At 37.3% G+C, this 115,343-nt stretch carries 79 protein-coding genes (2 of these 79 only partly in view); 51 read left to right on the top strand and 28 right to left on the bottom strand.

The window, feature by feature from the left end; translation table 11 throughout:
• The 5 genes from DSM03_RS07170 to DSM03_RS07150 all read left to right on the top strand — a co-directional run.
• Positions 1 to 1,165, top strand: the 3' portion of a protein-coding gene (locus DSM03_RS07170; protein WP_128761110.1) for an NADP-dependent isocitrate dehydrogenase. The gene continues 1,061 nt to the left of window position 1, outside the view; the window shows 1,165 of its 2,226 coding nt (coding positions 1,062-2,226); its start codon lies beyond the left edge, outside the window; its stop codon occupies positions 1,163 to 1,165.
• Positions 1,166 to 1,272: 107 nt separating this feature from the next.
• Positions 1,273 to 3,645: a TonB-dependent receptor gene (locus tag DSM03_RS07165; RefSeq protein WP_128763082.1), complete on the top strand. Its 2,373-nt coding sequence runs from the start codon at positions 1,273 to 1,275 to the stop codon at positions 3,643 to 3,645.
• Positions 3,645 to 4,454: a DUF4249 family protein gene (locus tag DSM03_RS07160; RefSeq protein ID WP_128761112.1), complete on the top strand. Its 810-nt coding sequence runs from the start codon at positions 3,645 to 3,647 to the stop codon at positions 4,452 to 4,454. The genes DSM03_RS07165 and DSM03_RS07160 overlap by 1 nt, the downstream gene beginning before the upstream one ends.
• A gap of 104 nt (positions 4,455 to 4,558) precedes the next feature.
• Positions 4,559 to 5,377: an N-acetylmuramic acid 6-phosphate etherase gene (murQ, locus tag DSM03_RS07155; protein WP_128761113.1), complete on the top strand. Its 819-nt coding sequence runs from the start codon at positions 4,559 to 4,561 to the stop codon at positions 5,375 to 5,377.
• The gene (locus DSM03_RS07150) at positions 5,367 to 5,588 is read left to right on the top strand and encodes a DUF6095 family protein (protein WP_128761114.1); all 222 of its coding nucleotides are present in this window, start codon (positions 5,367 to 5,369) and stop codon (positions 5,586 to 5,588) included. The genes murQ and DSM03_RS07150 overlap by 11 nt, the downstream gene beginning before the upstream one ends.
• Positions 5,589 to 5,661: 73 nt before the next feature.
• Here the strand turns inward: DSM03_RS07150 and DSM03_RS07145 are convergent, their stop codons facing one another.
• Entirely contained in the window at positions 5,662 to 5,913 is a 252-nt protein-coding gene (locus tag DSM03_RS07145) for a type B 50S ribosomal protein L31 (protein WP_073100460.1), read from the bottom strand.
• A 169-nt stretch (positions 5,914 to 6,082) separates the two neighbouring features.
• Here DSM03_RS07145 and DSM03_RS07140 point away from each other — a divergent pair, with 169 nt between their 5' ends.
• The 7 genes from DSM03_RS07140 (at position 6,083) to DSM03_RS07110 (ending at position 13,396) form a co-directional block, all read left to right on the top strand.
• Positions 6,083 to 6,616: a DUF4199 domain-containing protein gene (locus DSM03_RS07140; protein ID WP_128761115.1), complete on the top strand. Its 534-nt coding sequence runs from the start codon at positions 6,083 to 6,085 to the stop codon at positions 6,614 to 6,616.
• 7 nt (positions 6,617 to 6,623) lie between these two features.
• Positions 6,624 to 7,571, top strand: a complete 948-nt coding sequence (locus DSM03_RS07135; RefSeq protein WP_128761116.1) for a glycosyltransferase family 2 protein — start codon at positions 6,624 to 6,626, stop codon at positions 7,569 to 7,571.
• A gap of 75 nt (positions 7,572 to 7,646) precedes the next feature.
• The gene (locus DSM03_RS07130; RefSeq protein WP_128761117.1) at positions 7,647 to 9,365 is read left to right on the top strand and encodes a phospho-sugar mutase; all 1,719 of its coding nucleotides are present in this window, start codon (positions 7,647 to 7,649) and stop codon (positions 9,363 to 9,365) included.
• A 159-nt stretch (positions 9,366 to 9,524) separates the two neighbouring features.
• Positions 9,525 to 11,348 carry an ABC transporter ATP-binding protein gene (locus DSM03_RS07125; protein WP_128761118.1) on the top strand — a complete coding sequence of 608 codons (1,824 nt, stop codon included), beginning with the start codon at positions 9,525 to 9,527 and terminating at the stop codon, positions 11,346 to 11,348.
• Between the two features lie 537 nt (positions 11,349 to 11,885).
• Positions 11,886 to 12,404 carry an RNA polymerase sigma factor gene (locus DSM03_RS07120; protein ID WP_128761119.1) on the top strand — a complete coding sequence of 173 codons (519 nt, stop codon included), beginning with the start codon at positions 11,886 to 11,888 and terminating at the stop codon, positions 12,402 to 12,404.
• A 30-nt stretch (positions 12,405 to 12,434) separates the two neighbouring features.
• Positions 12,435 to 12,932, top strand: a complete 498-nt coding sequence (locus DSM03_RS07115) for a hypothetical protein (protein WP_128761120.1) — start codon at positions 12,435 to 12,437, stop codon at positions 12,930 to 12,932.
• A 14-nt stretch (positions 12,933 to 12,946) separates the two neighbouring features.
• Positions 12,947 to 13,396 (top strand): hypothetical protein, encoded by a 450-nt coding sequence (locus tag DSM03_RS07110; protein ID WP_128761121.1) that lies wholly within the window; start codon positions 12,947 to 12,949, stop codon positions 13,394 to 13,396.
• A gap of 178 nt (positions 13,397 to 13,574) precedes the next feature.
• Here the strand turns inward: DSM03_RS07110 and DSM03_RS07105 are convergent, their stop codons facing one another.
• Complete coding sequence (locus tag DSM03_RS07105) at positions 13,575 to 14,624, bottom strand: WD40/YVTN/BNR-like repeat-containing protein (protein ID WP_128761122.1); 1,050 nt, start codon at positions 14,622 to 14,624, stop codon at positions 13,575 to 13,577.
• 78 nt (positions 14,625 to 14,702) lie between these two features.
• On the opposite strand from DSM03_RS07105, the gene DSM03_RS07100 reads away from it, so the two are divergent.
• From DSM03_RS07100 to DSM03_RS07085, 4 genes are all read left to right on the top strand, one after another.
• On the top strand, positions 14,703 to 15,923 hold the full coding sequence (locus tag DSM03_RS07100) for an RsmB/NOP family class I SAM-dependent RNA methyltransferase (protein WP_128761123.1): 1,221 nt from the start codon (positions 14,703 to 14,705) through the stop codon (positions 15,921 to 15,923).
• A gap of 189 nt (positions 15,924 to 16,112) precedes the next feature.
• On the top strand, positions 16,113 to 19,775 hold the full coding sequence (purL, locus tag DSM03_RS07095) for a phosphoribosylformylglycinamidine synthase (protein ID WP_128761124.1): 3,663 nt from the start codon (positions 16,113 to 16,115) through the stop codon (positions 19,773 to 19,775).
• 15 nt (positions 19,776 to 19,790) lie between these two features.
• On the top strand, positions 19,791 to 20,177 hold the full coding sequence (locus DSM03_RS07090) for a hypothetical protein (RefSeq protein WP_128761125.1): 387 nt from the start codon (positions 19,791 to 19,793) through the stop codon (positions 20,175 to 20,177).
• A gap of 78 nt (positions 20,178 to 20,255) precedes the next feature.
• Positions 20,256 to 21,104, top strand: coding sequence for an HAEPLYID family protein (locus DSM03_RS07085; RefSeq protein WP_128761126.1), 849 nt, complete (start codon positions 20,256 to 20,258; stop codon positions 21,102 to 21,104).
• A 119-nt stretch (positions 21,105 to 21,223) separates the two neighbouring features.
• Here DSM03_RS07085 and DSM03_RS07080 read toward each other — a convergent pair whose 3' ends face one another.
• Together DSM03_RS07080 and DSM03_RS07075 are read right to left on the bottom strand one after the other, a co-directional pair.
• Positions 21,224 to 22,882 (bottom strand): RagB/SusD family nutrient uptake outer membrane protein, encoded by a 1,659-nt coding sequence (locus DSM03_RS07080; RefSeq protein WP_128761127.1) that lies wholly within the window; start codon positions 22,880 to 22,882, stop codon positions 21,224 to 21,226.
• Positions 22,883 to 22,892: 10 nt separating this feature from the next.
• Positions 22,893 to 26,021, bottom strand: coding sequence for a SusC/RagA family TonB-linked outer membrane protein (locus DSM03_RS07075; protein WP_128761128.1), 3,129 nt, complete (start codon positions 26,019 to 26,021; stop codon positions 22,893 to 22,895).
• 479 nt (positions 26,022 to 26,500) lie between these two features.
• Here DSM03_RS07075 and DSM03_RS07070 point away from each other — a divergent pair, with 479 nt between their 5' ends.
• The 10 genes from DSM03_RS07070 (at position 26,501) to DSM03_RS07025 (ending at position 37,964) form a co-directional block, all read left to right on the top strand.
• Complete coding sequence (locus DSM03_RS07070) at positions 26,501 to 28,273, top strand: AMP-dependent synthetase/ligase (protein ID WP_128761129.1); 1,773 nt, start codon at positions 26,501 to 26,503, stop codon at positions 28,271 to 28,273.
• A 134-nt stretch (positions 28,274 to 28,407) separates the two neighbouring features.
• On the top strand, positions 28,408 to 28,872 hold the full coding sequence (locus DSM03_RS07065) for a MarR family winged helix-turn-helix transcriptional regulator (protein WP_128761130.1): 465 nt from the start codon (positions 28,408 to 28,410) through the stop codon (positions 28,870 to 28,872).
• Positions 28,869 to 31,277: a 3-hydroxyacyl-CoA dehydrogenase/enoyl-CoA hydratase family protein gene (locus tag DSM03_RS07060; RefSeq protein WP_128761131.1), complete on the top strand. Its 2,409-nt coding sequence runs from the start codon at positions 28,869 to 28,871 to the stop codon at positions 31,275 to 31,277. Before DSM03_RS07065 ends, DSM03_RS07060 begins: the two co-directional genes overlap by 4 nt.
• 97 nt (positions 31,278 to 31,374) lie before the next feature.
• Positions 31,375 to 32,568, top strand: coding sequence for an acetyl-CoA C-acyltransferase (locus DSM03_RS07055; RefSeq protein WP_128761132.1), 1,194 nt, complete (start codon positions 31,375 to 31,377; stop codon positions 32,566 to 32,568).
• 47 nt (positions 32,569 to 32,615) lie between these two features.
• Entirely contained in the window at positions 32,616 to 32,969 is a 354-nt protein-coding gene (locus DSM03_RS07050; RefSeq protein WP_128761133.1) for a four helix bundle protein, read from the top strand.
• A gap of 51 nt (positions 32,970 to 33,020) precedes the next feature.
• Entirely contained in the window at positions 33,021 to 34,829 is a 1,809-nt protein-coding gene (locus DSM03_RS07045) for an acyl-CoA dehydrogenase family protein (protein WP_128761134.1), read from the top strand.
• A gap of 138 nt (positions 34,830 to 34,967) precedes the next feature.
• A complete protein-coding gene (locus DSM03_RS07040; protein ID WP_128761135.1) occupies positions 34,968 to 35,846 on the top strand; it encodes a hypothetical protein in 879 nt (292 codons plus the stop codon).
• A complete protein-coding gene (locus DSM03_RS07035) occupies positions 35,824 to 37,023 on the top strand; it encodes an MFS transporter (RefSeq protein ID WP_236638816.1) in 1,200 nt (399 codons plus the stop codon). The genes DSM03_RS07040 and DSM03_RS07035 overlap by 23 nt, the downstream gene beginning before the upstream one ends.
• Positions 37,023 to 37,766, top strand: coding sequence for a sugar-binding protein (locus DSM03_RS07030; RefSeq protein WP_128761136.1), 744 nt, complete (start codon positions 37,023 to 37,025; stop codon positions 37,764 to 37,766). The genes DSM03_RS07035 and DSM03_RS07030 overlap by 1 nt, the downstream gene beginning before the upstream one ends.
• 3 nt (positions 37,767 to 37,769) lie before the next feature.
• Positions 37,770 to 37,964, top strand: a complete 195-nt coding sequence (locus DSM03_RS07025; RefSeq protein WP_236643941.1) for an aldo/keto reductase — start codon at positions 37,770 to 37,772, stop codon at positions 37,962 to 37,964.
• Between the two features lie 50 nt (positions 37,965 to 38,014).
• Here DSM03_RS07025 and DSM03_RS07020 read toward each other — a convergent pair whose 3' ends face one another.
• Positions 38,015 to 39,592 carry an IS1182 family transposase gene (locus DSM03_RS07020; RefSeq protein ID WP_236638924.1) on the bottom strand — a complete coding sequence of 526 codons (1,578 nt, stop codon included), beginning with the start codon at positions 39,590 to 39,592 and terminating at the stop codon, positions 38,015 to 38,017.
• Between the two features lie 61 nt (positions 39,593 to 39,653).
• On the opposite strand from DSM03_RS07020, the gene DSM03_RS07015 reads away from it, so the two are divergent.
• On the top strand, positions 39,654 to 40,406 hold the full coding sequence (locus DSM03_RS07015; RefSeq protein ID WP_128763081.1) for an aldo/keto reductase: 753 nt from the start codon (positions 39,654 to 39,656) through the stop codon (positions 40,404 to 40,406).
• 60 nt (positions 40,407 to 40,466) lie between these two features.
• On the opposite strand, the gene DSM03_RS07010 is transcribed toward DSM03_RS07015, so the two are convergent.
• The 9 genes from DSM03_RS07010 to DSM03_RS06970 form a co-directional block, all read right to left on the bottom strand.
• A complete protein-coding gene (locus DSM03_RS07010; protein ID WP_128761138.1) occupies positions 40,467 to 43,211 on the bottom strand; it encodes a hypothetical protein in 2,745 nt (914 codons plus the stop codon).
• 51 nt (positions 43,212 to 43,262) lie between these two features.
• A complete protein-coding gene (gene lacZ / locus DSM03_RS07005) occupies positions 43,263 to 46,394 on the bottom strand; it encodes a beta-galactosidase, LacZ type (protein ID WP_236643939.1) in 3,132 nt (1,043 codons plus the stop codon).
• Positions 46,395 to 46,685: 291 nt separating this feature from the next.
• Positions 46,686 to 48,725 carry a DUF2264 domain-containing protein gene (locus DSM03_RS07000; protein ID WP_128761139.1) on the bottom strand — a complete coding sequence of 680 codons (2,040 nt, stop codon included), beginning with the start codon at positions 48,723 to 48,725 and terminating at the stop codon, positions 46,686 to 46,688.
• A 6-nt stretch (positions 48,726 to 48,731) separates the two neighbouring features.
• Positions 48,732 to 49,919, bottom strand: a complete 1,188-nt coding sequence (locus DSM03_RS06995) for a glycoside hydrolase family 88/105 protein (RefSeq protein WP_201740417.1) — start codon at positions 49,917 to 49,919, stop codon at positions 48,732 to 48,734.
• On the bottom strand, positions 49,916 to 50,806 hold the full coding sequence (locus DSM03_RS06990; protein ID WP_128761140.1) for a glycoside hydrolase family 16 protein: 891 nt from the start codon (positions 50,804 to 50,806) through the stop codon (positions 49,916 to 49,918). The genes DSM03_RS06995 and DSM03_RS06990 overlap by 4 nt, the downstream gene beginning before the upstream one ends.
• Positions 50,806 to 54,099, bottom strand: a complete 3,294-nt coding sequence (locus tag DSM03_RS06985) for a VCBS repeat-containing protein (protein WP_236643938.1) — start codon at positions 54,097 to 54,099, stop codon at positions 50,806 to 50,808. Before DSM03_RS06985 ends, DSM03_RS06990 begins: the two co-directional genes overlap by 1 nt.
• A gap of 112 nt (positions 54,100 to 54,211) precedes the next feature.
• Positions 54,212 to 56,173, bottom strand: a complete 1,962-nt coding sequence (locus DSM03_RS06980) for a glycoside hydrolase family 97 protein (RefSeq protein WP_128761142.1) — start codon at positions 56,171 to 56,173, stop codon at positions 54,212 to 54,214.
• Between the two features lie 10 nt (positions 56,174 to 56,183).
• Positions 56,184 to 59,291 (bottom strand): glycoside hydrolase family 2 TIM barrel-domain containing protein, encoded by a 3,108-nt coding sequence (locus DSM03_RS06975; protein WP_128761143.1) that lies wholly within the window; start codon positions 59,289 to 59,291, stop codon positions 56,184 to 56,186.
• 30 nt (positions 59,292 to 59,321) lie between these two features.
• Entirely contained in the window at positions 59,322 to 60,653 is a 1,332-nt protein-coding gene (locus DSM03_RS06970) for a BNR repeat-containing protein (protein ID WP_128761144.1), read from the bottom strand.
• 291 nt (positions 60,654 to 60,944) lie between these two features.
• Here DSM03_RS06970 and DSM03_RS06965 point away from each other — a divergent pair, with 291 nt between their 5' ends.
• On the top strand, positions 60,945 to 65,075 hold the full coding sequence (locus tag DSM03_RS06965; RefSeq protein WP_236638820.1) for a hybrid sensor histidine kinase/response regulator transcription factor: 4,131 nt from the start codon (positions 60,945 to 60,947) through the stop codon (positions 65,073 to 65,075).
• Between the two features lie 88 nt (positions 65,076 to 65,163).
• On the opposite strand, the gene DSM03_RS06960 is transcribed toward DSM03_RS06965, so the two are convergent.
• Positions 65,164 to 67,332 (bottom strand): glycoside hydrolase family 43 protein, encoded by a 2,169-nt coding sequence (locus tag DSM03_RS06960; protein ID WP_128761145.1) that lies wholly within the window; start codon positions 67,330 to 67,332, stop codon positions 65,164 to 65,166.
• A 531-nt stretch (positions 67,333 to 67,863) separates the two neighbouring features.
• Between DSM03_RS06960 and DSM03_RS06955 the strand changes: the two genes are divergently transcribed.
• From DSM03_RS06955 to DSM03_RS06940, 4 genes are all read left to right on the top strand, one after another.
• A complete protein-coding gene (locus tag DSM03_RS06955; protein WP_128761146.1) occupies positions 67,864 to 70,848 on the top strand; it encodes a SusC/RagA family TonB-linked outer membrane protein in 2,985 nt (994 codons plus the stop codon).
• A 28-nt stretch (positions 70,849 to 70,876) separates the two neighbouring features.
• Positions 70,877 to 72,514, top strand: coding sequence for a RagB/SusD family nutrient uptake outer membrane protein (locus DSM03_RS06950; protein ID WP_128761147.1), 1,638 nt, complete (start codon positions 70,877 to 70,879; stop codon positions 72,512 to 72,514).
• Between the two features lie 172 nt (positions 72,515 to 72,686).
• A complete protein-coding gene (locus DSM03_RS06945; RefSeq protein WP_128761148.1) occupies positions 72,687 to 73,793 on the top strand; it encodes a mechanosensitive ion channel family protein in 1,107 nt (368 codons plus the stop codon).
• A 135-nt stretch (positions 73,794 to 73,928) separates the two neighbouring features.
• Positions 73,929 to 74,810, top strand: a complete 882-nt coding sequence (locus tag DSM03_RS06940; RefSeq protein WP_128761149.1) for a cation diffusion facilitator family transporter — start codon at positions 73,929 to 73,931, stop codon at positions 74,808 to 74,810.
• A 14-nt stretch (positions 74,811 to 74,824) separates the two neighbouring features.
• Here DSM03_RS06940 and pgl read toward each other — a convergent pair whose 3' ends face one another.
• Positions 74,825 to 75,535, bottom strand: a complete 711-nt coding sequence (gene pgl, locus DSM03_RS06935; RefSeq protein WP_128761150.1) for a 6-phosphogluconolactonase — start codon at positions 75,533 to 75,535, stop codon at positions 74,825 to 74,827.
• 30 nt (positions 75,536 to 75,565) lie between these two features.
• Positions 75,566 to 77,104: a glucose-6-phosphate dehydrogenase gene (gene zwf, locus DSM03_RS06930; protein WP_128761151.1), complete on the bottom strand. Its 1,539-nt coding sequence runs from the start codon at positions 77,102 to 77,104 to the stop codon at positions 75,566 to 75,568.
• 204 nt (positions 77,105 to 77,308) lie between these two features.
• On the opposite strand from zwf, the gene gndA reads away from it, so the two are divergent.
• From gndA to DSM03_RS06910, 4 genes are all read left to right on the top strand, one after another.
• On the top strand, positions 77,309 to 78,721 hold the full coding sequence (gene gndA, locus DSM03_RS06925) for an NADP-dependent phosphogluconate dehydrogenase (RefSeq protein WP_128761152.1): 1,413 nt from the start codon (positions 77,309 to 77,311) through the stop codon (positions 78,719 to 78,721).
• Positions 78,722 to 78,934: 213 nt separating this feature from the next.
• Complete coding sequence (locus DSM03_RS06920) at positions 78,935 to 80,338, top strand: amidohydrolase family protein (RefSeq protein WP_128761153.1); 1,404 nt, start codon at positions 78,935 to 78,937, stop codon at positions 80,336 to 80,338.
• 113 nt (positions 80,339 to 80,451) lie between these two features.
• Entirely contained in the window at positions 80,452 to 81,951 is a 1,500-nt protein-coding gene (locus DSM03_RS06915) for a S10 family peptidase (RefSeq protein WP_128761154.1), read from the top strand.
• 92 nt (positions 81,952 to 82,043) lie between these two features.
• A complete protein-coding gene (locus DSM03_RS06910; RefSeq protein ID WP_201740416.1) occupies positions 82,044 to 82,874 on the top strand; it encodes an HAD family hydrolase in 831 nt (276 codons plus the stop codon).
• Between the two features lie 70 nt (positions 82,875 to 82,944).
• Here the strand turns inward: DSM03_RS06910 and DSM03_RS06905 are convergent, their stop codons facing one another.
• Positions 82,945 to 83,367 carry a secondary thiamine-phosphate synthase enzyme YjbQ gene (locus DSM03_RS06905; RefSeq protein ID WP_128761155.1) on the bottom strand — a complete coding sequence of 141 codons (423 nt, stop codon included), beginning with the start codon at positions 83,365 to 83,367 and terminating at the stop codon, positions 82,945 to 82,947.
• A 160-nt stretch (positions 83,368 to 83,527) separates the two neighbouring features.
• Here DSM03_RS06905 and DSM03_RS06900 point away from each other — a divergent pair, with 160 nt between their 5' ends.
• The 4 genes from DSM03_RS06900 (at position 83,528) to DSM03_RS06885 (ending at position 91,201) form a co-directional block, all read left to right on the top strand.
• Positions 83,528 to 84,538: a pirin family protein gene (locus DSM03_RS06900; RefSeq protein WP_128761156.1), complete on the top strand. Its 1,011-nt coding sequence runs from the start codon at positions 83,528 to 83,530 to the stop codon at positions 84,536 to 84,538.
• Positions 84,539 to 84,649: 111 nt separating this feature from the next.
• Positions 84,650 to 88,354, top strand: coding sequence for a T9SS type B sorting domain-containing protein (locus DSM03_RS06895; RefSeq protein ID WP_128761157.1), 3,705 nt, complete (start codon positions 84,650 to 84,652; stop codon positions 88,352 to 88,354).
• A gap of 4 nt (positions 88,355 to 88,358) precedes the next feature.
• The gene (locus DSM03_RS06890; protein WP_338068078.1) at positions 88,359 to 89,312 is read left to right on the top strand and encodes a PorP/SprF family type IX secretion system membrane protein; all 954 of its coding nucleotides are present in this window, start codon (positions 88,359 to 88,361) and stop codon (positions 89,310 to 89,312) included.
• Between the two features lie 17 nt (positions 89,313 to 89,329).
• A complete protein-coding gene (locus tag DSM03_RS06885; protein ID WP_128761159.1) occupies positions 89,330 to 91,201 on the top strand; it encodes an OmpA family protein in 1,872 nt (623 codons plus the stop codon).
• Positions 91,202 to 91,277: 76 nt separating this feature from the next.
• Here DSM03_RS06885 and DSM03_RS06880 read toward each other — a convergent pair whose 3' ends face one another.
• From DSM03_RS06880 to DSM03_RS06870, 3 genes are all read right to left on the bottom strand, one after another.
• Positions 91,278 to 92,741, bottom strand: a complete 1,464-nt coding sequence (locus tag DSM03_RS06880) for a MoxR family ATPase (protein WP_128761160.1) — start codon at positions 92,739 to 92,741, stop codon at positions 91,278 to 91,280.
• 29 nt (positions 92,742 to 92,770) lie between these two features.
• Positions 92,771 to 93,892, bottom strand: coding sequence for a vWA domain-containing protein (locus DSM03_RS06875; RefSeq protein WP_128761161.1), 1,122 nt, complete (start codon positions 93,890 to 93,892; stop codon positions 92,771 to 92,773).
• A 178-nt stretch (positions 93,893 to 94,070) separates the two neighbouring features.
• Positions 94,071 to 94,673, bottom strand: a complete 603-nt coding sequence (locus DSM03_RS06870) for a fasciclin domain-containing protein (RefSeq protein WP_128761162.1) — start codon at positions 94,671 to 94,673, stop codon at positions 94,071 to 94,073.
• Between the two features lie 184 nt (positions 94,674 to 94,857).
• Between DSM03_RS06870 and DSM03_RS06865 the strand changes: the two genes are divergently transcribed.
• Positions 94,858 to 98,076 carry a sialidase family protein gene (locus tag DSM03_RS06865; RefSeq protein WP_128761163.1) on the top strand — a complete coding sequence of 1,073 codons (3,219 nt, stop codon included), beginning with the start codon at positions 94,858 to 94,860 and terminating at the stop codon, positions 98,074 to 98,076.
• A 52-nt stretch (positions 98,077 to 98,128) separates the two neighbouring features.
• Here the strand turns inward: DSM03_RS06865 and DSM03_RS06860 are convergent, their stop codons facing one another.
• Positions 98,129 to 99,109, bottom strand: a complete 981-nt coding sequence (locus tag DSM03_RS06860; protein ID WP_128761164.1) for an App1 family protein — start codon at positions 99,107 to 99,109, stop codon at positions 98,129 to 98,131.
• A 65-nt stretch (positions 99,110 to 99,174) separates the two neighbouring features.
• On the opposite strand from DSM03_RS06860, the gene DSM03_RS06855 reads away from it, so the two are divergent.
• From DSM03_RS06855 to DSM03_RS06830, 6 genes are all read left to right on the top strand, one after another.
• Positions 99,175 to 100,068 (top strand): diacylglycerol/lipid kinase family protein, encoded by an 894-nt coding sequence (locus tag DSM03_RS06855; RefSeq protein ID WP_128761165.1) that lies wholly within the window; start codon positions 99,175 to 99,177, stop codon positions 100,066 to 100,068.
• Between the two features lie 85 nt (positions 100,069 to 100,153).
• A complete protein-coding gene (locus tag DSM03_RS06850; RefSeq protein ID WP_128761166.1) occupies positions 100,154 to 100,741 on the top strand; it encodes a superoxide dismutase family protein in 588 nt (195 codons plus the stop codon).
• Between the two features lie 96 nt (positions 100,742 to 100,837).
• Positions 100,838 to 101,368 (top strand): RNA polymerase sigma factor, encoded by a 531-nt coding sequence (locus DSM03_RS06845; protein ID WP_128761167.1) that lies wholly within the window; start codon positions 100,838 to 100,840, stop codon positions 101,366 to 101,368.
• Positions 101,369 to 102,175: an anti-sigma factor gene (locus DSM03_RS06840; protein ID WP_128761168.1), complete on the top strand. Its 807-nt coding sequence runs from the start codon at positions 101,369 to 101,371 to the stop codon at positions 102,173 to 102,175.
• Between the two features lie 389 nt (positions 102,176 to 102,564).
• On the top strand, positions 102,565 to 103,779 hold the full coding sequence (locus tag DSM03_RS06835) for an LETM1-related biofilm-associated protein (RefSeq protein ID WP_128761169.1): 1,215 nt from the start codon (positions 102,565 to 102,567) through the stop codon (positions 103,777 to 103,779).
• 58 nt (positions 103,780 to 103,837) lie between these two features.
• Positions 103,838 to 105,166, top strand: a complete 1,329-nt coding sequence (locus tag DSM03_RS06830) for a DUF2254 domain-containing protein (protein WP_128761170.1) — start codon at positions 103,838 to 103,840, stop codon at positions 105,164 to 105,166.
• A gap of 71 nt (positions 105,167 to 105,237) precedes the next feature.
• Here DSM03_RS06830 and DSM03_RS06825 read toward each other — a convergent pair whose 3' ends face one another.
• The 5 genes from DSM03_RS06825 to DSM03_RS06805 form a co-directional block, all read right to left on the bottom strand.
• Complete coding sequence (locus DSM03_RS06825; RefSeq protein ID WP_128761171.1) at positions 105,238 to 105,996, bottom strand: LytR/AlgR family response regulator transcription factor; 759 nt, start codon at positions 105,994 to 105,996, stop codon at positions 105,238 to 105,240.
• Positions 105,997 to 106,036: 40 nt separating this feature from the next.
• The gene (locus tag DSM03_RS06820; protein WP_128761172.1) at positions 106,037 to 106,372 is read right to left on the bottom strand and encodes a 2TM domain-containing protein; all 336 of its coding nucleotides are present in this window, start codon (positions 106,370 to 106,372) and stop codon (positions 106,037 to 106,039) included.
• Between the two features lie 15 nt (positions 106,373 to 106,387).
• Positions 106,388 to 106,702 carry a 2TM domain-containing protein gene (locus DSM03_RS06815; protein ID WP_128761173.1) on the bottom strand — a complete coding sequence of 105 codons (315 nt, stop codon included), beginning with the start codon at positions 106,700 to 106,702 and terminating at the stop codon, positions 106,388 to 106,390.
• 101 nt (positions 106,703 to 106,803) lie between these two features.
• Positions 106,804 to 108,144 (bottom strand): 2TM domain-containing protein, encoded by a 1,341-nt coding sequence (locus DSM03_RS06810; protein WP_128761174.1) that lies wholly within the window; start codon positions 108,142 to 108,144, stop codon positions 106,804 to 106,806.
• A 9-nt stretch (positions 108,145 to 108,153) separates the two neighbouring features.
• The gene (locus tag DSM03_RS06805; RefSeq protein WP_128761175.1) at positions 108,154 to 108,345 is read right to left on the bottom strand and encodes a hypothetical protein; all 192 of its coding nucleotides are present in this window, start codon (positions 108,343 to 108,345) and stop codon (positions 108,154 to 108,156) included.
• A 194-nt stretch (positions 108,346 to 108,539) separates the two neighbouring features.
• On the opposite strand from DSM03_RS06805, the gene DSM03_RS06800 reads away from it, so the two are divergent.
• The 3 genes from DSM03_RS06800 (at position 108,540) to DSM03_RS06790 (ending at position 114,228) form a co-directional block, all read left to right on the top strand.
• A complete protein-coding gene (locus tag DSM03_RS06800; protein WP_128761176.1) occupies positions 108,540 to 112,208 on the top strand; it encodes a BamA/TamA family outer membrane protein in 3,669 nt (1,222 codons plus the stop codon).
• Between the two features lie 214 nt (positions 112,209 to 112,422).
• Complete coding sequence (locus DSM03_RS06795; RefSeq protein WP_128761177.1) at positions 112,423 to 113,841, top strand: MBL fold metallo-hydrolase; 1,419 nt, start codon at positions 112,423 to 112,425, stop codon at positions 113,839 to 113,841.
• Positions 113,842 to 113,844: 3 nt separating this feature from the next.
• Positions 113,845 to 114,228, top strand: coding sequence for a rhodanese-like domain-containing protein (locus DSM03_RS06790; RefSeq protein ID WP_128761178.1), 384 nt, complete (start codon positions 113,845 to 113,847; stop codon positions 114,226 to 114,228).
• A 55-nt stretch (positions 114,229 to 114,283) separates the two neighbouring features.
• On the opposite strand, the gene DSM03_RS06785 is transcribed toward DSM03_RS06790, so the two are convergent.
• Positions 114,284 to 114,649: a winged helix-turn-helix transcriptional regulator gene (locus tag DSM03_RS06785; RefSeq protein ID WP_128761179.1), complete on the bottom strand. Its 366-nt coding sequence runs from the start codon at positions 114,647 to 114,649 to the stop codon at positions 114,284 to 114,286.
• Positions 114,650 to 114,781: 132 nt separating this feature from the next.
• On the opposite strand from DSM03_RS06785, the gene DSM03_RS06780 reads away from it, so the two are divergent.
• Positions 114,782 to 115,343 carry the 5' portion of an SDR family oxidoreductase gene (locus DSM03_RS06780; RefSeq protein WP_128761180.1) on the top strand. Its footprint extends 326 nt past the window's final position, so the window shows 562 of its 888 coding nt (coding positions 1-562); its start codon is at positions 114,782 to 114,784; the stop codon falls past the right edge of the window.

Raw genomic sequence — 115,343 nt, 5'->3', positions numbered from 1 at the left:
GATGCCGGCAATGATCAGAAACAGCGGACAAATGTGGAATGCTGATGGAAAATCTCAGGACACTAAAGCTGTTATACCAGATAGTAGTTATGCTGGTATCTATCAGGAAACTATAGATTTCTGTAAAGAAAATGGGGCTTTTGATCCTACTACAATGGGTACTGTTCCTAATGTAGGTCTTATGGCTCAAAAAGCAGAAGAATATGGTTCTCATGATAAAACCTTTGAAATTCCACTTGCTGGTAAAGTTCAGGTTATTGACGCTGAAGGAACTGTTCTTATGGAGCATGCTGTTGAAGAAGGTGATATCTGGAGAATGTGCCAGACAAAGGATCAACCAGTACAAGACTGGGTAAAACTTGCCGTTAACCGTGCTCGCGCAACAAGCTTACCTACTATTTTCTGGTTAGACAAAGATCGTGCTCACGATGCTGAATTAATCAAAAAAGTAAATTTATATCTTAAAGATCACGATACTGAAGGTTTAGACATTCAGATAATGTCTCCTGTAGAAGCTACACGTTTTAGCTTAAAACGTATGAAAGCCGGAGAAGACACAATCTCTGTAACCGGAAACGTTTTACGGGACTACAACACAGACCTCTTCCCTATTCTTGAAGTAGGAACAAGTGCAAAAATGTTATCTATTGTTCCTTTAATGAATGGTGGTGGGCTTTTTGAAACCGGAGCTGGTGGTTCTGCGCCAAAACATGTTCAGCAATTTGTAGAAGAAGGGCATTTACGCTGGGATTCTCTTGGAGAATTTTTAGCCTTAGCTGTTTCTCTGGAGCACGAAGGTAATACAAACGGCAATTTAAAAGCATTGGTTTTAGCTGAAACACTTGACGAAGCAACAATCAAATTTTTAGATAATAAAAAATCACCTTCCAGAAATGTTAATGAATTGGATAACCGCGGTAGTCATTTCTACCTTGCTTTATATTGGGCACAAGCTTTAGCTGCTCAGGATAAAGACAAAGAATTGCAGGTACATTTCGCTGAAATTTCTAGTGAATTAGAAACCAATGAAGAAAAGATCTTACAAGAATTATTAGATGCTCAAGGATCACCTGTTGATCTCGGCGGATATTATTTCCCAGACGAAAACAAGTCTGAATCTGCAATGCGACCTAGTGCTACACTAAATGCAATTGTAAATTCATAAAGCTATAATGCTTATTTCACAAAAAAGGGTTTCTATATAGAAACCCTTTTTTATTTCTATATGTTTTCTTAAAAAGCCCTTTTAATTCATTAAGTCTCTTATTTTTGATGAAAAACGTGATTAAGAACTTTTACGCGCTTTTATTACTATTTACAATTTCAACTGCCTGGTCTCAGGAAAATTTCACAATAAGCGGCGTTGTAAGTGCCACTGCTTCTAATGAAACACTAATAGGTGTAAATGTACTCATACCAGATCTCAATAAGGGAACGGTCACTAACGAGTATGGCTTCTACTCCATTACTTTACCTAAAGGAAATTACACGCTTCAAATAAGTTTTATAGGTTTTGAGCCAGTGACAAGAAGTATAAATCTGGACCAGAACAAGAAATTAAATCTAGTCATACAGGAGTCAACAGAAACACTAGATGAAGTAATCATTGAAGAGAATATTGAGAAGCTCAGTATTCGTAAACCGCAAATGAGTGTTAACGCACTTACAGCTTCTACTATAAAACAGATTCCTGTGGTTCTTGGAGAAGCAGATGTGATTAAATCTATTTTGTTGCTTCCAGGAGTTACAAGTGCCGGCGAAGGAGCTTCAGGTTTTAATGTACGGGGTGGGGCTGTAGATCAAAACCTTATACTCCTTGATGAAGCGATCATTTTCAACTCTTCACACCTGTTCGGTTTCTTTTCGGTATTTAATCCGGATGCTATTAAAGACTTAAAACTTTATAAAGGAGGCATTCCTGCACGTTATGGCGGCAGGGTTTCTTCAGTTTTAGATATTTACCAGAAAGAAGGAAACAGTAAGGAGTTTCACGCCAATGGTGGGATCGGCGCTGTTTCAAGCAGATTACTCTTAGAAGGTCCCATAGTTAAAGATAAATCAGCTTTTTTAATTGGCGGAAGAGCATCATATGCACATTTATTTCTTCCACTTTTTGACTTGGATAATAAAGCTTATTTCTACGATCTCAATACGAAGCTCAACTATAAATTAAACGATAATAACAGTTTTTATTTGTCAGGATATTTTGGTCGGGATCTATTCAGCGTTAGCGAAAGCTTTGTAAACACCTATGGAAATGCTACAATAAATTTGAGATGGAACCACCTGTTTACCGATAAATTGTTTTCTAATTTATCACTTATTTATTCTGATTATTATTATGGTTTGTTACTAGACTTTGTTGGTTTTCAATACGATTCCGGGATTCGTAATTTTAATTTAAAATATGACTTTCAACATTACCTCAATTCAAACCTGAAGTTGAGTTACGGAGTTAATGAAATCTATTACCGCTTCAATCCCGCAACCATAAAACCCAACCGGCCAGATTCAGGTATTATTGCATCTCAGCTCACGCATAAATTTGCAAATGAGTTTTCGGTCTATGCCGAAGCAGAACAAGATATTAGTCATAATTTGACGTTAAGATATGGCTTTAGACTCAGTCATTTTACCCGTTTAGGACAAGATGCTCTAAATCAATATGAAAATGATAATCCGTTGATTTTTAATTCAGATTTAAAGATTTACCAGCCTGCACCAGTAACAGACACCTTATTGAACACCGGCACAATAGCTAATTTTACCAATTTTGAACCGCGTGCGTCTCTGTCGTATGTATTGAACAAAAAAAGCTCTGTAAAAGCCAGCTACAACAGAATGGCGCAATATTTACATTTAATTTCAAATACCAACTCACCTACACCGCTTGACGTTTATGCTCCTAGCGGACCTTACTTAAAACCACAGTTGCTAGACCAATATGCTGCCGGATATTTTAGAGAAATTAATGACGGTGCATATTCTGTTGAAACCGAATTTTTCTATAAAGACATTAAAAACAGACTAGATTATCGTAATGGCGCTCAGCTTATCGCAAATAATGCTATTGAAGGTGAAGTATTAAACGGTAAGGGAAGGGCTTATGGTCTTGAGTTCTTAGCTCGTAAAAATGACGGAGTTCTAACGGGCTGGTTAGCTTATACCTTATCGAGAAGCGAACAACAAACCCCGGGCCGAACCTCAGAAGAAATCGGTATCAATAACGGAAACTGGTATTCTTCAGCTTACGATAAAACACACGACATCAGTGCATATGTGAATTATGAGTTCAGTAAAAAATGGAACTTTAACGCAAATTTTATTTTTCAGACGGGACAACCTACTAACTATCCGGTTAGCCAATCTCAGTTTCAGGGTTTATCTATTTCCAACTACGGGATGCGAAATCAAGAACGACTTCCCTCCTACAATCGCCTGGATATCTCAGCAACTTTAACTCCTTCAAATAATAAAAACCGAAAGTTAAAAGGAGAATGGGTGTTTAGCATTTATAACGTCTATAACCGAATGAATGCCGCTTCGATCAATTTTAGAACCAATGAAGACACCAGACAGAATGAAGCAGTAAAGACTTCAATCTTTGGTATTCTTCCTTCAGTAACCTATAATTTTAAGTTCTAATGAAACAGTTTTTTTCAACTTTTGCAGTACTTTTTATAGCAATAACTTTAAACTCCTGCCAAGAAACTATTGACGTTGATTTACCCGAAACTCAAGAACGACTGGTTGTAGATGCATTAATGAGGATCCCTGATACAGAGACCTTTTTAACAGAGGCTCGCTTACGATTAACGCTTACCACTGCTTATTTTGCAGACTCAGTACCTACTGTAGATGATGCGATTGTCAACTTAAATAATAAAGAGAATACCTTTAGACTGAACTCACAAGGAAACGGATTTTATTCAACAACCATTCCGCGTGATATTATAGAACAAGATTCTTTAAGATTGACCATTTTTTATAATGACGAAGTTTACAGATCTGACGCTAAGTTTATTTCTGCAGTACCTATAAATTCTATTACTCAAGGTGATGGTAGCCTATTTGCAGGGGATGAAACCGAAGTGGTCATAAGTTATACTGACGCTCAAAATAAGGATAACTTTTACCTTTTTGATCTGGATTTAGGCAATTACTTAACCAGTGAAGATACTTTTTATAAGAATCAAAACTTTGCTTTCTCTTATTTCTATGAAGATTTAAACCCGCAAGACACGCTTAATATTAAGCTAATGGGGATTAACAAACCTTTTTTTGATTATATGAGCATCATAATCAATCAATCTGGACAAGCCACGGGTAATCCCTTTACAGCGCCACCTTCAGAGATACGAGGAAATGTTATAAACGAAACCGACGAGAGTAATTATCCTCTGGGATATTTTATAATCGTCCAGACCTATGCAGAGTCTATAATTATTGAATAGCTTAAATTGCATATAGAAATCTATCGGAATATTTTATATGGTAATCACTAACAAATTACCTGATTGAACTTTTAGATTCATACCGATAAATAAGTTAATCTACTATGAGTTTCACAAAAACTACAGAACAAGATTCAAAATACAACGAGTTAGAGAATATGAGTATTTCTCAACTCCTCATCAATATAAATACTGAAGATAAAACCGTACCGCTAGCGGTAGAGAAAGCTTTACCTCAGATTGAAAAATTAGTTGAGCAAGTGGTTATTCAACTCAAAAAAGGAGGTCGCCTATTTTATATAGGAGCAGGTACCAGTGGCAGACTCGGAGTGGTTGATGCCTCTGAATGCCCTCCTACTTTTGGTGTTCCTCATGAGCTGGTAATTGGACTTATTGCCGGTGGTGAAACTGCTATAAGAAAAGCTGTAGAAAATGCTGAAGATAGTACCACACAAGGGTGGAGAGACCTACAAGCATTTAATATCAATATAAATGATTTTGTAATTGGTATCGCTGCATCAGGTACTACCCCTTATGTTTTGTATGCACTGAACACCTGTACAGAAAATAATATACCTACCGGAAGCATCACATGTAATGCTTCATGCCCTATTTCATTAGCGGCAAAATATCCTATAGAAGTAATTGTAGGCCCCGAATTTGTAACAGGAAGCAGCCGTATGAAAGCAGGAACCGCTCAAAAATTGGTTCTCAATATGATCTCAACAACCACGATGATTCAGTTGGGTAAGGTAAAAGGAAACAAAATGGTAGACATGCAACTCAGTAATGATAAGCTTGTAGACCGCGGAATTAGAATGATCCAGGCAGAAATACCGATTGATCACTCTGAGGCTGAACGGCTATTAAAAGAATATGGCTCTGTAAGAGCTGCAATAACATTTTACTTAAATGGCAACTAACAAAGAAGCTTTAGCAAAAGGTGTACGCACGATGGCAATGTCCTTATTATTTATGTTTACAGGCCCAGGAATAATCTACCAAGCCTTTAAGAATAAAGAGCATCCACTGTATATTCCGGTTTTGGTTTTAGGCATTGCCTTTGGTACTTTGGCAATATTTTTTGCATTTAAAGGTTTAAAAAAAATTATGAGTGCATTATTTAACGACTAGTACAAAAATATTAGAAAAAAAAAAGCCTCTGCAAAATGCAAAGGCTTTTTTTAATATATAATTGAAATAACGCTTATTTAGCGAATTTCTTGTATTTATTTTTGAACTTGTCAATACGACCAGCTGTATCTACCAATTTAGATTTACCGGTATAGAATGGATGCGATGCTCTAGAGATCTCCAATTTTACCAATGGGTAAGTCTCACCTTCAACTTCTATTGTTTCTCTTGTATTAGCAGTAGATTTTGTCAAAAAAACCTCGTCGTTAGACATGTCTTTAAATGCTACTACTCTATAATTTTCTGGATGTATCTCTTTTTTCATCGTAAATGCTTTAAAATCTGCTCAATTTTGAGGTGCAAATTTAGAAATAAAAAATAATCTGACAACATTATTTTTCAAATAAATTATTAGACTTTTCAAACTTACAAAAAACGATGTAACGTTTTACTATCTTTGTTGACTTATAGACCGCTTAACATAAAATGATAAAATGGAAAATACCAGCCAACCATCAAGTAAAAAAATAATGATTACCTACGGAGTTATTTTAGCTGCAGTTTCAATTCTACTAAGCGTATTCTCATACGTTATGGGTAATGTTTATCAACCACACTGGTCTATTCAATTATTTGGCTTTTTAGTATTAATTGCTGTCATTGTATATGGAATAATTGAATTTAAAAAACAAAATCAAGGGTATCTTAAACTTTCTGAAGGAATTAAAATAGGTTTAGGAATAGCTGCCATTTCTGCTGTTATAGGAGTATTGTATTTTGTTATTTTCGCTACTGTTATTGAACCAAATTATTTTGAAAATTATATGGAATTTCAAAGACAAACAGCGATCGAAACTAATCCGTCAATGACTACTGAGCAAATTGAAGCAGGCCTTAATATGTCTAAACCATTTATGAATGTTGGCTTTTTTGCAGGTATTCAATTAATCATGGGGTTATTTTTTGGGTTCATAGTATCTTTGATCGCTAGTTTAGCTATGAAGAAAACCAACCCATATCAAGAATAGTCACCGTATGCAATTATCGGTAGTTATACCTCTACTTAACGAAAAAGAATCCCTTAAAGAATTATACGAGTGGCTAATTCGTGTGCTTCAAAAGGAAAATCTCTCGTATGAGATTCTCTTTATTGATGATGGAAGCACTGATGGCTCCTGGCAACTTATTGAAAAACTCACGGCTTTAGACCCCCAGGTTAAAGCTATTTGTTTCAATCGAAATTACGGAAAAAGCCAGGCATTGAATGCCGGTTTTCTTGCCGTTGAAGGTGACGTAGTTATAACAATGGATGCCGATCTGCAAGACAGTCCAGATGAGATCCCCGAGTTATACAAAATAATTACCGAAGAGGGCTACGACATTGTTTCAGGTTGGAAGAAAAAGCGATACGATTCCGTTCTTACCAAAAACCTTCCGTCTAAATTATTCAATGCCGCTGCCCGCAAAACCAGTGGACTCCACTTGCACGATTTTAATTGTGGTTTAAAAGCATACCGCCTTGATGTTGTTAAAAACATAGACGTTTATGGCGATATGCACAGGTATATTCCTCTTTTAGCAAAAAATGCAGGCTTTTTTAACATTACTGAAAAACCAGTACAACATCAAGCCCGTAAATATGGGCAAACAAAATTTGGTGCAGATCGTTTTATAAAGGGTTTTCTAGACTTGTTAACAATTTGGTTTACTACTCACTTTGCTAAACGTCCAATGCACCTTTTTGGGACATTAGGTGCCATTATGTTTATAATAGGTTTTGGTCTAACCGCCTATTTGGGTATCGACAAATTATTTATAAATCCTACAGCAAGATTGCTCACGCAACGACCTCAATTCTATATTGCGCTAACCAGTATGATCATTGGTATGCAATTATTTATAGCTGGTTTTCTTGGTGAGCTCGTGCAACGTTCTAAAAATGAAAGACCACGCTACTTAATTAAAGACAAAAAGGGATTTTAATCTAAAGGTCTATTCTAAAGACTTTACTTTGAGCGAAATGTTTATTTTTGAGTTTTAACGCTATTATTCACAACTATGAATCCAGAAATTAATGCTAAAGCAGAAGCTTGGCTATCTCCTACCTTTGACGAGACTACACAAAAAGAAGTAAAAAAACTTATTGAGCAAGACTCAGAAGAACTTACCGAAAGTTTTTACAAGAATCTAGAGTTTGGTACCGGTGGTATGAGAGGGATTATGGGTGTAGGTACAAACCGTATCAATAAATACACATTGGGTAAAAACACACAAGGTTTATCTAATTATCTAAAAGAGGCTTTTTCTGGCCAAACGCCTAAAGTTGCTATTGCTTATGATTGCCGCAACAACAGTAAAGAACTCGCTCAGGTAGTAGCAGATGTTTTTTCTGCAAATGATATTAAAGTTTATTTATTCAGTGATCTTAGACCCACTCCAGAGTTGAGTTTTGCAGTGAAGCACTTAGATTGTCACTGCGGTATTGTCTTGACAGCTAGTCATAACCCACCAGAATACAATGGCTACAAAGTCTACTGGCAAGATGGCGGGCAATTGGTTCCACCACAGGATTCTGAAATTGTAGCAGAAATAGAAAGCCTGGACTATAGCGCCGTTAATTTTGATGCAAAAAAAGAACACATTACATATATAGATAAAGATGTAGATGAAGCTTTTATTAAAGCTTCTTTAGAAAACGGAAGCTTCTCAGAATTAGACAAGCACCGCGATGATGTGACCATTGTATTTACACCGCTTCACGGGACTTCTGTTACGATCATTCCTGACGTTTTAGAAGGTGCCGGTTATAAAAATGTACAAATAGTCGAAGAGCAACGCAAGCCTGACGGAAATTTTCCGACAGTGAAGTCACCTAATCCAGAAGAACCAGAAGCTTTAAAAATGGCTTTAGATCTTGCTGAAGAAAAAGGTGCAGATATAGTTGTAGGTACAGATCCTGACTGTGATCGTCTGGGTATTGCTGTGCGTGATAATTCAGGGAAATTGGTGCTTCTAAACGGAAACCAGACGATGGTTGTTATGACCGATTTTTTACTAGAAAACTATTTTGCAAACAATGAGGCTAAAGGAAATGAATTTATAGGCTCCACAATCGTTTCTACTCCAATGATGGAAACGCTTGCTAAGTCTTATGACGTAGAATGTAAATTAGGTCTTACAGGTTTTAAATGGATTGCAAAAATGATTGTAGACTATCCTAGTCAGCAATTTATAGGCGGTGGGGAAGAAAGTTTCGGTTTTATGGTAGGTGATTTTGTACGTGATAAAGATGCGGTTACTGCTACCCTTCTCGCTTGTGAGATTGTTACCAAAGCGAAAAGTGAAGGATCTTCATTCTTTAAAAAATTACAGGATTTATACGTAAAACACGGTTTCTTTAAAGAAGACCTTACCTCATTGGTTAAAAAAGGAATTTCAGGTGCTGAAGAAATTAAGCAAACTATGATTAACCTTCGTGAAAATCCCCTAACTACTATTAATGGGGAAAAAATTGTAAAAATTGATGATTATGCTTCATCAAAATCTCTGAAGGTTTCTACCGGAGAATCTACAGATATTGACATCCCAAAAGCTAACGTACTTATCTATCATACAGATCAAGGGTCTCGTATCGCAGCTAGACCAAGTGGTACCGAACCAAAAATAAAATTCTATATCAGCGTTAACGATAATGCAGAGAGCTTGGATGACTTAAGCAAAGTTGAAGAAAAATTAGATGCAAAAATTGCAGGAGTTTTAAAAGAATTAGGTATTTGATATTCAAAATTTAAACTTGTTAAATACAGCTCTGAAGGAATCTTATCAATAAGAAAAGTTGATTCCAGAAGAATTGAATTAAATTCGCCTCAATATTTCTAATCCTAGAATTATTGAGGCGAACTTTTTAAACACCCCCTTTTCAGGGTTTATTTTAATATGAATTATTTTAAACAAATTTTACAATTTGCAAAGCCGTATAAAAAATATGCGGTACTCAATATTGTCTGTAATATTCTGTATGCTATTTTCAGTACGCTAAGCTTTTTGGCATTGATTCCTGTCATTGATATTCTGTTTGATAAAGAAAAGCGAGTGACAGAACTTCCGGTATGGGAAGGTTGGGGTAGTATTAAAGAATATGCTTTCAACTCTTTTTATTATCAAGTGAGTGAGCGTGTTGCAGATAATGAGCTCTCTGCCTTGGTTCTTGTTTGTGGTATCGTAGTAGTATTATTTTTCTTAAAAAATATTTTTGGTTATTTGGCTACATTCTTCATTACCTTTTTACGAAATGGTGTTATGCAAGATGTACGCGATGCTATTTATGACAAACTTTTAGAACTTCCCATTGCTTACTTTTCTGAAAAAAGAAAAGGAGATACTATATCACGCATAACCGCTGATGTCAACGAAGTTGAGCGTTCTTTCCTATCTATTTTAGAAATGGTTGTACGAGAACCTTTAACCATCATTTTCACGATTCTTACGATGCTGGTTATTAGTCCAAAACTCACTCTATTTGTTTTTATATTCTTGCCAATCTCCGGAATGATTATTTCACGAATCGGTAAGTCTCTTAAAAAGCAATCTAATCAGGCTCAGGAAGAAAATGGGGCTTTTCTTTCTATAGTGGAAGAAACACTCTCAAGCCTGAAGATTATCAAAGGTTTTAATGGGGAAAATCAATTTAGAAAGAAATTCAGAGACAGTACATCTCGATTAAATTCCATCCTTAATAGTTTGGTTAACCGCCAGAATTTAGCTTCACCTACCAGTGAATTCTTAGGGATTTTTGTAATCGTAGTGATTCTTTGGTATGGTGGTCAAATGGTACTTGTTGAAGGATCTCTGGAGGCTTCTCAGTTCATAGCATTTTTAGGTCTTTCTTATCAGATTCTTACTCCAGCAAAACAAATCAGTAAAGCGTCGTATAGCGTTAAGAAAGGTAATGCTGCTGCAGAACGTATACTTTCTGTATTAAATACCGAAACTACAATTGAGGATCTACCTAATGCTCAAAAAGCTCAGGAATTTAATGATGCTGTTCGTATTGAAAATGTTTCCTTTAAATATGCGGATGAATATGTCTTAACAGACTTTAACACGGTTGTTTCTAAAGGCCAGACGGTGGCTCTGGTTGGCCAAAGTGGCAGTGGTAAAAGTACAATTGCAAATTTGGTAACGCGTTTTTACGATGTAAGTGAAGGCTCTATAAAATTAGACGGCATTGATATAAAAGAACTCTCAAAAGAGTCTGTGCGTGCACAAATGGGTCTTGTAACACAAGATTCTATTTTATTTAATGACACCGTAAGAAACAATATACTTTTAGGTAAACCGGAAGCTAGTGATGAGGAAGTTATCGATGCTCTTAAGATTGCTAATGCTTGGGAATTTGTAAATGAACTTCCATTAAAGCTGGATACTAATATTGGCGATAGCGGTAACAAATTAAGTGGCGGACAAAAACAGCGCTTATCTATTGCCAGAGCCGTGCTTAAAAATCCACCGATAATGATCCTGGATGAAGCTACTTCTGCGCTAGATACCGAAAGTGAAAGACTGGTACAAAAAGCTTTAGAGAATATGATGATTAATCGTACTTCTATTGTAATTGCACACCGTTTATCAACCATACAAAATGCAGATCAGATTATTGTTATGCAACGCGGAAAGATTGTAGAACAAGGAAAACATCAAGAACTACTTGCGCTTAACGGAACCTACAAGAAATTAGTAGACATGCAGTCTTTTGAATAAAAACAGAACTTTAATTATTGATTAAGTAAACTACTTCGGGCAAACCCACAAGGCATTCGTTAGAAACAAACGTTCAATTTCGCGGCAAGCCTCGGGGTATTAAAACTTTAAGCGGTATCAATAAAAAATCCACATCTTTCGATGTGGATTTTTTATTGTTGTAGAATTTCTTTAGTCGGGTGAAAACTTAAAGATCTTAAAGCAACTTTAATACTTGGGGCAAAAAAGGACTTTTCGTTTTATTATTTACAACAACTTAATTAACAATCAACTACTTAAACACGTTTCAAATATAAATGCAATATTTATTAAAAACAACTAATTTGTGTATTTTATCATATTAAATATGTTTTTAATCGTTTTTATTGAGTTTAAAAATATAATATCTTAAAACTAATTTAGGCTACTAATCTTTGAATTTTATATTTAACTATATTTTATATAATCTAAGATTAAACCTTTCAACAAAGACCCAGTCTTAATATTATGCAAGTATTCAATCTCTTAAAATAAGTAGAGTTAACAAGAAGATTTTTTTTGAATAGTATAGAAGATCATAACGTAAGTCTAAAGTTTGAAGACCTGGTTAGCGAGTACAAAGAACGTTTGTACTGGCACATACGACGTATGGTTATCTCACATGAAGATGCAGATGATGTGCTTCAGAATACCTTTATAAAAGTATTTAAGAACTTAAATAATTTTCAAGGAGATAGTCAGGTCTATACGTGGTTATATCGAATTGCAACTAATGAAACCCTTACTTTTATTAATAAAAGGAATCGCACGACTCATCTTAGCAATGAAGATTTACATGAAAGTTTAGTTACTAATTTAGTCAGTGACCCTTATTTTAATGGAGACGAAGCGCAGTTAAAATTACAAAAGGCAATAGATACTTTACCTACAAAACAAAAACAGGTTTTTGTGATGAAATACTTTGATGAGTTGCAATACAATGAGATTTCAGAAATACTAGGTACCTCAGAAGGAGCACTCAAAGCAAATTACCATTATGCTGTTAAAAAGATAACCGAATACGTTACAGACAATTAAACCTTTTAGAATTAATTAAGTCTAAAAATAATGAAAAGCGAAAAAGAAAATAAACATAAACAGTTTGACGTACCTCAAGGCTATTTTGAGTCTTTTGATGAGCGCCTGATGACTGAACTTAAATTTCACCAGCTTTTCCCTAAAAAAAGCGACGGATTTAAAGTACCTGAAAATTATTTTGATCAGGTAGAAAAAACAATAATTCAATTAAATAAGCCACAAGGCAAACTAGTTAATTATAACTTTAAAACAGTTATAGGTAGTGCTGCGGCTATTGCAGCTGTACTCTTACTCCTTTTTTATGTGGTAAACCCTATTGATAAAGAGATGGAATTTGACTCTCTGAGTATTACAAGTCTAGAGAACTTCTTTGAAGATGAAGAGCGTCTTCAAGATTACTTTTCAGCAGAAGAATTGAGTACTATAGAGAACAATACCTCTATTTTTGATGATCAGGTCGTTACTGATGATATCATTTATGAATACGTAGATCAAGACATTATTCAGAGTTCATTAGCTGACCAATAAATTTTAGAAAAACGATGATGAAAAACATAATTATATTATTAGTTCTAGGCTTAAGCTTTTCTTTAAATGCACAGAAAAAAGACAGACACGAACATATAAAAGCATTAAAAGTTCCTTTTTTAACTGAAGAGTTAGAATTGACCCCAGCTGAAGCTGAAAAATTTTGGCCTATTTATAATGTTTATGATAATGCTATGAACGATTTGCGAATTCGTGAACGTGCTTTATTTCAAGAGAAATTTTCAGAATCAGGTTCTAAAAACAACCTTTCTGAAAAAGAATCTGAAAAATTCATGACTGAATATAAAGACATTATAAAAAGAAAGTATCAGCTAGAGAGCGAGTTGATGGATGATTTATCAAAAAAATTACCCGCTTCAAAAATGGTTTTCCTTCCAGAAGCAGAACATAAGTTTGGGAAGAAATTATGGGAAGAATACAAGAAGCGTAAAAATAATAAGTAGTTTAAATAAATCTTTAATTAGCGTTAAAACAAAAATGCAGCTCACATAGGAGCTGCATTTTTATTTAGCTAGTATACCGGGACAATCCCGCAAAGCATTAATCTGAACAATACATTTTAGAACAAGACAAGTCTCAAAGCATTTAAATCTCGATTATCGAGTAAATCAAAAATTATAACTACCGCTTAAATTTTAGCTTTGCTACTTTATTGGTTCCAGCTGCGTAGGCTAACGTATCGTTTACAAACTTCAATACATAAAAACCTTCGTCAGTTAGCTTTGCCCAGCTTTTTCCTTTATCGCTACTATAACTCACGCCATTAGCACCGGTTGCTACGAGTTCATCTCCTCCCCGACCAGGAACAAATTGTACGCAGCTGCGGTGATTAGGCTCTTTGCCATCTGCAACTAATGTCCAGGTTTTACCACCATCTGTTGATAAGGCTTTATTACCTGAATTTCCTTCTTGATCTAAATAATCTCCACCTATAATAAAACCAATTTCCTCATTGTAGAAATCTACAGAATATCCGCCAAAGGTTGGTTCCCCTTGTTTTAATGGAGTTTCAATAACCTCCCAACTTTCTCCTCGATCACCGGTATGAAAAACGCGAGATTTCATTCCTCCTGTTATAATCCAAGCATCATCACCATATACAGCGATATTGGTATTACTTGCAGCAAAAGCACCTTCGCTTGCTTCGGGTAAATTATCACACGAAATTTTTGACCAACTTGATCCGCCGTCACGAGTAATTAAGATTGACAGGCAATTTTCTGTAGGATCTCCCATCGCAATCCCCTCTTTGTCGTCCCAGAACTTCATAGAATCGTAAAATACCTTCGGTCCTACCTCTTCATAAACCAATTGCATTTGACCGTTATCACCCGTTTTATAAAGCAAAGCTGGGTTTGCGATACTCAGCATAAAAAAGTCTGTAGCTGTGTGCGCAATAGCTCTAAAGCTAGGTACTAGTGTATCAGTCTTTAAAACATTAGTACTCCATTTTTTGGTTTGCGTATTATACAAACCATATTTACCGTTATTTCCTGCAAATGCAACACTACCATCATCTAGAATATCAAGCGTACGTATGCTTACACTATCGCTATAAATAGGTTCTACAGTAATTGCGGTAATAGGTCCTGATTTTTGGTTCTTTTCCGCAGACTTCTCACCACAACTCACCAAAGCCAATAAGCTGAGTAAAACAACTGATTTATACATAATTTTAAAATTTTGGGGAATTTAAAACTATTCCTTTTTAATCCTGTACCTTTGCGCGCATTTTAAAAACAAATTTTTATGCGTTTACATCGCAATCTGGTTTTTGCTGTCATAGACGGTTTAATCGAAATTTTTAATGAAGGTGGCTATGCTGACAAGGTCATTTCAAAACAACTCAAGCGCGATAAGCGCTGGGGTTCTCGTGACCGCAGCTTTATTGCCGAAACCACTTATGATATTGTAAGGTGGAAAAGGCTCTATGCAGAAATTGCTGATGTAAAAGAACCTTTTGAACGTAAAGATCTGTGGCGACTATTTGCGGTATGGTGTACCCTACGCGGAATTAAATTACCAGACTGGCCCCAGTTTGAAGAAACGCCTACAAGAAGAATTAAAGGTCGTTTTGATGAGTTGTCAAATACTCGTAAATACAGAGAGTCTATACCAGACTGGTTAGATGAATTAGGAGCTGAAGAATTAGGAGCAAAATGGGATGCAGAGATTGCCGCACTCAACCAGCAAGCACCGGTTGTATTAAGAGTAAACCGTTTAAAGGGAGACATTGGTTCATTACAAACGGCACTATCTGAAGAAGGTCACGAGACCGAAAACATAAAACCTTATAAAGATGCACTACAGCTTCAGGAACGCGGTAACGTGTTTACTACTGAAGCCTTTAAAAATGGATTGTTTGAAGTTCAGGATGCTTCTTCTCAGCTGGTCGCTCCATTATTAGGCGTTGAACCGGGGATGCGTGTTGTAGATGCCTGTGCAGGTGCTGGTGGCAAAACCTTGCACTTGGCTGCACAAATGGATAATAAAGGGCAGCTTATCGCTCTGGATATCTACGGAAATAAACTGAAAGAGCTTAAACGACGTGCACGTCGTGCAGGCGCTTTTAATATAGAAACTCGAGTGATCGACTCTACTAAAGTTGTAAAAAAATTACACAATTCGGCAGATCGTGTATTGATAGATGCGCCGTGTACAGGACTTGGTGTTTTAAGTCGTAACCCTGACGCGAAGTGGAAATTGCAACCAGAATTTGTAGAAAAAATCAAAGCTACCCAACAAAGTATTTTAGTTGATTATTCTAAAATGGTGAAGCCAGGCGGAAAAATGGTTTATGCAACCTGTTCTATATTACCTTCTGAAAATCAAGAACAAGTAAAGAAATTTTTAAAGACCGAAGAAGGAAGAGATTTTAGTATAGAAAAACAAAAAACGGTGCTCTCTAGTGAGAGCGGCTACGACGGTTTTTACATGTGCTTGATGATTAAGAAAAATAAAGAAGCTTAATTGTATAGAATATTTTGATTTATAACTCCATAACGTTTAAACGTTATGGGGTTTATTGTTAAAAAAATATACTTTTTTCAATATTTACTTATCAACAAACAGATTACTATATCTGTGAATTTGTTTGATTACAATGCTATTTCTAACCGTTAAAAATCATTAAATTTGTGGCTTCTTAGCAAAATCACTATGATTCATTTTTTCGGTTCACAAGACAGCAAAATTTACGCAGTTCAAGCTACCGCTGAACTTTCAGAAGAAACTACAAATAAGCTCATTTGGCTTTTTGGCAACCAGCCTAAAATACAAGCGTCTGCAATTGACGCTTTTTTTATTGGTCCCCGTGCTACAATGATAACACCGTGGAGTACCAATGCGGTTGAGATCACTCAGAATATGGGTGTAGAAGGCATTATAAGAATTGAGGAATTCGTAGCAGGTGAAGCCGAATTTGACCCGATGCTTTCTCAGGAATATACAAAGCTTGATCAGGAGATTTTCACAATAAATATTCAGCCCGAAGCTATCAAAGCCATTGAAGATATTCAGGCATATAATAAGCAGGAAGGATTAGCGCTAAACGAGGAAGAGGTCGCCTACTTAAAAGGTGTTGCTGCGCGCATTGGCCGCCCATTAACTGACTCTGAAGTATTTGGTTTCAGTCAGGTGAATTCAGAGCATTGCCGCCATAAAATTTTCAACGGAACTTTTGTGATAGACGGGAAAACGATGCCTTCTTCCCTCTTCAAAATGATTCGTAAAACTTCCGAAGAAAATCCTAACGAAATTGTTTCGGCTTACAAAGATAATGTTGCGTTTATAAAAGGTCCTAAAGCAACTCAGTTTGCGCCTGAAACCGCTGACAAACCTGATTTTTATACCGAAAAAGAATTTGAAAGTGTGCTTTCTCTTAAAGCAGAGACACACAACTTCCCTACTACTGTAGAGCCTTTTAACGGTGCCGCAACCGGTGCCGGGGGTGAGATTAGAGATCGTCTGGCTGGTGGTCAAGGTTCGCTTCCGTTAGCAGGAACTGCTGTTTATATGACGGCCTACTCAAGACTTAAAGAAGATCGCCCATGGGAAGATGCAATGCCTGCTCGCAAATGGTTGTATCAAACCCCAATTGATATTTTGATCAAAGCTTCTAATGGAGCTTCAGATTTTGGAAACAAATTTGGTCAACCTTTAATCGCTGGATCAGTATTAACTTTTGAGCACGATGAAGCTGGTCGCAAACTGGGTTTTGACAAAGTAATTATGCAAGCTGGTGGTATAGGCTATGGTAAAAAAGAACAGGCTTTAAAAGAAAAACCAGAAACCGGAGATAAGATTGTAATTCTGGGAGGTGACAATTATCGAATAGGTATGGGTGGAGCTGCTGTTTCTTCAGCAGATACCGGTGCTTTTAGCTCAGGGATTGAACTGAACGCAATACAGCGTTCTAACCCAGAGATGCAAAAACGTGCTGCTAATGCTATCCGAGGAATGGTAGAAAGTGATGAGAATACCATCGTTTCTATTCACGATCACGGTGCTGGTGGTCATTTAAACTGTCTTTCTGAATTGGTTGAAGAAACTGGCGGATTGATTGACCTTGATAAATTGCCAGTGGGTGACCCTACCCTTTCTGCTAAAGAAATTATAGGTAATGAATCACAAGAACGCATGGGACTTGTGATCGGTGCTAACCAATTAAAAACATTAAAAGCGATTTCTGATCGTGAGCGCTCACCAATATATGAAGTGGGTGATGTTACAGGAGATCACAGGTTCACATTTAAATCAGCTACCACAGGTGCAGCACCTATGGATCTAGCGATGGATGATATGTTTGGCAGTTCACCAAAAACTGTAATGGTTGATTCTAAAATACACCGCATTTATAGCGATGTTTCGTACTCCTTAGAAAACTTCCACGAGTATTTAGAAAACGTATTGCAGCTTGAAGCTGTTGCAAGTAAAGACTGGTTAACCAATAAAGTTGACCGTTGTGTAGGTGGCCGCGTAGCTAAGCAACAATGTGTGGGAAGCTTACAAATTCCACTGAATAACGTCGGAGTGATGGCTCTTGATTTTAAATCAAAAAACGGAATCGCAACTTCGATAGGTCATTCTCCTGTAAGTGGATTGATTGATCCCGTTGCCGGAAGTAAAAACAGTATAGCAGAAGCATTAACAAACTTAGTTTGGGCTCCTTTAGAAAAAGGATTAAAGTCGGTTTCTCTTTCTGCAAACTGGATGTGGCCGTGTAATAACGTAGGTGAAGATGCACGCTTATATGAAGCAGTAGAGGCAGTTTCTGAATTTGCAATTGATTTAGGAATCAATGTACCTACAGGAAAAGACTCGCTTTCGATGAAGCAGAAATATCCTGAAGGAGATGTGCTTGCTCCAGGAACAGTGATTATTTCAGCTGCCGGAAACTGTAGTGATATTAATCGTGTTGTAGAGCCTGTTCTAAATACTGACGCAGGATCAATTTACTATTTAAATCTATCTCAGGATGGGTTTAAACTTGGTGGTTCTTCTTTTGCCCAGATACAGAATAAAGTAGGTATGGAATCACCAAGCATTAAAAACAATGCTGCTTTCGGAAAAACCTTTGACCTTGTACAAAATCTAATCAAAAGTGATCTCATCGCTGCCGGTCATGATGTGGCTTCAGGCGGATTGATTACCACACTTCTTGAATTGTGTTTTGCTGAAAATAAACTAGGCGCTTCTGTTGATTTTTCTGCTTTTGCTGAGCAAGACATTATCAAAATATTATTTGCAGAGAATACCGGAATCGTTATTCAAGCTACTGATGATACAGCAGTTGAAAATGCGTTCGCAGAAAATGATATTCAGTTTTACAAATTAGGAACAGCAACTAATTCTGACGAACTTTTAATTAAACAAGGATCTGTTGAAATTGGTTTAAACATTCCTTCGTTACGCAGAAAGTGGTTTGAAACTTCGTATTTATTAGATCAGAAACAAACTGCTAATAATCTTGCTGAAGATCGTTACCAAAACTTTGATAAGCAAGATTTAAAATTTGAATTTCCGAAGCATTTTACAGGAATAAAACCTGCAATCGACACTTCTAAACCAAGACCTAAAGCTGCTATTTTACGTGAAAAAGGAAGTAATTCTGAACGCGAAATGGCAAATGCCATGTATCTCGCCGGTTTTGATGTAAAAGACGTACATATGACTGATTTGATCAGCGGTCGTGAAACGTTAGAAGATATTCAGTTTATAGGTGCTGTGGGTGGCTTCTCCAATTCAGACGTTTTAGGTTCTGCAAAAGGTTGGGCTGGTGCATTTTTATACAATGAGAAAGCCAATACTGCATTAAAAAAATTCTTTGCACGGCCAGATACACTTTCAGTAGGTATCTGTAACGGTTGTCAGCTTTTTGTTGAACTCGATCTGATTAATCCAGAACATGATCAAAAGCCTAAAATGCTGCATAACGATTCGCATAAACACGAGAGTGGTTTTACAAGTGTAAAAATTGAAAAGAATGATTCTGTGATGCTTTCTACATTAGAAGGAGCGTCATTAGGCGTATGGATTTCTCATGGAGAAGGAAAATTTGAACTTCCACTTAGTGAAAAGCATTACAATATTATAGCAAAATACGGTTATGATGCCTATCCGGCTAATCCTAACGGAAGTAGTTATAATACAGCAATGATGACTGATAAAACCGGACGGCACTTAGTAACCATGCCACATATTGAACGTTCTATATTTCAGTGGAATTGGGCAAATTACCCAAAAGGTCGCAAAGACGAGGTTAGCCCATGGATTGAAGCTTTTGAAAATGCACGTAAGTGGATTGAGAAAAAGAAGAACTAAATCAGTACTGATTATATGCTGAAATTCGGGTCTCATCATTTTTATATACGTAGGTTTTGGCTGCTTATGGCTCTCTATGTTTTAAACATTTGTGTTGACAGTCCGGATTTCAGCAAAAACACCCCTGAAAATCTTAATATCAATGATCAGGAAAGTATTATTGAGTTAGTTGTTGAACAGGTTTTGGATCTTGGCGACGTGATCCCCGAACAGGACGATGCAGATTCAGAAAAACACAACTCAGGTAAGTCCCCGTTTAGTCTGGATTATTTCATCTTCGATGATCATTACTCCAAGGAAAACCATATTTTTTTAGCGCTCAATCACCAGTTAACTTATTGTTCTGATGATTTTTATAAAGTAGCGTATCTGGTAATCGACGCTCCCCCACCCCAATCTTAATTTGTTTTTTCTTCAGTAATTACACCTCAGCAATTGAGGTGCATTTCCTTATTTAAATAATTCATTAAACAAATTAAGATGAAAGTATTACAACTAGTACTGATCGTTTCAGTACTTTCTAATTATATCCATGCTCAGGATTCTGAGAGCAATGCTATAAAAGACAGCCTATACATTTCTGAAATAGAAGACACTAAAGAACCTTTAAAAATTCTCCATGCTGAACCCTTATATATTGATTTAATTCGGGATTTAGGAGCTCGCAAAGGTGAAAAAGAATGGAATGTTGGCCTTGGACTGACAGATCGGGATCAATATGACGAATATCTGGCTTTAGTAGAATATGAATGGGCTCCTGCAGACCGATTGGGGTTAGAAATTGAGCTGCCATTTTCGTTACATTACCCTGTGGGTAATAGTGCTAACGCTCCCGGAAATAAACTGAATAGTGTGAAAATTGCTGGCCAATATACTTTTTGGGTCTCAGATAGATATAAAACAAGTATGGCATTTGGATACATTCAAGAATTTGAGCTTACTGATTTTAATAATTATGGTTCGGGTAAGCTATTTACTGGTAACATCTATAATCCATTTTTTATTGCTGCCAAACGCCTGGGTTCTAATTTTCACAGTTTAATCTATACCGGGCCTGCTATCGCTCATCATTTTAATAATGGTGCTATGCAAACCAGCTGGCAAATCAACAGCAATATTCACTACATGATTTCTGGAACCCGAAATTTTATCGGTCTTGAATTTAATAAGGAGTTTAACCAAGGAGATTTTGACATGACTATTAGACCTCAACTACGTTTAGATATAGCTCACAATTTACTAATAGGTATTGTTACAGGAATTCCTATAAACCGCGAGACAGAACGTTTTAGTTCCTTTTTGCGATTAATTTATGAACCTAGATATTAGTTAATTTATCTTTAGAAATAGTACAGGCGAAAATCTTTCATTTAACTTAACACTTAGTATAAATTAAAAAACCCCCGTTATAAAATAACGAGGGTTTTTAACTTTAAAAAAAGAGGTTTTTAGTTTTGATCTCCAGGACCCAGATTAGGATTAGCATCAATCTCTGCCTGTGGAATTTTAAAGACCCAATCGTCATTTACCGATGGTTTATCAATTTGATAAGACTGTTGGTAAAGAACTTCAGATGCGCCAGACCCACCGTCAGCGGCATGATCTACTCCTTCATCCCATCTGATATGGTTAGTGTATCCAAAACCTTCACCCCACATCTCTACACGCCATTGAAATTTTAGATGCTCAAAAAATTCGCCTTCAGTAGCATAATCATCCATATCCCATTCTGAATTTCTAGCCTCAGCAAGAGGTTGCAATGCCTGCTTTGCTGCACCTAAATTATTCATCATCAACTCAGCTTCCGCTTCAATGAGATACATTTCTGAAGAACGCATATATATGATATCATCTGGATCTGTAGAACCCGGATTAGCTTGCTTCAACTTAAAATGCATATAGGGGTGCAAATTATGACCACTTACTAGACCATATACAGACTTAATACTATCTGTAGCAGCATCAAACTCTTCTTCAGTTGAATATTTTGGGTTTGTATTATTATCCCATCCACCTTCTCCATTTGAAGCTGAAGTATTTGTATTAGGTGCATCAGGTAAAAACACATCCTTTCTATAATCAGAATCCGGTATTGCATCTACTAACCTTCTATCTGCAATTTTTGGATTATTTCTAATTTGACTACCATTAAATGTATTACTAGCCAAATAAAAATAGGCTCTGAAAAATGTGGTTTCAGTAGAGATCACATTACTTCCCCACATTACTTCTGAAAGCTCATTAGTGTTAAAACCTGATTTCCAGCCACTCTCATCTAATAATGGATAACCTATTCTAGCCTCTGCTGCAGCATCTGCTGCTGTTTGCCAATCACCTTTAGAAAGAGCCCATCTTGCCTTAAGACCTTGCGCCACATCAATGGTTAATTGTGATTTCTCACTAGCACTAGCTCCACTAACACTATCAGTTGCTCCTGCAGCTTCAAAAGCAGCAATAGCAGCTTCTAAGTCACCACCTATTTGATCATAAATCTCTTGAACTGTAGATCTAGGTTCACTAGTAAAAGGAGATTCTGAAGAGTATAACAATGGCACCCCAGGATCTGTTGAAGGATTTCCTATCAGGTAACCTTTAGCATAATGTTGTACTAGTGATAAATAAGCATAAGCTCTATAAGTATATGCTTGACCAAGTATAGTATTTAAACCATCTGTTTCTGTTAAGCTTCCGCTTTCAATTTCGTTAATTAATAAATTAGCGTGGAGAATGATATTATACCTGTGATACCATAACAATCTAGATGTAAGAGATGTTGGCTGCGAATGCTCGTTCCACTGCATTGCCGAACGCCAAGACAAATTATTCGCATTTGCAGAGTGAATCAAATCTCCTGTTAGATTATCGCCGAGAGGTACCCAATAGTGATTATTTGCTCTACCACTATCTCCGCCAGGGAATACAGTTTGTGATTGAGAGAACAAACCTCTGTGAACACCGTTTAACACCAATTGCATATTATCTTCATTAGCTAAAGCATCTGCAGCAGATATGGCATCTGTGGGTGTTCTTTCTAAAAAATCTTCTTGACAAGATAGTATTGGAATTGTAACCAATGCTATTAATAAATATTTTATTTTATTATTCATAATCGTTTTTTTAAAATGATAGATTTAAACCTATTGACACTATTCTTGATGGTGAAAAATCATTAGCAGATGGTGTTCCTGCTAAATTGTACTGAGGATCTAAACCTTTTCTTTTACTTTTTAAGTATAAATTCTCTCCCGTTATAGAAACTCTTAATGCATCTAAGCTTAACGGGTCTAATACACTATTTCCAAAATTATAACCAAAGCTTACGTTTCTTAATGCCCAGAAAGAAGCATCGGTTAAAAATCTTTCAGACTGTGTGCGTACTAAATCAACGTTTCCATTCTCTAACCTTGGTACATCTGTGATATCCCCTGGTTGTCTCCAAGCATTGAGAATATCAGTATGAAAGGAATTACCATAAGAACCACTATGCATCAAAGAAGAATAACCATTATCTAGCACCTTACCTCCTATTCCATAAGTAATTAAAAAGTTTAAATTAAAACCTTTGTAACTTATATTATTGGATATAGATCCTAAAAGGTCTGGAATAGAAGAATCTCCTGTATAAGCTCTTTCTGTTTCTTCCCAATCGTTTGTTGTAGCTATTTCTCCTGTAGTTTCATCTATTACGGGTACACTTTCTCCATTTTCATCTTGTTCATATAAAAGGAAAAGTTGATCCCCAGTATCTGGATCCACTCCGGCAGTTCTTAATAAGAAGAAGTCATATCTAGAACGTCCCTCAACCCATCTTTTACTTCCATTAATAAATGGATCTGGTAAACTGGTTATTTCATTTTTAAAAGTTGAAGCTTGTAATGTAATATCCCAGCTAAAATCATTATTGTTAATTAAATGACTTGTAAGAGCAAATTCAAATCCAGAGTTATACATATCCCCCAGATTTACCGGAACCTGATTTAAACCATTACTTAAGGCTATTGGTAAATTATAGAGTAGGTCGCTTGAGTTTTTCTTATAATACTCAATAGAACCGTCTAAAAAATTATTAAATAGTCCAAATTCTAAGGCAACATCAAAGTTCTCTGTAGTTTCCCATTGTAACGCAGCATTACCTATATCTGTAAATAAAAGTGCTGGGTTTCCTGCATTAGAAGTTATTGAGAATCGAGCTTGAGACAAATAACTATCAAAAAGATCATCATTACCAACCTCTCCATAAGAAGCTCTAAGTTTCAATTTATTTATAAAAGAAACATTGTTCATAAAATTCTCTTGATCGATACGCCAAGAAGTTCCTACTGAGTAAAAATTACCCCATCTACTATCTGTTTGAAATACAGAAGAGCCATCACGTCTTGCAGAAGCACTTAAATAATATTTGTTTTTAAAGTTATAATTGGCTCTTAAAAAATAACCCTCTAATCCTTTATCAAATGTTGCACCACCCAGACTAACTATATTTGAGAAATTTGCAAATTCATAAATACTATTTGCTGCTTGTAAAGTGGCTAAGCCTGTTAAGTTAGAAGTTGACCTACTATAACTTTCGTGACCAGCTGTTATATCTAAATTATGATCTCCAAAACTTTTTTGAAATGTCAAAATCTGATTAAAGTTTTCAACTTCTCTCCTACCGCGATCTTCACTTAATCTTCCATCAGGTTGCGCATCACCAATAATGGCATTTTCATACTCTCTTTCAAATAATTCGTTTATATCTCGGCCATAATTAAGTCTTATGCTAAGTCCATCAAAAATTTCCCATTCACCAAAAAACCTAAAACCATATGTGTTATCTTTATCACTTTCTTTATTTAAAAGTAATTCTTGAAGGGCATGTCTACCTTGATTTACAGGTCTTGAGCCTATATTAAACTCTGAATATCCTTCTCCATTATCAAAAACACGGTTGCCAAAATCATCTAAGACAATATTTCCGTCTAGATCATTTACAAAGACAGGATATATAGAACCTATTCCTCGAGCAAAACTAAATGGATTTACTATACTACCACTTCCTGCTGAACTTGGTCCTCGCGCTTCTGAAAGTGCTATGTTAGCACTACCTCCTATTTTTATTTTGTCACTTACATCAAAATCTGCATTAAGTCTTGCTGTTAGTCTATCAAAGCCTGATGTAACAACATAACTTTCTTCATCTAAATACGATGCGGAGAAAAACACCGTATGATCCTCTCCACCAGCAGAAACATTAACATTATAATTAGTTCTATAACCTGTTTGTTGTAATTCATCAAACCAATCTAAACTTTTATAAATAACTTGAGCATTCGGGTTTAATTGTCCATTTGCATCTACAATCTGATCATTAGGAACATTAAATGGATTGTATCCAAGCTGACTATAAATATTATCACTAGCAAATTGTGGGTCTCCTCCACCAGCACTAGAATTTTTTAGAGCTTCCCACATATTTTCATAATACTGCCCTGGAGATAACTGGTCATATTGTGGAATACTATTAGTAACAAATCCTGATTGTGCTGAAGCATTTACTTTTAATGCTCCTTTTTTACCTCTCTTTGTAGTAATTATAACAACTCCATTTGCTGCACGTGATCCATACAGTGATGTTGAAGCTGCATCTTTTAAAATCGTCAAAGATTCGATATCCTCCTGATTTATAGTATTTAATGCTCCTTCATATTGTATACCATCTACAATATATAAAGGATCTGTATCACCGTTTAAAGTACCAACACCTCTTATAACAATATTAGGAGATGCTCCAGGGCCTGCAGCAGAAGTAAACTGAACACCTGTTGCATTACCTTCAATAGCGGCTATTGGCGAGGTAACGTTTCTCTGCGCAAGTTCTGCCTGTCCAACCACATTAGCAGAACCTGTAAATGCCTCTTTTGTACTCGTACCATAAGCTGTTACAATAACCTCATCTAATGATTCTGAATCTGGTTCTAAGGCAATTGTTATTTGACTTGAATTACCTACAATCTTATTTACAGTTTTAAAACCTACATATGATATTATTAGTGTTTCATCAGCAGATGCTGAAATACTAAAGTTTCCATCAAAATCAGTTTGCGTTCCTCTGGTTGTACCAGAAACCAATACTGATGCTCCCGGTAAGGGAAGCCCATCTTCGGATGTTGTCACTGTACCTTGTACAGTTTTTTGCTGTGCAAGTCCAAGTTGTAATCCAAGTAAAAATACCAAGACTACTCCAAGTAGTTTTTTTACATTCATTTAATTTGTTTTTTAGATTTAAAGCAATATTAACATTCGAAATAAATTAACCAAATCAGAACTCTAGCTACAAGCTAGGTTAGTAATTCGATTTAGTCATTTAGAATGATCAAATTATTAATTTCTCAAAACAAAGCAATCCTTTTATTACATTAACAATTCACGAGCCTAATTGTTAATAAATGTTAATTTAACACAAAATATAAAACTTTTTAAAGTTTAACATACTAGGTGTTATTTATTCTCATTATAAATAATATTTATCGAATTATAGTTTGAAAAAACATATTTGTCCCATTAATAATAAATTATTAATACAACGTTGTAAATTTTTCTAAAATCATATAAAAAGGTTTGTAAATTCATTATTTTGCAGAGTATCTTTATTCAAAGAATAATCCCAAACTAGTTTTAGAAACTTTCATTTCATAAAACTTCAATATTCTATCGCTCCAAGAGTGAATTAACCTATATCATAAATCATGGAAATTAAACGTCTTTTTGACTTCCCCTATCACCAGCTTGAACAGTATAACCTGAAAGAGGCTCTGGTTACTAAGTATAACGGGAAATGGGTCGCTACAACTACACAATCTTATATTGACCAAGCTAATGCGATAAGTCGCGGACTTTTAAAACTGGGGGTAAAACCTAATGATAAGGTTGCGGTTATATCTTCTACAAATCGAACGGAGTGGAATATTATTGATATTGGTATTCTGCAATTAGGTGCTCAAAATGTCCCTATTTATCCAACGATTTCTGAAGAAGAATATGAATATGTACTCAACCACAGTGAGTCTATCTACTGTTTTGTTTCAGATAAAGAAGTATTAGATAAGGTCAATGCAATAAAAGCAAATGTGCCTACTCTAAAAGATGTTTTCAGTTTTGATAAGATTGACGGTTGTAAAAGTTGGGAAGCTGTTAAAGAAAATGACACCAATTTACAGCCCGAAGTAGAGAAACTTAAAGATGCGGTAAAAGAAGATGATCTGGCTACACTAATTTATACTTCGGGAACAACCGGAAGACCTAAAGGTGTGATGCTAAGCCATAAAAATGTGGCTTCAAATGCATTAAACAGTGCTTCGAGATTTCCTATCATTCCGGGGAAAAGTAAAGCGCTGAGTTTTTTACCGGTTTGTCATATCTACGAACGTATGTTGATGTATCTCTATCAATACACAGGCGTGTCTATATATTTTGCCAAAAGTTTAGATACTATAAGTGAAAACTTAAAAGAAGTTCAGCCTGAAGTAATGACTGCGGTGCCTCGGTTATTAGAAAAAGTTTACGATAAAATCATTGCAAAAGGTGCTGCGCTTACCGGAGTTAAAAAGAAGTTATTTTTCTGGGCAGTTGAGACTGGGCTAGAATATGAACCTTATGGTGAAAATGGTTGGTGGTATGAAAAAAAATTAGGTATCGCCCGCAAACTGATTTTTAGTAAATGGCAGGAAGCTTTAGGAGGAAACTTAAAAGTTATAGCATCAGGTAGTGCTGCCTTACAACCCAGACTAGCGAGAGTTTTTAATGCCGCAGATATTGCAGTAATGGAGGGTTATGGACTTACCGAAACTTCTCCGGTTATTTCAGTAAATGATATGCGTAATAAAGGTTTTAAAATTGGCACTGTGGGTAAGCCTATTCCGCAGACTGAGGTTAAGATAGCCGAAGACGGTGAGATTCTGATTAAAGGCCCACAGGTGATGATGGGCTACTATAAGGATAAGGAGAAAACAGACGAGGTTCTTGAAAACGGCTATTTCCATACGGGAGATATTGGTGAGGTCGATAAAGAAGGTTTCCTTAAGATAACCGACCGTAAAAAGGAAATGTTTAAGACCAGTGGTGGTAAATACGTCGCTCCTCAACTGATAGAAAATGCGATGAAGCAATCTCGCTTTATTGAACACATTATGGTTGTAGGTGAAGGCGAAAAAATGCCTGCTGCTTTAATTCAACCTAATTTTGAATTTGTTGCAGAATGGGCCAAATTGAAAAATATCAATGTAGGATCTACAAATAAAGAGATTGCAGAAAATAAAGAAGTTCAACAACGTATTCTTGAAGATGTGAATCTTCATAATGAAAAGTTTGGGAAGTGGGAACGCGTTAAAAAAATAGAATTGACTCCAGACGAATGGAGTATAGAGGCGGGTCACCTCACTCCTACTATGAAGCTAAAAAGACGCATTGTAAAAGAGAAATACATCAGTTTGTATAATAATATATACGAGCATAATTAATTTATAAAACTCCTTAGAAATAAGGAGTTTTTTTGTGAATATACCCGTCTTCAAGAGCATCAGATAATAATCTTATAAAATTTCCTTAATTTATTATGCGTGCATAGTATTATTTTTTAACTTTACGCAAACGTATGAGTAAAAAAGATATTACAATAGATCACGCGCTTAGGGCAACCTGGCAAGCCATTACAAAAATGTACAATGAGCAGGCCGCTCAGCTTGACAGTACAATGGCGACAGGTTTTACGCTCCTAAGCATAGATCCCGAAGAGGGCACACCTTCTACCGCATTAGGACCAAGAATGGGTATGGAAGCCACATCGCTCTCCCGAACCCTTAAATCTATGGAAGAACGCGGGTTAATAGAACGCAAACCGAATCCGGCTGATGGTCGTGGGGTATTGATTTTCCTGACGCCTTTTGGCAAAAAAAATCGGGATTTTAGTAAAGACCGGGTCCTAAAATTCAATGACGCCATTCGCGCCAACATTGAAGCTGAAAAAATAGATCACTTCTTTGAGGTCATAAATGTCATCAATGATTTGATTCAAAATAAAAAAGTGTATAAAACATCTGAAACGACTATAAAACAATGAGTAAAAGACGTATCAATAAAGTTGCAGTAATAGGCTCCGGGATTATGGGAAGCGGTATCGCTTGTCATTTTGCCAATATAGGAGTTGAAGTATTGCTTCTCGACATTGTTCCTCGTGAACTAACCGACAAAGAAAAAGCAAAAGGTTTAACCTTAGAAGACAAGCAAGTGCGTAACCGTCTGGTTAACGATCACTTGCAAAATGCTTTAAAATCTAAGCCCTCTCCTATTTACCATAAAGATTTCGCCAGCCGTATCACTACTGGTAATATGGAAGATGACATTGCTAAAGTCAAAGATTACGACTGGATTATTGAGGTGGTGATTGAGCGTCTTGATATTAAAAAACAGGTTTTTGAAAAGCTTGATAAGCACCGTACTCCGGGCACTTTGATTTCTTCAAACACTTCAGGGATTCCTATTCAGTTTATGAGTGAGGGTCGTAGTGAAGACTTCCAGAAGCATTTTTGTGGTACGCATTTCTTCAATCCGGCTCGATATCTAGAGCTTTTTGAGATCATTCCGGGACCAAAAACAGATCCTGAAGTTCTGGATTTCTTAAATGCCTACGGCGAAAAATTTCTGGGAAAAACATCGGTTGTTGCAAAAGACACTCCTGCGTTTATCGGAAACCGCGTGGGTACCTTCAGCATTATGAGTTTGTTTCACACCGTGAATGAACTCGATATGACCGTTGAAGAAGTTGATAAACTTACGGGACCAGTGATTGGTCGTCCCAAATCAGCTACCTTCCGTACAGTTGATGTAGTTGGTTTAGACACATTGGTTCATGTAGCAAATGGTATTCGTGAAAATGTAAAAGACGATGAGCGTGCTGAACTGTTTTCGCTCCCAAATTACATAAACACAATGCACGAGAACAAATGGCTGGGTAGTAAAACCGGTCAGGGATTCTATAAGAAAGTTAAGAAAGACGATGGTTCAAGCGAAATCTTAACGCTCGATCTTAATAGTATGGAATATCGCGCTAATAAACGCGCTTCCTTCGGTACTCTTGAAAAAACAAAAGGTGTAGATAATGTTGCCGATCGTTTTCCAATTTTAGTGGATGGAAAAGACAAAGCAGGTGAATTCTTCCGTAAAAACTTCGCCGGACTTTTTGCTTACGTCCAAAACCGCATTCCTGAAATTACAGACGAACTTTATAAAATTGATGACGCGATGCGTGCCGGTTACGGCTGGGAACACGGTCCGTTTCAGATTTGGGATGCTGTAGGCGTTGAAAAAGGAATTGAATTGATGAAAGCCGAAGGCTACGAGGTAGCAGATTGGGTTTCTGAAATGCTTTCGTCAGGTAAAAAATCATTCTACACCGTAAAAGAGGGCAATACCTTCTATTATGATATTCCAAAGAAAGAATATCTCAAAAAACCGGGTCAGGATGGCTTTATCATTTTAGATAACATCCGCGAATCGAAGCAGGTATTCAAAAACAGCGGAGTTGTTGTTGAAGATTTAGGCGATGGAATTTTAAATGTAGAATTCCGTTCAAAAATGAATTCCATTGGCGGCGACGTACTTTCCGGATTGAATAAGGCGATTGATATGGCCGAAAAAGACTTTGCCGGATTGGTTGTTTCCAATCAGGGTAAAAACTTTTCAGTAGGCGCAAACATCGGGATGATTTTTATGATGGCTGTTGAGCAGGAATATGATGAGCTCAATGCTGCTGTAAAGTACTTCCAGGATAGTTGTATGCGTTTACGCTACTCGTCTATTCCTACTGTTGTTGCGCCACACGCGATGACTCTGGGTGGTGGTTGCGAGATGACGCTGCACGCAGACCGCGTGGTAGCTGCTGCTGAAAGTTATATAGGTCTTGTGGAATTTGGCGTTGGGGTAATTCCCGGCGGTGGTGGTTCTAAAGAAATGACCGTTAGAGCTTCAGACACCTACCATAAAGATGATGTAGAATTAAATCGTTTACGTGAATACTTCTTAGCGATTGGTATGGCCAAAGTTTCGACTTCAGCCTACGAAGCTTACGATACTGGTATTCTAAAACCCGGAAAAGACATTGTTATTGTAAACAAGCACCGCCAGATTGCAGCTGCAAAAGAAGTTGCAAAATTTATGGCAGATCAGGGTTATACCAAACCTATTGAGCGTACCAATATAAAAGTTTTAGGAAAGCAGGCTCTTGGTGCATTCCTGGTAGGAACCGATCAAATGAACGCGGGTCATTACATCAGCGATCACGATAAGAAAATCGCTAACAAACTGGCCTATGTTATGGCAGGTGGTGATTTATCTGAAGCTTCTTACGTAAGTGAGCAATACCTACTTGATCTGGAACGTGAAGCCTTCTTAAGTCTTTGTGGAGAACGCAAAACTTTAGAGCGTTTGGAGCATATGATTAAGAAAGGGAAACCGCTAAGAAACTAAAGTAGAAATTAGAAAAAAGATAATAGAACAGAGACGATAAAGAGATTCAAAATCTATTCTCTTTTATCTTTTCTCTTTACGCTTAAAAACATACAAAATGAGCAAAACAGCATATATCGTACAAGCATATAGAACAGCCGTAGGGAAAGCACCCCGCGGTTTGTTCCGATTTAAAAGACCAGATGAGTTGGCAGCCGAAACCATCGATTTTATGATGCAAAAGGTGCCCAATCTTGATAAAAAACGTATCGACGACGTGATGGTAGGTAACGCAATGCCTGAAGCCGAACAGGGACTTAATGTAGGACGTTTGATCTCTCTTATGGGATTGAAGATTGAAGACGTACCGGGTGTTACTGTTAACCGCTATTGCGCTTCTGGTATCGAAACTATCGCAATGGCATCAGCAAAAATTCAGGCCGGTATGGCAGATTGCATTATCGCCGGTGGTGCCGAAAGTATGAGCTATATCCCAATGGGTGGTTACAAACCCGTACCGGATTATAAAGTGGCCAAAGCTGGAAACGAGGATTACTACTGGGGAATGGGGCTAACTGCAGAAGCAGTAGCCAATCAGTTTAACGTCTCTCGTGAAGATCAGGATGAATTTGCTTTCAATTCGCATCAGAAAGCCTTGAAGGCTCAAAAAGAGGATCGTTTTAAAGAGCAAATCGTGCCGATTGATGTAGAACACACATTTGTGAATAATTCTGGTAAAAAAGAAACCAAGAATTACACAGTTAGTAAAGACGAAGGTCCGCGTGCAGATACGAGTCTGGAAGTGCTTGGAAAGCTACGTCCTGTTTTCGCCGAAGGCGGAAGCGTAACCGCAGGGAACTCTTCTCAAATGAGTGATGGTGCAGCCTTTGTGTTGGTGATGAGTGAAGAAATGGTAAAAGAATTGAATCTGGAACCTATCGCACGCCTGGTAAATTTTGCAGCAGTAGGTGTTGAACCTCGCATTATGGGAATAGGGCCTGTAAAAGCAATTCCAAAAGCATTAAAGCAAGCCGGTCTTAAACAAGATGATATTGATTTAATCGAGTTAAATGAAGCTTTCGCTTCGCAGTCCCTGGCTGTAATTAGAGAACTTGACCTCAATCCGGATATCGTAAATGTAAACGGAGGAGCTATCGCACTTGGTCATCCATTAGGATGCACGGGAGCAAAGCTTTCGGTTCAATTATTTGACGAGATGCGCAAACGCGAAATGAAAGGTAAATACGGTGTCGTTACGATGTGCGTAGGTACCGGTCAGGGTGCAGCAGGAGTTTACGAGTTTCTTAACTAGATTATAGATATTAGAAGAAAGAGAAAAGACTAAAGAGTTTTGTAATAATGAGAAAAAGGCATAATTATAAAAACTTGAAAATTTGGTCTTTAGGCCTGGAAATAGCCTGTGATATTTCAGATTTAATTGAAGGATTTCCGAAACACGAAAGATTTGATTTGACATCACAAATAAGCAGATGTGCCACATCAATACCAAGTAATATTTCTGAAGGATCATCCAGAAGTGACAAAGCCTTTAGCACATTTATCGATTATGCGTTGGGATCTTCTTTTGAATTAGGAACACAGCTGCTCATAGCTCGACATAAGAATTACATCAACGACAAAACATTAAACGAATTAGAAACTAAAATACAGGAATGGCAAAAAATGACAATGGGTTTTCAAAATGGTTTATAGCCATTAATCTATTCTCTTTTTTCTCTCTTCTTTATTCTTAAAAATAAAATAATGGCAGAAACAGCAGACAAAAAAGACATTTTACGTGGCGGACAGTTTTTGGTTAAAGAAACTGCTTGTGAAGACGTATTTACTCCCGAAGATTTTAACGAGGAGCAAAAAATGATGAAAGAAACGGTTAAAGAATTTGTTGACCGTGAGATTGTACCGCATAAAGAACGTTTTGAACACAAAGACTATGCATTGACCGAAGAGGTGATGCGTAAAGCGGGTGAACTTGGTCTTTTGGGTATTGCAGTACCTGAAGAGTACGACGGACTCGGGATGGGATTCGTTTCTACGATGCTGGTTTGTGACTACATTTCCGGAGCAACCGGTTCTATCGCGACTGCTTTTGGCGCACATACCGGTATTGGTACGATGCCCATTACGCTTTACGGTACTGAAGAACAAAAGAAAAAATACGTTCCAAAACTCGCTACCGGTGAGTGGTTTGGCGCATATTGTTTGACCGAACCGGGAGCCGGTTCAGATGCAAACAGCGGGAAAACCAAAGCTGAACTTTCCGCAGATGGAAAATCTTATAAAATCAATGGTCAAAAAATGTGGATCTCCAATGCGGGATTCTGTAATGTATTTATTGTTTTCGCCCGCATTGAAGATGATAAAAACATCACCGGTTTTATTGTAGAAAATGATCCGTCTAATGGCATTTCACTGGGAGAAGAAGAAAAGAAATTAGGTATCCACTCCTCTTCTACCCGTCAGGTATTCTTTAATGATACCGTGGTTCCTGTAGAGAATATGCTTGCCGGTCGTGGCGAAGGTTTTAAAATCGCGATGAACGCGCTTAACGTAGGTCGTATCAAGTTGGCTGCAGCCTGTCTTGATGCACAACGTCGTGTGATTGATTTGGGCGTAAAATATGCTAACGAGCGCGTACAGTTTAAAACGCCGATTGCAAAATTTGGTGCTATAAAATCAAAACTTGCCGAGATGGCAACCAACGCTTATGCCAGCGAAAGTGCTTCTTACCGTGCAGCAAAAAATATTGAAGATCGAATTGCTATTCGTTTAGATGCTGGTGCAAGCCACTCTGAAGCCGAATTGAAAGGTGTTGAAGAATATGCGATTGAATGTTCTATTCTTAAAGTGGCTGCGTCAGAAGATATGCAGAATTGTGCCGATGAAGGAATCCAGATTTTTGGAGGAATGGGCTTTAGCGCAGATGCACCTATGGAAGCTGCCTGGAGAGATGCCCGTATCTCTCGTATCTACGAAGGCACTAACGAGATCAACCGTATGCTCGCTGTGGGTATGCTGGTTAAAAAAGCGATGAAAGGTCACGTAGATCTTTTAAATCCGGCAATGGCGGTAGGCGAAGAATTAACAGGAATTCCATCTTTTGATACTCCCGATTATTCTGAAGTGCTTTCTGAAGAAAAAGCGATGGTTGCAAAGTTGAAGAAAGTCTTCTTAATGGTAGCCGGTAGCGCAATTCAGAAATATGGCCCAGAACTTGAAGAGCACCAACAACTGTTGATGGCTGCTTCAGACATTTTGATTGAGATTTATATGGCTGAAAGTACCATCTTACGTACTGAGAAAAACGTAAAACGTTCTGGCGAAGACGCACAAAAAGAGCAAATCGCGATGGCACAACTGTATTTATATCATGCGGTAGATACCATTAACCAAAAAGCAAAAGAAGGCATCGTCTCTTTTGCCGAAGGTGACGAGCAACGTATGATGCTTATGGGTCTTAAGCGATTTACAAAATATCAGAATCAGCCTAACGTGATTGCCTTACGTAATCTGATCGCAGAAAAAGTAACATCAGAAAACACGTATCCATTTTAAGCCTTTATCATTTATATATAATAAACCCCGGAGTCAAACTTCGGGGTTTACTTTTTTATAGTCCATTCTTGGCTTAAAACTTGATAACTTGGATTGAGATGTTTTAAACATCGTATCTTTATTATTTCATTTTAGAATATGTACAAAATACAGAATACACTAGCAGCTTTTTTTATTGGTTTTACGCTACTTGCTCAGGATAATACCGAGGTTTTTCTTTTTGATATTAAAACCACCCCCACCACTTTTGAGGTTACCAGTGGTAAGAATATTTCTCAAAATGCGGGTTATGATAATCAGCCTTCATTCTACGATAACAATACGCTGTTATATAGCCGAACAAAAGATAGTTTAACGGTTATTGGCCAATTTACACTAGATAACGAATCAACCGAAATTCTTACTCAAGAACCAAATAGCGGCTTTTTTTCTCCACAACGTATTCCGGAAACCGATTTAATCGTTGCGGTACGACAAGATCCTGAAGGGCGTCAACGTATGGCTACATATGATTTCAAGTCACATACTTTTAAGAAATTAATAGATAGTGCTCAAGTGGGTTATTTTTCATTTTATGATAAAAACACATTTATTGCTTCGGTTTTGATGCCGAATAAAATGGATTTATTTTTGAAAAATCTAAACTCTCAATCATCTGAAACTATAATCACAAATTCCGGAAGATCATTGCATAAAGTGCCTAATAGCAATTCTATGAGCTATGTTGTAGAAAACGAAAGTCAAAATATGGACTTGTATACACTTGATTTTTCAGCTGATGAACCTACCAGTTATTTTGTTTGCGAATTGCCGATAGGTCGTTCTGATTATGCCTGGCTAGATGAAAATCGAATTTTAGTGGGTAGTGGTGATAGCCTATTTGTTTACGATCTTTTTGGAGAACCAGCATGGACCTTTGCAATTAGTTTAAACAAATACAACTTAAAAAATATCACACGCATAAGTGTAAGCCCAGACGGTAAACACCTCGCTCTTGCGGCAGAACCTGTTGAATAAACTCTTTAGAATTCCTGTGCTTCAAAATTCCCGAATCATCATTCTTATTGTTCTCGCTCAGTTTCTGGGAACATCGTTATGGTTTGTGGGCAATATTGTTATTCCACAATTGCCTGTTTCTAAGCTTGGAAATGAATCTATTTTAGGAGATTTATTAGCTACTGTTCAGTTTGGATTTATCGCCGGCTCTCTTGTATTTGCGTTATTATCTATAGCCGACCGGTTTTCTCCTTCAAAAGTTTTTTTGGTCTGTGCGTTTCTGGGAGCCACAACAAATCTGGCTTTAATTTTACCTGAGATTCAAATTACAAGCTTATTAATTTCAAGATTTACTACGGGTTTTTTCCTTGCAGGAATTTATCCTGTCGGGATGAAAATCGCTTCTGATTATTATGAAAAAGGACTGGGTAAAGCTTTGGGATATCTTGTAGGGGCTTTAGTTTTGGGCACTGCCCTGCCGCACTTTCTCAATAGTTTTGGGGTTTCTATAGATTATAAAACCATTACAATAACTACGAGTGCTCTAGCAGTATTAGGCGGAATTCTAATCGGTTATGGTGTTCCTAATGGTCCGTTTCGTAAACAACAACAAAAATTAAAGATGTCTGGTATTCCGGCACTTTTTAAGGTAAAAGCTTTTCGTAGAGCAGCTTTTGGATATTGGGGGCATATGTGGGAGTTGTATGCCTTTTGGGGCTTTCTTCCACTATTTATTAAATTCTATGCGATCGAAAATGAACAGGTTTTGAATATTCCTCTTTGGGCTTTTATCACGATTGGCTTGGGAACGTTATCCTGTGCAATAGGTGGTCATTTGAGCAAAAGATTCAGCAGTAAAAAAGTGGCACTAATTTCCTTAGTGGTTTCAGGTATTTGTTGTTTACTTTCGCCTTTTAGTATTCTATTTCCTACTTCCATATTCTTTATGTTTTTTCTCATTTGGGGAGCCGCTGTGGTATCTGATAGTCCACAATTTTCTACATTAATAGCTACACATGCAATACCTCAATACCGTGGTACGGCATTAACTTTTGTAAATAGTTTGGGTTTTGCGATTACAATTGCTAGTATTCAACTTCTTGCTTACTTTTCGACACATATAGGAATAAAATGGATTTTTATAATTCTGGCAATAGGACCTATATTTGGCATTCTCAGTCTGCGTAAATCTGCTTGATGAAAAACTTTTTTGCTTTGCTTCTTTTAGTTGTGTTGCTTTATTCCTGTAAAAATAATGAAGGGCCTCCTCCCCTGTTTTTAAAGAGTAATGAACCGGCAATTGAAGTGAAAAAAGCTGCAATTACTCCTGTAATTGATGGGAATCCAACAGACCCTGCTTGGAAAAACCTTAATTGGATCGGAGTTTTAAATAAATGGCAAGGAGCTGACAACAACCTGATGATGAACTATAAACTCTGTTGGACACCAGATGCTTTGTATGTGCTTGTTCAGTTAGAAAACTCTACACTTCTTCCTAATTTAGGTAATCCATTAGAGCAATATACTAGCGAAGATCATCTAAATATTTATTTAGACGAAGATAATAGCGGTGGAGCTTATTCAGACTCATATAACGCCTTTGAGTATAAAATTTTACCATCAAATTTCACCGTAACACTAGATCCAGATAAGCAACCACTTACCGCTAACAATGCGATTCGTTCTGCACTAAAAAAATATGGAAACACGTATTACTGGGAATTGAAAGTAGCTGCTTTTGATGCTTCTTATCAACATAATAAACCTAACGAAACTGTATCTTTAAAAACTGGAAAATTGGTAGGCTTTGCATTAGCCTTTGAACAGGTAAAAGCCAAAGAATCTAATATAATTTTAGGTTCTATTGCGATACCTGAAGAATATGAAGGCCGAATAGCTATTGATGCCGGACTTTTTGGAACCCTAAAATTGATTCAATAAACTATGGAAAATAGAATACATCTCAATAAAAATTTATCGCTTTCCCGCATTATTCATGGATACTGGCGACTGCGCGACTGGAACCTCAGCGATCAAGAACTTCTTAAGTTGATCGAACAGGTTTTGGAACTGGGAATCACTTCTTTTGATCACGCCGATATTTATGGAAACTATAGTAACCGTTGCACAAGTCTATAATTTCTTAGAATACCGATTCATTTTAGCCGCTTTTAAGCGGTTTTCTAGTTTTAGACCATTGGTGCACTTTGGAAATTTACATAGGTTAGCAAGGCTTTAAATGCTTCTATTGGGCTTGTTTTTTGTCTAAAATTCAAGCCAAGCGTCCCTGCCCCACTTTTGCTACGTTTTTCAATAAACTTCAAGTATTTTTTGAGGTTGTATGCAATGGCCGAGAGCTGCATGCATTTGTTGGCTTGCTTTAACCCTATGGTATTTACCTTCCTTAACCCCATAAACTGCGTTAGCGTTCCAAAGACAGGTTCTACCGTGCTTTGCCGTTTGCCTTTCATATAGCGGCCTTGTGGACTTTCTACCCGGGTGATGTTGCGCTGGTATTCTGCCCGGTAATAGGTAACGCTGAACTTCTTTTCCTGTGCGCTTTTTCCCAGACAGCTGCTGCGTATAGGACAGTCAATGCACACGTACTTGCGGCCACGGTATTCTTTCTTGCGGGTGCCGGTTCGGTAATCGTTAAACTCCTTGGTGAATGGGATGATCTTACCCTGTGGACACAGGTAATGATCTTTGTTTTCAACATACTCAAAGCCATCAGGCCCGCCTTTAAAAGTCCCGTGAGGCGGTATAAAACTTTTGATTCCCTGACGCTCTAAAAAAGCATAATTCTCTCCGGAGCTATAGCCCGTATCGGCTACACAATTCTCCCAGTACAGTCCTTGCTGCCACAGGCGGCGTTTTACACGCTTAACGATATCAGGTAGTTGCTGGTTATCTTTACCATCTGCGTGGTAGGCTTTAATGTCGGTGATTACATGATGACCCGTATCTACACTTAGCTGGCTCAGGTAATTGAGTTTTCTGGCCTTGCCCGGTTTTACACTAATACGGGCGTCAGGGTCTGTGGGACTGTAGTGCGTTTTATTACTGGTATACTTACTTCCCTTATTGCCTGCTCCAGGTCGCTGGTCCTGATCTTTACTCCAACGCTTATTGCGGGTAGAGATTGACTTTAGTTCCTGCTCATTGGCAGTTATGCTGCGTTGACCTTTGTCTGATTTATCACCTTTACTCTTACGAAACGGCTGCTCTTTGTCCATCGTACTGATGTGACGAACCCTACGCAGGTGAGACTCCAGTTCTTCTTCTGGAACTTTAAGTTCCAGAGTGTCCATCGAAGCGTTGGCTTTTACAGGAGCGCTGTCAATAGCCTGGGTATGGCCAATGACCATCCCCGCTTCTACACAAAGGGTGAACACTTTAGTAAAAACAGACTCAAAAACTTCTTCCGGAAACAATTGTCGCGTGCGGCTTATGGTTGAATGCCACGGTAATTCTTCATCAATATCATAGCCTATAAAATACAGGATATCAAGCCGCATACTGCAATGATCAATAAGCTTGCGATCGCTGATGATGTTTTCTAAATACCCGACCAGACAGAGTTTAAAAAACACCACCGGATCTATACTCTTTTGCCCACTGCTGCCATAAAAGCCGCACGTAAGTTCATAGAGAAAATCCAGATGTAAGGCTTCTTTCAATCGGCGGTAGAAATTGTGTTGTGGAACCCGTTCACTCAGCCGGAAACTATTGAAGAGCTGCTCCTGATATACTTTCTTTCCTTGCATACCATGAAATTACAACTCAATTGCAAATCAAAGGTAAACTGTATGTTAGCTTTTTGCTAACTTGTGCAACAGGCACTATACCTGTGAGGAATTCTTTGGCCGGGCCTTAGCGTTGATGCCTGAATTGCGCGAACAGATGCAACTCATCAGTAAATGCGGCATCCGACTGTCAACCGATTTTAATCCGGAACTGGACGTAAAAATTTACGAGTACAGCACCGAGTACATCATCAAACAGGCTGAAGCTTCTTTGAAGAATCTGGGGACAGACCGTCTAGACTTATTATTACTCCATCGCCCGGCACCATTTTTCAATCCGGAAGAGGTTGCCAAAGCTTTTGATCATTTAAAGCAAAGCGGAAAAGTGGTCAACTTTGGGGTTTCAAACTTTACACCGATGCAGTTTGACAGCCTTCAGTCGTATCTGGATATGCCTTTGGCTACCAATCAGGTAGAACTCTCTGTTGCCTGCCTTGAGCATTGGGAAAATGAGAACATTGAATTTTTCCAAAAACATAAAATCAAGCCTATGGCCTGGTCTCCCCTAGCCGGCGGAAAAATCTTCAAACCCGAAAGTCAGCGAGAGTACCGCCTACATTCGGTACTGAAAGAGGTCGCGGCAGAACTAGGCGTTGAAGCCATCGATCAGGTGATGTACGCGTGGTTACTGAAGCACCCGGTGGGTATTCTGCCAATCGTAGGCTCACAACACATCGACCGCATCAAAAGTGCTGTAGATGCGCTTAAAATTGATTTAAGTTTGCAACAATGGTACAAAATCTGGATCGCTTCAAAAGGCGAAGATTTGCCTTAAACTAAGAAACCGAAAAAGATTAAATAAGCCTGATTTTCTATATTAGAAAATCGGGCTTATTTATTCGACTTGATATCTTAATTTTTCAAAACCTATTTTTCCATCCTTAGATAGTACTTCTACTATAATTGAAAAATCACCCTTAAGATCCCGATTGTAAAAGCTTAAAATCGTTTTCCCACCTGTATTTAAATTAAGGTTAGGTCGCCATACAATGGTTTCTCTATTGTCTTCTTTTAGTTCTACTGCAGCATTATCAAGTTTATACTTAGGCTCATAAAATTCTTTTTTTCTAGAGAAAACAGGAATTGTCGTTTTCAAAATACCCTTTGCCTTATACGCGGTTAAGATACCACCGCCACCTATGGTATAAATAGACAGAATACTTCCCGATATAGGTATGGGAGCACTAGCACTTAAGAAAGGATGACTTGCAAGATAAAGCTGACTGTAATTAGATGCTGTATTCTTTATTAATTCAACACTTTTAATATCACTTGTAGGAAGTGTCTGCAATAAAAAATATTCATAATCCCGTATTGGGCTACCATCTACTAAAACCAATGTTTCTTCATTAACAAATACGTAAGCTTTTAAATAATTACCCGTATCATCTGAAACTCTGTAGAATTTTAATTCATCACCAAATTTCTGTCTAAGTATACTATAAAGCCCAAAAGACCACTCCGGTTCATTCTCGCGTATTTTTTCTCCACTTACTACAGTATCTGGTTTGCCATAAAGATCAGCTACTTCTTTGCGCTTAGGTGTCATCTCATAATTATCTATCATAACCGTATCGAGAGCAGTAATGCTGGAGTCGTATTCATAAAGATTTTCTTTATATATAACCTGTGCGTTTTCTAAAACCTTTTTTGCAGTTTCCCTATCGATAAAAGAACTTTTAAAATGATTTGGAAATTCAACTTCAGGTTGATCTTGTTGAGCCAAATTAAGTGTATAATCACGCTGTCTACCTGCTTCGTTTTTGGTTTGTAATACAGCACGAATTTTAGTGCCGGTATAGGGTGGTAATGAAAAATAAAAACGTCCCAAACTGTCAGTTTGTTGTTCAAAGATTTGTTGACCTTCAGCAAAAGTCATTAAGCTTACAAACACATTTTCTTTCATCTTTTCTTTAGAAAATAATGCAGCAACATCTCCTGCCACATTGAGACTTAACTCCGGCTCATAATCAAAGTCATCAGAAGAATTTGTGCTAAAATTATATTTACTCCAACCTTGTGTAAGCATTAAGGCTTCTAGGTCTGCTAGCCGATTTTTATTCTTATCGCTAAAATACCAAGTTGGGTTTTCTATCTTTCCTTTTAATTCTGAACTTAGCAATAAATAGGACTCTATATTTTCTTTCAAATTCAATTCAGGAGATTCTTTTCGATTTGCAACAACTAAAAGCGAAGCAGAAGCTATTGTATCCCGAGATTTTTCACCTAAATCAATGTTAAGCTTTGCTTGCTCCTGAGTCTCAAAAACTGCTTTATCTAAAGAAAGATTAACCGGTATTAAACTTTGATTATTCTCATTGTAAAACAAACGTTCGGCCAACGGTTCATTTTTTTTATTGAGTAGCTTGAATGCAATAATCCCATTAGGAAGTGTATGCTGAGTAACCGGGGTTGTCGCCTTCCCATTAGATAAAATTTGAGGTATTCTTCCTATAGAAATACCTCTGCTTGATACCTCAACATAAACAGTATCATTATGTATTTTAGTTGATTCTGTGCTCAAAAGGAGATTACCTCTAAGGCTATTTAAACTGAGTTTAGTCCCCTGTGTTTCTACCTGAGGTAAATTAAACAGGATCTTAGTATCAAAAGAAGATTCAACTTTGGTTATTCTTGCAGTATAAGATGTAGAGCTTTTCGGAATAAGAAAGAAACGTCCCATCCCAAGTTTGTTGCTTTTAAACTTAGCTACGATACCCCCTTCTTCATCTAGAACTTCTCCGCTCAAGGCTATACCTTTTCCCATTTGATCAATGGCTTTAAAGCCCAGTTGATTATTCATTCCAGCAATTAGATGTCCTCCTTCAGGGAAGAATTGCAAATCAATATCTGGCTTTGCCCAGTTGAAATACTTAACACTTCTCTGGCCACTTTCCGTTTCTAATAGTAATTTGGCCCAATTAGCTGTAACCGGTAGTTTCTCTTCAAACAAAAATATCCCAGCCTCGTTTTTTTTTACGGTGTATGTATTAATCTTTCCATCTAAAGCTATACTTAAGTTTACTTTATCTGTCACACTACTGTCTAAACGCTTTGGATTTAAAACCAACTTCAAGTTTTCTCCAGCAGCTACTTGTTCCGGATTAATAACATTAAATATATCTTCAGTTTGTTGCTTGCTATACTCAATAATGGAAATATATGTTTTAAACATAAACCATTCTCCAAAATTTCTATTCCATTGTGTATATGCTCTTAACTGATAATTTCCCTCAGGATAGATTTTTTCAAGATCAATAAAATTATCACCTACTCCATTCTTTATTTGGATTTGCTTTTCGACTATGATCTTATCATTAACGTCAACAAGCTCTACGTGGAGTACAGCACTAAGAGGAGAAGGTTTATTGTCTTTTGCCTGAGTTACTAAAGCCTTAAACCAAAGGGTTTCACCCTGAGCATAGGTTTGTTTATCTAACTGCAGGTATACTTTTTCTGCCAAAGCCTCTCGAGCGGTCTCTTCTTGAGCGTAAAAACTAAAGAAAGGGACAAGAACTAATAGAAAACCCAAAAGTGTTCTAATGGGTTTACACTTATAATTTTGTAGATATTCCTGCATAGTATGTTTTAGATTTTTTTTGATGCATACTAACAGTTCGATGTTATAAAACTAAGGGGTAATTGGCTTTATTATAAAACTGTAACTATAATTCTGTGGTTTTAATTGATATTTTTCGTGGGGCTTTGCTCCCCAGCTGTTATCACCTCCAACTCCGGTTTGTTTGTAATTGATAGTTAAACTGATTAAATCTCTGGGTTTAATATCAATTGTGTGACGCTGTTGCTTTTCTTCACCCGGATCAAAGTCGGAAATATAATTGTGATGTGCGCTGAAGGATACTAATGGAAGACCTACGATTTTAATTCCGACACCGGAATCGCTCGTAAGGCTAATCCATCTGTTTTCAGTGCGATACCCATTTTCCTGAGGTCTGATGTAGGGGAAATACAAATCGGCGACCGAAGACTCGTAAATACCTACAAAAGCCGATTTCTTACGGTCCTGATAATTTTCGTGCGGACCGCGGCCGTACCATTTTGCATGATCATAGGTTTTGGGTAGGATAAAATTCATACCAAAACGTGGGATCTCCGCCACTTTTTCTGAATCAGCGTAATTAAGGCTGTTGGTTACTTTAAGGCTTCCATCTGCGTAAATCAAAAAACGCGATGATGCCTGCGCCTGTAAGGTATCTAACTGATAAACCGATTCTACCAACACCGAATCAGGGGTTTTCGTCACTACTTTAAATGAAATCAATTCCTGATTTTGGGATGCATCTTTCCAGATTTTGCCTCGCTTCGGGTAGTTATTCCCAAAATCATTATCGGTAGGCGCGCGCCAAAAATTAAGACCGCCTTCTTCTTTCAGATAGTTTTGGCCTTTAAAACTATACGATTTTAAACGCCCGGTTTCTTTACTAAAACTCAAGCTTACCGCATCTGTTTTCACCGTCAGGGAATCTTTATAATCGGTAACAACAAGCTTTTCTTTTGATTCGGTAAATGCATTATTGGTTAGCGGTGTATTCGTGAGCAGGATTTGATCACGGGCAACTACAAAGTCTTTAGGCAACAGCGGCGAGGCTGTTTTAGTACGTATTGTAAAATTGATAAAATATTCATGCCCATCTTCGGGAAGTCGTAATGCCTTAAGTGTAAATACAATGGAATCTTGTGGTGCTACCTCAAGAGACCCGAGGTTATTGGAAGAGATCGCAACCCCATCACGCAATAGGTCATAAGAAATGGTGTAAGCATCCAGATTGGTAAAGAAAAAACGGTTTTTCATGGTAAATTCAAGGGCTTCGGTATCGCGTGCTTCGATTTTTACGTTTTGATATACCTGCTTAACTTCTGCCAAAGCAGGATGCGGCGTACGATCGGGATTTACAATTCCGTTTAAAACAAAATTGGCATCGTGGCGGTAACGATCGGGACCATAATCGCCGCCGTAAGTCCAATAATCGGCACCCGTACTATCCTGTTTTACAAATCCCTGATCGACCCAGTCCCAAATAAAACCGCCTTGCATTTGGGGTTGCTCGTAGACAAAATCCCACAAATCCTGCAAATTCCCGGTACTGTTACCCATACTGTGCGCATACTCGCACCAGATAAAAGGCCGATCCGGATATTTCCCGATGTAATTCTTTTTGATGTAATCCAGGCTCGCATACATCCACGGGATGACGTCAGTATGAGGTTCCTGAAAACTGGTACCGCGCTCTGCCCGCTCATATTGGACCGGGCGCGAATTATCCCGATTTTTGATCCAGTGATAGCCGTCTATAAAAGCAGGGCCGTCGCCGGCTTCATTACCCATAGACCAAATGATAATAGATGCATGATTTTTATTGGTCTCTACCATCGCTTTGAGACGATCGTGGTGCATCGCAGCGAATTCCGGTTTATTAGCAGGCGTTTTATCTTCATCGTAACCAAAACCATGGGTTTCCAGATTGGCCTCGTCAATCATATAAATCCCGTATTGATCACAGAGTTCATACCATCTGGAATCGTTGGGATAATGCGAATTACGTACTGCGTTGATGTTGTTTTCTTTGAAAAGCCGAATATCTCGCAGCATCGATTCTTCACTAATCATGTGACCCGAATATTGATCGTGTTCGTGACGGTTGACGCCTTTAAGCAGAATGGGTTTGCCATTTACCAAAAGTTTTCCGCCCTTAATCTCGACCGATCTGAAACCAATTTTAAATGAGGTGCTCATCAAGGTATTCCGGTTCTCAGTAAGGCTTAATGTTGCTGTATATAAATTGGGATGCTCAGCGCTCCAGGCTTTAACCTGTTTTATAAGATGCTGAAATTGAAGCGTATCTTTTTCCGAAGCGGCTAAACGCGCCTCCTGATCAGCGGCATAAACTTCCTGAGTACCATCATAAAGTTTTAGTTGCAGTTGTAGTTTTTTTGACCTTGAAGATTCATTCCTCAAACTTACCGAAGCATCAAGAATTCCTTCGGTGTAGGTTGAATCGAGACCAGCTTTAAAAAACACATCGGCTATATAGGATTTGGGAGTTGCGTACAGGTAAACATCACGCTCGATACCGCTCAATCGCCAAAAATCCTGATCTTCCAGATACGTACCATCACTCCAGCGGTACACCTCAAAAGCAATTTCATTTTCACCAGCTTTTACAATTGAAGTAATGTCAAACTTAGAAGGCGTTTTGCTGTCCTCATCGTAACCTACTTTTTGCCCATTAACCCAAACATAAAATGCGCTGTTTACCGCGCCAAAGTGTAAGATAACCCGCTTGTCCTTCCAATTCTCAGGCAAGGTAAAATTACGCTTATATGAGCCTACCGGATTGTAAAGTGTATCTACAAAAGGCGGATTGATCTCGTGCGTATAGCCTGCACTTACATAAAGCGGAAAATCATACCCCTGCATTTGCCAGTCGCCCGGCACTTTGATATCATCCCAACCGGAAATATCAAAATTTGATTTATAAAAATCTTCAGGCCGAGTCTGCGGCGTTTCAGCAAAATTAAATTTCCAGGTTCCGTTGAGTAAAAGAAGATTATTAGAATTGTAATAGTCGTTTTTTAAAGCTTCGCCTTCAGAATCATAAACATAAAAAGTAGCCCGCGGTTTTAGTGTATTGACCTCAAAAATACTCAGGTCCTGCCACTCGGGAGAATTTTGCTGGGCATTTATTAACTGAGCTACTAAGACGATTAGTATTACACTCAACTGGTTTTGCATTCGTTTCATTGACTTTGATTTAAGAGAAAGGAGCATAAAATACTATATCAAATAAAGGATGGTTTATTCATAATTATTCTTTGTTTATTAAATACTAACCCGTTTAAACAAGGATTGAAACAACCACCCAGGAAAGGTAGTTTTTGTTCAAAACCGAGCCTCAGCCAGAGCAACTCCCAGGCAAAGGCATAGCAAAGCCTAGGATAGAGTATAAATAGAGTATGAAAAGGCCTTTTCAAAAGAGAGAATTTAATATTTTATTAACAATTACTGGTTCAGGTCGTAAAAATTGTTTTACAATTAAAATTGAATGGTTTTGATTGAACCATCTGCCAAAGTAACTTCACCACCGGTGGAAGTATTTTTTAAAGTAACCGGCATCAATTCTGCTTCTGTAAAGGTTTCTCCTGATTTTTTCCAAAGCATCAGCGTGGCGTAGATGTTGGTTGCAGCCTGCGGCGAAAAGCTTGCGGAAACATTGATGGTTTTGCTTTCTTCAGAAACCGGATTTAAGCCCTCTGCTGATACAAACTCGGTTTTATCCCAACCCTGAAGCGGTACTAAAGCAAGTTGGTACTCGCCGTTATCAATAATATAGGCTTCGGTATCTCCAACTTTATGCCTGGATTGCTTCAGCTCTTTTCCTTCCAATTTCGGCAATGCATAATGCCCAAAACGCATCTCAACTGGCACCTGACTCGTCTGACGATCAACGCGGAGTATTCCATTAGGCAACGGAATATCGGCCAACTGCATTGTCACTTTATCGTTCGTTTCCAGTACTGCATCCCTACGATACACGCCGTTTTCATAGCTTTTAAAGGTGTACAAGCGCCAGGGTTCCCATTCGTTTTTGGCATTTTTAAATACATAGTTCATGGAGATTTCGCCATCTTCCCCATCTGCCTGCCACGGAAAAGCGGAATTGTATGATAGTTTGTTATAGTTTTCGCTACTGCGAAAGCCCTGCCAGTCGTCTGCTTTTTTCTCGTGACACCAGGCGCGTATTTCGGCAGCGCCAATATCGGGATAATCGGTGATTAGAATATTAGATGCCGCCTGAAATTTATTGTACACCTTGTCTTTTTCAAAGGTGGTATCCCAGGGACCTAGATTTTCGGTTGCGGTCCAAAACGGATTATCATCAGGAACCAAAAGTCCCAGAAAGGCTTTCCCCATCCAGAATACACTTCCGCGGGCACTGTACACCTGTACGGCAGGCTCAAAATGCCCGAAAAAACCTAAAGTCGGAATACGATCTAACAAAAAGTCTCTATTCTGTAAAAACTGAAGCAATGTACCTGAAGAGATGCGGCGCAACCAACCAAAATTAATCGTGTCGTCCTGAAGGGTTCCGGTAAAGGGAAACGGACTGATAGCCCCGATGCGGTAACTGATGCTGCGGCCCCACATAACCATCTCCCCATCTTCTGAAAACATGTAGGGATAATGATACACCAAATCCTGAAAATTAGTTTTAAAGGCTTTTGCAATCTCCGGGTAATGCGTATCACCATAAACCGAAGCCCACATAGGCCCGTACACCTGAAAAGCCCACATACTGTAGTAATCGTAAGCCGGATTGTCATTATACCAGCCCTGACCGCGATAGTGATCCAGGGATTTTTGCAGGTATTCTTCTAATAAGGGTTTGTTTACTTCGTAACCCTGCGCATCAAAAAAACTGAGTACAAAAATGTTGAAGAACTTCCAGTTTGAAGGCACGGTAGGTCCGTCGCCATAACTCAGCATCGAAGCAGCTAGAGCATCTTTATCTTTCTGACTCAACGGATCCCATAGCGTTTCGGGAGAAATGAACAGGGAAATCGCCAGCGCACCATATTCAACCAGATTCTGACTGGGACCACCATTTCCACGAGGTTTTATATAGGCTTCACTTTCCGGATCAGCCAGTTTGGGTAATTGATGTTGATAATACTCAGCTACTTTGATCCCGTTTAAGGTAAGATCGGGTTCCTTTTTGAGAAGCGGAGCCGCTACAAATAAGGTGCGTACGAGACCTTCCAGCTTTTCGGTAGGAACCCGACCGATGTTATGCGGGTAGCTTTTTCCGGGAAGCTTTGGGAATTTCATAGGATCGTCCAGATTGTCGATATAACTAAAGGCACCAGCCAATAAATACCGTGCGGCATCTTCCCAATGTTTTTTGGTCATACCGGTATACGGACTCGTTTTAAAATCGGGGTTCTCTACCTGAAATAAGGGCATCTCACCATCTACTTTTTTTGCAGGTTTGATTTCCTGCGCTGTTAAGACAGATAAACTGAGTAACCCTATAAATAAACTTGAAAGAATACTGTTTTTTTGTAAAATCATCATCTGCTTTTAGTTCGTTTTTACCAATCGATACATTTCAGAAGCCGCAAGGAGAAAGGCTCCCACTCCAAAGTCGGCAGTAGAATTGACATCAACAACCTGCCCGGGAATAGCTCTTTCACCGATAGGCTGTACATAGCCCAAAGCTCCATTTTCCTGCAAGGCAACAACAGAAAGATACTTCCAGCTTTTTTCTACAACCGGCAGATAAGTTTTGGCGTCAAGGATACCGTTATTAACACCCCATAAGTAGCCATAGGTAAAGAAAGCCGTACCGCTGGTTTCAGGTCCCGGTGCATGCTCCGGATCAAGAATACTTCGTGTCCAGTATCCTTCCGGCTGCTGAGCTTCTTTAAGAGTTACTGCCATTTTCTTGAAACGATCAATATACTCACGCCTATGCGTAGCATCTGCCGGCAAATCTTGAATCACCTTAGCTAAACCTGCAAAAACCCAACCGTCACCACGTGCCCAGAAATCCTTTTTACCATTCAGACTTTTATGTTTGGGATAGACGTATTTCGCATCGCGGAAATACAATCCTGTTTCTTCATCAAGCATGATGCTGTCTGCATAGGTTAGGTACTCGTTGAGCTTGTCTAAATACTGCTCATTACCGGTCACCTCGTATAGTTTGGTCATTACCGGCATGACCATATACAAACCATCTGCCCACCACCAATACTCATTTTTTGGCGTGCTCATCTGGTATTCCATTACCTCACGGGCACGAGCGATTTTTGAAGGATCTTTAGAACCTTCTAACGTATACAAATCAATATAGGTCTGAAATGCGATCTGCCAGTCGCCAAAAAGTACGTGATCATCCGTTTCTCCATAATTATATTTCCAGGTTGATTTATCATCAGATTTGGCACCTTTCCAATCGTTATGTTCTGCCCAGGCGGTAGAATAATCTAAGAAGTCTTTGGTACCGGTAACTTTATAAGCTTCTATATTACCCGTATGATACGCTGCCGGATGCCAAAAAGCAGACGCAGGCTCGGGATGCGTTTCCTGCCAATGCGTGTTTACTTTATCAATACTAGCTAAAACCTGATCAGGCTTTGGAAGCGAAGCATCTTTTACAGCCGAATTACCGGATTTTGAAGCCCCGCACGAGGTCAACATTAGGGTTGAGACGAAAAGATAAATCGCCTGTGTTTTGAATGATTTGTGTTTCAAAGCGTATTTCATAATTGATTTTCTGTTTTCTGAAAAACCCGTACATAGTCTACGAGGTATTCTTTGGGGAATTGCGTTTGTGACGGGTCACCTCCATTGGAACCAATCGCCAGATTGAGTAAAATATAATGCGGTTGTTGAAAGCCATTAGAGCCATCTGAATTTTTAGTTTTGGCTAAATCGATCTCGTTTAGGAGTTCGTCATCGAGATACAATTTGATGAAATCAGGCGTCCATTCCATTTTCCAGATGTGGAATTTTTCTGGCCATTGCGGGTCTTTCTTTAAAAACTCAGTAAACGGAATTTTAGCACTGTCCCACGAAACATTCTGCCAACTAGGACCCCAGGCGGCATTCGCCAAAATATGCGGTTTCCCGTCAACTTGGTAATATTCCATCATATCGATCTCGCCATTTGATGGCCAGCCTTTTTCAACGCCTAACGTCCAGATCGCAGGCCACATTCCGCTTGCGGTATCAATTTTAGCCCGTACTTCTACAATACCGTATTGAAATTGGAATTTCCCCCTTGTATTGATGCTTGATGAAGTATACTGAGCTTCTTTTCGGCTTCTTCTCCAATCGCCACTAACTGCATTATAATCCGGGTTAGCAACCTCTTCACGTCTCCCGGTAATGACCAGATTGCCGTTATCAACAGCAGCATTTTCCTCCTGATACCATTGCAATTCATTATTGCGTACAAAACCGTGCTCATACGACCAGGAATCCGAATCCGGCTTAGTACCGGTATCAAACTCATCATGCCAGATCAATTCATAACCCTGAGGTATTGAGATTTTAGCTTCCTTATTTCCCTTCGGTTTAATACCACACGAACTGAGCGCTATTGAAACAAAAAAACAAGTAATCAGATATGTTGTAAATCTCTCAAGCATTATCGTGAAGTTTTAATTTTATGCATAGTCGCAAAATCATCATTACGCATTACCAGTAAGCGCTTTTCACCCGAATTAAAGTTCATCACAGCCAGGTATCTCACATCACCATCTAACCAGGTTTTATTTGTGAAACCTTCAGTTAAAATTTTTCCTGAATCGTAGGTGAAGATTGTACCGAAAGACGCATCAAGACGCCCAATGTTTACCCGAAACGGAAAAAGATTACCAGCGGCTAATATTTCATTTTGACCATCAGCATCAAAATCAGCTACTACAAAATCTTGTATTGCAGAAAACTGAAGTTCTTCCGGCATAACGTTCAATTTAAACTTTCCCTTACCTGTATTCTCTAAATAAGAGGATTTGAGTTCATTAATTTGATATGTAAAACGCGGTTTAATTGCTGCGGTTTTCAGTAAATCATCTGTAGATGTAGCAGCATAACTTTCGTAAGTTTTATAGTATTTCTTCAAAACCGGGACTTGCCCTAATAGTTCATCTCTGCCAGGAACGGGGTAACTTACTCCATTGATATAATGCGTCAAAATAGGGTCTATACGACCGTTATTATCTATATCCTGAACGTAGTAACGCATAGGTTCTGTAACCGAAGCCGTAAAAGGGGTATTTGCTCCTAGATTCCCCAATAAAAAATCAGTATCCCCATCACCATCAATGTCGTGAGATTTTATGGTTAACCACCAGCCATTTGAATCGGCTAAACCATAAGCTTTTGTTTGATCTTTAAGTATTCCGTTTGTGTTTATAAAAATTGTGACAGGCATCCACTCACCAACAAGTACTAGATCTGGCCAGGAATCCGCATTAATATCTTCCCAGACAGCGTCAGTAAGCATTCCTACTTTTTCAAGATCAAAATTTCTTAATGCTGAAAAATTTCCCTTACCATCATTAAGCAAAATCGTGCTTCGAGGAATAAGGGGATAACTATTTGCGTTCAAGCGCCCACCTACAAAAAGATCAACGTCTCCATCTTTATCAAAATCTGAAGCTGTAATAACACCTCCACTAAACTTCATATCCGGGAGGCTATTTTCCGCTTTGCGAAACGATCCCTTTCCGTCATTGATATATAAACGGTCTTGATAATAGGCATCACCATTAAACTTCTCATTTCCGCCGCTTACGATGTATAAATCTAAATCCTGGTCTCCATCTGCATCAAAAAACAAAGAGGCAGTATCTTCTTGCGAACTATCTAAAGTACTTGTCCAGGGCTGATTTATATTGTGCTCTTCTAAAGTTCCGGTGTCTGTACCTAAATATAAAAAACCGGTTTGTCCTCGTGCTCCTTCCAGGTAAACGTCATCATTACCGTCTGCATTGACATCAGCAACACTTGCCTTACCTCCCATTTTTGAAAGTTGATAGGGAATTAAACTTTCGCTATTAAAATCGACATAATCATTCTCAGTATGCTTAAAATTTAGCTGAGAATCTTGGGTAATATCAGTAAGCAATTGGTCTTTCGGAATGAGTTCAAATATTAAAGAATTCTTGGCATCATTCTCTGAAAGAGTTAGCGTTTGGTTAACATCAAGATTATCTAATTCTGTAACCGTCTTAGAAGGCCAAATGACTTGTAAGTTTTTAATACGCTCAGCTTCCCCTATACCAATAGTCATAATGGATTCTACTGAAGATTGATATCCTCTACCGTAATACGCTTCCTGAAAAATAGAAGTCCCATTCTCTAAATTGACATAAACTTTAGCCCCTAGTGCTTGCGTATTTTTAGTATTCCCCTCAAGTTTGATTTTTATGAAATTATTCTTTTCATTTTGAGCAGTATTTTCATAAACCAGAACCGGCTGATTTAGATTATTTATAATAAGATCCAAATCTCCATCATTATCAAAATCTGCATAAGCAGCAGCATTAGAAACCGTTTTTTGCGAAAAACCCCATTCTTGTGTAACATCTTTAAATCGTAGACTTCCGGTATTCTGATAAGCATAATTAGCTACCTTGGTTGCAGGCATCTCACTTATAAGCTTCGGTAAATCTATTGCTTGTTGATTATCCTGTGCTTTTTGAACAGCATTATTAACAGTATAATTCAGAAAATCGAGATTGCTGAAATCTCTTAAAAAACCATTGGTTATGAATAAATCTTTACGACCGTCGTTGTCATAATCTGCCAGTAAAGGTGCCCAACTCCAGTCTGTATTTGAAACACCAAATAGTTGCCCAACCTCACTAAACCGTAAAATTGAATCTTTAGGAGAAAGTCCTCTGTTCAATTGTAACGTGTTGCGCATATACTGATAATGATAACCACTATCTATAAGACGCTGATATCTATTGTATTGATCGGGACCTTTTAGCGCTTTTTGCCTATAATTATCTTCTGGCCACATATCAGCCACAAAAATATCTTGCAATCCGTCGTTGTTGATGTCTGCAATATCAGAACCCATTCCAAAATTAGACAAGTGACTAAACACAGTTTTCGTTACTTCCTTAAAAGTTCCATCACCGTTATTTAAGTATAAAAAATCTTGCTCCTCATAATCATTGGTTACATAAATATCAGGGTAGCCATCTTGATTGAGATCACTTATAGCAGCACTTAACCCAAAATTTACACCTGAACCTATAATCCCGGTTTCCTCAGAAACTTCTTCAAAAAGATTATTGTTGTTTTTGAAAAATTTATTGCCATAATAGGGATGGCGTTTCTTTCTAAGTACACCGACATTAAATAAGGTATTGTAAAATTTATTGGCGTGATTAAGAAGAAACATATCCAAATCACCATCTAGATCGTAATCTAAAAAATAAGCCTGCGTACTGAAAGTCCCAACAGCCGAGAGTCCATATTCCTGAGCCTTTTCTTCAAAAACCGGAATACCTTCAGAAGAGTTGCCTGTATTGATGAATAATTGATTTGTACGACCTTGATAATCTTTACGCACAGGGGTTGTAACAGATTCTCCGGGAGCATTTCCCGAATAGGATAAATAAATATCTAATAGTCCGTCTCCATTAACATCTACTATACTTACACCCGTTTTCCAACCCTCTTTTTCTTCAATTCCAGCTTTTTGGGTGATATCTTGAAATTTAAAATCACCTTTATTAAGAAACAGTTTATTTTCAACTTGGTTTCCTGAGAGATACACATCAGCTAAGCCGTCACCATTTAAATCACCTACACCTACTCCTGCTCCATTGTAAAAGTATTCATAAGTCAAAACGTTATAGTCTGGAGTTTCTACTAGGATATTTTCAAAATCTAACCTTGTATCTGCTATTGATCTCTCCAAAAATAAAGATTGCTTTTCTTTACATCCCACAACCAGAAACCCTGAAAATATTAGAATAATGAATAGTATGTGGTTTGAAGATTTCATTTATCAATTAATGTTTTAATCTTAATTATTGCGAGATAAGTAGCGCACCACCTTCTCCCAAAACATCGATATTAAATGTTCCGTTCTTTTTTATTTTTACCGTTTTAGTTGCTGCAGAACGATCTTTTGCGTCATAAATAAGAGTCACTTCTTTGTTTTTCAACATAGGAAGTTCAAGCTTTAACGTTTTATCCTTTTGTTCTCCATTAGTTATGGCCAAATACCATTTATCATCTTTTCTTCTCGCAATTGCAGAATAATCTCCGGGTTCTCCGCCTATGTAAAGCGTTTCATCCCAAACCGCAGGAACTGTTCTCAAAAAATCAAGCACAAATTCAGGTTGCTCCACCAGATTATTTGGTGTTAAGCCAAAGTGCTGAATAGGCGAAAAATACAGGACGCCGGTTGCTAACTCAAAGGCTTCGGTTGTTTTGCGCAAAGATCCTCCTGTTTGATCTTTAGTAAGACGTTTATTAAGAAACACCGGGCCAAAATCCATTGCACCAACTGCATTTCTTACAAACGGAAGGATAGTACTTTTAAAAGCGTGTTTATCTGAAGCATCCTGAGTGAAAATCAAATTTTCTGAAGCCAGCACCGCTTCTGAAGACATATAATTAGGATACATACGTTCCCATCCGCGAGGTAGGGTACAGCCGTGAAAAACCACTCCTAAACCGTAATTATTAGCATCATTGAGAATATCTTCATAGAGCTGCATGGTGATTTGCTTATCTCCTCCAAAGAAGTCTACCTTTATTCCTTTAACGCCTATTTTTTGCATCCAGGCCATTTCGCGCTGGCGCTTATAAGCGGTATTCATTAAATCCTGTGGGGTTTGCGGAGCATTGCTCCAATAGCCGTTTGAGTTGTACCACAACAGTACCGAAACATTTTTAGAACGGGCATAAGCTACCAATTCTTCCATTCTATCTCTCCCTATACGCGCGTCCCACCAATTATCGATAAGGATATACTCAAAATTAAGCGCTGCAGAGAGCTCAATGAACTTCAATTGATCTTCGTAGTTTATGCTATCGTCCTGCCATACAATCCAGCTCCAGGTAGATCTACCCGTCTTATAATCTACTGTAGGTTCATATTTTGGTGTAACCAGATCAAATGCTACAGTTGTTTCAACTATAGGTTTTAGCGTCTTACCCAATGTAATTGTACGCCAGGGTGTTTGAACAGGCATTGCCATGGCTGCATACGTATCTCCTATCCCGTTGTTCTCACCTTCCTGAGGAAATTGTATTGGGAATAGTCCGTCTGCATTAGATTCTCCAAGACGCGAACCGGGATAACTGCCGTCAACTCCGGTTTCAGAAATTAAAATCCATCCCTTCTCTGCATTTTTAAACAACGCAGGGAATGTATAACCTACACCATATTGTGACGGTGTTCCTAATTTTTCGTCAAAAGTATATTCTTCTTCGTAAGATGGTTTAGTTTCTTCCCAACCTGTTAGCGGTAAAGCTTGATGCGTAATAAAAGACGTCGCATCATCTGGTAAATTAAATCCTGTAGCTTCAGATAAAATTTTAACTTTAGTATTCAGGTCTTTACCAATTAACCTGTATGAGAAAGCGAAATCGTTATCTTGTAAACTAAAAACTATTGTTAAAGTGTCTTTCTTAGCATTGGTGAAATTTGCTACAAGCTCATTTGCTATATAAGTCACCTTACTCACTTTAGCGTTTGTCAAAGTATACGAATCAGAAATTCGTTTTATATCTGAGTTTTCAAAAGTAAGTCCTTTTGTGAAATCTCCTTTCGAAGTCATTAAACCTAATGGTGAATCTTCCAAAAAAGATTCACCATCAAGTTCTACAGAATAAAAAACCTTACTGTCCTTTAGCTTAAGTTGAACAACCAAACCTTCATCTGGACTGGTCACCTTAACAACCGAAGCTTGACTCCAGACCAATGGTACAGTGATAAAAATAAATGCCTGAGCAATATTTTTTAAGCTTATAATTTTCATCTAAAAACGATTAAAATAAAGAGATTGTGTAACTGTATGTGTAGGTTTTATCCTCTAATCTGTATTCTTTAAATGGATATTGTCCCCAACTATTAAGCCCCCCTAAACCGCGTTGTTTAAGATCTACATGAAGAAACACTTTATCTTCTACAGTTAAATCTGTGGGGTGTTTTTGAGCTTTGGTCATACCTGGATCAATGTCTTCTGTAGAAACATCAAGCGCACTAAATCCTAGGGGTTGAGCTCCTTCTATTTTTAACCCATTTCCTGATGTATCGCTTAAAGTTAACCATCGAACATCGGTATGATAACCCGATTCTTGCGGACGAATGTACGTCCAGGTGAACTGGTTTTCTACTTTATCTTCGTAAGTACCCATAAAGGCTGATTCCTTGCGGTCTGAATAATTCTCCCAGGGACCACGACCGTAATATTCCAAATTGTCATACTGGCCATCCAGAACCATTCGCATTCCAAAACGAGGCATTTCGGGTGTTTTTTCATTCTGAAATTCGATATGGGCAGTAACTTTAATTGCTCCTGAATTTTCAATTAAATAATCAACGGTGTAAGCCGCGGCGATATTCGGTAAAGTATACGTTACTGTTACTGGAAGACCTTCTTCAGTTTTTAAACCTACAAGCGATTTTGTCACCACAGGACTTTTTGTCGCTTCTTTCCAGGCAGCTAGTTTATTTGGCATTCCGTTACCAAAATCATTATCTGTAGGAGCTCTCCAGAAATAAGGCTGTGGAAATTGTGTAATTACAGAAGCATCATTTTTAAATTTATATTCCTGAATTTTACCGGTTTTCAAATTGAAAACACCTGATAATTTTTCAGTACTAAATATCAAAGAATCACCTTCTTGTTCGTAGACTAATGCTCCTGCTGTTGAAATATCTTTAGTTTCAGCAAAAAAGTCTGTACCTCCTAATTTAAATTGTTCACTAGCTAAATTATATCCTGCGGGTATTAACGTAGAACCTGATGTTGTCAAGGCAAAAACACTAAGGTAATACTCACCATCTGTAGTTTCGGGTAGATTCAACGCAACATTTTCTTTAGTATTTGGTGCTGCTGAAACGTTAAATGCACCGTTTGAAACCTCTTGACCATCTTTAAGTAATTTCCAAATAAAATTGAATTCTTCAAGATTGGTATAGTTGTATTTATTATTCACTTGAAGCGTATTTCCTTCAAGCTTAAATTCTATATTTTGATAAACCTTTTTAACTTCAGCTAATGAAGGATGCGGTTCACGGTCTGCGGTTATCAATCCATTTGCGTTGAAGTTCTCATCATTTTGCAAGTCTTTTCCGCCAAGATCACCACCATATGCCCAGTATTCACGACCTTCTTCAGTCTCTGCTCGCAATCCCTGGTCTACCCAATCCCAGATAAAACCTCCTTGCATATGTGGGCTACTGTCTATAATATCCCAGTATTCTCTGAAGTTACCGCTACTGTTACCCATCGCATGAGAATACTCACACATAATAAATGGGCGGGTCACATCAGTACGTTCTGCGTATTCTTTCATACTGCGAATACCCGGATACATAGGTGCAACTACATCTGTATCTCGGTTTTCACCAGCTTGTTCAAATGTTACCAGTCGTGTAGGATCTGTAGCTTTTAACCAGTCATAAGCTTCATAAAAAACAGGACCGTTACCACACTCATTACCCATAGACCATAAAATGATAGATGAATGATTTTTATCCATTTCATACATTCTTTTAATACGATCTAAATGTGCCGGTGCCCACTCTTCTAAATAAGCAGGATGTTTTGATTTATCAAAATTACCTTGCCATTCTGCACCCATCGCGTGGGTTTCAATATTTGCTTCGTCAACTATATAAAAACCAAATTCATCTGCAAGGTCATATACTTGTTGCCCGTGCGGATAGTGACTCATACGCACAGCATTGATGTTGTTACGTGCCATCAATTCAAAATCTTTACGTGTCATTTCAAGATCAGGAACGTGACCTTTATCCGGGTGATGCTCGTGAAGGTTCACACCGTGAACGGTTACCGCCTTGCCATTGACTAAAAGTTGCGCATTTTTAAGTTCAACTTTTCTAAAACCGGTACGGCCAGCAGTAGTTGCCAGTGTTTGTCCGTTTTTATCTTCGAGTTTTAAACTATAAGTATATAATGTAGGTGTCTCTCCACTCCATTTTTTTACATTAGGAATTGTTCTTTCAAAAGAAATTGTACCACCCTCGCCAGGGACCGCTTTCTTTTCTGCATACATTAAGTTTCCTTTTTCATCGAAAAGCGCCACCTGTAAACGTACATTTTTCACCTTGCTTTTTTCAAAAGACCGAATATCTATAGCTGCCTGAAACATCCCATCCTTATAATTGGCATCCAGATCGCTAACCACCTTAAAATCCCAAATAGTAGTTTTTGGCATTGCCTGAAGAAACACATTACGCTCTATACCGCTTAAACGCCAGAAATCCTGATCCTCCAGATAACTCCCATCGTGCCAGCGCGTGACTTGCACAGCTAGCAGATTTTCTCCTTTTTTAAGCAAATCTGTAATATCAAATTCGGCTGGAGTTTTTGAAGCTTTGGTCATACCAGCCTCTTCGCCATTCACAAAAATGCGGGCATAGCCAGAGATAGACCCAAAACTTAAAATAACCTCTTTATCGTCCCAATTTTCAGGGATGGTAAAAGTTGTTCTGTAACTTCCTACAGGATTATACTCTCCGTTAATAAAAGGTGGATTTTTAGGAAAAGGATAAGCTACATTGGTGTAAATAGGAATATCAAAACCTTCGGTTTCCCAGTTAGATGGTACCTTTATCGTACTCCAATCGCTGTCATTAAGGTCTGTTTTGTAGAAATCCTGAGGCCTAGATACTGGATTCTTAACTACATTAAATTTCCAGTTACCGTTAAGGCTTTTATAAAGCAATGAATTTTCCGGAGAACGACTTTCTGCAGCTTGCATACTTTCATAAAGAACAAAAGCACTACGCCCTTCTTCTTTATTGCGGTCTAAAACTGTAGGGTTTTCCCATTCATTCTTCTGGTTTTGAGCGATACCACTACAAAAAGTGAATACGGTCAAAATACTAACTAGTGTTTTTCTCATCTATTATTTAATTGTCTTTAAAAAGCTTTTTTAGTTTAAGGGTAACGTGTCTAATTCTAAAAGTTGAACAGGCGTCGCCTTGGTGTTGGTCAAGCCTTCACCATCAACCTGAGTAACCTCTTGCTGAAATATGTGTACTTTTCCGGTTTGTTTAAATAACTGCTTATCAAAATTGGGTTCCCAGTCTCCAACACTTATATCAGTCAGATCTAAAAGTTTCCAATCATTTTGAGAAGCTAAATTTTTATAGGCCATCGTGATTTTACTTCCCCGCAGGTCATCTCTATAAAGCAAATAAACCGTCTTCTTATTTCCTTCATTTTGAACAAATATTTCGGGTCTGCTTATTGGTATTTTTTTTGTACCTCCGCCACCTAACTTAAAAACAGAGTCTCGAAAGTTTGAGTTTTCTTTTTTCCAAATACCATCTTCGAGATAAACAATTTGATATTGGGTTTTTCCACCTACATTCCAATAGTTTGCGATATATGGATTTCCAAAAGCATCAGTAGTCATTGAAGTTTGATTGATCAAACTGCTATTTTGAGGAATTTTCCATGCATACTCTGCTGTTTCTTGCGTGATAGGTAATTGATAGGCTTCTCCATTAGAACGCGTCCAGGTTTTTCCTTCATCTGTAGATTTTGCATAAGCTATGTCGTGATTTGTAGATACGTCATAGGTCTCACGCCATACCCAAGAAAGATGTATTGTTCCTTGCTTATCTACATAAGCTTGCCAATACGCATTGCGCTCCCCTTCTCCATCTATTAGATTTTGATAAAGTTGTGTCCATTCTTGAGTTTGAGGATTGTATTTATTAACTACTAATATTCCCTCTCCAGATTCACCAGACCGGTATAAGTACAGTAATTTTTCAGTATTAACAAGATTATAAAACTGTGGATACGTTACTCTTGCTTCCTCTATCCCAGACATTTTTTGTTTTTCGCCTAGCTCCAGACCTAAAGGTTTTAGACTACGTGCATACCGCAGCGGATTATTATGGTGATCCCAACTTACGTGTAAATAGCCTTTGCCATCAACAGCGATACTTATCGCATTATGCGCGTCTGCAGTATTTCCGGTATATTGGGTTTGATGTACCTCCCATTCTCCATCAGGAAGTATTCTCTTGGCAAGTGTCAAATAGGATTTTGCATCGTAGTAAGCTGCAAATTGAACATTATCATGCGTTGTTACGGCATTTTGACGAAATATGACCGTATTGATAGAATTATTTGCCCAACCCGGCCCTATTGTAGTTTTTTGAATCGATGTAACTGTTTTACTTGAAGTGCAGCTATGTAAAAATACTGTCAAGAGAAATAGCGCAGATAATCTTAAAATAATTGATTTCATAGTTAGATTTATAAATGTATAAAAAACATTTATAATATTTTTATATATTTAGAAACTTCAGTTAGTTCTTTTAGTTAAATAACCTTTTTAAAACGATAAGCGAGCAAAGGCCATTGAAATGAGGTGTTATATCGATAAAAAGAATTACAGTACCGTTTTACGAAATCGGAATAGTAAATTACATTGCTGTTACAATACTCTTAAAAAACTTATGCTCTAACAGGGTATGAATTGACAATTTATAGGGGGTACAACGTTCAGCTCCTTATTAAATGATAATTTTTAAATTTTATGCGTCAGATACAGATAAAACCATTTGTTTATTTTTTAAAATTTATCAGTCAGATTTTTAGATTCAAAGGATTTATACCACTAAGTCTTATATCTATATTTTTTGTTCTTGAAGTATCTGCCCAAAAAAATTCTGATAAAATCCTAAAACCCAAAAAACTTAACTTTTATAAACTTGACACCGAAGATGGCCTTTCTAACAATATGGTTCGTGTTATTGAGCAAGATGAACTGGGCTTTATCTGGATAGGAACTGCAGACGGAATTAACAGATACGACGGTAATGAATTTACAGTGTACAGAAAGGAGAATTCTGCTATTTCTGATAACTATTTACAAAACATCTTACTCGATACTATAACCGGAAATTTACTTATAGGCAATGATGGTGGATTGCACGCTTACAATCCGTATCTGAATACATTTGAGCGCTATAAACCCCAAGACATCGTCCTTTCTAATAGTGTAAATACCATAACCTACCGTAAGTCTGGAGAATTTTATATGGGTGATTATAGTGTAGGCTTGCGAGTACTGAAAAACAAGAAACAGATTGATCTATATGAACACGATCCATTAAATGGTCATTCTTTATCTTCAAATAAAATCAGCGCTATAACCATCCAAAAAGATTCTATTGTTTGGATTGGAACACAAGATGCCGGGCTCAACAAGCTTGATATTCAGAAAAAACAAGTAACCCGCATACCGCTCAACAACAAATCTGATTTTAGAGTAAACAGCCTCTTGGTAGATAGTGATCAAAACCTGTGGGTAGGTACAAATGAAGGGGTCAAAATAATCACCAAAGTGAATAAAGTTTTAACTATTACCCGGCAAAATTCAGATGCTGGACTATCGGGGAATGATGTTACATGTTTTGAAGAAGATGAATTTGGCAGGATATGGGTTGGCACATATGATGGGGGTTTAAATATTATTGAAAAATCTAATTTTCAAGCTGATGCACGCTTTAAAATAGAAAAATACCTTCCTAAAGAAGATGGAACAAGTGTTTATAATGCTACTATTTTTTCAATAAAAAAAGACCGATCTGGCAATATGTGGTTGGGAACTTATGGTGGAATCAATTATGTAAACCCTCGTGGAGAACCGGTACAGATCATTACCAATTCATTAACCGGGTCAGAACATATAATCCACAATAGAATAAATGCATTAGCAGAAGATACGGATTCACGAATCTGGCTGGGTACAGATGGTGGCGGTGTTGATTGCTATGACCCCAAAACAAATAAGTTTGATTATGATGTTTTAACCGAAGCAAACGGACTCAAAACAGACCACGTTTTTTCTATAATTATAGATAATGAGAAACTATGGGTTGGCACCTATCTGGGAGGAGTTAATGTTTACGACAAGAAAACTAAAAAGTGGAAGTATTATTTACAAGGAACTCAGAAAGATGGTAACGATGTACGCGTCCTTTACAAAACTAAAAAAGGGGAAATCTGGGCTGGAACTAATCGTGGCGGACTTTTTAGATATTCTGAAACTAAAGATCAATTTGAATATATTGAATCTTTAAACAAAATAGATGTACGGGCAATTGCAGAAGATGCATCAGGTAATTTATGGCTCGGTACATATGGTGATGGTATCATCAATTACAATATACCCAACGATAATAGTACATATTATCAGGCGCTAAACTTAAATGGCTTAAAGAGCAATGTAATCTTTAGTGTTTTGGTATTACCTGATGGTAATATTCTTGCCGGAACTAAACACGTAGGGCTTGTATTGTTTAAACCCGGAGCGACAGAAGCACTTAATCTGGATGAACAAGATGGTCTAAGTAACAATACAATAAATAGTCTTGTAGCTTTTGATGCAAATACGGTCTGTTTAGGAACATTTAAAGGGGTTAGTAAGTACAATATAAAAAGTCAAGAGGTCACTAGTCTTAATAATCTGAACAATATTCAAAAAAGCGAATACAATCCCGGGGCAGTTTTAAAATCAAGGTCAGGTCTGTTGTATTTTGGGAGCAATAAAGGTCTCAATGCATTTAATCCTAACGATCTTTCTTCTCAAACACAAGAACGCGCAATAATTATTAAAGATTTATTGGTTTTCAATGAATCTGTAACCATCAACCCTGAAGATAAGGACGCCGTATTACAGAAGTCTATGCTCTATGAAGATTCTATCTCGTTAGATTCAGATAAGACCGTTTTTTCAATAGAGTTTACAAGCCTAAATTTTCCATTTGCTGACAACACCAGCTATTCATACATACTTGAAGGTTTTAATGAACATTGGATAGATCTTAAAAATTCAAACAGAATCAATTTCAGTAATATTCCGCCAGGTGATTATACGCTTAAAATCAAAGCACAAAGCTTAGCAGACTTACCACTTTACAAAGAATTGCAAATCGCTGTACTCCCTCCTATCTGGAAGACATTACCAGCTTATTTTGTCTATTTCGGGATCTTTTTCGTTTTAATAATTAGTGGGCTTAAATATTATTCTGAGCGTATATATCTTAAAAACTCACTGCTCTTTGAAAAGAAACAACGCAGACTCGAGCACGAACTAAACGAAGAACGTATTCGGTTTTACACGGGATTTTCTCATGAGCTCAAAACACCGTTGACACTTATTCTTGCGCCTTTAGAAACACTTTTACAAGAAACGGTACACAAGCAACACCTTAAAAATCTAAAACTGATCAAGCGTAATGCAGACAATCTTTTGCAGTTTATAAACAAACTGCTTGAGTTTAGAAAAAGTGAAGAAGGCTTGAGTAAACTGCAAATTAATAAATACAATTTCTCTAAAAATTTGACTAATTGGCTAGCAGGCTACGACCCGCTTTTAAAGAAAAAAGAACTTGAATTGATGATCACAATGCCTCAAACTCCATTACGGGTTTACTGTGATCTGGAGAAGGTTCAGGTTATTGTAAATAACTTGATATCTAACGCTATAAAATACAGCCCTAAAGGCGAAAAAATTCATGTAGAACTCGGGCAAGATGAAGACTATCTCATTTTTAAGGTTAGCGATAACGGAAGTGGAATTAAAACGCAGGATCTTGATCACATATTTGAATGGTATTATCAATCTAACACTTCAGTTAAAAAAGACGGAAGCGGTATAGGTCTTGCGCTTTCTAAACGATTTGCTGAGTTGCACAAAGGTGTTTTAAAAGTTACCAGCAAAGAAGGAAAAGGAAGTGTATTTATTTTACAAATCTCCAAAGATGAAAGACTACTGGATGAATATCTTACCGACAATAATTATCCGTTAGACAATAAAAGACTTATTGAGCAGCAGATTAATGCTAATACGTTAACTCCTGAAAAAGATGAAGTTCAGAATATTCTTGCTTCACCTGAAAATAAACGTAAGCTTATTTTACTCATCGATGACAACCCAGATATTCTAGAATTTTTAGATAGCGCTCTAGCTCAGGAATACGATCTCATACACGCAGAAGATGGTGAAGAAGGTATCGATAAAGCCACAAGCTATATACCTGATTTAATTATCAGCGATATTATGATGCCAGTCAAAAACGGAATTGACCTTTGTAACTTTATCAAGAATAAGAAAGAGACCTCGCATATTCCCATAATCCTATTGTCTGCTAAAAGCAACTTTGAGATGATAGAGACCGGTTACTCTGAAGGTGCAGATGATTATATGCTGAAACCTTTTAATGTGCAGGTACTTAAAGCACGAGTTGCCAATCTTATTGAGAGCCGGGCTAAACTCCTAAGTCGCTTTGCAAACGCTGACCTATCTGATACTGACAGTGAACAAAAGAAATTATTAGATATTGAAAAACAGTTCTTAACAGAATTTCATGAGATCGTTCACCAAAATATGCAACAAGGCATTAAGACTGTGGAAGTAGTTTCAGAAAAAATAGGAATGAGCAGGTCTTCACTTTACAGAAAAATCAAAGCAATTACCGGCCAGAACATCAATGAATATATTAGAAATATCAAAATTGAACACGCAGCATATTTGATCGAAAAAGAAAAATTTACCATTTCGCAGGCGGCTTATGAAGTTGGTTTTGGTGATGCAAAATATTTCAGAAAAATCTTTAAAGAAAAGTATGGTAAACCGCCATCTGCATTCAAACCTAGTTAATAAAAAAGGTTCGTTTTAACAACGAACCTTTTTTATTAACCTTCGTTGAGCACTTGCTCAAAGAGGTTTTAGCCTTTAAAATTTGAGATTATTTTGCTGAAATTGTAACTGGGGCAATACCTGAAGTAGTAGGTGTTACTTCTAGTATGCTTCCATCTTCTCCAAAGGTGAGCTTATCTATACACACCTCTCTGTGAAATCCTGCCGGACCACCCATTTTAATCCCTCTTGGACGTGTAAAACGGTGGTAAACGATATACCAGTCATCGGTGCCCGGCACGTTAATTACTGAATTATGACCCGTTCCGTAGATCTCTGTGTCATCATCTCTTTTGATCACTAGGTTCTCTTCCGGGATAGTTAATGGCCCTAACGGTGTTTCAGCCGTTGCATAGCGTACGCGATAATTAGGACTTCTTGTATCATCTTCAGACCACATAAAATAATACGTACCGTTTCTAAAGAAAACTTCGGTTCCTTCTCTATACGTTCCATCTGGCGTAAGCTCTTTTAAAGTTTCCTCTTTATACGACATCATATCTTCATTAAGCTCAGCACCAGCCATATACCCATTCCCCCAATAAAAATAGCCCTTTCCGCTCTGCGGATCTATAAAAACATCAGGATCTATAATCTGGCCACCACCGCGCTTGATAGCATTTGGCTTCTCCCCTACAAAAGCTTGACCACTGTCAGTAAAAGGTCCTGCGGGATTGTCTGCAGTAGCTAAACCTATATTTTGTGCTGCAGAAAAGTAATAGAAGTATTTATATGCTCCATCAATTTTCTTTTCTGCTATACAAGGTGCCCATGCATTTCGGTTTGCCCATGAAACATCTTTAAGAAGGTCTACAATAACTCCTTCATCCTTCCAATGAACTAAATCTTCTGAAGAAAAAGTTTTAAAAAAAGTACCGCTCCAACCGTCAAAACCATCACTTGTGGGATACAAGTAAAACTTCTTTTCCTTTTCGGAATAAATAATCTCAGGATCTGCATAAAAACCATCTAAAACAGGATTATTTGCAACCTCCGCTTCTACTGTATACGTTTTTTGATTTCCGTCTGGTAATCTGAGAGTATAAGTATTTGCTCCAACAGAGAAATCTTTAGGACCATTTTCTACAACTGAAACACCGGGAAAAGTCACCAACTCTGGATCTAAATCAGTCAAACTACTATCTGTATAAATGGGTAAGTAAACTGATGCTTCTTCTGAGTTAACTACTATATTTTGTTTACGAATCGCAGTGCCTTTAGCCCCCACGATCAATGGCAAATTATCTGATGGAAATGCTTTTAATAAAGAAGTTGCTTCTGTTTGAGTAACAGGAATAATAGTACCGTGACGTGGATGAAAATTCATCGAAATCTTGTCTGCGCCTAATGCTTTAAAGTTTAATAGATCTGTACTCTTTGCAAATTGATATTTACCGTCTATATACATATCATAAAGTAAAATATACGTATCGCTGTCAATCATTTTAAAAACAGACGAACCTTCAACCGCTCTATCTGTTTGATCTTTGTACCCTTCTTCAGGTACATAACCAGACGTCAAACTATCAGAAACCGCAACCCGAATCCCCTTAGTAGCTGTGCCTTCAGTCTTATAAAACATATAAAACTTATCATCTTTCTTAATGATATCAGCATCTATACAAGACTTTTCATCCGGACTGTAAAACAACTGCTCAGGAACTGTCTCCAGACCGGTAAAATCTTTACTTGCATAAGTATAATATACTTTGTCGTAACCACCGGGCTGTAAAATAGAGAAGTAGATCATATACTTACCAGCTTCTGAATCGTAGATTGTTTGAGGAGCCCAAGCACGGGTTATATCTGCAAATTCAGAAAACGTATCAGCAAGATCAATTCTGCTGGTTTCCCAATTAATTAAATCAGCTGATTTTGCTAAAATGATTCCTGTATTATTCCAACCATCTTGTGTTTTTAAATCGGTAAGCACCATATAAAAGTTGCCATCTTCTCCTCTTAAAATATGAGGGTCTCGCACACCACCTGTTGTACTTATACTGTCTGTAGGCACAATAGGTTTGTCATTATTTAAAGCATAATAATCATATCCATTTTTACTTAGTGCATAATGCACAGCCTCTTCCCCAGCACCATTACCTGTGAAATACACAAATAAATAAGCGGATTTAGCATCATTATTTTCAGATTTCTCACAGGAGAAAAACAGAACTGAAAACAATAAACTGAAAATTAGTGTCAATTTAGATTTTAACATTTTAAAGTTGTTTAGAAGATTATATCGTACTTAAGGATTCTCATTTTGCTAATAAAGATTTTAGTAAACCACTTCGAGGCAAAACTGCGAAGCATTAAACTGAACAAGACAATTCTCGTAGCATTTAAATCTCGATTATCGAGTAAATAAGTTGAAAATCAGAATTACAAATAAAATAAAAATAAATGTTCTTTTTACATTTATTATAGAAAAAATTCAGATGTTTTTTAATCAAACGAAATTTTATTGAGGTGAAAGCTGATAATTGCTCAATAGAGCCCCTAAAATTGTTACGATTCTACACAACGAGGTTGAAACTTTTCCGATTAAAAATCACAAAAACTGATATCTGACATCGCCTTAAATATCTGGCATAAGCTATTTTACCAATATTTGAATGACTACCCCCCCTATAAATATCGATTTACCCCCTCTCCCAATGTTAAGAAATAGTGAATATTGAAATGCATTATAAATGTTCCTTTGACATTTATAGAAAACAAGTTTCAATTTTAAACTAATAATTATTTTATGAGACAAAAAATTTTACGCTTTAAGTCTATTTTGATTTGCAGCTTTTTGTTTGCTCTTATTGCTTTTCCTTCTAATGGATTTGCTGGTGAAAAAACAGGAATACAGCAAACAATTAGCGGAACGGTTACAACAGCCGGAGATAATATGCCCCTACCTGGAGTTACTGTAATAGAAAAAGGAACTTCTAATGGTACTACTACAGATTTTGATGGAAACTATGAAATTACTGTTGGTTCAGACGCCGTTCTTGTTTTCTCTTATGTAGGAATGAAAACGATTGAGTTGCCTGTAAATGGTCAAACTACTCTTGACGCTTCTCTTGAAGAAAATATGGGAGTTCTGGACGAAATCGTTGTTGTTGGGTATGGTAGTCAGAAAAGGTCTGATGTAACAGGGTCTGTTTCTTCTGTTCCTGAAGAAAGACTTGAGAACTTACCTGTGACAAATGTTACGCAAGCTATTCAAGGTACAACGGCTGGTCTTAATATAAGTCAAGGATCATCTGTACCAGGATCTACAGGTTCTATACAAGTAAGAGGTATAAACTCAATTACCGGTAGCACAAGCCCCTTTATTGTTTTGGATGGTATTCCTTTTACAGGTACCTTAAATGATATAAACACGAGGGATATTAAATCTATTCAGATTTTAAAAGATGCCTCTGCAGTAGCAATTTATGGTACACGAGGATCTAATGGTGTTATTTTAATTCAAACAAAGCGCGGGGTTAATGGTGACCCAGTAATCAACTATAGTACATATGGAGCTATTGAAGAATTTGCTAATGTTTTAAAACCATTAGGTCCTGATGCTTATGTTCAAAAATATGCAGACTTTTTTAGTCAAAATAATCCCGGAGCAACTCAAGATCGCATCTTAGAAAATCAAAGCGAAATTGACAATTATGATGCCGGTATTACAACAGATTGGTTTGACGTGGCTACCAGAAGTGGTATCATACAAGAACATAATCTGAGTATTCGTGGAGGAAGTGAAAAAACCAAATATTTTATCTCTGGAGGTTACCTAGATCAAAAGGGCGTAATAAAAGGCTATGATTATCAAAAACTCACATTACGATCCAATATAGATGTACAACTTACAGATTACTTAAAAGTAGGGTTAAATGCATTTTTCGCTAATAACAATTTTGATGGAGGACGTGCAAATTTATTATTAGCTACAGCAATGAGTCCATATTCTGTTCCTTATAATGAAAGTGGTGAATTGATCATTAATCCTATGCTCCCTGAGCTTTTATATGCAAATCCTCTTTTAGGCCTAAAAACCGATCGTGTTGAGCGCGAGCGTACACTTTCAGGGAATGTTTTTGCAGAAATCACACCTGCTTTTGCCGAAGGACTTTCTTATCGTGTAAATGCTTCCTATACCTTTAATCCTTATCTATATCGTAATTATACTGGACGTGCGGCTAATGATAATAGAGGAACAGCGAACGTTGGTGGTGATGAAGAAAAAGTTTGGATTGTTGAAAACATTTTAAAATACTCAAAAAGTTTTGGTAAACATAATTTTGACCTTACAGGTTTATATAGTGCACAAGCAAATGAGTTTTTTAGAGAGTCTTTAACTGGTGTTGGTTTTGTTAATGATCAATTATCATTTAATAACATTGGAGCTGCAGAAACAATTACAGGCGGCTCATACAGTAGTCGTTCTACTTTGGTTTCACAAATGGGACGACTAAACTATAACTATGATAGTAAATACTTATTTACGGTTACCGTAAGACGAGATGGCTATTCCGCTTTTGGTTCAAACACTAGTAAATATGGTGTATTCCCATCTGCTGCTTTAGGCTGGAATATTCACAAAGAAACCTTTATGGAAAATGCTGATGCTATTGACAATTTAAAACTACGTTTTTCAATTGGAGAAACAGGTAACCGTGGGGTTGGAATTAATCAAACGCAAACCCGTGCAGGAACTTTACTTTATCCATTCGGAGGACAATCGTACACAGGTACATTTATTGCAGGTTTAGGAAATCCTAATTTAAAGTGGGAAACCACAGTATCTGGTAACTTAGGTGTTGATTTTGGGTTGTGGAATAATAGAATAAATGGTTCTCTAGAAGCTTATAAATCAAGAACTGAAGATTTACTATTAAATAGAAGCATCCCTGCACTAACCGGTACAACAAGTATAATCGAAAATATTGGAGCTGTAGAAAACAGAGGTTTTGAGTTTAGTATTAATTCTACAAATATTGATACTGGTGATTTTAGATGGGAATCTAACGTTAACTTCTCTACCTATAAAAATGAAATCATTGATTTGTATGGTGATGGGAAAGATGATATCCCAAGTAGATGGTTTATAGGTAAATCGCTTGGGGCTATTTATGACTATAATATGGTAGGAGTTTGGCAAGAAGGTGAAGATACGGGCTCATTTAATGCTAATCCTGGGGATTTAAAATTTGAAGATATAAATGGTGATGGAGTTATTGAACCTGAAAATGACCGTGTTTATTTAGGAACTTCATTACCTAAATGGACCGGTGGACTTACGAATACTTTTACTTACAAAAACTTTGATTTATCATTTTTTATTCAGACCGTTCAAGGAGTGTTAAAAGGAAACCCTGATATCAATTATGGCGATGAATTAGCGCGTAGAAATACACCTGCAGCGGTAGGTTATTGGACACCAGAAAATCAAAGTAATGAATTCCCTTCACTTATTTATAGAAATACGTTGGGTTACGGTTATCCTAGAGATGCGAGTTATGTAAGACTTAAAGATGCTAGATTCAGTTATAGATTTCCAGCTGAAAAAATCGAAAAGTTTGGTCTTACAAACTTAATGCTTTACGTGGCAGGTAGAAATTTATATACCTGGACAGATTGGATAGGCTGGGATCCAGAAAGTGACCAGTCTTACAGAGGGTCTGGAAATTGGACCAATAATTACCCTGTGGTAAGAACATTTTCTATAGGACTAAATGTATCGTTATAGAATCGCTAAACGAAAAAAGATAAACTTTATGAAAAATATATCTAAACTTATAATCGTACTCCTCAGCATAAACCTGTTTGTGTTTAGTTCTTGTGGTGACGATTTTCTTGAAGAAGAAATACGTTCGGACTTTACTCCAGAAACGTTAAATGATGAACTAGGATACCAGGCACAATTGATCGGTTTATATCAAATGCTAAGTACCTTCTATACACGTAGTGGTCAACAAGGCTGGCTTTGTGTATGGCAAGCCGGTACAGATATTACTTGGCCTACAGCACCAGATGGTGTTGAGGTTCCATATTATAAATACAATCAACTTACTACAGATGATAGCGCCGCTTATCAAAGTTGGGAATTATGGTATAATATGGTTGAAAATACAAATAGTATCATAGCAAGTATTGAAGCTAACACATCAGAAGAACTTTCTGATGAGGAGAAAAATGCTATAAATGCAGAAGCTCGCTTTTTTAGAGCCTATGCCTATAACAATCTGGCAACACTTTTTGGAGGGGTGCCACTTATTACAGAACCGGTAACTGAGGCGCGCTTTGATTATACCCGTAATACACTGGAAGAAATCAATGCTCAAATTGAAACTGATCTTCAGTATGCTACAGCAAATTTAGGTGAACCCACCTCTGCTCCACAATTTGAGTCTCGCGTTAATAAGTATGTTGCTAATCAATTATTTGCTGAATTTTATTTGAGAACAGGGCAACCTGATCTTGCAGAAGATCAGGCAGATATTATTATTAACAGCCAGGCTTTTCAACTCGTTACCGAACGTTATGGAGTAAAAGCTTCTGAACCCGGTGATCCCTTTTCTGATATGTTCTTTAAAGGAAACCAGCGTCGTTCTCAAGGTAATACCGAAGCTCTTTGGGTTTTAGAAAACGAAAATCCAGCAGATGTACGTGGGGGGTCTAGTGGTTCACCTCAGCAACGTAGAATATGGGGTGCAGGCTACCACAATGTCAATGGAATGATCCCGGCAGACTCATTAGGAGGTCGTGGTATTGCGCGTATAAGACTCAATAACTGGGTAATATATGATCTTTATGATGAAGGAGATATGCGTAATTCTAAATATAACATTCACAAACGCTTTAGATATAATAACCCAGACCCTAATTTTTCTGATATCTACGGGGAGCTAGTACCCTATACAGGGATAGACACATTAGCAAGAATTCAACCATACACGTTAAAATGGGGACATTTTGACCCTGCTGACGTATTTGGTTTTGGTATGTGGAAAGACTTTATGCTAATGAGACTTGGTGAAACCTATCTACTTAAAGCAGAGGCACAAGTAATGCAAAATAATCCAGGAGGAGCAGCTACAACTATAAATATTCTTAGAACTCGAGCCGAAGCTCCACAAGTAAGTGCTGGTGATATGGATCTTGAATTTATACTTGATGAGCGCGTACGTGAATTATTAGCAGAAGAAAATAGAAGAATGACGTTAATGCGTACTAAAATGCTTGTAGAACGTGCAACGCGCTTAAATGTACAAGATGAAAGTATCCCATTACCACAAACAATGCGTATTGAAGGTTTACAAGAATTTCACGAATTGTTCCCTATCCCATTAAGAGAAATTCAGTTGAATAAAGAAGCAGAATTAACTCAAAACCCGGGTTATACGACTGGTTAATTGTAAATAACTTTCTATTTGAGCTAAAAAGCGCTGTATAAAAACAGCGCTTTTTTTATATCTAAAACTTACCAACGTTGTAGTTGACTGATATTAAAAGTTTTAAATAATCTTAACTTAATTTAGACAGATTACCGCTTAAATTCAAAAATGAATATAGAAAACCTGCATTATGCTTAACTACTTAGACTCTCACACGTCAAAATTCTTACTCATTACGCTCCTTGCGGGGGTAGTAATTTTTGGTCTCATCTTTTATTTTTTTAGAAAATTAGGTAAGAGTCCAAAGAATATCCTACCGGTAAATTTTGCCGGAAGAATACGAATTCCATTGGCACTGTTTATGTTGGCTTTAGTGACCCGTATTCTTAAAACAAATGATAAGATACTTGAGTTTATAAATGAAGAAGTACTTTCTCATACCAGTACCTTACTTTTCATATTAAGTATAACCTGGATTTTAATTGTTATTCTCAAAGCTTTTAAGAGCAATATTTTAACCAAATACGACATGAGCGCCTCAGATAATGTACACGCTCGTAAGATTTACACGCAATTCACAGTATTAGAACGTGTTTTGATGTTTCTAATCATACTTTTTGCAGTAAGTATAGCGCTGATGAGTTTTGATAGTATTCGGTCTATTGGTGTTAGCATGCTTACCTCAGCAGGTATTGCAGGGATTATAATTGGTTTTGCTGCGCAGAAAGCCTTAGGTACTTTAATGGCGGGGATACAGATTGCATTTACACAACCCATCCGTTTAGATGATGTGGTGGTGGTAGAAGGAGAATGGGGGCGTATTGAAGAAATATACCTAACCTACGTTGTTGTAAAAATTTGGGATAAACGCCGCCTCGTTTTACCAACTACTTATTTTATAGAACAACCCTTTCAAAACTGGACGCGTAACTCCTCAGATATTTTGGGAACTGTTTTTATCTATACAGATTATAATGTTCCCTTTGACGCCTTGCGTGAAGAACTTACCCGTATCCTAAAAAATACAGACTTATGGGATGGTGAGGTCAACGTGCTTCAGGTGACAGATACTAATAATGAAATGGTTGAAACCCGTGCTTTAATGAGTGCGATAGACTCTCCTACTGCTTGGGATCTACGGGTACACGTAAGAGAGAAACTCGTGATCTTTATTCAAGAAAATTATCCGCATAGCTTACCGCGTACTCGTATTGAAATGCAAAAGCGTGAGGATAGTAAAAAAGTCGAAAAATCTATAAAAGAACCAGATAAGTCAGATTTGCTAAGAGATAAGTAAACTACCTTGAGGTAAAGCCTAGGAGGCATTCAACGCATTGCATTGTGCCAATAAACTCAAATCTTAACGCTTATTTTTTCTTTTAGGCCGCTTAAATGTGTGAACTTTGCGCTCCCTTAAATCTACAATAAAGCGATGAGCAAAACCAAATCTGCAATTAGTGCCACTTATTTTAGTATTGTAGGTAATACTATACTTGCTATTGCTAAAGGCTTAGCTGGTATTTTTGGAAACTCGTATGCGCTTATTGCTGATGCTATAGAATCTACAGCAGATATTTTTGCTTCTTTATTAGTGCTTTTCGGCCTCAAATATGCAGAGCGACCTGCCGATGATAATCATCCTTACGGGCATGGTAAAATAGAGCCGCTCATCACGTTTATGGTGGTAGCTTTTTTAGTTACTTCAGCAACTTTTATAGCATATGAAAGTGTGCAGAATATTCTTCTAATTACACCTCAGGAAACTCCAAAACCCTGGACGCTTGCAGTGCTTGCCACAATAATTATCTGGAAAGAAATATCTTTCAGAATTGTTTTAAAACGCAGTAAAGAGACAAACAGTTCTTCTCTTAAAGCTGATGCCTGGCATCACCGCAGCGATGCTATTACGTCGATAATGGCTTTCTTAGGAATCTCTATTGCTATAATTTTTGGAAAAGGATTTGAAACGGCTGATGACTGGGCTGCGCTTTTTGCTTCCGGAATAATTCTATATAACGCGTACCTTATTTTTAGACCTGCTTTAGGCGAAATAATGGATGAAAACCGCTATGATGATGTTATTGAAGCAGTGCGTGAAAAGGCTTTAGAAGTTCCCGGAGTTATCGATACCGAAAAGGCATTCATCAGAAAAGCCGGAATGAGTTATCATCTGGATTTACACGCAATAGTTGATGGAAGCATTACAGTTGCTGAAGGTCACGAGATAGCACACCGCTTACAGGATCATCTTAAAGAAGAAATTCCCAACCTCAACTTTATTTTAATTCATGTTGAGCCTGGGAATTGTCCTTAATACTAGATTATTTCTTACAATCCTGCTGCTGCGTCCTGATCTAAAAACCAGTGCAATTCACCTTGTTTAGGAGAGACTAAACTTGCAGGATATTGTTTATACCCTTCTTGCTCTTTTATGATACTGGTCACTTTTTCAGTTTTACCGGCGCCGGTTACTAAAAATGCAATCGTCTTTGCATTATTTACAATCTTACCGGTAAATGTTACACGTTGTTGACCGCTGTCAGGATGTTTTGCTACACGGCAATTCTCGGGCATTTCCCATAATTCTATGTTGTAAGGAAAAATAGAAACAGTATGGCCATCATCTCCCATACCCAGCATTACCAAGTCAAAACAGGGAATTCCATTCGCTTTAGGCAATTGCTCATCAAGAACGTTAGAATACCGCTTTGCTTCTTCTTCAGGATCATCTTCACCTAGAATTCTGAAGATATTTTCTTCTGGAATATCAATTTTAGAAATGAGGTGCTCTACCGTCATTTTATAATTACTCTCTGAATCTGAAGGTGGTACGCAACGCTCATCGCCCCAATACAAGAAAACTTTTGACCAATCAATTTCAGCTCCATATTCTGCAGCTAAATGATCAAAAACTATTTTAGGAGTGCTTCCGCCAGATAATGCGATATGTACATCATCACCGGTTGAACACTTTTCTTTAAAAAATTCAGAAAACGCTTCAGCTACTAACTGCTTTGTTTCTTTTATATGTAAATCCATCAATGGAAGTTTTATAATTAAAAAATTAATTTAAATAATACAGAAACCGGTTTCGTCTGTCAATAGCTCTCCCGGATTTCTCCAGCCGTTACTATCTTCTATAAGATCATCAGAATTTTTAGGTCCCCAGGTTCCGGCAGGATAACCGTAAGTAGGAACATCTTTATCATTAGCCCAATAATCTAAAATAGGATCAACAAATGCCCAGGCCGCTTCAACTTCATCTGCTCGCGCATATAGAGTAGTATCTCCCTGCATAGCATCAAGTAATAAACGCTCGTAAGCATCCATAATATTTTTATCTGCAAGGCTGCTGTAGTAAAAGTCCATATTTGCACGTTCTACTTTAAAGCCTTGTCCGGGTACTTTAACACCAAATTTGATGAGGATACCTTCATCTGGCTGAATACGTATAACCAGTTTATTATCTTTATTATTAACGTCTTGCTCTTTAAAAACCTGATGATGTGGTGTTTTAAAGTGAATAACCACTTCGGTTACTTTAGTAGGCATACGCTTAGCAGTACGTACATAGAATGGTACATCTTTCCAACGCCAGTTATCTACAAAAAACTTAACAGCCGCATAGGTTTCGGTTTTAGATTCAGGGTCTACACCTTCTTCTTCACGATAGCCTTTTACGCGTTTTCCGTCTATACTAGAAGCTACATATTGCCCCTTCATCGTATTATTGAAAAGGTCATCTTTACTAGTCATCATTCTTATTGACTTCAACGCTTTTACCTTTTCGTTGTGTATCTCATCAGCCTCTGCACTTATAGGTGGCTCCATAACGATAAGCGAAACAATCTGTAACAAGTGACTCTGAAACATATCGCGTAAAGCTCCAGACTTATCATAATAACCGCCACGCTTCTCTACTCCTACCGTTTCGGCATTAGTGATTTGCACGTGGTGAATGTAATTACGATTCCAAAGTGGCTCAAAAATAGAATTAGAGAAACGGGTAACCATTAAGTTCTGTACAGTTTCTTTTCCTAAATAATGATCTATACGGTAGATCTGCTTTTCCTTAAAATACTTCTGTAAGCCTATGTTCAACTCTTTTGCTGTCTCCAGACTATAACCAAATGGTTTTTCAACAACGATACGTCTAAAAGCTTTGTCAGTACCAGAACCTTTAGTTAGCCCTTGATCTGAAAGATTTTTTGCAATAGGCTCATACAAACTAGGTGGCGTAGAAAGATAAAAGGTATAATTCTCGTCTAGTTTATGTTCTTTGTTAAGCGCTTCAATACGCTTATTCAAGTTGCTATATTCAGAATCATAATCACTTCCTAAATCTGAATAAAACATCATATCTGCAAACTTCTTGATGAAGTCTTTATCTTTCTTTTTTACTTGCTCTTTTAAAAACGGACTCTCATAAACTACGCGTTTTCTAAATTCTTCATCAGTGAGGTCACTTCTACTCGCTCCCAAAACCGCAAAATTTTCAGGGAAATGTCCGCCTTCATATAAATTGTATAGAGCAGGGATAAGTTTACGAGCCGTTAAATCTCCAGACGCTCCAAAAATTACCAATAGCTGGTTAGATGTATTATTCATAAAAAATAATGATTTTCAGTTTTATGGTGTGTTAGTTGGTTATTTGCAATTATAACATGAGTTTATAGAATAAAGCAGTAAAAAGTCAATGTTATCATTTAATTTTGGCTTTAACCAATACAAAAATAAGGCATCTTTACGGCACACGGGAGGCTTTATAAAAACATTATGGTGTCAAATTAAAAAGAACAATAACTCATTATTATGGAGCATAAAAATTATGATTTTGGCCTGGTAGGTCTCGGTGTTATGGGACGCAACTTTATATTAAACGTCGCAGACAACGATTTTAAAGCTTTTGGCTATGACCTAGATCAGGAAAAAGTTGATGCTTTAAAGAAAGAAGGTGGAAATTTAGAAAAAGTTGATGCTTCTACCGAAATAGAAACTTTTGTAGATGCCCTTGCTGCTCCGCGAAAAATTATGCTGCTTGTGCCTGCAGGTAAAATTGTAGATCAAGTAATAGAAACTTTATTACCACATCTTGATAAAGGTGATATTATAATAGATGGGGGTAACTCATTCTTCACAGACACAGACCGTCGCGAATCTTATTTAAAAGAAAAAGGTATCAATTTCTTTGGTGCAGGTGTTAGTGGCGGTGCAGAAGGTGCTCGTAAAGGACCTAGTATTATGCCCGGCGGTAATGCAGAAGCTTACACGCATATTAAACCTATTTTTGAAGCTGTTTCGGCTAAATTTAACGGTGAACCTTGTGTAGCGCACTTAGGCCCTAAATCTGCCGGAAATTACGTGAAGATGGTTCATAATGGTATTGAATACGGTTTGATGCAATTAACATCAGAGATCTATGACTTATTGAGAAAGTCTGTAGGCTTAGATAATGATGAACTGCATCAGGTTTATAATCTTTGGAACAAAGGCCGTTTGCAATCATTTTTAGTTGAAATTACTGCGGAAATCTTTAAACAGGAAGATGACTTGGGTGATGGTAGATTAGTTGACAAAATATTAGACAAAGCCAAACAAAAAGGTACTGGTAAATGGACTTCTCAAAATGCAATGGATTTAGGTATACCAGTCCCAACAATAGACGTTGCGGTTAGTATGCGTGAGATTTCTGCATTAAAAGACGAGCGTATCGTTGCTGATAAATTGTACAGTCGCCCAGAACCACAACCTATTGATAAAGATAAAATTATTGCGCTTGCAGAAGAGTCTTTATATTTTGCGTTTATCGTAGCTTATGCACAAGGTTTACACCAGCTTGCTGATGCTTCTAAAGAGTATGAATATGATTTAGATATGTCTGTAATTGCAAAAATATGGAGAGCAGGTTGTATCATACGTGCAGGTTTATTAGAAGATATTTCTGACGCCTACACCGCAGATAAAGAACTACCTAACTTGTTGTTAGCGCCTTCATTTGTTGATAAAGTTCAGGATACGTTAGCTTCTGTTCGCGAAACTGTAGCTTATGCAGCTCAAAGCGGTATTCCGGTTCCCGGACTTTCTAGTGCATTAAATTATTTTGAAGCATATACTTCAAGTCATTTACCGCTCAACTTGATTCAGGCACAGCGTGACAACTTTGGTTCTCATACCTACGAGCGCATAGATCGTGAAGGTGTTTTTCATACCGAATGGGGTAAGTAAATTACCTAAGGGTAAGCTTACGAGGAATTCGTTAGAAACAAATTTCCTATTTCGAGATAAGCTTCTGAATAGTAAACCCTCTGGGGCAATGCCAATAAAATTATCCTCTTAAATATAAAGTATAAGGGCTCCTGTTATGGGGCTCTTTTGCTTTTATAGATTTCCTAATTGAATAGATTGCAGTAATTTTCTAGAAATTTAAAAATCCCTCAAATGCGACTGATTTTCACGCTTATTCTTTCAGCTTTACTTTTTAATTCCTGCGGAAACCCACCGCCGCAATTTAGTGCAGCGATTCACAATGTGAATATCATAGATCTAGAAACCGGTGAAATTCTTAAAGATCAATCGGTATTCATCGCAGGAGATACCATTCATTCCATTATAAAAAGCAAAGACCTTTTAACCAGTTCTGCAGCACAGCAAATCGATGGAAGCGGCAAATATCTAATGACGGGGCTTTGGGATAACCACGTTCATTTTAGAGGTGGAAAAGAGCTCACAGAAGAAAATAAAAAATTACTCAACCTCTTTATTGCAAACGGAATTACAACAGTACGCGATGCCGGCGGTGATTTGACAACCGCTGTAAAAGAATGGCAAAAACAAATCACAGATGGTAACCTGGTGGGGCCTACAATTTACACATCAGGGCCTAAGATAGATGGTCCCGGAGCGACTTGGGCTGGTTCACTTGAGGTTTCTAATAATGAAGAAATCAATACTGCTTTAGACTCTTTAGCGCAATTGAATGTAGATTTTGTAAAGATCTATGACAGCAAAATTAATGGCGAGAATTATTTAAAAGTTATCGCTGAAGCAGAAAAACGTGGAATGATTACCAGCGGTCATATGCCGTATAGCGTTACGGTTGAAGAAACTACAAACGCAGGCATTGATGCTATTGAGCATTTATATTATGTTTTAAAAGGATGTTCTATAGAAGAAATCGCAATCACCGAAGCTGTTAAAAATAACGAAACAGGTTTCTGGAATTCCTTAGACCGCGTGATGAAAACGTATTCAGATTCGGTGGCTCAAGAAACTTTTTCTAAACTTAAAGAAAATGATGTTTTTGTAGTGCCTACTTTACACATAGGTCACACCTTAAGCCATCTTGATGAAACCGACCACACCACTGACGAATACTTAAAGTATATAGGACCCAGAATTCAAAAAACTTATGCCGGCCGTATTAATAGTGCTAAAAATGCTTCCCCAGAATTTATAATTATGCGCAAAAATCTAGATTCGGCATTTGTAAAACTGGCTGGAGAACTTGCTGTAAATAATGTGAAACTTTTAGCTGGTTCAGACAGTGGTGCATTCAACTCCTATACCTATCCCGGAATTTCACTTCACAAAGAATTAAAAGCTTTAGTAGATGCTGGTTTAACTCCACTACAAGCTTTACAGACTTCTGCTTCTAATGGGTCAAAATTTTTGCAAAAGCAACTTCCGGAAATCAAAAGTGGCGCAGCTGCAGACTTAGTTTTGCTCAATTCCAATCCGCTTGAAAATATTCAAAACACTCAGGATATTTTTATAGTAGTTAAAAGTGGAAAAACATTGAGTTCTGAAGATTTAGAAAATCTTCTAAAAACAAGCACCTATTAAAATCTATTCTTGATTTTTTAGAAGTTTTTATTATCAAATCTCGACCAGCTATTTTAACGTATTAAACTAAGGTTTGATTAATTTTAAGTTTTCAGAATTAAACTTTTCACTAAATGAATCTAAAAATTACATTTTTTAAAAGCCTGTTAGCTTTTGGTTTTTTCACCACGCTTACAGCTCAAAGAGTTAGCGTTCCGGTTGACACGACAATTATTTCTAATCATAGCGTTGCAATAAAAGGCAAAACAATCCCGTATCAGGCAGAATTAGGTTTTCAGCCGGTTTGGGACGACATGGGTTATCCCGTAGCAACTTTAAATTACACCTATTATTCCAGAACCGATATTAAAGATAACCAAACCAGACCATTGCTTATAAGCTTTAATGGCGGTCCCGGTTCTGCTTCCGTATGGATGCATATTGCGTATACCGGTCCCCGAATTTTAAAAATTACAGATGAAGGATTTCCTGTTCAGCCTTATGGCATCAAAGACAATCCTAATTCTGTTTTAGATGTAGCAGATATTGTTTTTGTAAATCCGGTGAATACGGGTTATAGTAGAATGGTCCCTGATTCAGAAGGTAATCTTCCTAAAAGAGATCAATTTTTTGGTGTGAATTCTGATATCGCTTATTTGGCTGATTGGGTAAACACTTTTGTAACACGTCACAACCGCTGGCGTTCTCCTAAGTTTATAATAGGTGAGAGTTATGGCACGACGCGGGTTTCAGGCTTAGCTAAAGCCTTACAGCAACGCAACTGGATGTACTTAAATGGGGTAGTTCTGGTATCTCCTACCGAAATTGGATTTGAATTTGAAGGTCCTGTAGAGATCGCTAACCGTTTACCTTACTTTGCAGCTGCTGCCTGGTATCACAACGCCCTACCTCCTGCTCTTCAGAATAAAGATTTAACTGAGATGCTTCCGGAAGTTGAGGAATATGCTGTTAACGAGTTACTCCCTGTTTTAGCAAAAGGAGGTTATGCTTCTGCAACTGAAAAACAAGCTGCAGTTAAAAAAATTGCATACTACTCTGGTCTTTCAGAAAAGACAGTGAATCAAAACAATCTTGCTGTACCATTTAATTATTTCTGGAAAGATCTTCTACGTGACAAAGAAGGGTTTACTATTGGTCGTTTAGATTCACGCTATAAAGGATTAGACATCGCAGATGCAGGTTCTTCTCCAGATTATAACAGCGAATTAACCTCCTGGCTTCATAGTTTTACGCCGGCCATCAATTACTATATGCGCGAAGAGTTAGGCTTTAAAACTGACCTAACTTATGATTTGTTTGGTGATGTTCACCCTTGGGATCGCTCTAATAACCATACTGGTTCTGATTTAAGAGATGCTATGGGAATGAACGCTAATCTGCATCTGATGGTTCAGTCTGGGTATTATGATGGAGCTTGTACCTATTTTAATGCTAAGTATATTATGAGTCAGATCAACATCAACGGGAAGTTTACAGACCGTATGGATTTTAAAGGATATCGCAGTGGTCATATGATGTATCTGCGTGCTGAAGATCTTAAAACGGCAAATCAGGATTTACGTGATTTTATAGAAAAGGCAAGTATAAGTATCGATCAAGGAGCTAAATATTGAAAAAATAGAAATCTCAAAAATTCAATGTAATTTAAGAATGAATTAATAGAACCCATAAACACAGCTAGTATTTATGGGTTATTTTTGCAAATATGGATTTGACACAAGTAAAATTAGTCGTTACAGACATGGACGGGACACTCCTTAATGATCAGGGAAAAGTAAGTCCACGATTTTTTGAATTATTTAAAGACCTTCAAAAACACAATATTCAATTTGTTGCCGCCAGCGGAAGACAATATTTCAGCATCATAGACAAATTAGACCTAATCAAAGATGAGATTACGGTAGTTGCCGAAAACGGTGGAATTACTGTTCAGAAAACAGAAGTTTTAGATACCTGTACGGTAGATGCAGAAGTCGTACACGATTTAATACGTCAAATGCGTGAAATTGAAGATGCGCACATTGTACTGTGCGGAAAAGAGCAAGCCTATGTAGAATCTGACCACGAGCCTTTTATTGAGATTTTTCAGGAATATTATACCAAGTTTAAACGCGTACCAGATCTAACTGAAATAAGCAACGACCATTTCTTTAAAATAGCGGTTTATAGCTTTGGAGGTTCAGAAGAGACCACTTATCCTATCGCTCAAAAATTAGAAGATCAGGTTAAAGTAAAAGTCAGTGGTGAGAACTGGTTAGACATCAGCCATCTGAACACTGATAAAGGTCGCGCTCTTAAAATTTTACAAGACAGTCTGAATATTACAAAAGCTGAAACGATGGTTTTTGGTGATTACAATAATGACTTAGAGATGATAGGCCTAGCAGATTATAGTTTTGCTATGCAAAATGCGCATCCTAATGTCACAAAAGCTGCTAATTATCAAACTAAGAGTAATAATGAAAATGGCGTAGAACACATTCTTGAGCAACTTATAGAAGCTAAAGATACTTTACTCGGTAATCGAGTTTTATAAATCTATGAGGCTCGGCTCGAGTTCAGGAGATGTTTCCAGATTATGCTCTATGGGCTTTCCTCAGGGTAATTTAGTTACCAAGTAAAGTAAGTACTACTTTACGTGATCCCCCGTGATTGCGGTGCTCGCACAAGTAAATACCCTGCCAAGTTCCCAGATTTAAGCGACCGTTGGTTACCGGTATCGTTACTGATGCTCCCATTAATGAAGCTTTAATATGAGCCGGCATATCGTCTGGACCTTCATACGTATGTATATAATAGGGTGCGTTCTCAGGAACCATTGTATTCATATGGCTTTCAAAATCTTGACGCACGGTAGGATCGGCGTTCTCATTTATGGTCAAACTCGCTGAAGTATGCTTGATAAACACCTGTAATTGACCAATCTTTATATTGCTCAATTCATCCAACTGACTGGTAATTTCTGGAGTAATTAAATGAAAGCCTCGGCTTCTTGCTTTTAAATGGATTTCTTTTTGATAAAAATTCATAACGCTAGTTTTTCGGTGATTCACCTGATTTTAATTCAGATGTGAAAATACAAATTTGATAATCGCTAAATTCTTATGAATATGTTATAAGTAGAGGTTTTAAATTTTTAGAATTCCACTTGTCGCTCGTATCTTCGTATTCCATCTAAAGTAAATTACAATGGCAGCAATACAAAAAATCACCCGCTTACAAATGCAATGGGATACACAAGATCCCTTCTTATTTTGTGCTTTTCATAATGATAATTTCCCTAAAGGAAATGGCAAATATGGCCCTGTAGATTCTCTTGCCGATCGTAATATTGGTCAGGATTTTACTAAAAAAGACGGGTGGGCAATGTACCACGGCTCTAAAGTGCCTGGTTTTCCTGCACATCCTCATGTGGGCTTTGAAACCGTAACAATCGCAGAGCGCGGTTTTGTTGACCATTCTGATTCGTTAGGTGCTTCAGGCAGGTTTGGTAAAGGTGATGTACAATGGATGACTGCAGGTAAAGGCGTTCAACACAGTGAGATGTTTCCTTTGTTAAATACCGAAAAAGAAAACCCACTATTGTTGTTTCAAATTTGGTTGAATTTACCTGCGAAAAGTAAAAGCGTAGAACCCTATTTCGGGATGATGTGGCACGAGAATATTCCTATTGTTTCCAAAGAAGATTCAGAAGGAAATAAAATTAAAGTTAAGCTTGTCGCAGGAAGTTTTGAAGGTCACAAGGCATTAGACCCTGCTCCTGACTCTTGGGCAGCAAATCCTAATAACGATGTCAACATCTGGCTAATCTCATTAGAGTCAAATGCAGAGTTTACAGTTCCTAAAGGAATTGATGGAGCTAACCGATCGTTATATTTTTATGAAGGTGATACAATTGTCGCTGAAGGTTTTGACATCCCTCCTATGCACCAAATAAAAGCTGATGTTAACGAGGTCTTGACGCTGAAAAATGGTTCTGCTCCCGCTCAATTACTTCTTTTAGAAGGAAAACCTATTGGTGAACCTGTTGTTCAACACGGCCCTTTTGTGGGAAATTCAAGACAGGATATTGAAAAGGCATTCTCTAATTTTCAGGAAAACCAATTTGGAGGGTGGCCATGGTCTACAAATGAGCATACCCATTCTCCCGCAACCGAAAGATTTGCTATATATCCAAACGGAAAAAAGGAAGAATTATAATTATTAATTTTAAAATATAGGAGAGGGATTAATAAAATTTTCTACATTTAATCGATACAATATGCAATTAATCGGTTATACTTGTACTAAATTTTTACTAACCCAACTCCTATGCGTAAAACAATTACCTTGTTTGGAAAAGCAGTACCCCTGTTTTTCTTTTTACTTCTTGCAGGAATTTCATCTAAATCATATGCACAATGTGCTGGAGAAGATGCTTCTACCAACTCCTGTGATAAAGAAACGGACCAATTTATAGACCTTTTTGCTGCCCTCAATGGTTCACCGGTAACGGGTGGAACCTGGTCTGATGATAACAACAGTGGTGGTCTTAATGCCACAACCGGTGAATTAAATACGTGGTTAATTAATAGAGGTGGTACCTTTAATTACACCTACACTGTAGAGGGCGTTGCAGGCTGTACAGATAATCAGGCTACTGTAACGGTAACTCTCGCAGGCTATGCAGGTCGTGATAACGACGATGGTGTGGCTTGTGAGACCGAAAACGATGTAAACCTTTTTCAGTTTGTAGGTTCTAGTCCTAGCCCTACTCTATTTGGAACTTGGGCGATTACTGTTGGGCCAGCTAATGCACTTAACCGGCAAATTTTTAATGCGCAGCAAGCAGGACCTGGTAATTATACCTTTACGTATACTGTAGCGCCTCAAGGCTCTTGTCCTTCTACTATGAGTACAGTTATGGTAGAAGTTATAGAGGCTCCAGATTCTGGTTCTATAGACAATACTGTTAACACTGTATTTTGTGAAACCGATGATCTAGTTGGTTTTACAGCATTTAATCTTAGAGATGCTATCATTGGCGAAGATAACGGAGGGGTTTGGACTGAAAATCAAACCAATGAAATAAACGGGTTTAATGATAGTACTATAAATATTCAAAACATCAGAGATACTTTTGGCCCCGGTACATATACATTTACGTATACCGTTCAACCGGTTAATCCTATTTGTACTTTCAGTCAGACAACTGTTGCAATAATTATTGAAGAAGTTGTAGATTTTACAAATGCCACCTTAGAATTGACTGCTCCTGATGAAGATATCTTTTGCGAAGATATACTGCCTATAGATGCTGTTGCTACTATTACAGGTGATATCGCTGATATTCCTAATGGTGATTATGAGTTAACGTATAGCGTTAGTCCTGCTCCAAACTCAGGTACACAAACAGTAACACTTACTATGACTGAAGGTGTTGGCAGTTTCAACATTGATCCTGATTTTTTAACTGCAGCTGGTATTGCGACAATACAAGTGGTTTCTATTATAGATCCCAATACTCAAAATGCTTGTGATGTAAAGTTAGACGACTTAAGTGATACACTAACTATTGTAGCTTTACCAAATGTTAGTGATTCTGCTTTGAGTGTAGATCAGCCTTTATGTTTTGGTAAACGTGGAACTCTAACAATTTCTGATGCCCGTAATACTTCAGAAATTGAACTTGCTGATGGTGAATATACTTTTTCATACACGTTAGCCAGTTCTACAGCTACCCAAGACTATGATGCAGAGAATATCACAGTTACTAATGGGATAGCAGAAATCCAACTATTAGCTATTTATTTGGCAAGTTCAGGTGATTACACTATTACGTTAAACGCTATTGAAAACAGCACAGGCTGCTCTACCCCTGCAGCTATTGCTACCGCATTTACGGTATCTCCAAAACCAGATGCCCAAACACTGACAATAAGTATTCTCGATACCTGTGAAGATGATACGGTTAAAGTTACCATTACAGATACCGCAGATACGCCTAATCTTGTGGATGGAACTTATAATTTCACCTATGATATTTCCGGTAGCATAACAGCAACAAATCAACTTGCTGATAAGATAACAATAACTGATGGAACCGGAAGTTTTGATCTTCCTCAGGCTATTTTAGCTAATGGTAATTCTACATTAACCTTAACCGCAGTTAGTAACACAGCTAGCACTTGTGAAGCAGATAATCTTGCCAATCCCACTGCTTCTTTTAATATTATTGCAACTCCAGATGCAACTGGTGCTGTTGTAAGTATTGATGACTCCTGTGAAGATGCAGCAAATACAGTAACTATTACTACAGACCCTACTTTGATTCAAGATGGAGATTATATACTAACTTATAATTTAAGTGATGTAAACCCTTCAGCTGAGGATACTGATGTTGAAGTGACTTTTACAGGTGGAAAAACCACTTTTGATTTAACGGCAACTCAACTTGCTGAAGCGGGTACAACTACAATTACTATTATTAGTCTAGCTACAGCTTCACAGCGTTGTGCAGCGACAGGGCTTCCTATCGCTACAACTTTTGAAGTATTACCAGTGCCATCATTAGAAAATACAACTTTATCTGTTGCCTCCATTTGTTTTGGTGAAAGCACAGAATTACTTTTTACGAATTCAGATCTGAGCGATGGTAATTATGATATAAATTATGAATTAATCGGTGAAAATACATTTTCAGATAATGCAAGTATTGAATTTATAGCTGGTGAAGCTTCATTAACTATCGCTGCCGAAACAATAACAAATACTGGTTCAACTACGATTACTATAAATTCTATTGCAGAGCCAGGTTCATCATGTGCAAATACAACAGCAACCTCAACTTCTTTTGAAGTAAATCATGTACCAGAACTTGCAGATGGTGATTTATTAGCTTCAGATATATGTCTTGCAAAAAGTGGTTTTGTAACGATCACAGCAGGAGCAAATCTTGCTGATGGCGACTACATCATTACTTACAATCTTAGTGTTTCTAATACTGCACAAGACCTAACAGCTGATGTTGAAATCACAAATGGTCAAGGGTCATTTGAAATACCTGCTATTAATCTTTCTGCAACTGGTACAACAACCATTACTGCGACCTTAATTAATAGTGATGCGGGTTGTTCTTCTGTTCCTGTAACTGTTAATGATGATTTTGAAATTTTCCCGTTACCTGATGCGACAGGCATTACAGGTACTGCGAATGATGTTTGTTTTGGTGAATCAGTTACCGTGAGGCTTTCTGGCGCAACAGTATTATCTGATATTGATTATGAGATTTATTATCAACTTAGTGGTGCAACCGAATCTGAAATAATCACAAAAACTGTCAAATTTACCGGCGGCAGCGCAGATGTTATTCTTGAAAGCTCAGTTTTTACTTCTGGAGGTTTGACAATGTTTAATTTGTTAGACATTCAAAATAGCACAACAATGTGTAGTGCTACAAATTTACCAGTAACAGTTGTCGATTTGACATTAGAAGATCCTGCAGTTCCAAGTATCGCTAGTGATGGAGCTGTTTTCTGTATCAATGATGATCCAACAGTTACAGACCTTGAGGCTAATATCAGCTCTTCTTTTACCATAATTACCTATGATTCTCCCACAGGAACTTCAGTGGTTAACCCTTCTACTCCACTAAGAGCAAATACAACCTATTATATCGCAGCTCAAAATACAGCAACAGGTTGTGAAGGAAGCCAAAGACTTGAAGTTACTGTAGATCTAAGCGGTTGTGATTCGGTATTTATCCCTGACGGATTCTCTCCTAACGGAGATGGCATCAATGATGTTTTCGAAATGAAAAACATGGAGATCGTGTACCCAGATTATACTATTGAGATCTTTAATCGTTACGGGAAGGTTGTTTTTAAAGGCGACAGCAGTACCGGTTTCTGGGATGGTCACGCCAATCAAAACCGCTTAGGTGGTAATACGCTTCCTAACGGTGTGTATTTCTACATTATAAATTATAACGATGGGCAAACCAGCCCAAAACAAGGTAAAGTTTACCTCAACAGATAAAAGGATGCTCCCAATGATAAATACAACTTCAAGATTCACATTATTTGCAACATTCATCCTTTTATGTGGAAGTCTGTTTGCTCAGCAAGATCCCGAGTATACCCAGTATATGTATAACATGAGTGTTATCAACCCTGCATACTCTTCAGTAAATAAAGCTAAAGTAGGAGCTCTTTATCGTTCCCAGTGGGTCGGTATAGATGGTGCACCTACTACAGCGACATTCTTTGGTCATTTACCCATGTCTGAAAAAGTAGAAATAGGCTTAAATCTCGTTCACGATGAGATAGGTGATGTGGTTCAGGAAACTAACATCAATGCAGATTTTGCATATAAACTACCTATTCAAGAAAATGCAACCCTTTCGTTAGGTCTTAAAGCCGGTGCTTCTTTTTTTAGCACAGATTTTAGCCGATTACAACTGGGCAGTGGTGCTCCTGCAACAGATCCTTCTTTTGCGCAGAATATCAACCAGACGTATCCAACAATTGGTATAGGTGCTTACTATTTTTCTGAGCGTTATTATGTAGGGCTTTCTGCTCCTAACCTTGTGGCTTCTACACATATTGAAGATGAAGACGGGGTTCAACGTTTAGGAAGTGAAAACACACATTACTTCTTAACGGGTGGTTATGTATTTGAACCTTCAGCTGATTTTCAGGTAAAACCTTCGTTTATGGCGCGCTGGGTAAACGGTGCACCGATAAGTATAGATGTAAATGCCAACGTGCGTTTTTATCAACGCTTTGAAGCAGGTATAGGCTACCGTCTGGATGACGCAGTTACCGGTATGGTAAATTTTGAAGTTACACCGGGAGTACGCGTAGGCTATGCTTATGATTATACCACTTCAAATCTTGGTGAGTACAACAAGGGTAGCCACGAGATCATGGTTCTTTTTGACTTTGACATTTTTGGCAAATTACCTTCTTATCGCAAATCACCACGTTTCTTTTAATCAAAACTACTACGACTATGAAAAATTATACGCTACTCTTCATTCTGCTAGCCGCTTGTCAGGTAGGATTTGCTCAAAACAAAACACTAGAAAAAGCTAACAAACTTTTTGCCAATCAGGCTTATGCCGAAGCGATAACTGCTTATGAAAATGAATCAGAATTAGATGCTGATGCTTCTTTAAATCTGGCTGACGCCTATTATTTTACTGGTGATGCCACTCAAGCTGTAAAAGCTTACGACGTTGCCTGGGAATTAAATGAGGGGCGATCCCCTGAAGCACATTTTCGCTATGCTGATGCACTAAAACGTAATAAAGATTATCACAGAGCTAATGAGATTTTGACCAATTATAACGGTACTAACATAGATATTCTTAAAACTATGGAAGAGCACGATATGAAGGTTTCTCAGTTCTTTTTACCTGAAGTAATAGATGCTGCTTCTGCTTACGATGATTTTGGTGCTGCTTATTATGATCGTCAAATTGTTTTTGCTTCAAACCGAAATGGCGCCCGACCTATTTACCCTTGGACGGGAAAACCTTATCTGGATCTATATTACGCAAAAACTAATGGTGAAGCGATTACTGATGAAGGTCTTTTTCCCGGAAATATCAATACAGACACACACGAAAGTAGTGCTGTGTTTACTGCAGATGGTCAAAAAATGTACTTTACACGTACCAGTGATAAATTTACAAAAGTAAATGGTGCAAAAGTCGCGCCTTTACAGCTCTATAGCGCAGAATTAATTGCCGGTAAATGGGACAACATTGTGATGTTGCCTATTAGTTCTGATGAATATTCTGTTGCTCACCCTGCATTAAGCCCCGATGAGAAAACCCTTTATTTCTCAAGTGATATGCCTGGTGGATTTGGAAGTTTTGATATTTACAAGGCTGAGATCACGGGAGATAACATCTTTGGTTCTCCAGTTAATTTAGGTATAAACATAAACTCTGATAAACTAGAACAATTTCCTTACGTTTCAGAAAATGGCAATTTATATTTTGCTTCAAACCGCGTTGAAGGTTTGGGTGGACTTGACTTGTATAGTAGTGATCCTGAAGGTGACGCTTTCGCGGAAGCATATAACTTAGGAAGTTCTATAAATTCTAACGCAGACGATTTTGCGCTGATCATAAAAGAGCGTCAGGCAAGTGGCTTTATCTCTTCTAACCGAACAGGAAAAGACAAGCTTTATAGTTTTGAAACCTTTCCTAATCTCGATTACCAAATCTTGGGTAATGTAGACGATAAGAAAACTCTTGAGCCTTTACCAGGCGCAGAGGTAACTTTATTCAGACCTGAAACGGGAACTATTCAAAAAATGACTACTGAAGCGGATGGAAGCTTCAAATTTATGGTTCGCCCTAATAGTTTTTATAAGATTAAAGCAAGTAAGGCGCTTTATGCTCCGGTAGAAAAAGAGGTTAAAATTGAATATTCTCAGAATACTAAGACACTCATTAAACTACAAATGTCGGCTTATGCAGACACTGAAAATATAGTAGCAGTAAACGAACGTAATCAATTAACTCAGGTAAATCTTGAAAAGATCTACTTTGATTTTGATAAATCAAATATACGTCCTGATGCTGCTGTAATTCTAGATAAACTTGTAGACCTAATGCAAAAATATACTGAGATGAGTATCGAAGTTGCATCTCATACTGACCAGCGTGGCTCTGAAAAATATAATAAAGAATTATCTGAAAAGAGAGCGCAATCAACAGTAGAGTACTTGATTTCTAAAGGTATCGATCATAATCGCTTACAAGCTAAAGGTTATGGCGAAACAGATCCTATAAATGATTGTAACGATATGAATTGTACCGAAGAGCAACAAGATGTTAACCGAAGAAGTGAATTTACCATTCTAAAATAAAATCAAATCCCTAAATCAGAAAACCCCGTTAAGTGCTGCTTAACGGGGTTTTTATTTTCTTTATTAAGACCAAAACTTAAAGTCCGCTTATGTAGCTCCCATATAGATCTTTAAAGCGTATACCATCGGTCATACGGTATTTGCTTAACTTCTGAAATTCTACCAAAGCCCATAAAATAAATTCTTTCATAAAATATTTATCCTTAGGCTCTAAATCCGGTAAATATTCAGTCACAAGCTTTTCTAATGGAGTAACCGAATCTAACATCTTTTTATATTCATCTTCGGTTAAATCATCTAGCAATTGAAAGTCACTCTGATCAAAAAACCAGGTTACAATATCATCATACGGACTTTTCTCATTTTGTTTTTCGAGCTTTTTAATTTCAGGAAAATACGTCACAAATAACCTCTGAATCGCATCGCCAATCAACGTATGTGCAACCGATGCTGCTCCCTCCTGCTCGCCTTCATAAACCAATTCTACTTTACCAGTAATCGCAGGGATCATTCCCATAAAATCACCAAGACGTACTGCAGTCTTATCATCACCTGCGAGTAAAGAACGACGTTCAGCTGTGCTCAATAAGTTTTCAAAAGCGGTTATACTCATACGAGCACTTACCCCGCTTTTGACATCAATAAATTCACTCTCACGAGCTTCAAAACTTATTTGTTCTAAAAGGTCTTTTGCTAGAGAAGGCACATAAACTTGTTCTTCATTACGTGCATCACGCTTTGCTTCCTGCTCTGTGATAGCACGAGCAATCTCAATACTCTCTGGATAATGCGTAAGAATTTGAGAGCCGATACGATCTTTAAGTGGTGTCACAATACTACCTCTATTTGTATAATCTTCAGGGTTTGCCGTAAAGACAAATTGAAGGTCTAACGGAAGTCTCAATTTAAAACCTCGAATCTGTATATCACCTTCTTGTAAAATATTGAATAATGCTACTTGAATACGCGCTTGTAAATCGGGTAATTCATTGATTACAAAAATGCAACGATTCGCCCGTGGAATCATCCCAAAATGCAGCACTCTATCATCGGCATAACTCAATTTTAAATTGGCTGCTTTTATAGGGTCAACATCTCCTATCAAATCAGCTACAGTTACATCTGGGGTTGCGAGTTTTTCAGCAAAACGCTCATCACGATGCATCCATACAATTGGTGTGTCATCTCCTTTTTCGGCGATTAATTCTTGTGCATAGCGCGATAAAGGTTTCAACGGATCATCATTTAATTCTGAACCTTCAACCACAGGAATCCACTCATCTAACAACTGAACCATCAAACGCGCCAAACGAGTTTTTGCCTGCCCGCGTAACCCTAAAAGATTGATGTTATGCTTTGATAGAATGGCTCTTTCCAGTTCTGGAATAACCGTATACTCATATCCGTGAATTCCTTCAAATGAATTTTTACCTGCTTTTATATTGTTTACCAGATTTGCACGAAGTTCATCTTTTATACCTCGGCTTATATAATCTGATTTTTTTAGCTCACCTAGTGTTTTAAAATCTGGTTTACTCATAGTTTCTTTTTCGATTTAATATTTTTTTTCTAGCGTATTTTTTTCTTTCTGTTTGTCTCATAATCTTCAAAGATCATCTCACCCAGACCTTGCAGACCGGTGTAAAATGCTTTCCCTTGATTAGCTTGTGTAAATTGACGCACAAACTTCATTAAATAGGGATCTTGAGCGATCATAAATGTTGTTATCGGGATCTTGACCTTACGAGCCTGACTTGCCATACTGTAACATTTGTTTACAATATAATCGTCTAGACCTACACTGTTTTTATAGTAAAATCCATCTGGTTCCCGAACGCAGCTGGGCTTACCATCAGTTATCATAAAAATCTGTCTGTTGGTGTTTCGTTTACGGCGAAGAATATCCATCGCTAATTGTAAGCCGGCAACTGTATTGGTGTGGTACGGTCCTACTTGCAAATACGGCAAATCTTTGATTTTTATAGGCCAACTGTCGTTTCCAAAAACAATAATGTCTAAGGTATCTTTTGGGTAGCGGGTAGTGATCAATTCGGCTAAAGCCATCGCCACTTTTTTTGCCGGAGTTATTCGATCTTCACCATATAGAATCATACTGTGACTGATATCTATCATCAGAACCGTACTCATCTGCGCTTTAAACTGGGTTTCTTCAACCACCAGATCTTTTTCCGTCAAATCAAAATTACCAATGCCATTATTGATCTGAGCATTTTTGAGACTTTCGGTCATTGAAACCCGTTCAAGAGCATCCCCAAAACGATACTCCCGATATTCACCGGTATGCTCGTCACCACGTCCTACTCTATTGGTTTTATGATTTCCGGCTCCGCCACGTTTCAGTTTCCCAAAAATTTGATCAAGCGCTCGCTGACGTATCGCACGTTCTGTCTTTGCAGTAATTGACATACCACCGTTACCATCTGGTTCTATCTCTTCTCGAATGTACCCCTTGTCTTTAAGCTCCTGAACAAAATCATCTAAGGTATAGTCTTCGTTGGTAAGTTTGTATTCTTTGTCAAGTTCCTTTAACCAATCCATTGCCTCATCAAAATCTCCAGAAGTATGCGTGATCAATTCTTTAAAGATTTCAAAAAGTTGATCAAACAGAGATTGTTCTGGGGCTTCGTAGCTTTTAAATACAAATCCCTTTCTTAATGTTTCCTTTTTCATAGTGTATTAAAATTACGGCATTTTGAAGTTTTGACCTTAGGAAGTAGTAAAAAATATGAATCGTATTTTTGGACGTAACAACTTACAAAACCTGACTTCTCAATAAAAAATCATTTTCATTTATGCATAAAAAAACCCTCCAAAAATGGAGGGCTTTAAATTATATATATGTGTACAATTAAGATTTTGGCATTACAACTGCATCAATTGCATGAATTACTCCATTAGAAGCATCTACGTCAGTCATAACTACAGTAGATCTATTTCCATTTGCATCCGTTAAGATTACCTTTTCTCCATCTAAAGTAGCAGTCAATTCTTCACCTTCAACAGTCGCGATAGTAAAACTACCATCATTATCTTGAATAGCTTTTATTATATCTGCTGCCATATATTCACCAGAAACTACGTGGTACTTTAAAATATCTGCTAATTTCTCTTTATTTTCAGCTTCGGTTAAAGTTGCAACAGTTCCTTCTGGTAGTTTATCAAATGCTGCATTGGTAGGAGCAAATACAGTAAATGGTCCTTCACTTTTTAAAGTTTCTGCAAGGTCAGCTGCCTTTACTGCTGTTACCAGCGTACTAAAATCATCATTACCCATTGCGATTGCTGCAATAGTTTCTTGCTCTGGCATAGTCGCTTCGGCAGAAGTTTCTGTTTCCATAGCAACTTCTTCTTGTTGATTCATCATGTCTTCAGATTCAGAATTTTCATTATCCTTACAAGATGTAAATGCGATAGTTGCAATCATCGCCATACTTAAAACTAACTTTTTCATAATTATTGTTTTTTTGATTTTTCTTTCGTTCAAAGGTATTAGCTAAGACTTAAACAAATCACAAGACTACCGTAAGCTTTTGTTAATTAGCGATATATTATGTTAATCTATCTAATATTATACACAGAGCGCTTAGGCTTTTAAGTTTTCGTTAACTTAGAGCAAAACTTTAGTACATTCTTTCATGAAAAAAATTTTACTTCTCTTCTGTTTATTGAGCTTTTCTATTTCAGCAATTGCTCAAAAACTAAACCTTGAACTTTTAAAAGATATGCAACCTCGTAATGTGGGACCTGCCGGTATGAGTGGTCGTATTACAGCAATTGATGTGGTTACAGATAACCCAGACATTATTTATGCAGGTTCTGCATCAGGTGGTTTGTGGAAATCCACATCCGGTGGAGTTACTTGGAAACCGGTTTTTGAAAACGAAGCAACAGCTTCTATTGGTTCTGTAGCAATTCAGCAATCTAACCCTTCTGTAATCTGGTTAGGAACCGGTGAGGGAAACCCCAGAAACAGTTTAAATGGTGGTTTTGGTATTTATAAATCTCTAGATGGCGGTAGAACATGGAAATGTATGGGGCTCGAAAAAACACGTCACATCTATAGAGTGCGTATAAATCCTTCAAATCCTGATATCGTTTATGCCGCTGCAATAGGTTCTCCTTGGGGAGAACATGAGGAACGCGGAGTATACCGTACAAAAGATGGTGGAAAAACGTGGCAAAAAGTACTTTATGTAAATAAAAAAACGGGTACTGCAGAACTTGTGATGGACCCAACTAATCCCAATAAGCTTATCGCTGCGATGTGGGAACACAAAAGAGATCCTTGGTTCTTCAAAAGTGGTGGTAAAGGTTCTGGCTTATACATTACTTATGATGGTGGAGATACTTGGAAAGAAATCACCTCAAAAAACGGTTTGCCGGAAGGTGACTTAGGGAGAATGGGGCTTGCGATTGCTGCAAATAAACCCAACATTGTTTATGCTTATGTTGAAGCTAAAAAGAACGGACTTTACCGCTCTGAAGATGGGGGTGAAAATTGGAAATTGGTAAATGATGATATGAATGAAATAGGAAATCGCCCTTTTTATTATGCCGAAATTTATGTAGCTCCAGACAACGAGAATCGCATTTATAGTGTATTTACCTATGTGAATATTTCTGAAGATGGCGGGAAAAGTTTTGAAGAGTTGATGCCGGCTTACGGGGTTGACAACGGGGTTCATCCCGATCACCACTCATTTTACATCCACCCTGAAAAGCCAGATTTTATGATTGACGGAAACGACGGTGGATTGAACATCTCTCGCGATGGCGGTAACACATGGCGCTTTGCAGAAAACATTCCGGTAGGGCAATTTTATCACATTGCAGTAGATAATGAATTCCCATACAATGTTTATGGAGGTATGCAAGACAATGGTAGCTGGCGTGGACCAGCATATATCTGGCGTGCACAAGGCATACGTAACTCCTACTGGCAAGAAATTTCATTTGGAGATGGTTTTGATGTAGTTCCAGACCGTGACGATTCACAATATGGCTGGTCTATGAGTCAGCAAGGATATGTGAGCAGGTATGACTGGATAACCGGTTCTAACTATTCAGTACGTCCTACGCATCCTGATCCTGATGTAGAACTGCGCTTCAACTGGAATGCAGCTATAAACATTGATCCGTTTGATAACAGCACCTTATATTTTGGCAGTCAATATGTACATAAATCAACTGATAAAGGATTGACTTGGGAGGTTATTTCACCAGATCTTACTACTAATGATCCTGAAAAACAAAAGCAAAGCGAAAGCGGTGGTTTAACAATGGATGCTACAGGTGCTGAAAACCACACTACAATATTGGTTATTGAACCCAGTCCTGTTCAAAAAAATATGATCTGGACCGGTTCTGATGACGGTAAGGTATTCTATACAATTAATGGTGGTGAAGACTGGACAGATGTTTCTAAAAATATCAAAGGATTACCTGAAGGAAGCTGGATTGCACAGATCAAAGCTTCTGCGTCGAATAAAGGAGAAGCTCTTTTAGTGGCTAACAATTACCGGAGATTTGACTACAAACCCTATGTATACCGTACTACAGATTATGGGAAATCTTGGAAAAGTATTGTTGATGAAGATGATGTAGAAAGTTATTCTTTAGCCATTTTAGAAGATAAAGAAGAACCTAACCTTATGTTTTTAGGTACAGATGATGGATTATACGTGTCTATTGATGCCGGTACAAACTGGGAGAAGTGGACAAATGGTTTCCCTACCGTTCCCGTTAAAGATTTAGTAATTCAAGAGCGCGAAGATGATTTGGCAATTGCTACTTTTGGTCGTTCTATATGGGTTTTAGATGATATTAAACCGCTTAGAGCGCTTGCAGCTAATACAGACCTAGGTGCAAATATGAATATGGAAGAAGGTACTGTTCTTGAAGTAATTCCTCCTGCTGTTGCGTATCAAAATGCTTCACAACAACCTACCGGAAGTCGTTTTGGTGGAGATGCAACTTATGGCGGTACTAATCGGGAGCGGGGTGCTTTTATAAAGTATATGTTCAATCCTAAAAAGGTTGAAAGAATCGAATCTGATGATAAGGCTGAAGACATAGAAAAAGAAGAGTCAGCAATCAAATGGGATAGTGTTTTTCTCAATATTTATGATGGAGATCGTCTGATTAGAACTTTAAAAACTAAAACGCCAGATTCTTCCGGGATGTATAGCTTTAGATGGTTTCTGGATGAAAAAGGGGTTGACAGGCCTTCGCGCCGCATTCGCGACAACGATTATGAGCCTGGTGGCGTAACTGTAAAACCGGGAAACTATAAAGTTGTAATGCGCTACGGTACTCTTGAAGATTCAGAAGTGATAAGCGTAAAAAGTGATCCGCGTTTGAATATTTCTGCAAGTGGTGTCAACGAAATTTATGCTGCTCAGAAAAACTTAGAAGACATGACTCAAGTTTCTGCAGATGCGGTTAAACAATTGGTTGAAAGTAAAACCATTGCAGAGGATTTTATTTCAGATTTAAAAAAGTTAGACAAAGAAAAATATAAAATTCAGATTGACAGTTCAGAAGCTATTGTGAAGAAGATAGATGAGAAAATTGCGCTATTTTTAGGTAAAGAAGATGACCGACAGGGTATCACGCGTAATGCCGAGGTTACTGTTCTTAATCGTATTTATCTTGCAAGTAGTTATGTACAAAGCAGACCTAACGGATTGACATCTACTGAAAATACCCTAATCAAACAAGCTGAAGACGAATTGAAAGTTGCACTTAGCGAAGTAAATACATTCTTTAAAGAAGACTGGAATGCGTATGAAGCACAAATGAAACAGTTGCAAATTTCTCCTTTTAAAAAAATAGAAAGTTTTAAAATAAAATAGTTAAACAATTTTATTGAAGAGCAAACCCCGATCAAATGATCGGGGTTTTTATTTACTGTTCTTTTATCACTCCTATTTCTTTAGAGTGCTGTATAGCTTCTGTGCTTTTTTTAAAGTAGCAGGTTGCGACTTTCATCTTATTAATATTATCAAGTACTGCCTGAATCTTATTTTTTTTAGAACCACTGGTTTGACGCAGGTAAATAGCTTCAATATTCTTTGGAAACATTTTACAAATACGCTCATAGATATACGCATCTTGTTGTGAATCATCACCAAGAAGCACATAGCGTTGCTTTGGGTAAAATGAAATAATATCTTTTATTTTGACAAATTTGTGATCGTGGTTTCCTCCCCCGGTTCCCAGAAAATCGGTTATTCCGGTCTTAATATCTTTCAGTTTAATAACAGCCTTAGGTAACTTTTGCAGATTAGTGAACTGTACAATAAAATTATATAAATTCCATTCACTACTTGAGACGTAAAAAAAAGAATTACTCACTCCTTTCTCTTTATGTCCGCTACTGCTCAACGCCTGGTAATGCTTTACCACATCTTCAAAGGTCTTTCTGTTATTTACATTTCGAGCCAGCATAACATAAAGCTTCTTAAAAATGTTTCCGCTATGCGAGATTAAAAAAGTATCATCTATATCTGAGATAATACTCACTTTACTTTCAAAAGGTTTTAAAAACTGAGCTTTCTCAACAATACCATAATCTACTTCTTCTGGTTTACACGTCACTTCATAAGTGTGCCAGCCACTCTGTAAAGTATTATCGTATGGTATCGTAAACCTAAAATAACCATCATTCATCGTTTTGGTGGTTATATCAATATCTTTAAAACGTAGCCGAACTTCAACATTTTTTAGAGGAGAAATTCTAAACATATGCAAAACAGAGAATGCATGTTTGAATCCTTTGCGATCTGTTTTATATTTATCTGGTGCCCAGGATTTAAATACATGACCAAAAACTATTAGTTCTTCATCGTTGGCATATCCGCGGTATAATTGTAAATCCAGCTTCACTTATTGGTATTTTATTAACGGTCTTCTGTGGTCAAAATAGCTAATTTTAAATCGAAATCTACTTAATGAAAACACAAAAGACCATTTTACTTGTCATTAATCCTATTGCAGGTGGCACAGACAAAAAGCCTATTATTGACGCTTTTAAAAAAAACGTTTCTCAAAATAACGATGAGAGTATTGTCTACGAGACAACCGGTAAAAATGACAAAAAAGCCATTCAAAATTTAATTGCTGAAAAAAGACCAGATCGTATTCTGATATCTGGTGGTGATGGTACTATTCGCGAAGTGGCTGATGCTATTAAAAACGAATCTTTAAAAATAGGTCTTTTACCATCTGGCTCTGCTAACGGGTTGGCTACTAATTTTGATATTCCAGACTCCCTAGAGCAACAACTGGAAATCGCATTAGGTGATCATTATATTGAAATGGACCTTCTTGAAATAGATGGGTACACCTGTTTGCATATTGCAGATCTGGGGGTTAATGCACAGTTGATAGAGAATTATGAAAATTCTGAAATACGTGGTAAGCTGGGATATCTAATACAAGCATTCCCGACCCTTATTAATAATGATTTTCCTTTTGAAGTAGAGATAGAATGTAACGAAGAAACTTGTACCGAAGAAGGTGTGCTGGTTGCTATCGCTAATGCTAACAAATTTGGTACCGGAGCTAAAATAAACCCTACCGGAAAAATGAATGATGGTTATTTTGAGGTTTTAGTGTTTAAAAATTTCAGCATTAAAGGAATTCTTGAAACCTTTTATGACGATGCTCATTTAGATCCAGATTTTGTAAAAGTCTTTAAATGCAAAGAGGTGACCATACGCAGTAAAAAGTCAATCGCTTTTCAGATTGATGGAGAATTTATAGGTGAGAAGCAATTGATTAAAGCTAAAATGACAAATTCTAAACTCACTATTGCAATACCCAAAAGCTTTAGTGCTAATTGACCCTAATGTTAAGCTTATCTTTAATTCTTTGGTTGGGCTGAATCAAACCCTTAATTTAGTACTGTAAACTAATCAAAATTCTATTATGAAAAATTACGCAATACTTTTTTCACTTGCACTTACTCTAGGTTTTACCTCTTGTAAGAATGATAAGAAAGAAAAAGAAATGGACGAAACAACTACCACCGAAACTGCAGATATGCAAGAAGAAGCTCCGGTAGTTAAAAAAATAACGGTAAACCTTGAATCTAAAAGTGGTAGTACTGCAAAAGGTAGTGCTGTTTTTACAGAAGAAGATGGTGAAGTTTCTATGACTGCTGTTTTTGAAGGTTTAGAACCGGGAATGCATGCCATACATATTCACGAGAATGCAGACTGTTCTGCAGACGATGGTACATCTGCAGGTGGCCACTGGAACCCTACCAAAGAGAAGCACGGCAAATGGGGCGATCCAGAAGGATATCATAAAGGAGATATAGGGAACTTTCAAGCAGATGAGAACGGTAATGGTACTATTACTATCACTACAGATGAATGGTGCATTAGCTGTGATGATTCTATAAAAGATATTGTAGGTAAAGGACTTATTGTGCATCAAGGTGCAGATGACTTTACAAGTCAACCTAGCGGTGCAGCAGGGCCACGTGTAAGCTGTGGTGGTATTATTGAATAATACATTAGCATCTTCTTAACTAATTATTAAAAGCAGCTCATAGGGCTGCTTTTTCACTTTTAATTTAATACATTTAGGCACAACTAACAGATTGCTATGCAACCAGATGAATTAATTCTACGTCTTCAGCAAAAAGACGAGAAAGCCTTTGAGCGCTTATATAGCCTCTACTCAGAAAGTATCTTTGGCGTAATTAACAGCGTACTCCACGATGTTGAAGCTTCAGAAGAAGTTCTACAGGATGTTTTTATTAAAGTATGGGATAACTGTGAATCGTATTCCTCTAAAAAAGGAAGATTCTTTACCTGGCTCCTTAATATTGCTCGTAATGCAGCAATAGATAAGACTAGGTCTAAAGCATTTAAGAACCAAAAGAAAAACCTTACTCAAGAATATTTCGTAGATATCCTTGAAAACAAAAGTAGTTTTTCAAGTAAAGTTGATGCGATAGGTATAAAAAAATATATCAAAGCTTTAGGAGAAGATTGTAAAAAAGTGATTAATCTTTTATTTTTTAAAGGATACACGCAAAAAGAAGCTTCTGAAGAATTAGATATGCCTCTAGGAACTATTAAAACGCGCAATAGACTTTGTATTAATAAACTAAGAGCTATATTGGTAAATTAAATGGATATTCAAGAATACATAGAATCTGGCATACTTGAGATGTATGTGTACGGGGCCTTAACTTCTAAAGAAAGTGAAGAAGTTTCCACGGTACTTAAACAATACCCTGAAGTAGAAAAAGAAGTAGAACAGATTGAAGCTGCCCTTCAAAATCTGGCAACAGCAGCTGCGCCCTATAATCCTGAAGAAATGCTTACCGCAATACGTGCAAAACTTCAGAATAATACTGGTGTGGTACAATTGAACCCTGCAACACAAAAAAGAACACGCTTGCTGTCATTCATCAGCATAGCTGCTTCGGTAATTTTCTTAATCGGGATATTTGTTTTGTTAAATAGAACAAATACACTTCGTAAAGAATTACAGGTTGTTGAGATCGAAAACACCAAGTTAGAAAGCAAACTACAATATTCTGAGGATGCATTGACTGAAACAAAAGAGATACTTGCGGTCATTCGTGATCCACAGGTTACTAAAGTACCTCTTGCTGGTCAGCAGGTTGCTCCTGAAGCATATGTTAATGTCTTTTGGGATAAGGAATCTAACAAAGCATATATAGATGCTATGGGATTGCCTGAGCCTCCGGAAGGTTTTGTATATCAAGTGTGGTCTTTAAAGTTAGATCCGCTTACTCCTACGAGTATGGGACTTTTAGATGATTTTGTAAATAATACAAATAAGGTCTTTGCTTTAGAGAATCCTAATGATTCACAAGCATTTGGTATTACGCTAGAACCTGCAGGTGGTAGTGAGACTCCTACAATGGAACAATTATATACCTTAGGTGTTGTAGAGAATAATGCTTAAGACAAAACAAAAAATTTATAAATGAAAAAGCCTCTGTAAATACAGAGGCTTTTTTTATATCAGTTTTTGTGAAAAATTCAGAAATAGGCATAAAAAAAAGAATCACCTGCCTTCTCCAAAACAAGGTGATTCTCAACTAACAAAAAATCCAAAAAAACTAATCAACTAACCAAAATTGATAATCTTCCTTTCCATATTCTCCAAAATAATTGAGATTTGGATTTTTCAATTGAATAAGTTAAATGCCCAGTTTAACTTATTCATTACATTTACGTAGTAAAACAGACTATGGTTTTCAGGTTTTGAAAAAAAAGTATATTTTTTTTTAAAAATAATTTCAAATTACTGAAATTCAATTATTTACATTTTAAATTTTTAATCTAAATTTTATGAATCCTTCATCTTTTGGATGGATTACAAAGCATCAACCTGTCATAAAAAAAGCTTTTAAGGAAGTTAACTCAGACTTGAACGCCTTATATGAATTATTGCTTCAATCTGGTTTTATATATGGTGTTTCAGTAACAACAGTAAGCTACGGAACAACAGAGCCTTTGTTGTGGAATGAAACAGAACGTACTAAACTCAATTTTTTTGACAGTCTTTATTGTGTTTATTATCAGAAATATAAAAACGACACTCACTTTTTTAAGGCAATTACCGAGTATTATGAGCAACTAGATCCTAAAGAACACCTTTACTTTACCCGATTTTCAAAATTAAAACCAAATGCTGCTACTTTAGAAAAGATTATTCAAGAGCGCATTCAGACTAATGAACATCTACTTCAAAAAAACTTCAGTAACCTTATAACAAATGCGTTGCTATTTATTGATGTATTATCGTTTCAACACTACCTGGAACATGAAGAAAACATCAGTCATTATGCTTCAGAGTTAGAAGCTACACTAATGAATGTTATCTGGCTTGCTTTGATACAAAAAGAAGAGAAAGAGCAATATGATAAGTTATTGCTTAAACTTTTTGAAAAATCCCTCAGATACAATCGCAACTTAAAACAAGAAGCGAAGAATCTTGATGAACTTCCTCTTGATATTTATACCGGGCTTCTCGAGAAACGTTATTTATTAGATCTGGCTGCGCTGGCCATTTGGGATGATGTAAAATTAGATAAAACCGAATATCTTTTTCTCAAGAAATTTGGTGCTCAACTTCTTTTATCTAATGAGGTTATTGAGCTGTCAACAACCTATGTGCATACTTTTATACAGGCTAACCGAAAAAGGATATCATACCTCAACTACAGCAACCCGGTAAAACATTTTTACACACAAACGAGTCAAACGGTAAAGACCCTTATTTTTCGGAATAAAAATCGCTTGCTCCAGGAGCTTTCAGAAAGTAAAGATCTGGTCTTATTATTAGGACAATCTACTGTAAGGGATTTAAGTAAAGCTGAAAAGAAAAGGGTTAAATCACAGCTCTTAGACATTTGCAAAAGCATACCTTCTCTTGCAATTTTTATGCTTCCGGGAGGTGGCATATTACTTCCGTTACTGGTTAAATTTATTCCTGAATTATTACCCAGCGCGTTTAATGAAAATCGAATAGAAGGTCAGAATCTTGATGATACTGAGATTTAGTATGTTAACACTATATCAAAAAGGACGCGGGTTTTAAAGATATTGTAGAAATTCGCCTATGCTTCAATTCATAACTAAGTTTCGATTGTTTTTTGCCAATCTAACCGGTAAAATTGGCTTCTACCCTTCTCTATTTGCTTTTGGAGGTCTTTGCATAGGCTTTATTATGCTATATGCCGAAAGCAAAGGTGTTTCCAGCTTTTTAATAGAACACGCTCCACAGCTGGTTATTAATGATGCAGATACTGCACGTACGCTACTCAGTACATTTATAGGCGGTATTATTTCACTAATGGTATTCAGTTTTTCTATGGTTATGATTTTGCTCAATCAAGCATCTAATAATTATTCACCAAGAATTCTCCCGGGATTGATCTCTAATAAACGGCATCAGTATGTTTTAGGATACTATATTGCAACCCTTATTTACTGCATTCTCATTTTATTGAGCATAAAACCTACAGATAACAAATACCAGCTTCCGGGATTTGCTGTATTGATTGGTATCATTTTAAGCATGCTGGTATTGGCTCTCTTTATTTATTTTATACATTCTATTTCCGAAGCGATTCAAATTAATAAAATAATCGAAACCATATACCAAAAAGCAAAAACGCGTTTGACCCAACTCATCAATCAAACCGATGAAGAGTACAGCAAAACAGACTTTCCGGAAAGTAAAGACTGGAATGTCATTAAAATAAATAATACGGGTTATCTGCAAACAATTGCTGTAGATGCTCTTCTCGAACTCTGCAATGAACTGGACTGTAAGATTGAAATTCTGGCTCCTAAAGGTACTTTTATATTAAAAAATGTCCCCATAGCCCGTTGTGACAAAGAACTTGAGGAAGAGCAAAGAAACCACTTACTCACATGTTTTGGATTTTCGCGAAGCGAAATTGTAAAACACAATTATATCCTGGGCTTTAAACAACTTACTGAGATTGCAATTAAAGCTATGAGCCCAGGTATCAATGACCCTGGTACGGCAATAACCTGTATAGATTATCTCTCTGAACTTTTTGCTTTAAGACTCTGTAAAGAAGACTTTAGCTATATAAAGAATAAAGATGATGAGGCAGTTATAAGTCTTAGAACAATAGATTTTAAAGAGTTGATCTATTTTGTTTTCGTTCCGTTACGCGGATATTGTAAACATGATGTCGTGATGTTACACAAGATGCTCACCGCATTATATTTCTTATTACAGACTAAGTCTGTAATCAATAATGCCGAAGAAATTATCATCGACGAGATCAATCTTATTTTAATAGATGCGAAAGCTAACATAACAAATAAGAAAGATCTTAAAGGTGTTTTTACCATACGAGACAAAGCAGCTGCTTACAACAATACAGATCGAAAGTTGGTTAGTTTAGAGTAAATTATTATTGAGTACAACCTCGGGCAAGCCTCAATATCTTATATCCTTTGGCGGAGCCAATAATACTTATATTAAGAAAGCCAGAATTTAAAGTCTTTTACGCGTTCACGGCTTACAATAATCTCAAGATCATCACAAGCCTGTAGTTTCACTTGTAAACGTGAATTGGTATAACTTATAATATCAAGAATCGCATTTACATTTACAAAATATTTGCGACTTACTCTAAAGAAAACATCAGGTTGTAATTCTCCTTCCAGGATTTCTAAAGTTGTATCTAGCAAATAATCACGCTTATCAATTGTACGTGCATAAGTCCCCTTATTTTCACTATAAAAGCAAACCACATCATCTACGTTTATCATCTTAAGATGCTGTCCTATTTTTACTGTAAAACGTTTTTTATAGTCACGCTCCACAGGGTTGACTCCTAGAAGTTTGCGTATATCTTCAAAATTGAGTTTAACATCACTTGCTGAAGGTCGTTGTTTTTTAAACTTAGTCACAGCAGCCTCAAGCTCTTCATCATCTATAGGTTTGAGCAAATAATCAATGCTGTTCAGTTTAAAAGCCTGTAAGGCATACTCATCATAGGCTGTTGTAAAAATAATTGCACTGGAAACTTCTACAGCATCAAAGATCTCAAAAGACAAACCATCGCTTAATTGAATATCAAGAAATATAAGGTCTGGGTGTGTATTGGTTGAAAACCATTCTACCGCTTCTTCTACCGAATGCAATTGAGCCAAAACATTTAGATTTAGAGCTTCCAGCATTCTGGTGAGTCTGCGTGCTGCAGGTTTTTCATCTTCAATAACCAGTGCGTTCATATTTTATAATTTGTATATAGTTATTCTGTATATATAAAATTTACTCCCAGCGACTGCTTTTAGTTTCTGAATAAATTTCCTGATCCAGATATTCTTTTATTTTTTGCTTTTCCCATTTCTTGTAATACGATTCAAAGATGCTTCCGTGTTTGAGGTAAATATAATAACCTAAAAGACTTAACCCATAGCCACCCACCATACAAATAGGTGACCAAAACGGAATATGTTGGCTAATTCTACCCCCATCAAAAACACCCAGACAAAAAGCAACATACAGCGCAGATAGAATAATATAAACAGGAATGTGATTGTAAAAGTCTTTAAGTTGTTTAACCCGCTTCAAGGCTTCTTCGTAATTTGAATTTGAATTTTTCATACAATAAAATTTAGATTACTCCCAGCGTCCCATATTAGATTGAGACTTTTGATCACGCTCCATAAACTCTTTAATTTTGCGCTCTTCCCATTCTCTGCTCACAAAAGGATTCCAGTTGAAGGCGCCGGCAGCCTGAAAAATCAAACCTATTCCCCAACCTAAAGCTGGCCATAGAAACCAAGGATAGCGCAAACCGTCGGTGTAATAGTTAAGTCCTGCTAAAGCACCTATTACGATAACATAACTAAATAAGCTTCCATAAAATTTCTTGATGTGACCTACACGCTCTTTAGCGTCCAGATACCGATTTTCTTTATCAAAATTTTCCATTTTTAAAGTTTTTTAGTGGTTAATATTGAAACAAATTTGATGATAAATACAGCCTGAATAAATTCTAACTGACTCACTTGTCATTTTTATAGGCTGAATTGTTACCGCTTCTGTTCTTGCTCATTCATAATTTCACGAATCTTACGATCTTCCCAGTCTCTACCTAGAAATGGATTCCAATTGAAGACTTCCGCCCCGTGAAAAAACACACCCAATCCCCAACCCAATGCCGGGAAAATCGACCATGGGAAAGAAGTTGTAAAGAGGTTTAAAATAGTTAAACCTCCAATCACTACACAATAAATTGTGAGGTGAATGTAAAAAGCTTTAATCTTTTCTACATGTTCTTTAGCAAGAGCATATTTCTTGTCTGTAAGGTATTCTTCTGTATTCATAACTGCTGATTTTAATTGCCGGGTTAATTTTGGTATTTTGATTATAAATTCTGATTCTGTTTGTTGAATTTGAAGCCTTCTTGAAGTAAGCAAAGCATAGCGCTGTTTGATATTAATGAGTCCCACTCCACTACCTTTGGTCATAATCTTTTTGGGCTGTAGATTGTTGCGTACCACCAGATTTCCTTCTTCTTCTTCAATAGTAATGTGTAATCTGTGATTATCACTTACTACGTTGTGTTTCACGGCATTTTCAAGTAAAAGCTGTAACGATAAGGGTACAACACGAGCTTCCGGATGAGTCACTTGCGCAGGCATATTAAAAACAATGCTGTCTTCATAACGCATTTTTAAAAGTGTCATATAGGTTTTTGCAAATGCCAATTCTTCTTCTAACGTAACCAGTTCTTTATTCTTTTGCTCTAAAACATAACGGTAAACCTTAGACAAAGAAGTAGTGAATTTTTGAGCCTGTATGGGGTTTTCTTCAATAAGACTGGTAAGTACATTTAAACTATTGAATAAAAAATGAGGATCTAATTGATTTTTTAAAGCATCAAATTGTGCCGAAGCTGTACCAGCAATGATCTTCTGTTCCTTAACCTGACTTTCTTTTTTGTATTTGTAATAGAAAAAGAAATAGAAGATCGCATTACAAACGAGCGCAATAAATAGCGGCATCCAGTAATCTATAAACTTCTCGTCACTTATAAATTCTAAAAAAGTAAACTCCTTTAATACACAAATTATAAAGACTCTAATAAAAAATACACTTATGGCAGTAACAATTAAACTCGCCGGTATAGCTCTAGCTAAGTGTTTTGGAGAATAAAGCCTGATTTTATTACTAAAGTAGAAATATCTAAAAACAGCCATATTTGCCATATATAACACTACAGAATACAGCATACTGATCCCAAAATCTTCTACAAGCTTTTTATTGAAATAAAGTGGGTTACCTCCTCCCAAATGAATCAATAAAAAGACTGCATAGATAGCTACACCTACGATACAAGCCTTACCTAATTCCTTAAAAAAACTATTCATAATTTAATTTTATAGTAGAAAAGCTGCGGCGTTTTCTACTTTTTTAAAGGTATTACAATCTGAATAATTAGTATACATCTTGCAGTTTTCAAACGGAACAAGATCAACATTTGGCTTATTGAACGCTGTTTGCTCTTGATTAGGGAGCATTGCCGCGAGTGACACGACCATTTTAAAAATCCAGATTAATATTCGTGTCATACTGTTGATTTTTGATTAGATACTTCAAATATTAGAATAGATAGTTTTCCTATAAAAAGAGATTTACTCAATTGTCAAATTTTGATACCCAACTGTAAATTGATTGCCTATAGGTGAGAACGTTAACAATCACACAAAAACTTTTGACACGTCAGAGATTTAATATTTTTGCTTTACAACCTACACCCCTATTAATGCAAAAGCAAAAATTACAATATTGTTTATCACTAGTTTTAACGTTATTATTCTTATACTCTTGCGCCAGTAAACGCACCCAATACCGAGATCAAAAGCATACTTTAAATCAAATAAATAGTGACACTTCAAACTATAGAAGTGTTTTTCTCTTGGGTAATCTGGGGTCTGGTAAAAACGGACCTAATAATGCGCTGATTCAAGCTTTTGATAGCTTGCAGAATAAAATTGCAAAAAAGGATGATTACCTGATGATCTTGGGTGATAATGTGTATGCTAATAAATTAACCGAAGACAATAACGAACAACAGCTAAAACACGTCGTACAGCTCGTTAAAGATTTTAAAGGAAAAACGCTTATTATTCCAGGGGAAAACGACTGGAATGATGAAGGCGTAAAAGGTCTTGAAAAGATTGAAGATTATATCGAAGAAAAGATGGGGAAAGACAATCATTTTCAACCTGAAAATGGCTGCCCTATTGAAACCATAACAGTTGATAAAGAAACTGAAATCATCATCATAGACTCTCAATGGTATATTGAAGACTGGAGCAAACACGAGGGTTTTAATGATAAATGTGCCATAAAAACACGTACACAATTCTTAACCTTACTTAAAGATGAAGCGCGTAAAGCACGACACAAAAATGTGTTACTCGTAATGCATCACCCTCTTTTTTCTAACGGAATTTATGGTGGTGAGATGAGTACGCGTGCATTTTACAGGCCATCTTTAGAAAATGCGTATGTGCCCATAGCCGGTTTTTTATGGGGCTTTGCAAGAACACAAGGTGGAATTTCTAAGCAAGATCAGTTTAACCCGTTGATGAATGAGCTGATGAGTGAGATCAAAACTATGGCTATTGGCTTGCCACGCTTATTTGTACTCTCTGCTCACGAGCGCTCAATGCAATATATTGAAAACGGAAATATTCGCCAGATCATATCAGGTACCGGTAGTAAAACTGAATATGCACGTCTAGGAAAAGACGGACTTTTTGCTTCAGTTAAACCGGGATTTTCAGAGTTAAGACTTTTTGAAGACGGTTCTTCTACCGTTCATTTTTACAGTTTAAACAAAAACAACATGCTTTCGGTAAGTTTCTCTAAAGAAAGCTATTCTAGGCCTGAACCTTATCCGTTAGATTCTTTACTCAAAAACATTCCCCAGTCAAAAAAAGCAAGTATCTACCCCAAAGAACTTGTCGAAGTCACTCCGGAATATGAAAAAAAATGGGGAAAACACTACCGTTATTTATACGGCTTAGATATAGACGCGCCAACAGTTCTATTAGATACGCTATATGGCGGTCTTACAGTAGAACGTGCTGGTGGTGGCAATCAAACGCAGTCTTTGCGACTGGTTGATGGTGATGACCGCGAGTATAATATGCGTGCCTTGGCAAAAGATCCCCTAGCATTTTTAAAATCATCAGGATACGATGACTTAGACGCCCAGGAATATTTTGAAGGTACGCTACCGGCAAGACTTATAGAAGACTTTTATACAGCTTCTCATCCCTATGGTGCTTTTGCAATACCAAGATTGGCCGGAGCGGCAGATCTCAACCACACCCATCCTAAAGTGTTTTATGTGCCTAAACAAAAAACCCTGGGTGATTTTAACAAAACTCACGGAGATCGTCTCTATATGATTGTAGAGAAGCCCGACGAAGACTTCAACGGTTCGCATATGTTTGGTTTTAATGAAGATGTCGAAAGTACTGCAGACCTTTTTGAAAAGATTCGCGAGGATGAAAAAAATCAAATTGCCGAGGATGAATACATCAGAGCGCGAGTATTTGATATGCTCGTTGGCGACTGGGATCGCCACGAAGATCAATGGCGCTGGGCAGAGCGTAAAGATGCAGATGATGTGTATACTTATATTGCCATTCCTAGAGATCGTGATCAGGTATTTTCCAAATTTGACGGGAAGATCATAAAAACGATGCAGAAGTTTATGGCAAGCACCCGCGAACTTGGCAACTACGGGCCTGAAATTGAGTTTATAGAAAAGTTTAGCGAAAGTGCGATTAATCTTGATCGCGCTGTGCTTCAGAAAACGACTAAACAAGACTGGCTTGATGCCGTTGATTATCTTCAGAAAAACATTACTCCTGAAGTTGTAAATAAAGCATTTAGTGCGATGCCAGTAGAAATTCACAATGAAGATTGGAAACTATTACAACAGGATCTGCTTGCGCGGAAAGCGAATTTAAAAGATATAGTTGAGCGTTATTATAAATATTACATCAGGTTTCAAACTTTAAAAGGAACCGATAAAGACGATCATTTCTACATCACCCGAAATGACGATGGTACGACTCTAATTAAGGCTTTTCGTATACAAGATGGTGAAGATGGCACTTTGCTTTTTGACCGCGTATTTACCCCAAAAAAAACAAAAGAAATCTGGATCTACGGTCTAGATGATGATGATGTTTTTACAACATCAGGTACGGCCAAATCAAAAATTAAAATAGTTATTGCCGGTGGTCAGGATGATGATACTTATGATCTAAAAAATGGAAATAATCTATCAGTTTACGATCAACCTAATGGTAATAAAATTGGAGAAAATAATGGGGCTCGTTTACACTTTAGCAGCGTTTATGAAAACCATATTTATGACTCAGAACGCCTTCCTGATGAAGCTAAAAAAATAGGTTTAGTATTGCCTTATAATCCTGATTGGGGAGTAGCACCTCATTTACGTTTTGCTCGTCAAAAATTAGGTTTTGAACGCAACCCGTTTACTTCTCAATTTGTTTTGGATGCTCAATATTTTTCATTGACACAAGCTGCGATATTTAAATCAGAAATGCATTTTGCAAATATTTTCCCGGAGTGGAATTTTAAAATTTCGGGTCTCGCTACTACAAATAACTACACTGAAAACTTTTTTGGTTATGGGAATGAGACTATGAATACAGCATCAAATTTTGATGTAAACCGAATTAATATGCAGAAATTTGAAGCAGGAACCGGCGTGTATTATAACGGAGAATATGGCAGTTCATTTCAAACAGATCTTGTTTATCAAAATTACCAACTTGATTCTTCACTTCAAATAAATAACTATAACCAACTGAACAACAATCAATATATAACTCTTAAAGCAATTTATTCCTACAAAAGTATTGATGATTCAAAATTTCCTACAAGAGGAATGTTTTTTGAAGCTTCAGGTTTTTACAGTGATGATTTGAATAACTCACAAACCGTTTTTGCTGCAGATCCAAAAATTACATTTTGGAACGCAATAGATAGTTCGCGAGATTTGGTTTTAAAAACACAAATTGACGGTCAATTGCGATTTGGTAACACAATTCCTTTTTATCAGGCAGCTCAGATAGGTGGTAATTCTGGTTTAAGAAGTTATCGTTTAGGAAGGTTTACCGGTGATCAGGCGCTTCGAGCTTCCGCAGATATTTTATATCAATTTAAACCTTTAAAAACTGCTATTTTCCCGATCCGTTCTAACATTTTTGCCGGCTATGATGTTGGTAGAATTTGGCTTAATGAAGAATCCTCAAAAGTGTGGCATAATAGTTATGGTGGCGGACTCAATTTTAGTATGGGTGGATTCTTCAGCAGCAGCCTGGGTTATTTCACCGGAGATGAAGGTGGCCGTTTTCAGTTTGCTGTAAAATTTGGTGTTTAATCATTTATCTATGTAACTTCTGTTACCGCTACACTGCTTAAGGTGTCTTATCTTTGTTATGTAAATTTCCTTGGGGAAAGCCCACAAGGAATTAATAAGGAAACATATTTTTACTTCGAGGAAAGCGTTAAAGCATTTAAATCTCGATTATCGATTAAATCATTTTGAGATAAGTCTTAATTTTTCAATTTTAAGGGCGATTAAATTTAGAATTATGAATATAGAACAGATATATACCGGTTGTTTAGCTCAGGGAGCTTATTATATAGAAAGCGAAGGCGAAGTTGCAGTTATTGACCCATTACGTGAAGTAAAACCTTATATGGATCGCGCTGCTGCTGACAATGCAAACATAAAATATATTTTTGAGACACATTTTCACGCAGATTTTGTGAGTGGTCATGTGACATTAGCTAAAGAAACTGGTGCTTCTATTGTTTACGGTCCTAAAGCAAACCCTTCTTTTCAAGCGATTATCGCTAAAGATAATCAGGAGTTTAAATTGGGAAAAATTATCATAAAGGTGTTGCACACTCCAGGACATACGATGGAGAGCACAACCTATTTACTTATTGATGAAAATGGAAAAGATCACGCGATTTTTAGTGGGGACACCTTATTCCTTGGAGATGTTGGCAGACCAGATTTAGCCCAAAAAGCTAAAGAACTTACACAAGAAGATCTTGCCGGTTATTTATACGATAGCTTACGCGAAAAGATCATGCCTTTAGCTGATGATGTGATCGTTTACCCTGCACATGGAGCGGGATCTGCCTGCGGAAAAAACATGAGTAAAGAAACGGTTGACACGCTGGGAAATCAGAAAAAAACAAATTATGCGTTACGCGCAGATATGACTAAAGACGAATTTATCAAAGAGGTAACAGATGGTTTGTTACCGCCTCCCTCCTATTTTCCATTGAATGTAAAAATGAATAAAGAAGGCTACGATGATATTGATGAAGTTATAGAACGCGGTACACAGGCTTTATCACCAGATGCTTTTGAAACTGCTGCAAATGAAACCGGTGCTGTTATTCTTGATGTGCGTAAAGCAGGAAATTTTGCAAAGGGACATATTCCAAGATCTATTTTTATTGGTATAGACGGCGGTTTTGCACCTTGGGTAGGAGCACTTATCGCCGATACAGAGCAACCCATTCTATTGGTTGCTGATGAAGGCCGTGAAGAAGAGACCATTACCCGTCTATCTCGTGTAGGTTTTGATGGAACTATAGGCTATCTCAAAGGAGGTTTTCAATCCTGGGAAGCTGCAGGAAAACAAACCGACTCGGTCAAATCTGTTCCTGCAAATGAATTAGAAAAAGCAGTTAAAACTGATGGAGACACTCCCGTTTTTGATGTGCGTAAGCCCGGAGAATTTGAATCTGAACATCTTGAAGTAGCTAAAAGTACTCCGCTGGATTATATCAATAAACATCTAAGTGACTTCCCCGATAAAGAAGATTTTTATGTGCATTGCGCAGGCGGCTACCGCAGTATGATCGCAGCAAGTATTTTAAAAAGTCGTGGAATTCATAATCTTATTGATGTACAAGGGGGTTATAAAGCTATCAAGGAAACTGAGCTTCCCAGAACAAACTTTGTTTGCCCATCAACTCTTAAAAGCTAGAATATGAAATTAGTTTTCTCTTTAATTTTAATCTCATTATTTAGCTTTCAAATAAATGCTCAGGACTCTAAACATCAGATCTTAGATAAAGTAAGTTTTGCTGATAGTTTAAAATCGAAAGAAGTCCTTTTAATCGATGTGAGGAGACCGGAAGAATTTGAAGCCGGAAAAATTGAAGATGCGCAAAACATCAATGTTTTAGCACCTGAAAGTTTCAATACAGAAATAGAAAAATTAGATAAATCAAAACCGGTCTATATTTATTGCAGGTCAGGCAATCGCAGCGGCAAAGCTGCGCAAATTATGCAAGATGCTGGTTTTACTAAAATATATGATTTAGAAGGTGGCTATCTAAACTGGACGGCTGAGAAACAACCCGAAGATTGATTTGTTATTAAATCAATTTCGCTAAAAAGCTCAAAAGAACATTCTTTTGAGCTTTTTAGCGTTTATAGGACACTCTCGATTCTTCAATAGCATCAAAATTGGTATTCGCCCATTTCACCAGATTTTGAATGTGTGGCAAAAGTGACGAACCACGTTCGCTCAATTTGTATTCCACCCTCGGTGGAATTTCAGGGTATTGGGTTCTGATTATCAAACCATCTGCTTCTAATGTTTTAAGCGTCACTGCGAGCATTTTCTGCGAAATGCCATTAATCGCTTTATGCAATTCATTAAAACGCATTACAGCAGCTTCATCAAGCAATAGTAAAACCAGCGTTGACCACTTATCTCCAAAGCGGTCGAGCACATTGCGTACCGGGCAATTTACCACATCTGTATATTTTTCTAAATTATTTCCCATTTTAATTGGTTGATTTTCAATTAAACTAACTTCCGCGTAAGTGAGCTACATTTTGGTAAGCTCTTCCAAACGTCAACTCTAGTAATTACCTTTACTTACCAAAAGTAAGCTAATAACTAAAAATATAAAATAATGAGTACTTATTTAATTACCGGTGCAACCGGTGGACTAGGAAGCAGCGCAATAAAACATTTATCAAAACGTGTCGATCCATCAGAAATAGCAGTATTAGTTCGTGATGCTGAAAGTGAAAAAGCCAAATCTTATAAGAAAAAAGGCTATGATTTGAGAGTTGCTGATTATGATAATAAAGAAACGCTGGTAGCAGCTTTTAAAAATATTGATGCGCTATATTTTGTTTCTGGGAGTGATATTCCGTCACGCGAACCGCAACATAAGAATGTTGTTGAAGCAGCAAAAGAAGCTGCTGTAAAGCACGTTGTTTACACCAGCGCCGGCAGAAAAGATGCTTCGCAAAACTCTCCTGTCGCTGCAGTGATGGATGCACATATAAAAACCGAAAATTGGTTAAAAAGATCTGGCCTTAATTACACGATCTTAAGACATAACCTATACGCCGAAGTAGTACCTATGTTTTTAGGTAAAAAAGAAGCACTATTAGGATCTAAAACACTATTTCTTCCTACAGAAGAAGGAAAAACAGGATTTGCATTACGAGAGGATTTAGCAGAAG

The organism is Leeuwenhoekiella aestuarii (genome assembly GCF_004104055.1).
Taxonomy (GTDB): domain Bacteria; phylum Bacteroidota; class Bacteroidia; order Flavobacteriales; family Flavobacteriaceae; genus Leeuwenhoekiella; species Leeuwenhoekiella aestuarii.
Note: the sequence above shows the minus strand (reverse complement) of the source record. Positions and strands in the feature narration are given on the sequence as shown.

Bases quoted from the DNA above. Each gene is read 5' to 3' on its own strand.
- DSM03_RS07165 (WP_128763082.1), top strand. From the start codon at position 1,273: ATGAAAAACGTGATTAAGAACTTTTACGCGCTTTTATTACTATTTACA.
- DSM03_RS07160 (WP_128761112.1), top strand. From the start codon at position 3,645: ATGAAACAGTTTTTTTCAACTTTTGCAGTACTTTTTATAGCAATAACT.
- murQ (WP_128761113.1), top strand. From the start codon at position 4,559: ATGAGTTTCACAAAAACTACAGAACAAGATTCAAAATACAACGAGTTA.
- DSM03_RS07150 (WP_128761114.1), top strand. From the start codon at position 5,367: ATGGCAACTAACAAAGAAGCTTTAGCAAAAGGTGTACGCACGATGGCA.
- DSM03_RS07145 (WP_073100460.1), bottom strand. From the start codon at position 5,913: ATGAAAAAAGAGATACATCCAGAAAATTATAGAGTAGTAGCATTTAAA.
- DSM03_RS07140 (WP_128761115.1), top strand. From the start codon at position 6,083: ATGGAAAATACCAGCCAACCATCAAGTAAAAAAATAATGATTACCTAC.
- DSM03_RS07135 (WP_128761116.1), top strand. From the start codon at position 6,624: ATGCAATTATCGGTAGTTATACCTCTACTTAACGAAAAAGAATCCCTT.
- DSM03_RS07130 (WP_128761117.1), top strand. From the start codon at position 7,647: ATGAATCCAGAAATTAATGCTAAAGCAGAAGCTTGGCTATCTCCTACC.
- DSM03_RS07125 (WP_128761118.1), top strand. From the start codon at position 9,525: ATGAATTATTTTAAACAAATTTTACAATTTGCAAAGCCGTATAAAAAA.
- DSM03_RS07115 (WP_128761120.1), top strand. From the start codon at position 12,435: ATGAAAAGCGAAAAAGAAAATAAACATAAACAGTTTGACGTACCTCAA.
- DSM03_RS07110 (WP_128761121.1), top strand. From the start codon at position 12,947: ATGATGAAAAACATAATTATATTATTAGTTCTAGGCTTAAGCTTTTCT.
- DSM03_RS07105 (WP_128761122.1), bottom strand. From the start codon at position 14,624: ATGTATAAATCAGTTGTTTTACTCAGCTTATTGGCTTTGGTGAGTTGT.
- DSM03_RS07100 (WP_128761123.1), top strand. From the start codon at position 14,703: ATGCGTTTACATCGCAATCTGGTTTTTGCTGTCATAGACGGTTTAATC.
- purL (WP_128761124.1), top strand. From the start codon at position 16,113: ATGATTCATTTTTTCGGTTCACAAGACAGCAAAATTTACGCAGTTCAA.
- DSM03_RS07090 (WP_128761125.1), top strand. From the start codon at position 19,791: ATGCTGAAATTCGGGTCTCATCATTTTTATATACGTAGGTTTTGGCTG.
- DSM03_RS07085 (WP_128761126.1), top strand. From the start codon at position 20,256: ATGAAAGTATTACAACTAGTACTGATCGTTTCAGTACTTTCTAATTAT.
- DSM03_RS07080 (WP_128761127.1), bottom strand. From the start codon at position 22,882: ATGAATAATAAAATAAAATATTTATTAATAGCATTGGTTACAATTCCA.
- DSM03_RS07075 (WP_128761128.1), bottom strand. From the start codon at position 26,021: ATGAATGTAAAAAAACTACTTGGAGTAGTCTTGGTATTTTTACTTGGA.
- DSM03_RS07065 (WP_128761130.1), top strand. From the start codon at position 28,408: ATGAGTAAAAAAGATATTACAATAGATCACGCGCTTAGGGCAACCTGG.
- DSM03_RS07060 (WP_128761131.1), top strand. From the start codon at position 28,869: ATGAGTAAAAGACGTATCAATAAAGTTGCAGTAATAGGCTCCGGGATT.
- DSM03_RS07055 (WP_128761132.1), top strand. From the start codon at position 31,375: ATGAGCAAAACAGCATATATCGTACAAGCATATAGAACAGCCGTAGGG.
- DSM03_RS07050 (WP_128761133.1), top strand. From the start codon at position 32,616: ATGAGAAAAAGGCATAATTATAAAAACTTGAAAATTTGGTCTTTAGGC.
- DSM03_RS07045 (WP_128761134.1), top strand. From the start codon at position 33,021: ATGGCAGAAACAGCAGACAAAAAAGACATTTTACGTGGCGGACAGTTT.
- DSM03_RS07040 (WP_128761135.1), top strand. From the start codon at position 34,968: ATGTACAAAATACAGAATACACTAGCAGCTTTTTTTATTGGTTTTACG.
- DSM03_RS07030 (WP_128761136.1), top strand. From the start codon at position 37,023: ATGAAAAACTTTTTTGCTTTGCTTCTTTTAGTTGTGTTGCTTTATTCC.
- DSM03_RS07025 (WP_236643941.1), top strand. From the start codon at position 37,770: ATGGAAAATAGAATACATCTCAATAAAAATTTATCGCTTTCCCGCATT.
- DSM03_RS07020 (WP_236638924.1), bottom strand. From the start codon at position 39,592: ATGCAAGGAAAGAAAGTATATCAGGAGCAGCTCTTCAATAGTTTCCGG.
- DSM03_RS07010 (WP_128761138.1), bottom strand. From the start codon at position 43,211: ATGCAGGAATATCTACAAAATTATAAGTGTAAACCCATTAGAACACTT.
- lacZ (WP_236643939.1), bottom strand. From the start codon at position 46,394: ATGAAACGAATGCAAAACCAGTTGAGTGTAATACTAATCGTCTTAGTA.
- DSM03_RS07000 (WP_128761139.1), bottom strand. From the start codon at position 48,725: ATGATGATTTTACAAAAAAACAGTATTCTTTCAAGTTTATTTATAGGG.
- DSM03_RS06995 (WP_201740417.1), bottom strand. From the start codon at position 49,919: ATGAAATACGCTTTGAAACACAAATCATTCAAAACACAGGCGATTTAT.
- DSM03_RS06990 (WP_128761140.1), bottom strand. From the start codon at position 50,806: ATGCTTGAGAGATTTACAACATATCTGATTACTTGTTTTTTTGTTTCA.
- DSM03_RS06980 (WP_128761142.1), bottom strand. From the start codon at position 56,173: ATGAAAATTATAAGCTTAAAAAATATTGCTCAGGCATTTATTTTTATC.
- DSM03_RS06975 (WP_128761143.1), bottom strand. From the start codon at position 59,291: ATGAGAAAAACACTAGTTAGTATTTTGACCGTATTCACTTTTTGTAGT.
- DSM03_RS06970 (WP_128761144.1), bottom strand. From the start codon at position 60,653: ATGAAATCAATTATTTTAAGATTATCTGCGCTATTTCTCTTGACAGTA.
- DSM03_RS06965 (WP_236638820.1), top strand. From the start codon at position 60,945: ATGCGTCAGATACAGATAAAACCATTTGTTTATTTTTTAAAATTTATC.
- DSM03_RS06960 (WP_128761145.1), bottom strand. From the start codon at position 67,332: ATGTTAAAATCTAAATTGACACTAATTTTCAGTTTATTGTTTTCAGTT.
- DSM03_RS06955 (WP_128761146.1), top strand. From the start codon at position 67,864: ATGAGACAAAAAATTTTACGCTTTAAGTCTATTTTGATTTGCAGCTTT.
- DSM03_RS06950 (WP_128761147.1), top strand. From the start codon at position 70,877: ATGAAAAATATATCTAAACTTATAATCGTACTCCTCAGCATAAACCTG.
- DSM03_RS06945 (WP_128761148.1), top strand. From the start codon at position 72,687: ATGCTTAACTACTTAGACTCTCACACGTCAAAATTCTTACTCATTACG.
- DSM03_RS06940 (WP_128761149.1), top strand. From the start codon at position 73,929: ATGAGCAAAACCAAATCTGCAATTAGTGCCACTTATTTTAGTATTGTA.
- pgl (WP_128761150.1), bottom strand. From the start codon at position 75,535: ATGGATTTACATATAAAAGAAACAAAGCAGTTAGTAGCTGAAGCGTTT.
- zwf (WP_128761151.1), bottom strand. From the start codon at position 77,104: ATGAATAATACATCTAACCAGCTATTGGTAATTTTTGGAGCGTCTGGA.
- gndA (WP_128761152.1), top strand. From the start codon at position 77,309: ATGGAGCATAAAAATTATGATTTTGGCCTGGTAGGTCTCGGTGTTATG.
- DSM03_RS06920 (WP_128761153.1), top strand. From the start codon at position 78,935: ATGCGACTGATTTTCACGCTTATTCTTTCAGCTTTACTTTTTAATTCC.
- DSM03_RS06915 (WP_128761154.1), top strand. From the start codon at position 80,452: ATGAATCTAAAAATTACATTTTTTAAAAGCCTGTTAGCTTTTGGTTTT.
- DSM03_RS06910 (WP_201740416.1), top strand. From the start codon at position 82,044: ATGGATTTGACACAAGTAAAATTAGTCGTTACAGACATGGACGGGACA.
- DSM03_RS06905 (WP_128761155.1), bottom strand. From the start codon at position 83,367: ATGAATTTTTATCAAAAAGAAATCCATTTAAAAGCAAGAAGCCGAGGC.
- DSM03_RS06900 (WP_128761156.1), top strand. From the start codon at position 83,528: ATGGCAGCAATACAAAAAATCACCCGCTTACAAATGCAATGGGATACA.
- DSM03_RS06895 (WP_128761157.1), top strand. From the start codon at position 84,650: ATGCGTAAAACAATTACCTTGTTTGGAAAAGCAGTACCCCTGTTTTTC.
- DSM03_RS06890 (WP_338068078.1), top strand. From the start codon at position 88,359: ATGCTCCCAATGATAAATACAACTTCAAGATTCACATTATTTGCAACA.
- DSM03_RS06885 (WP_128761159.1), top strand. From the start codon at position 89,330: ATGAAAAATTATACGCTACTCTTCATTCTGCTAGCCGCTTGTCAGGTA.
- DSM03_RS06880 (WP_128761160.1), bottom strand. From the start codon at position 92,741: ATGAGTAAACCAGATTTTAAAACACTAGGTGAGCTAAAAAAATCAGAT.
- DSM03_RS06875 (WP_128761161.1), bottom strand. From the start codon at position 93,892: ATGAAAAAGGAAACATTAAGAAAGGGATTTGTATTTAAAAGCTACGAA.
- DSM03_RS06870 (WP_128761162.1), bottom strand. From the start codon at position 94,673: ATGAAAAAGTTAGTTTTAAGTATGGCGATGATTGCAACTATCGCATTT.
- DSM03_RS06865 (WP_128761163.1), top strand. From the start codon at position 94,858: ATGAAAAAAATTTTACTTCTCTTCTGTTTATTGAGCTTTTCTATTTCA.
- DSM03_RS06855 (WP_128761165.1), top strand. From the start codon at position 99,175: ATGAAAACACAAAAGACCATTTTACTTGTCATTAATCCTATTGCAGGT.
- DSM03_RS06850 (WP_128761166.1), top strand. From the start codon at position 100,154: ATGAAAAATTACGCAATACTTTTTTCACTTGCACTTACTCTAGGTTTT.
- DSM03_RS06845 (WP_128761167.1), top strand. From the start codon at position 100,838: ATGCAACCAGATGAATTAATTCTACGTCTTCAGCAAAAAGACGAGAAA.
- DSM03_RS06840 (WP_128761168.1), top strand. From the start codon at position 101,369: ATGGATATTCAAGAATACATAGAATCTGGCATACTTGAGATGTATGTG.
- DSM03_RS06835 (WP_128761169.1), top strand. From the start codon at position 102,565: ATGAATCCTTCATCTTTTGGATGGATTACAAAGCATCAACCTGTCATA.
- DSM03_RS06830 (WP_128761170.1), top strand. From the start codon at position 103,838: ATGCTTCAATTCATAACTAAGTTTCGATTGTTTTTTGCCAATCTAACC.
- DSM03_RS06825 (WP_128761171.1), bottom strand. From the start codon at position 105,996: ATGAACGCACTGGTTATTGAAGATGAAAAACCTGCAGCACGCAGACTC.
- DSM03_RS06820 (WP_128761172.1), bottom strand. From the start codon at position 106,372: ATGAAAAATTCAAATTCAAATTACGAAGAAGCCTTGAAGCGGGTTAAA.
- DSM03_RS06815 (WP_128761173.1), bottom strand. From the start codon at position 106,702: ATGGAAAATTTTGATAAAGAAAATCGGTATCTGGACGCTAAAGAGCGT.
- DSM03_RS06810 (WP_128761174.1), bottom strand. From the start codon at position 108,144: ATGAATAGTTTTTTTAAGGAATTAGGTAAGGCTTGTATCGTAGGTGTA.
- DSM03_RS06805 (WP_128761175.1), bottom strand. From the start codon at position 108,345: ATGACACGAATATTAATCTGGATTTTTAAAATGGTCGTGTCACTCGCG.
- DSM03_RS06800 (WP_128761176.1), top strand. From the start codon at position 108,540: ATGCAAAAGCAAAAATTACAATATTGTTTATCACTAGTTTTAACGTTA.
- DSM03_RS06795 (WP_128761177.1), top strand. From the start codon at position 112,423: ATGAATATAGAACAGATATATACCGGTTGTTTAGCTCAGGGAGCTTAT.
- DSM03_RS06790 (WP_128761178.1), top strand. From the start codon at position 113,845: ATGAAATTAGTTTTCTCTTTAATTTTAATCTCATTATTTAGCTTTCAA.
- DSM03_RS06785 (WP_128761179.1), bottom strand. From the start codon at position 114,649: ATGGGAAATAATTTAGAAAAATATACAGATGTGGTAAATTGCCCGGTA.